The organism is Pseudomonas sp. UBA5706 (assembly GCF_002419965.1).
GTDB lineage: Bacteria > Pseudomonadota > Gammaproteobacteria > Pseudomonadales > Pseudomonadaceae > Aquipseudomonas.
In genome coordinates this window covers 114411-229753 of the sequence record NZ_DIHC01000038.1, presented here as the reverse complement: position 1 = coordinate 229753, position 115343 = coordinate 114411, and the positions used below count along the sequence as shown (strand labels likewise).

Here is a 115343-nt window from a genome sequence, read left to right as displayed (position 1 = left end):
CAAAACCGATGGCACCTTCAAACGCACGCAAACCCTGTCGGACGGCATCGTACAGCAGCAACTGAGGCTGACCCAAGATATTGATTCAAACGGCCGCGTGGTGCGCAGCGAGCGGGTCGTCGGCGACCAAACACGCATATATGCGCTCGAGCGCGACGCCTTGGGTCGAGTCACCCGGATAACGCGACCTGACAGCACCCTCATCGAGCGCACCTATCATGGCTTCAGCAACCAGATCACCGAACTCAAGGTAGGTGGCAAGGTCGTAGTCACCCAGAAAATGGCCAACGATTCTACGTTGCAATCACGCAAAGTCGGCAGCCGGACCTACACCTTCGATGACGACACAGTGACCCTGCCCGACAAAACGCGTTTACACACGCGAGTCGATGCCGAGGGGGTCCAATGGGGCGCAAGCGACAGCGCCGTGGCCAGCCTGACGCGCAAAGAGGGTGTCACCACCGTGGCGTCGGGCAGCACCGCAAACGACATTTGGAAGCACAGCTTTACCCACCCCAGCCTGCCTGGCCGCATCAAGGAGGCGCAAACCACGCCGCGCGGCGAATCGCAAAGTGCCGAGTGGCGAAGCCTGCGGGGCGCCGCCGTGGCAGCACTGCGCGCCGATGGCCATTGGCAGCGCGGTTTCGTCGATAACGAGGGACGTGTCCTGCGTACCTGTCAGGCGTATGAGGACGTGGCCTACCGCTACAACACATCGGGTCAACTGCAGTCGCGTCAGGTCCATGCATTGATGGCTGGCGAACAATGGCAGGTGCTCAGCGAACACAATGACTTTGGTCGCGAGGTTATTCGGACTTTCCTGCACAACGGAGCTTCGCGCTTCGAGCAACGCATGACCTGGCGCGCGGATGGGCGCCTGGCGAGCAAGGCGAGTTACCAGGGCGGCACGCTGACGTCCACTGAGCGTTTCAGCTACGACGAACTCGATCGACTAAAGCGCTATGACTGCGATGCCAACGATGCGACGCATTGCCCCAGAGACGTTGATGGCAAGGCGGTCAAGGGGCAAGTATTCACCTGGGATGCACTGGACAACCTCCTCAGCTGTGTGACCACTGGCTTCGATGATTCGGTCGTGACCCGGGCGTTCAGCTATGACGACAGCACCGATCCAACGCGCATGACCGCGGTCAAGGGCGGTTCCAAGTCCCAAGCCCTGACCTGGAACGACAATGGCTACCTCAAGGCCGTTGATGCGCAGGGCCCTACGTTTGCCTACAACGCCTGCGGCCAACTGAGCAAGGTCAGCGATGCCGACGATGTGCCGCTGGCACGCTATGAGTACGACGGCTATCAACGCTTGGCGGCGCAGTACGTCAATGCGGATGAGAGCATCCGTGAACTGCGCTACGACGGTGATGAGCTGATTGGCGAAGTCTGGTTCGACAAGGACCGCGCCGTTACCCGTCGCACCAGCCTCTCGGCCGGGCTTGCCGAGTATGACGGGGAGCAGGTGCGTTGGCTGATCGACGATCCGCAGGTCGGTGTCGCCGGGCAGGTCAAGGATGGCGAGCTCAGCCTGGCGCCGTTGTTGCCGTTCGGCGAGGGCGCCGTGCTGGACGAGGTAGGCGTCGGCTATAACGGCATGCGCCGCGACCCGGTCACAGGCCAATACCATGCCGGCAATGGCTACCGCAGCTACGACCCGACGCTGTGCCGTTACGCTCAGCCCGATTGGTTGGCCCCGGTCGGCGAGGGCGGCCACAACGCCTACCAGCACTGCCCGGACCCGGTCAACCTGCATGACCCCAGTGGTGCGATCATGCTCAGCCGCTGGGAGCAGAATCTGGTGTTGCAGGACCTCGACCACGAGCTTAGGGACACTCAGGCCATGGAAGTCGGTGGCAAATGGCGCGGGCTGGCCTTGTCGTTGGTGTTGACGGTTGTAGGCGTTGCTGCAACGGTTTTTTCCGGGGGAACGGCCTCCATGTTGCTGTTCGGTGCATTGACGGCGTTGAGCGCCGCTTCGTTCGGGCTGGAGGTGGCCTCGGTGCTGACCGCAGAGTCGAATGCGGAACTGTCCAAGGCCCTGGGTATTGCCTCGATGGCGGTGGGTGTGCTGTCCGCAGCCTGTTTCATGGGGACGATCAAGGCGGTTGTCAGTCTGCTCAAGCAGACGATCAGCGCGGTCGGACGCACGGTACGCCTGATAGGGCGCGGGGCAAAAGCACTCGGTCGCAGCTTTGTCCGCCTCTTCAAAGGTCAAGGACGCCTCGCCCAGATCTACAAAGCTCAACTGGGCGCCACGCGCCTCCCTTTGCGGATGCGCCTGCGCACGTCCATGCGCAAGGTGAGCAATTACCTTGATGCCCCTGCCGCACCGCTTGAGCCGATGCCGACCTATGACAGAAGTAGCTGGGTCGGCAAGCTGAGAGGTTATTGGGACGGCCCGGATCCTCTCAACCTGACAGGGCGGCCGGCCAGACTCTACGAATGGGCCAACCGTTCGCGTTTCGTCTCCAGGGTCAATGAAATCGAAGGGTTGGCCATTGAAGTCAATATCCTGCGAGGAACGCTGGAGTCGTCCATAGCGCTGGCCGAAGGGGATGATTCCTCATCCATCAGCTCGCAAGCACGCGCCAGCCTTCGCGGCAATAATCCTTACAAGCCTCGTCATATCAGGCCTCGATACGAACTCTGGACGGCACTTGGACTGAGTGGCTGAGCCAATTGCCGTTCGCGGACGACGGCAAGTCAGCGGCCATTGCTGTCGGGTATTCACAGGGGCTGCATCAACGAAACAATAGGTGATGATCATGAGTCAATTCACAGGGAAAGTGGTAAAGCGTAACCTCGACCAACGTTTCGGTTGGATCAAGTACGCGCCTCCAGAGGAAAAGGATGACGCGGATGTTGATGACGAGATTTACTTCACGGCCGCTTCAAGTGGAGGAACGCTTCCTCCTGACGGTGCAGAGGTGACGTTCACCCGGGAGGTCGACCTTGAGAAGCCGGGTCAAGGTGAATACATAGCCACGAACGTGCAGGTAATAAAGGTAAAGAAATAGCGTGGAAATACCGGATAGCAAATCACTGACCGGTCAGGCCTGAAGTCGACCGGCCGCCATCCACGTTCTTGTACAAACCACTGCGTACTTCAGGTATCCGGGTTTTTCAGGCGTTGGCGCCTGACGTTACACTGCGCTGATCGTGACCGGAGAATAGACATGACAGATGAGCCTTATGCGCCGCAAACCCTGAGTCGCGAGGACGTCGACGCGCTGCCTGGCGTCAGCGTGATCGACTTCGGCACCCAATGGTGCGGTCACTGCAATGCCGCGCAACCGTTGATCGGCAAGGTCATGGCCGATTACCCCCACGTACGCCGCCTGAAAATTGAAGACGGCAGCGGCAGACGCCTGGGGCGTTCATTCAAGATTAAGTTATGGCCGACGCTGGTCTTCATGCGCGACGGCCAGGAAGTCGGGCGGCTGGTGCGGCCGACCCGGATTGGTGACATCGAACAAGCATTCCAAGGCTTGGCAACGAAGGCATGAGCGCCGCGCCCACATTCGCTGCCGCAGATAAAGCTGCGGGGCCTTCCACAGCATCTGGTGGCGTGCGCAAATATGGCGTGGTACTCGAGCCCGGTAGCAGCCGGCCTGCCGGCGGTGGCGTGATCCGGGGCGGCACCCGACGCGCGTGTTCGGAACAGATCGTTAGCATGCTGGCATATGCCGCTTCCGTAATGGGGCACGGCAGCCCATAATCGCGCCATTCCAACGTGGTCGTGAGCCCAGCATGAAAACTGTCGACGACACTCTTGCCCAAGCGTCCGTTCAGGCGCCACGAAAGAGCCGCAAGAACAATCCTGAAAAAACCCGCGACGGTATCCTCCAGGCTGCCATTGCCGAATTCGTTGCCCAGGGCCTCTCCGGCGCGCGGGTCGACGCCATTGCTGAACGCACGCAAACCTCCAAACGCATGATCTACTACTACTTCAACAGCAAGGAGCAGCTGTACGGCGAAGTGCTGGAGAAGTTATACGGCGACATTCGTTACACCGAGAGCAGGTTGAACCTTGATGTGCTGGAGCCCATGGCGGCGATTCAGCGCCTGGTGGAGTTCACCTTCGATCATCACGACCGCAACGTCGATTTCGTGCGCATCGTCTGCATCGAGAACATCCACAACGGCGAGAACGTCAAGCAATCCCCGACTATCCGCGGCCTGAGCCAGGACGTGCTGCAGGCGCTGGACGAGACGCTGCGTCGTGGAGAAAAACAAGGGGTGTTTCGCCAGGGTGTACAGGCCGTCGATCTGCACATGCTGATGAGCGCCTTCTGCTTCTACCGCGTGTCGAACCGGCATACCTTCTCCGAGATCTTTCAGATCGAGCTGGAGGACCCCCTGGTGAAGGTTCGGCACAAAGCAATGATCAGCGACTCGGTGACGCGGTATTTGCTGCCTTAATCAATCGCTGCGGCGCTGCCGCATGTTCACGTGAGGAGCGTCCTGATGTCGCAACGCCAATCAACGCTGATCGCTCTGCTGGTCGCGGTCACGTTTTTCATGGAGAACCTTGACGCGACAGTGATCGCCACCGCGCTTCCGGAAATGGCCAGCACGTTCGGCGTGGCGGCGGTGGACCTGAACATCGGCATGAGCGCCTACATGCTGGCGATTGCGGCCTTCATCCCCATCAGCGGCTGGGTGGCGGACCGCCTGGGTTCGCGCCTGGTCTTCGGCGCAGCCATCGTGCTGTTTACCCTTTCATCCCTGATGTGCGGGGCAAGCGCCAGCCTGGATACCTTCGTTGCCGCCCGCGTGTTGCAGGGTATCAGCGGAGCGATGATGGTCCCGGTCGGCAGGTTGGCGGTCATGCGGGCGACCGAAAAAAAGGACCTGGTAAGGGCGATTTCCCTGATCACCTGGCCTGGCCTCGTGGCACCGATACTCGGGCCACCACTGGGCGGTTTTATCGTCACTCACGCCTCATGGCCGTGGATTTTCTACCTGAACCTGCCCCTGGGAATCGTCGCATTGATCGCCACCTGGGTGCTGATTCCGCGACGCAACGAGGTCAGTCGCCGTGCGTTCGATGTCAGCGGTTTCGTGCTGGTGGCCATGGCGTGTACCGCCTCGTTGTATGGCATGGAAATGCTCGGCCAGGGGCGCGACAGCCAGTGGCCCGGACTGTTGCTGACCGGTGCCGGTCTGGTCAGCGGCGCGCTGGCCTGGGCGCACATGCGCGGGCGTGCACAGCCGTTGATGAACGTCGGCGTCATCGGGATTCGTACGTTTAGCGTCAGCCTGTTCGGCGGTTCGTTGTTTCGCATCGCCATCAGCACATTACCGTTTCTGTTGCCGCTGATGTTCCAACTGGGATTTGGCCTGTCGCCGTTCGATTCCGGCGTGCTGGTGCTTGGTGTGTTCGCAGGTAACCTGGCGATGAAGCCGTTTACCAGCAAGGTCATGCAGCGCTGGGGTTTTCGTTCCGTGCTGATGGGCAACGGGGTGATCGGGGTTGTCGCCATCGCTGCCTGCGCCTTGCTCGACGAGCAGATGGGCTGGCCGCTGATTCTGCTGATTCTGTTCATTGGCGGCCTGTCGCGGTCGATGCAGTTCACCGCGTTCAATACCTTGGGTTTCGCCGATGTGCCGAAAGCGCAAATGAGCGACGCGTCGACGATGTTCAGCATGTTTTTCCAACTCAGCATGGGCCTGGGGGTGGCCATTGCCGCGTTGCTGTTGCGCGGTTCGATGTACCTGCATGGCAATGCCGGTCAGGCCCACACCAATGACTTCCAGCTGACGTTCGTCTGGGTCGCCCTTATTGCGTTGCTGGCCTTGCTTGATAACCGGCGACTGTCGCCTCGGGCGGGCGAGGCGGTGTTGCAGCGCAAGGCGTGAGCACACGCCGGACGGCTATAGGCAGGCTGCGATCGCTTCAAAACGTGCACGACTGCGCTGTGGCACGAGCAGGCTGGACACTGCCTAAAACCTCCACCCCCCGTGCATGCTTTGACTATTGCCGATTGCAGCGACAGAGCGGAGTATTTCGCCACTCGAACAATAAAAGTTTAAGGACGACATACTCATGCACATCCAAGGCAAGGTGTTTCTGGTCAGCGGCGGCGCATCAGGTTTGGGCGCGGCCACCGCACAGATGCTGATCAGCGCAGGTGCCAAGGTCATGCTGGTGGATATCAACGCTCAGGCCCTGCAAAGCCAGGTACGAACCCTGGGCGCCAATGCCCTGGGCAGCGTGACCGACATCACCAACGAAGCTGCCGCCCAGGCTGCGGTGGACCAGGCACTGCAAGCGTTCGGCCAGATCAATGGGCTGATCAACTGCGCAGGCATCGTCGGCGCGCAGAAGATCCTCGGCAAGGATGGTCCCCATGCGCTGGAGAGCTTTAGCCAGGTCATCAATGTCAACCTGATCGGCAGCTTCAATCTGCTGCGCTTGGCCGCGGCCGCGATCGCCGAGAGCGCCGCCGACGAAAGCGGGGAGCGCGGCGTTATCGTCAATACCGCCTCCGTCGCCGCTTATGACGGCCAGATCGGCCAGGCCGCCTATGCCGCGTCCAAGGGCGCGATCGCCAGCCTGACTCTGCCAGCGGCGCGCGAACTGGCGCGGTTCGGTATTCGCGTGATGACCATCGCTCCCGGCATCTTCGAAACCCCGATGATGGCCGGCATGACCCCGCAGGTTCGCGACAGCCTGTCGGCAGGGGTTCCGTTTCCGCCAAGGCTGGGCAAGCCTGATGAATACGCCGCGCTGGTACGCCATATTATCGAAAACAGCATGCTCAACGGTGAGGTGATCCGTCTCGACGGCGCCTTGCGTATGGCTGCACGCTAATTGAGAGGGCCTGTTATGTCATTGCATCAACGTCAGCCGCACGCCGAAGATCCGGTCGTTATCGTCAGCGCCGTGCGTACGCCGATGGGCGGCTTTCAGGGCGATCTTAAGAGCCTGACCGCGCCACAGCTGGGTTCGGCGGCCATTCGCGCCGCCGTAGAACGCGCAGGCCTGGCACCCGCCGATGTAGAGCAGGTGCTGTTTGGCTGCGTATTGCCTGCCGGATTGGGCCAGGCCCCGGCGCGCCAGGCGGCCCTGGGCGCGGGCCTTGATGACAGCACCCTGTGCACGACACTCAATAAAATGTGTGGCTCCGGCATGCAGGCGGCGATCATGGCTCACGACATGCTGCTCGCCGACAGTGCCGAAGTGGTGGTCGCCGGTGGCATGGAGAGCATGTCCAACGCGCCTTACCTGCTGGACAGGGCGCGCAGTGGCTATCGCATGGGCCACGGGCAAGTCATCGACCACATGTTCTTCGACGGGCTGGAAGACGCCTACGAGCGTGGCCGGTTGATGGGCACGTTCGCCGAGGATTGCGCGTCACGCGAAGGCTTCAGCCGCGAGGCTCAAGATGCATTCGCCATCGCGTCCCTGACCCGTGCCCAGGAGGCCATGCAGCAGGGCCGCTTCGAGGCCGAAATCGTGGCGCTGCAGGTCGACGTCGGCAAGGAGCAGGCAGTCATCAGCCAGGACGAGCAGCCGCCCAAAGCCAGGCCGGAGAAGATTTCCCGCCTCAAACCGGCATTTCGCGCAGCAGGCACCGTGACTGCGGCCAACTCCAGCTCAATCTCCGATGGCGCAGCGGCGTTGGTCCTCATGCGCCAGTCCGAGGCAGAGCGGCGAGGGCTCAAGCCACTGGCCGTGATTCGCGGTCATGCTGCGTACGCTGGCCGGCCGGATCTGTTTCCGACCGCACCGATCGGGGCAATCGAGAAGCTTATGCGCAAAACCGGATGGTCACTGGCCGATGTCGATTTGTTCGAGATCAACGAGGCCTTTGCGGTGGTCACCCTGGTGACCATGCGCAAGCTTGAGTTGCCCCACGAGAAGGTTAACGTCAATGGCGGCGCGTGTGCCCTGGGGCACCCCATCGGTGCATCGGGCGCGAGGATCCTTGTCAGCCTGATTGCGGCCCTCCGGCAGCGAGGTCTGCGGCGTGGCGTAGCGGCGATATGCATCGGAGGCGGGGAGGCTACTGCCGTCGCGATAGAAACCCAATAACATCAATCAGTTAAAGTAATGTTCTGAAGCTGTATATCAACTTAATACAGCTCGTGCGATATACGCATAGGGAGTTAAATCAATGAGTTATGAGACCATCCTCAAAGATATCAAAGGTCGGGTGGCGTTGATTACCCTGAATCGACCTCAGGCCCTCAATGCGCTGAACGCCCAATTGATCAACGAGCTCAACCATGCGCTCGATGAATTGGAACGCGACCACAATGTTGGCTGCATTGTCCTCACGGGTTCAGCCAAAGCCTTTGCCGCTGGCGCCGATATCAAGGAAATGGCCGAACTGACCTATCCACGGATCTACCTTGACGATCACTTCAGCGAGAGCGATCGGGTGGCCAATCGTCGCAAGCCGATTATCGCTGCAGTCTCCGGGTTTGCCTTGGGCGGTGGTTGCGAGCTGGCGCTGATGTGCGACTTCATCCTGGCCGCCGATAATGCCCGGTTTGGACAGCCGGAAATCAAGCTCGGGGTCTTGCCTGGAATGGGCGGTACCCAACGCTTGACCCGCGCCGTGGGTAAAGCCAAAGCGATGGAAATGTGTCTGACCGGGCGCATGATCGATGCGGTCGAGGCCGAACGCTCTGGGCTGGTGGCACGCATCGTGCCGCAGGAGCAACTGCTCGAGGAGGCGTTAAAAGTGGCCGGAAACATCGCCACCAAGTCGCTGCCTGTGGCCATGATGGTCAAGGAAAGTGTCAACCGGGCCTTTGAGGTCAGCCTTTCGGAGGGCATTCGTTTCGAGCGTCGGGTGTTTCATGCAGCGTTCGCCGGCGAAGATCAGAAGGAAGGCATGGCGGCTTTCATCGAGAAACGCGAACCGACGTTCAAGCATCGGTAGGCCCAAGCGGGCGCTGGTCGGGCTCATCCACGGCAGCAAACGGCGCGTAATCGATGCCTTGCTCAGTGATGTGCAGCCAGCCGCGGCTGCTGCGCAGTGTTAGCGGGCGATCACTGTCGATGCGCAGTTGCCTGCCTTCGCCAGATGCAACGCACGCACCAGGATTTTCCTCGCGCTGCGGTTTGTCCGCTGCGGTGCCTGGCGGTCCTGTCGTGTCAGGGGCCGCCGCCAATGTGCCGCTTATGAGGGGCTGGTCAGGATCTCCCTCGAAAAAACCGATGCGCACGCGTGATCCGCAAGGCTGCTTTTTCAGCCCGCTGACAACCCGTGCCCAGCTGTCATCTGCGCCGCTGGTGGGCGCGTCTGCCTGCCAGTGATACCGGATGCGCAGGCGCCCCGATGCGTCAGCGTGCTCATCGACCAGAGTGGCCATTTCATACGTGTCAACGATTGGCTTGAGATGTTCCAGTGCGGGTCGAAACGGCATCGTCCAGGGCAATACCCGAAAACTGTTCTCGTAGCCCGCCAGCTTAGGCTTGTCGAGGCCGAACCGGGGCCGCAACAATCTGGCGACCCCCCTTCCGGGGTCATCCGCCGATGCCATCGCCTGCAGCATCTGAATCACGTCTCGCGACTCGCAGCCGCGCAGGGGGGCCAGTTGCCATGCCCAGTGTTGAACGTCGGTCAGCAGCCATTGGTCGTTGAAAAACGTGTCCGGGTGCTCCTCGACACGCATCACCAACCCGGCGCGCATCCAAGGCAGCCGGCTATGGCCCATGATTTCCCGACGTTCACAGCGCTGGCGTTCCAATTGACGCGCACTGAGCTGCTGACGCTGGACAACGGCGGCATCGGTGGCCAACGCAGTGCCGAACGCCTGATTGTCGGCATCGTGGGTGCGGGGTCGCGGCGCGAAGGTAGGCGGGCTGTAGTGTTCGCCCGCATGGCTGCTGTAGCAGGTGCGAACCGAAAGCTGCTCGGCGAGGTGATCGACGCCGGCCGGGGTCAGCCATTCCGGAAAGCCCAGGGGGTCATCGGAAAACACCAGAACGTGGCGCTGAAGGTGGTGTTCGAAGCGAAAGCTGATGCCTTCTTCCTCACACAGTCGACGCAGAAAGTGCAGGTCGCTTTCGTTGTACTGCAGGCAATGCTGCCGAGGCGGGTAGAGGCCCAGCAGGTGGTCGAAGCGCACGGCATCCCCAGCCATGCCGTGACTGTGCAGCAGCCGTGTGAGGATCTGAGGAACGCTTTTTCCATTAAACGCCCGGCGTCGGGGAGGGCCGTCCAACCGCTGCAGCGCCGGCATCAGGCGCAAGCGATAAAGGCTCAGGGCGGAACCACGGTACAGCCGGTCCACCCCTTGGATTTGCCCGTGCAGCCCATGCATTGGGGTCATCTCGACGCCGATTTGCAGCCACGCGTCGCGCAGCAGCAACGCGGGGCCATCCAGCGTCGCGTCACGGCTGACCAGGTCGATGTCGAAACAGTACGGTGCGTTGAGGCGGTCACGGCCACTGACGCCGATCACCAGCAGATCGCACGGATGGTTGGCGATCGCCAAAGTCATTGTCACCTGCGAGTCTTCACGCATCTGCTGAGGCACCCTGAAATTTCGAGGCGCAGAGGGTACGAAAAGCTACAAGACAAAAGGGCCAGTTCTGAATTTTCGGAAGCGGACTACAAGCTCTGTCTCATTATCCTTAGGACTGTGTGGAAGCTTTCCTCGAAACTTATCGCCAATCCTTTGATCGACAGCGCGCTAACGGGGGTTTCTTCTGCCGCCAGCGCGTATAAAATGCGCCGGGCGTCCGGGTTCTCTCCGGGCGTGTCATCGTTCACCCTTTTCAGCGTTTACCGTCTAAGGTCCCGCGCGCCACGCAGGATCGGCACCGACGGTTTATCGCCTACGGAACAAGAGAGCACTCATGGGCGCACAGTGGAAGGTCAAACACAAAGAAGCAGCAGCCAACGCCAAGGGCAAGATTTTCGGCAAGCTGTCCAAGGAAATCATGATTGCCGCGCGTTCCGGCGCTGATCCGGACATGAACTCGCGTCTGCGCCTGGTGGTCGAGCAGGCGAAAAAAGCTTCGATGCCGCGCGAAACCCTGGAGCGGGCTATCAAAAAGGGCGCGGGGCTGCTGGGTGAGCAGGTCAACTACCATTTCGTCACGTACGAAGGCTTCGCGCCGCACAAGGTGCCGGTCATCGTCGAGTGCCTGACTGACAACGTCAACCGCACCGTTGCCGAGATCCGCGTGCTGTTTCGCAAGGGGCAAATGGGCGCAGCGGGCTCGATCACCTGGGACTTTGACCATCTGGGCATGATCGAAGCGGCCGGCGACGGCAAGACCGATCCGGAAGAAGCGGCCATTGAGGCCGGTGCCCAGGACGTCGAGCCGGGCGACGACGGCGTGACCCTGTTCTTCACCGACCCCACTGACCTGGATGCCGTCTGCAAGGCCCTGCCGGAGCAGGGCTTTACCGTTGAGTCGGCAAAGATCGGCTACCGCCCGAAAAACGCGGTATCGGACCTGACCGAGGAGCAAATGGCTGAAGTCGAGGCGTTTCTGGAGGCCATCGACAGTCACGACGACGTGCAGAACGTCTATGTGGGCCTGGCTGGGTAAAGATCGTTGCTGCAACACTGCCTCAACAGCTTTTGCCGCGTGCCGGGATTTTTGTCCCTGCCCACCCTGTAGCAGCACGCCACGCTGCTACAGGCAGCGTAGCGCCTGCTCCAGCTCTGCGAAATTTGGTCGCTTCAGCACCTGCGGCTGCACACATGCCTGCTGCAATTCACGCAGCGTTGCGATTTCGCTGTCGCATGCATCGCAACACGCCAGCATTTCACCGAGCAGAATCCCAAACGCGCGTACTTCGATGCGTTCGAGTGCGCGGCCGGTTTCTTCGTCCGGGTAAAACGCGGCGGCGCCGAAATCCCCCAGCAAGCTCTCGCCGTTTTCCGCCCAAAGAATGTTGTGCGCGTAGAGATCGCCGTGATTGATGCCCCTTGCGTGCAGGTGTCGACAGGCCGATGCGATACCGGCGGCCATGCGCAGGACAATGTCCCGACTCAAGCGAGTAGCGTTGTAGAGATCGCGAGTACAAGAATCCAGACTTGGGGGGCGAGCGAGGACTCTGAAACGTGGCGAGATCAATTGCATGACCAGCCCCCTGGCATTCTCAGGGTGCCCGAACACCTCACCCTCAACCGGAATCAGGTGCGCGTGCTGACCGGCCGCCATGCACGCCGCCATCTCGTTCAATGGCGAGCCATCGCTGGTCACATGCCCCTTGTACAGCTTGACCGCGACCTTTTCGGCTACCCCCTGATCGTCAAGCCATTGCCCCTGCTGGATGACGCCGGACGCACCTTCTCCCAGCACCTGATGCAGCGTCAGCCGGGACCAGGAGATCTGGCGGATCGGTTCTTCGGTATGGATGTCGTTGAGCGGATTACCCGCAAAGGCCAGCCAGGCCAGAGAAGGCATTTGCAGCAGCCATTGCGGCAGTTGGCGTATGTCGTTGGACGCGATGCGTACCAGTTCCAGCCGATGGCAAGCGGCAAGGGAGGCAGGCAGACTCTGCAGTCGATTGCCGGCAAGCATCAGTTTTTGCAGATGCACACACAGGCCCAGTTCGTCCGGCAGCGACTCGATACAGTTGTCCGTCAGCACCAGCGCGCGTAAGCGCGGCGGCAGTGATTCTGGCGGCACATCGCCGATTCGGCAGGCTTTGAAACCGACGAAAAACAGTTCGTCACAATGGCCTAGGGCCGCTGGCAACCGGGTGAACAGGTTGTTGGAGCAGAACAGGATCTTCAGGTGCTTGAGCCGATGCAGGTCGGTGGGCAGGTCGCTGAGCTGGTTGTCGGACAGATTCAGCACTTCCAGCGATTCGCTGAGGCTGAATATCTCATCGGGAAATTGCGTCAGGCCGCAACTGAGGTCCAGCCGTTTGCTGCCCGCCAGCTTGCCGGCGCGCAGGTCTGCGAGAGTGTGCATGGGTAAGAAAGGCCCGTGGTTCGAGGCCGGCCATCATAACCAGTTCGTGAGCGCTGCGCTCAACCCAGGCAGCGGTCGAGTAGCTGGTGCATGCGCGCGAGCGTAGGCGCCGATTCGGCGTAGAGAATCCGGTAGACCATAGGTGCGACCACCGCGTCCACCAGCTCATCGGCCGACGGGCTGCGTTCGCCGCGCTGCTGTGCCCGATCGATGATGATCTGCAGCTGGTCGCGCACGATATTCAGGCATTTGCCCGAACACAGCGTGGCGCTGCTGGAAACCACGTCGCGCATCATTTCCCGGCCAGGCGCTGAGTTGGTTTCCTCCAGATAAACCTCGACCCATGTGCGCAAATCTTCGCGCAGGCTGCCGCGATCCACCGGTTCGTCCGGGCGCAGACGCTCGACGGCCGCATCGGCCAGCAGCGAGGTCAGGTCGCCCCAGCGCCGATAAATGGTCGACGGCGTAACACCTGCGCGGGCGGCGATCATGGGCACGCTGAGCGCGGAACGTTCCTGCTCCTGAAGCAGATCGCGCACCGCCGCGTGGATCGATGTCTGCACCCGGGCACTGCGCCCGCCGGTACGAATGCCTTCTTTAATAGCCATGGATCGGACCTTAACACAAAGTATTTGCTTTAAGCAGAATCTGCTCACACACTGCTTAACGCAACTTCGTAGCCTTTGCAGTGTGCTTTTTCGGGAGAGTGTACGCGTGTCTGATTCGTTGCAGAACCCGCAAGTCGATGGTCGGGGCCGGGGGCATCTGGTTTATCTAGCATTCGTGATGCTGTGCTTTTTTGCCGCTTCCAGCGCGCCTACGCCGCTGTACCATGTGTATCAGCAAGCGTGGGGGGTCTCTTCGGCGCTGCTGACGCTGATTTTCGCCGTGTATGCCTTGAGCCTGCTGGCAACCCTGCTGATGTTCGGCTCGCTGTCGGACTACCTGGGGCGCCGTCCGGTGATCTTCCTCGCGCTGCTGCTGGAGATCGTGTCGTTGCTGCTTTTCATGGGCGCCAGTGACGTCAGCTGGCTGATTGCCGCGCGTTTGCTGCAAGGGGTGGCAACCGGGATTGCCAGTAGCGCCTTGGGCGCGGCGATGCTCGACACCGATCAGCAGCAGGGGCCGTTGATCAATAGCATCACCCCGATGTTTGGCATGGCCCTGGGCGCGCTGGGCACCAGTGCGCTGGTTGCCTATGCACCGCTGCCACTGCTGCTGGCGTATATCCTGCTGCTGAGTGCTTTCGTGGCACAAGTGCTGTACCTGGGACGGGTCCGGGAAACCGTTACTCCGCAGCCCGGCGTACTGAAAACCCTGTCACCGCGGCTCTATGTGCCAGCGCGCGCTCGAAGCACCTTGCTCCTGGTGTTGCCGGCGGACATTGCCGCCTGGGCCTTGGGCGGGTTCTTCCTGTCGCTGGCGCCGTCGTTGCTCGCCGCAGCCACTGGCTCGACATCCGTCCTCAATGGCGGACTGGCAGTGGCTGCATTGACCATCAGTGGCGCGATTTCGATCATGAACCTGCGGCTCAGACCGCCTCGGCTCGCCCTGTTGGTGGGTTGCAGCTTCCTGGCAGTGGGCGTTTCGGTGCTGCTACTGGCGGTCAATCTCGGCTGGCTGTGGCTGTTTTTTTTCGGGACGGTGGTGGCTGGGGTGGGTTTCGGCGCCAGTTTCCTCGGCGCGTTGCGCCTGTTGCTGCCCCTGGCCCATGCCCATGAACGCGCGGGGTTGATGTCTACTTTTCTGGCGCTGAGCTACCTCGCATTTTGCGTGCCGGCACTGCTGGCCGGATTGGCTGTGAAGGGTGAGGGCTTGGTCGTGACCACCAATGTCTATGGCACCGTGGTGGTGGGGCTGGCCCTGCTTGCGCTGGGCGGGTTGCTGTTGCGGCGCGCCGCCTGGATCAAGGCCGTGTGATACGCGATGGCAGGCGCCCGGGCATCTGCTAGTTTCATTCCTGTGCTGTCAGCCCTCATAAAAACAATCACAGGGATCCACGGATGAATGACAAGAAAGACGTGCCAGCCAGCGCGCAGTATTCGGACCATCACCGGCGTTCCATTACCGACCCTGAGCGCTACTGGGCCGAGCAGGCGCGGCAGGTAGCCTGGTACCGCGCGCCGCGGCAGGTGCTGCAGGCCATGCCGGACGGCACTCATCATTGGTTCGCCGACGGTCAGCTCAACACTTGCTATCTGGCGCTGGATCTCCAGATTGAACTGGGCCGTGGCGAGCAACCGGCGCTGATCTACGATTCGCCCGTCACTGACTGCAAGGCCAGCTACACCTTCAATGACCTGCGCGACCAGGTTGCACGGCTGGCGGGCTTGCTGCGCAGACTGGGGGTGCAGAAGGGCGACGGTGTCATTATCTATATGCCGATGATCCCCCAGGCCGCCATGGCCATGCTGGCCTGTGCGCGGATAGGCGCCATGCATTCGGTGGTATTCGGTGGTTTCGCGCCCCATGAACTGGCGTTGCGTATTGATGACCTGAAACCGAAATTGCTGCTCACCGCCTCGTGCGGGATGGAGTTCGACCGCGTCATCCCCTACAAGCCGCTGGTCGACAAAGCGCTGGAACTGGCGAGCTTCACGCCGGATCGCGTACTGGTCTGGCAACGCCGGCAATCGCTGGCGCAGTTGCGCGAAGGGCGCGATATGGACTGGCAAACGGCGCTGGAAGGCGTCGAGCCGGTCGATCCGCTGCCGGTGTCCAGCCTCGATCCGCTGTATATCCTCTACACCTCCGGCACCACCGGCAAACCCAAGGGCATCGTTCGCGAGAACGGCGGCCATGCGGTCGCCATGCTGTACACCATGAAACAGGTCTACGGCCTGAGCGCAGGGGACGTGTGGTGGGGTATTTCCGACGTTGGCTGGGTGGTGGGTCATACGCTGATCGTCTACGCACCTTTAATGGCCGGTTGCACCACGGTGTTCTATGAAGGCAAGCCGATCCGTACGCCGGATGCCGGGGCCTACTGGCGGATCATCGAAGAGTACCGGGTCAATGCGCTGTTCTGTGCGCCGACGGCCATGCGCGCAATTCGCAAGCAAGACCCGAATGCGAGCTTGCTTGAAGGACGCGACTTGAGTTCGATTCGCCAGCTGTTCCTGGCCGGCGAAAAGCTCGACTCCAGTACGCACCATTGGCTTGAGACAGTGACCGGCAAACCGGTGCTCGACCATTGGTGGCAGACCGAAACCGGTTGGCCGGTGACGGCGCCTTGCCTGGGCCTTGAAGGCCACCGGCCAGCGCCAGGCTCCAGTAACCGGGCGGTGCCTGGCTACGCCGTGAGGGTCGTGGATGAAGAGGGGCGTCTGCTGTCACCCGGCGAACACGGTTCGATCGTCATCAGCTTGCCACTGCCACCGGGGTGCAGTCAGACGCTGTGGGGCGATCACTCGCGCTTTGTGCAAGCGTATCTGCAGGCTTTTCCCGGTTACTACAACACTGGCGATGGCGGTTATGTCGACCAGCAGGGCTTTGTCTACATCATGGGTCGCACTGACGACGTGATAAACGTCTCCGGCCATCGCCTGTCCACGGGCGAAATGGAGGACCTGGTGGGACAGCATTCGGCAGTGGCTGAAAGCGCAGTGATCGGTGTGCACGATGAGATCAAGGGCCAGGTGCCGCTGGCCCTGGTGGTACTCAAGGATGGCGTCGAAGAGGACGCCGCTCAGATCCAGCGCGAGCTGATCGCACGGGTTCGCGAGCGGATCGGCGCGCTGGCCTGTTTCAACCGCGTGGTAATGCTCAAGCGTCTGCCCAAAACGCGCTCCGGCAAGACCTTGCGCGCGGTGCTACGCAAAATCGCCGATGGCGAGGCGTACACCGTTCCCGCGACCATCGACGACCCGGCGATTCTTCAGGAAGTCGCCAACGCGCTAGGCTGAAAACCAATGCCCTGAACCGCACAGAGCGCCTTGAACCGGCGCCTCTTGGCGCTGGCCAGGCGTCGTCACGGTTCAAGTTATTGCCCATCTTGCCGACACGTTTGGCAGGACAATAACGACTGAACCAGCATGGAGCCGCTATGACGACCATCTCTGCCCTTTCTGCCGTACAACCTTTGGTTGTGGCTAACATTGCCGCGAACACGTTGATGGTCGATGCCATCGAGCCATCTGGCAGCACAGTGTCGTCGCCCTCATCGATCGTCAGCCTGGGTCAGGACACCAGCGTCAGCAACGCGCAGACCTACACCCCGCGCGGTCTAGTGGCAGACCCCGATGTTCCGCCCGCATGGGAGTCCACTCGGCAGGACAAGGTCACCCTGGCAATGCAGGGCAACATCAGCACGTTCTCTGGTGTCAGCCGTTTCCAAGGATTAGGCGCCACGTTGCTCACCCAACTGGCGGAAAACGGCAAGGGTATTTCCCAGTCGGTGATCACTTCGTCTGCGAACAAGGCCCTTGAACCCTCGGAACTGGCCGCAGCTCAAGCCAAGCTGCACAGCAGCGCCGCCGACAACAGCATCAGCTTGACCCTCAAGACAGCCAGCGGCAAGACCGTGCAACTGACGCTGTCCAGCAACGACGCCGGCCTGGCGGTGCAGGCCGAGGTCAGCGGTGGCGAGCTCAGCGACGACGAACTCACTGCCCTGGGCCAGATGGCAGACGGCTTTCAGTCGGCCATCGACGGCCTGACCGCTAGGCCACCGCAACTCAAGCTCGATGCGCTGACGCAGTACGACACCAAGGTGTTTTCCTCGGTTGACCTGAACACCCGTGTCAAACTCGACGATGGCAGCTTCCAGACCCTCACTCTGCAGGCCGACGCCGATCAGCGCTCGGTGAGCATGGGCGGCGCGTCGGGCAGCCTGAATATGTCGGTGGATCTTAAGAACGCAGCCATCATAGGCAACAGCGCCCAACAGGCCAAAGCATTGAAGGGGTACGTGAGCCAGATCGAAGCGGCGCGTCAACGCGGTGACGGCGACCGCCAACTGTTGTCGATGTTCGAGGAGGCATTTACCACCCTGCACAGTAATTATCCGGGGGGGCAGGCATCGAATGCGCCGCAGACCGTCAACTCGATCGACCTGACCGCCACCGATCACGGCCTGTTGACCGGCCTTGCGGACTTCAGTGCTTCGGTCAGCGAAAAGCCCGACGCCAGTAACCCGGCGCGTCCCAACGAGTTCGATACGTTCGCGTACGACCTGTCGCAGGCCACGCGATCCAAAGGCGGTGATCAACTGAACCGCAGCATCGTTCAGGATCAGCAGTCACACCTGCTAGCCAGTTACCACAAGCCGCTGACAGCGGGCCAGAAGCTGGATCTGACCCGCGATCCGAAATCGCAGAATTATCTGTATTACCAGATCAATGACCAAGCGAGCAGCAAGACCCGTATCGGCTATGAAAAAGGGGCGCTGGTGGAAGCGTCCGTCACCCAGTCGGCGAGCCAGTCAACCCGGATTTCAAAATACGTGATGGGGCATCTGGAAGATGACACGCTGACTCCAGTCACGTCGAGCAAGACCCGCAACTTCCTGAGCGTGCTGCAACAAGCGTTGCAGCAGGACAAGGAAGCCAGACAGGGGCGGGGCATTTCATCGCTCAAAGACGTTTTGGTCAGTCTTCAGGATAAGGTGTTGTTGCAAAGCGACCCAGGCAAGCTCAACACCTGAATCGGCCAGATGTCGTCGCATGGTTGACCGGGATTCGCGTATTCAACGGCGCTGCGGCGGGCAAGCCAGGCGGCTACTGCGGGGCCCGCCGAGCCCAATGCCTGGTTAGCCCTATAGCTGCTAGCAGTCCGGCTTGCCGGCGCGAGCGGCTTTTCAGGTTCAGCGCAGCACCGAAACCATTTGCCCCAGGACGGTCAAGACGTCCCGTGCCAGTCGCATGGAGCGCTTGCCTGACCAGCCGGTAACGACATCCGGCGCATCGTCATTGTCCTTGAACGGCATTTCCAGGGTCAGCGACAGGCACTTGTAGCGTTCGCCGACACTGTTGCAGGCCAGGTTCATATTGGCTTTGCCCGGCGCGCTTTGCGGGTAGCCATAGCGGGTCTGGAAATCCGTGGTCAGCGCACTCAGGCGCGCCCGAAAATCGGCTTCCAGCGCCTTCTGCTGCTCGGTGTAACCCGGATTGCCTTCGCACGCAGCGGTGAAGACGTAGGGAATCTCTTCGTCGCCGTGTACGTCAAGGAACATGTCTACGCCGTGGATTTCCATCTGCTGCTTGATGAAGAACACTTCAGGGCTTGATTGTGGGGTGGCGTCCTGCCATGCGCGATTGAGATCCTTACCTTGGGCATTGGTGCGCAGGTGGCCATGGAAGGCGCCGTCCGGATTCATGTGCGGCACCAGGTACAGGTCCGCACTGACAAGCAAGGCCTGCAGTTGCGCGTCATCTTCTTTCAGGCGTTCGATGATCCCTTCCATGAACCACTCGGCCATATGTTCGCCGGGATGCTGCTGGGCGATGATCCAGATCTTGCGTTTGCCCGGCGCGCCATCGCCTTTGCGTAAGAGCGCGATGTCGCGACCTTCGACGCTGCTGCCGGTGGACAGCAACTGCGCGCCAGCCTGATTCAATGCCTGCTCGATCAGCCAGTCATGACGTTCGCGGCTATAGGGCTCGAAGTAGGCGAACCAGATCTGTGGTTGCTCGGGTGAGAGTGAGAAGCTGAGGGCCTTGCCATCGAACTGGCTGGGCACGCGGAACCAGTGTTTCTGATCGTAGGATGCCGCTGCGTTGTAGCCGGTCCAGGCGCGGTTGTAGCTCGACTCGCTGGCGTTAGTCAGGTTAAAGGCATGAGGCTGGCCGACCTGCATGCCGCCCACCTTGAAATGAAACCACTGGAAGTGCGCACTGCGGGTGTCCGGGCGGATGGCCAACTGGACATTTTGCGCATTGCTCGCATCGAGCACGACGATGTTGCCGCTGTCGAAATCGCAGGTCACGGAAAGGGCGGTCTGAATCACGGAGAATTCCTGAGTACGTTAGTGCCAACTCAACGCCATTGCATGGCTGTTATCGCAGGTACTTTACACGGATCAGGCGCGCCGTCGGCGACAGAAATGGTTGCTGATGGGACCTGGCTGAAGGCTTCGGCGGTCACCAGCAGGCTGCACAGGAAGGCGGTGAGCAACAGCCAACCGATGTGCATGCGAGGTTTGCGTCGGTGCCAGCCGCTGGCGCCCATGATCGCCGCCGGCGCCAGCAATTTGCGCCACAGTCGTTCGGTGTCCTGGAAAGCGTCGAGGTGATGGGTGTCAGCGTCCAGCCAGTGACGGAATTCGATGCGTTGACTGGCGGTGGCGTGGGGGCTTTGCAGGTGCACATACCAGCGCACTGCCTGGGCCCAGGCTTGGGACGGGGCGCGGGAAGGCTCGCGGCACTGTTCGAGTAACCGCACCATGTTGCGCTCGACCGTTTCGACATCCAGTTCGAGCAGACGGGCAATGACGGAGTAGGGCAGTTGATCGAGGCGGCTGAGCAGGAAGACCTGTCGGATCTTGCGTGGCAATTTGTGGATGCGGCGCCGATACGCATCGTTTTGTGGGCTGGACGGCATGTCCGGTGGGCTCACTGGAAGCGAGTTCAGGGCGTTGAGTTCTTCAGTCATGGTGTTCACTTAAGAGTCGTCCGTGGATCGTCCGTAGGCAGGGAGCGGGGCATCACCGGTCACGCAGGCCGATCTTAGTGCTTATGAGGGTCATTCCCACGTACAGGCGCACAGTTGCGGTTTCTTGCAAGGCAGCTTGTTTATTCCCTCATCGACGCGTCAGCGCACATTTTATTTTGCTATCATGCGCGCCATCGAAACACTCGACCCTCTTCATTAGCCTGAAGACGCAACACCCGACCAAACCAGACCCTTCAAGGGCATAAAAAAAGACCCGGCAAAAAGCCGGGTCAAAAACCGTGATTAGCCTGATGAGGAGATAATCCGGAAGCCGACCTAAGGCTTCTGGGTTACCCGCCGGTCTCGCGACCGGTTGCGCTCAATAATAATCATTATCATTTGCACGTCAAATGTTTTTTTGCGTTCCTGTGAAATTATTCGCTCTACCCACAACTTACTCGCACATGCCGCCCACCTGACAGCCGTCTGGCTCGTCAGCGGTGCGGTCATTCAGTGCTGCTGCCCAAGGCATTACCTTAGCGCTGAGAAGCCGTGCTGCTGCAGGGGCGATGAGCCGTCTATTCCAGGGGCAGCTCCGTCGTCCTCTTCACTACGCTCATCGCAATGTTCGAGTGCGCTTCCTGCACGTGGGGGCTTTGCAGCAGGTGATCGCGTAAAAAACGCTCGTAGCTGGCAATGTCCTGCACCACGACTTTGAGCATGAAGTCCATGTCCCCGGCCATGGTGTAGCACTCCAACACCTCGGGATAGCCGATGATCGCTTCCTCGAACTCCGCCAGGTAGCGCCGACCATGTCCCGATAGCTTCACATCGACAAACACCGTCATGGTCAGCCCAAGCTTGGCCGGGTTGAGCAGGGCGACCTTGCGCTCGATGACGCCTTCCTCCTCCAGGCGGTTGATCCTGCGCCAGCAGGGGGACTGCGACAACTCCACCCGTTCGGCGATTTCTGCAGCGGACAGGTCGGCGTCGTGCTGCAACAGGCGGAGTATTTTGCGATCGATGGGACTGAGTTTGACCTGCATGAATTGACCCTTTTTTATTATTGAAATGGAACAGGCATGCAGAATATGAGCAGATTTGCACGTATTTAGAAAGAAAAAGCCTTAGCCGCGCAGGCACTATTGGCGCTGTGAACGTCCGGGTCAACCGTCCCGGCGACCGAGCGGCAGGTATAGAGCTCACAAGGCACTGCGACCACTGCTCGCCACATTCAAAACGCACTAATAAAAATAAAGGAGTGCCTGAATGTCTTTGGCTGATATTCGTCTGGATGATAAGTACCGACTCGCAACCGGCAACCTTTACCTGACCGGGACCCAGGCGTTGACCCGTCTGCCGATGCTGCAGAAACAGCGCGACGAGGCTCGCGGCCTGAACACGGCAGGTTTTATTTCCGGGTATCGCGGCTCGCCACTGGGCAACCTGGACAAGAGTCTGTGGGATGCCAAGGATTACCTTCAGGAAAACGCTATCCATTTCCAGCCCGGGGTCAACGAAGAGTTGGCAGCCACGGCGGTGTGGGGCAGTCAACAGGTCAATCTGTTTCCCCACGGCAAGTACGACGGCGTATTCGCGCTGTGGTACGGCAAGGGACCGGGCGTGGACCGTTGCGGCGACGTGTTCAAGCACGGCAACTCGGCAGGTGTCGCGCAGAACGGCGGCGTACTGATCCTCGCTGGCGACGACCACGGTTGCAAATCATCGACCATTGCCCATCAGAGCGAGCACGCCTTCATCGCCTCGATGATTCCCGTGCTCAACCCGAGCAACGTTCAGGAAATTCTCGACTACGGCATCATCGGCTGGGAATTGTCGCGCTACAGCGGTTGCTGGGTGGCGATGAAGACCATTGCCGAAAACGTCGATTCCTCTGCGGTGGTCGAAGTCGATCCGCTGCGCATCCAGACCCGCATCCCCGAAGACTTCCAACTGCCCGAGGGCGGTCTGCACATTCGTTGGCCAGATCCGCCGCTGGCGCAGGAAGCGCGCCTCAACACCTACAAGATTTACGCCGCTCGAGCCTTTGCCCGGGCGAACAACCTGAACAAGGTGGTCATCGACTCGCCAAAACCCCGCATGGGTATCATCACCACCGGCAAATCCTATCTCGACGTGCGCCAGGCCCTGGAAGAGCTGGGCATCGACGAAGAACTGTGTGCATCAGTGGGCATCAGGGTGCTCAAGGTCGGCATGAGCTGGCCGCTCGAGCCGGTCTCTGTACATGACTTCGCCGAAGGCCTCGACGAAATCCTGGTGGTCGAAGAAAAACGCAGCGTGATCGAAGACCAGTTGACTGGCCAGTTGTACAACTGGCCAGTGGACAAGCGTCCGCGTGTTGTCGGTGAGTTCGACGAAGAAGGGCGTTCTTTGCTGCCCAATCTCGCCGAGCTGACGCCGGCCATGATCGCTCGCGTCATCGCCAGACGCTTGGCGCCCATTTACAGCAGCGCGAAGATCGACGCCCGTCTGCAGTTTCTTCAAGACAAAGAAAAGGCGTTGGCAGCGCCGCTGTTCAATACCCAGCGCACTCCGCATTTCTGTTCCGGCTGCCCGCACAATACCTCGACCAAAGTGCCGGAAGGCAGCCGCGCGCTGGCCGGAATCGGCTGTCATTACATGACCATCTGGATGGACCGGGATACCGACACCTTCACCCAGATGGGCGGCGAAGGCGTGACCTGGATCGGCCAGGCGCCGTTTACCGAAACGCCCCACGTGTTCCAGAACCTTGGCGATGGCACCTACTTTCACTCCGGGCACCTGGCGCTGCGTGCTGCGGTGGCTTCGAAGGTCAACATTACCTACAAAATCCTCTACAACGACGCCGTGGCCATGACGGGTGGCCAACCCATCGACGGCATCCTGCGGGTCGATCAACTCAGCCGTCAGGTGTCCAACGAGGGCGTTCAGCGCATTGCACTGGTCTCGGACGAGCCGGATAAATACCCGAGCCGCGAGCAGTTCGCGCCCATCACCACCTTCCACCATCGTCGCGACCTGGACAGCGTGCAGCGCGAATTGCGCGAGTTCAAAGGCGTGTCGGTGATTATTTACGACCAGACCTGCGCTACCGAAAAACGCCGTCGGCGCAAACGCGGGAAGATGTCCGACCTCGACAAGCGTGCCGTCATTAACCCGGCGGTGTGCGAAGGCTGCGGCGATTGCGGCGCCAAATCCGGCTGCCTTTCGATCCTGCCCAAGGAAACCGCGCAGGGTCGCAAGCGTGAAATCGACCAGAGTGGCTGCAACAAGGATTTCAGCTGCGTCGAAGGCTTCTGCCCGAGTTTCGTCACCGTGCATGGCGGCAAGCTGCGCAAGCCGCAGTTGCCCAAGCAGACGCAGGAGTTTGCCCAATTGCCCGAGCCGACCCTGCCGAGCCTGGACCAACCGTTCAACATCCTGCTGCCCGGCGTCGGTGGAACAGGTGTGACCACGGTCGGTGCGATGCTCGGTTATGCGGCGAACCTGGAAGGCAAGGGATGCAGCGTGCTGGACCAAGCGGGCCTGGCGCAGAAATTTGGCCCGGTGGTCAGCCACATCCGCATCGCCGCACGTCAGGAAGATCTGTTCGCGGTGCGCATTGCCGCCGGTGAAGCGCATCTGCTGCTTGGCTGCGACCTGTTGGTGGCGTCCGGCCCCGATGCCATCGCCAAGCTCAGCAGTGCCAAGTCGCACGCGGTGGTGAACAGCCAGCAAACCCCGACGGCCGAGTTCACGCGCAACCCGGACGCCGAGTTTCCGGCCGACGCCATGGTGCAGACCATTCGCGAAGCAGTAGGCGCCGAAAAGACTCACTTCGTGGCCGCCACCGATCTGGCGACCAAATTGATGGGCGACAGCATCGCCAGCAACCTGTTCATGCTCGGGTATGCGTTCCAGCTGGGCCTGATTCCGCTGACATCGGCGGCCATCGAGAAAGCAATCGAGTTGAACGGTGTGGCGGTCAATCTGAACCAGCAAGCGTTCCTCTGGGGGCGGCGCGCGGCGTTCGACCTGCCAGCGGTAGAAGCTGCGGCCAGTCCACAAGCGGTGGTCGTTGAACCTCTGGGGCTGAGTCTGGAACAGCGTCTTGCCCATAACAGCCAGATACTCGCTGATTACCAGAACCAGGCTTACGCCGAGCGTTATTTGCAGCGGGTCCAGAAGGTGTGCGAAGCCGAAATGCGTTTGTTCCCCGGCGAGCAGTTGGCGTTGACCGAGGCCGTGGCGTTCAACTACTTCAAGCTGTTGGCTTACAAGGATGAGTATGAGGTCGCGCGGCTTTACAGCAATGGCGAGTTCACGCGTCAGTTGCAGGCGCAGTTCGAAGGAGATTACCGCCTGGAGTTTCACCTGGCGCCGTCCTGGTTGGCCAAACGCGATCCCACGAATGGTACGCCGCGCAAACGCAGTTTCGGGCCATGGATGTTGAAAGCCTTTAATGTGCTGGCGAAGTTCCGTTTCCTGCGCGGGACGGCGCTGGATCCTTTCGGTCGCAGCGTGGAGCGGCGTCAGGAACGTGAGCTGATCGAACGCTATGTCGCCGATGTCGAGTTGATTCTCGAACACTTGAATGCAGGCAATCGGCACACTGCCTTGAGCCTGGCGCGCTTGCCGGAACGCATTCGCGGCTATGGGTATGTGAAGGAAAGCGCGATGAAGGCGGCAGCGCTACAGGCGACGCGGATGCGCCAGAGCCTGATCAGCGGGGAAGTGGAGCTGCCGAAGTTGTATGAGGTTGCCGCTTAGCCTGAGAGCGTCGCGCGTGAGTGCACACACTTCACGCGCGTGCTCGATGGATCCTGTGTAGCGGCCCGCGGGCCGACGGTGGCGTTTCCAACTCCCACCGTCGGCCCGGCGTGCTAGGGGATGGGCGTCTCAGTGGCCAGCTCCACCAACACCGTCCCTTCGCTGACCATTTCCCCCTCCGTGCAATACAGCGCTGCTACGGTCCCGGCCTGACCTGCCCGGATGCTGTGTTCCATCTTCATGGCTTCCAACACCACCAACGGCGTCCCTGCTTCGACTTGCTGCCCGACGTCCACCAGCACTCGAACGATGCTGCCGTTCATGGGTGCACTGAGGCCGCCTTGTTGTGTGTGGCTGGCGTCGACCGCCGCGATCGGGTCAACGCGCTCAATAGCGTACAGCTCACCGAGCCAGCGCAGATACAACGTGTCATCGCGAAGAATGGCCAGAGTATGCCGGCGCACGCCATCGCGGTTGATCGTCAGTTGCTCGCCCTGCAGTTGAGCCTGCTCGCCCGCGTCGCCGCGTAACTGGAGTTTGCGAGTCTCCCCTGAACAGCTCAAGTGCACATTCAGCTCTGCGGGTAGCCCCAGACGCAGCCCGCTGACGGCAACCCAGGGGGAATGTGCATCGTCATCGCGGGTTTGAGGCGTCGCACTCTGCCGATAGGCCTGCGCTGCCGTGTGCCAGAAGTCGTCGCCGAGCGTCTGGGCGGGCGGCAACAGATCCTGCTGATAGCGTGGTATGAAACCGGTGTCCAGCTCAGCGTCGGCAAACGCGGGATGAGCGATGATCCGTCGCAAAAATGCCAGGTTGGTCCGCAGGCCGCCAATGGCGAACTCATCGAGCATGGCCAACAAGCGCAGGCGCGCCTGTTCACGATTTTCGCCCCAGGCGATCAGCTTGCCGAGCATCGGGTCATAGAACGGCGAGACTTCATCGCCTTCGCTCACCCCGCTGTCTACGCGACGACCCGGCCCGGGCGCAGACTCGCGGTAGAGCTGCAAAGTGCCGGTGGCCGGCAGAAAATCATTGGCCGGGTCCTCGGCATACAGCCGCACTTCGATCGCGTGGCCGTTCAACGGCACCTGCGCCTGGGTGATCGGCAGCGCCTCACCTTGGGCAACGCGAATCTGCCAGGCGACCAGATCAAGACCGGTGATGGCCTCGGTGACCGGATGCTCGACCTGCAGGCGTGTGTTCATTTCCATGAAGAAAAACTCACCCCGAGCGTCCAGCAGGAACTCGACCGTCCCGGCACCGACGTAGCCGATGGCCTGCGCCGCACGCACGGCCGCTTCACCCATCGCTTGGCGCAGTTCGGCACTCAGGCCGGGAGCAGGGGCTTCTTCGACGACTTTTTGATGACGGCGCTGGATCGAACAGTCGCGCTCGTTGAGGTACAGGCAATGCCCCAACTGGTCAGCGAAGACCTGAATCTCCACGTGACGGGGTTTGAGCACATATTTTTCCACCAGCATCCGCGAATCGCCAAACGACGATTGCGCCTCGCGTTGCGCGGAGGCCAGGGCTTCGGCCAGGTCCTCGTCGCGCTCAACGACTTTCATGCCTTTGCCACCGCCCCCCGCTGTGGCCTTGAGCAGTACAGGGTAGCCAATGCGTGCGGCGGCTTCCCTGAACGTCGCCGCGTCCTGGGCTTCGCCGTGGTAACCGGGCACTAGCGGCACGCCTGCCGTCTCCATCAACGACTTGGCGGCGGATTTGCTGCCCATCGCGTCGATGGCGGAGGCGGGCGGGCCGAGGAAAATCAGCCCAGCCTGTTCGACTGCGCGGGCAAAACCTGCGTTCTCCGAGAGAAAACCATAGCCTGGATGAATCCCCTGGGCGCCGCTGCTTTTGGCCGCGGCAATCAGTTTATCGATCTGCAGGTAGCTGTCGGCGGCTTTGCTGCCACCCAGATTGACGGCGATGTCCGCTTCACGCACATGCCGGGCGTGATCATCGGTGGCACTGTGAACCGCAACGGTGGTCAGGCCCATGGCCTTGGCGGTGCGCATGACCCGGCAGGCGATTTCGCCGCGATTGGCGACCAGCACGCAAGTCAGGGCTGAGTTGTTCGGGCCGCTCATCAACGTGATTCTCCAGGGTTGTTAGGGGTGTGTATGCCACGCCAGCTCGGATCACGTTTTTGCAGAAACGCGCGCAAGCCTTCCTGGCCTTCAGGGCTGACACGGATGCGGGCAATGGCATTTTCGCAGTAGCCGCGCAGGGCAGGGGTCTGCTCGCCGTGACCGACCTCGCACAGCAACTCCTTGCTGACGCGCATGGCCTGCGGGCTGTTGAGCAGCAGACCGGCCACCCAGTGTTGCACCTGTTGCTCAAGTTCAGCAGCGGGACAGGCCTCGGCCAGCAGGCCGATCTCGCGCGCGCGCAACCCGTCGAAACGCTCAGCGGTCAAGGCATAACGGCGCGCGTGGCGCTCGCCGATCGCTTGCACCACGAACGGACTGATGACCGCGGGTGCCAGGCCGATCCTGACTTCAGAAAGGCAGAACTGCGCATCGTCGGCGCCGATGGCCATGTCGCAGCAGCTGATCAGACCCAAGGCGCCGCCATACGCCGCGCCTTGCACCACTGCCAGGGAGGGCACTTTGAGTTTGCTAAGGTTGTACATCAGCTCGCCCAATTCGCGAGCGTCGCCCAGGTTGGTGTCGTAATCCAGATTGGCCGATTCCTGCATCCAGGCCAGATCGGCGCCAGCGCTGAAATGCCGGCCACGCGCACGCAGCAGCAAGAAGCGCAGGCTGGCGTCGTTCTGGATGCGGTCCAGGGCGATGATCAGTTCGCCAATCATCTGCGCGTTGAAGGCGTTGTTCTTGTCCGGGCGGTTGAGCCAGAGCGTAACGAAGCCCCGTGGGTCGTGCTCAAGCTCGACAGTGTTGAAATCGCTCATGTTCAGTCCTCCGGTTACATGCGGAACACGCCGAAGCGCGTCGGCTCGATGGGGGCGTTGAGCGCAGCGCTGATGGCCAGGGCAAGCACTTCCCGAGTCTGCGCAGGATCGATCACGCCGTCGTCCCAAAGGCGGGCGCTCGAGTAGTAGGGGTGACCCTGGTGTTCGTACTGGTCGAGGATCGGCTGCTTAAGCTGGGTCTCCTGCTCGGCGGTGAAACGCTCGCCGCTGCGCTCGGCCTGCTCACGCTTGACCTGTACCAGAACGCCTGCTGCCTGTTCGCCGCCCATCACGCCGATCCGCGCATTGGGCCACATCCACAGGAATCGCGGATCGTAAGCGCGGCCGCACATGCCGTAGTTGCCGGCGCCGAAGCTGCCACCAATGATCACGGTGAATTTGGGCACCTTGGCGCAGGCAACCGCCGTCACCAGCTTGGCGCCGTGCTTGGCTATACCGCCGGCTTCGTACTTTTGGCCGACCATGAAGCCGGTGATGTTTTGCAAGAACAACAACGGAATGCCGCGCTGGCAAGCCAGCTCGATAAAATGCGCGCCCTTTTGCGCCGCTTCGGCGAACAGGATGCCGTTATTGGCCAGGATCGCGATCGGGTAACCATGCAGATGGGCGAAGCCGCAGACCAGGGTGGTGCCGAACAGCGCCTTGAATTCATCGAAGACCGATCCATCGACCAACCGCGCAATCACTTCGCGAACATCGAAAGGCTGCTTGGGATCGGCCGAAATCACCCCATACAGTTCATCATCTGCGTACAGCGGGGCGATGGGCGCGCGCGTCTGAAGGTCGCCCTGCTTGCGCCAGTTCAGATGGGCGATGCTGCGCCGGGCCAGTGCCAGCGCGTGCTCGTCGCTGTCGGCATAGTGATCGGCAACCCCGGAAACCTTGCAGTGCACGTCGGCACCACCCAGATCCTCGGCGCTGACCACTTCGCCGGTGGCCGCTTTGACCAAGGGCGGCCCGGCAAGGAAGATCGTTGCCTGCTGGCGCACCATGATGGCTTCGTCGGCCATGGCGGGCACGTAAGCGCCGCCTGCGGTGCAGGAACCCATAACCACCGCTATCTGCGGGATGCCTTGAGCACTCATGTTCGCCTGATTGAAGAAGATCCGCCCGAAATGCTCGCGGTCTGGAAACACTTCATCCTGGCGGGGCAGGTTGGCGCCACCGGAGTCCACAAGATAGATACATGGCAGGCGATTCTGCTGCGCGATGGTTTGCGCGCGCAGGTGCTTCTTGACGGTCAGGGGGTAGTACGAGCCGCCTTTGACGGTGGCGTCATTGGCAATGATCATGCACTCCACACCCTCCACGCGACCAATGCCGGCAATGACGCCCGCTGCCGGCACGTCTTCGCCATAGACGCCGTGCGCCGCGAGCTGGCTGATTTCCAGGAAAGGCGAGCCGCTGTCGAGCAGGCCGTTGATGCGCTCACGGGGTAACAACTTGCCCCGCGAAGTATGACGCTCCTGCGCCTTGGCGCCGCCGCCCTGTTGCACCTGGGCCAGCAGGGTGCGCAAATCCTCAACCTGCTTGCGCAATGCTTGGCTGTTCGCCAGGAACTCCGCCGAACGCGGATTGAGCTGGGTTTTCAGAATACTCATGTAAGGCTTACTCCAACCGCTGTCGTCACTCCGAAGTTGCGGTACGCACAAGGTGCTTGTGCGTGCCGCTGATCGCTCGAAACTCGCTGCTGTTTCATCGGGTTTCGTTGAACAGCTCGCGACCGATCAGCATCCGGCGAATCTCGCTGGTGCCGGCGCCAATTTCGTACAGCTTGGCGTCGCGCAGCAGGCGACCTGCGGGGAATTCGTTGATGTAACCGTTGCCGCCCAAAATCTGGATGGTGTCCAGTGCCATCTGGGTCGCGCGTTCGGCGCTGTAGAGAATCACCCCGGCGGCGTCCTTGCGCGTGGTTTCACCGCGTTCACAAGCCTGCGCCACGGCATACAGGTATGCGCGACTGGCGTTGAGCTGGGTGTACATGTCGGCCACCTTGCCCTGAATCAACTGGAATTCGCCGATGCTCTGGCCGAACTGCTTGCGGTCATGGATGTAAGGCAAGACCACATCCAGGCAGGCCTGCATGATCCCGGTCGGGCCGCCCGAGAGCACCACGCGCTCGTAATCAAGCCCGCTCATCAGCACCCTGACGCCTCCGTTGAACGTGCCGAGCAGGTTTTCTTCCGGCACCTCCACGTCGTCGAAGAACAGCTCGCAGGTGTTGGAGCCGCGCATGCCCAATTTGTCGAACTTGCTGCCGCGTGAGAAACCTTTCCAGTCACGTTCGACGATGAACGCGCTGATGCCATGAGCGCCTTTCTCCAGGTCGGTCTTGGCGTAGATTACGTAGGTATTGGCGTCGGGTCCGTTGGTGATCCAGGTCTTGCTGCCGTTGAGCACGAAACGGTCGCCACGCTTGTCGGCGCGCAGTTTCATCGACACAACGTCGGAACCGGCGTTGGGCTCGCTCATCGCCAGCGCGCCGACGTGTTCGCCGCTGATCAACTTGGGCAGGTAGCGGGCTTTCTGCTCGGGATTGCCGTTGCGGTTGATCTGATTGACGCACAGGTTCGAGTGAGCGCCATAGGACAGGGCGGCGGACGCTGAGCCGCGGCTGATTTCCTCCATCGCCACCACATGCGCCAGATAGCCAAGGCCCGCACCGCCATACTGCTCGTCGACGGTAATACCGAGCAGGCCCATATCGCCGAACTTGCGCCACATGTCGGCGGGAAACAGGTTGTCCTTGTCGATCTGTGCGGCACGGGGTGCCAGCTCGGCGGCGACGAAGGCCTGTACCTGATCGCGCAGCATGTCGATGGTCTCGCCAAGGCCAAAATTAAGCGTGGGGTAATTCATGAGACTGGGTTCCCTTGTTGTTTTTGGAGGGCGGTCAAACGGTAATAATCTGCATCACCTTTACGTTAACGTAAACCTGCGGGTGTAAGAATGTCAATCGCGGTAAAGCGGGCCGATATAAGGCGGTGGTTCAGATGCAAAGCCGCCCTGTAGCGGTGCGGCTTGCCGGCGGCAGCGAGCTTGAATGCGCCGCTGGCAAACGTGCGGCGACAAGGGGCTGCGGCAGGTGACAAAAAGAACTGAAAACGAATTTTCCGAACGCCGGACAGCACGAAGGGGAGCCAAGGCTCCCCTTCAAGTTCGACTGCATGCTCTTTTTTTATTAGGCGGCCTGTTGTTGTTTTTGGTGGCCCGACCTTTTTTGCTTTTGAGCGACCCCCATCCGGGGTCAAGAGCAAACGTATTTTTTTGAGCGCTGATAGTGCTTCGATCTTGCGATTCAGCCGTGCGGTTGCTACCTGAAGGTAGTTTTATTGTTCTTTGCCCGGTCGAGAGGCCTGCGCCTCACAAAGCGATCCACTCCAAAAAAATCAGTTAGCTGCGTCTCTGTCCGTGTTGTTCTTGTTATGTCAGAGCCGATACGTTTTGTTTTTATTGGGTTACTGCGCGATGTTATTTTTGTTGTGCGTAGGTGATAGCAGAAGCCGTGCCAACTCAGGCAGATTCTGCGCATCGCCCGGAAAACGGGGCCTGCAGCGCAACTCTACGATCAAGCCCTCGGCGTGCATCATGGCCGGGTGTTTCCGTGTTACCCGTTTGCATCGCTTCAATGCCGAACAGGGTAACACTGTGTGACAACTTGTCGCACATCAGGCCGACAAACGCGCCCTGGCCACCCGTGAACCGTTGGCCCGGCCCAGCACATCGCTAATGCGCTGTCCGGCAGCGATCAATTTATCCAGATCGACCCCCGTATCAATCTCCAGCCCGTTGAGCATATACAGCACGTCCTCGGTAGCAACGTTGCCGGTCGCGCCCTTTGCATAAGGACATCCGCCCAGTCCGGCGACCGAGCTGTCGAAGACCTGGATGCCTTCCAGCAGGCTGGCATAGATGTTGGTCAGTGCCTGACCGTAAGTGTCGTGGAAGTGGCCTGCCAGCTTGCCACGCGGTATCTGTCCGGCCACGGCATCGATCAGCGCCCGGGTCGCGCCCGGCGTTCCGGTGCCAATGGTGTCGCCCAGTGACACTTCGTAACAGCCCATGGTGAATAGCTCATTGGCCACAGCGGCCACCTGTTTGGGCGAAACGGCACCTTCGTAAGGGCAGCCCAGCACGCAGGACACATAGCCGCGCACCTGCAACCCATGCAGCCGCGCCGCCTCCATGATCGGCAAGAAACGATCCAGGCTCTCGCTGATCGAGCAGTTGATGTTGCGCTGGGAAAAAGCCTGCGACGCCGCTGCAAACACTGCAACTTCTTTCACGCCCGCTGCCAATGCATCCTCGAACCCGCGCAGATTGGGCGCAAGTGCGGCGTAGGTGACATCGGCCTTGCGCTGAATGCTTGCAAAAACCTGGGCAGAACCGGCCATCTGGGGCACCCACTTGGGTGATACGAAGCTGCCAGCTTCGATATAGGTCAGGCCGGCGTCGGTGAGGTCGTCGACCAAGCGGATCCTGTCAGCCACCTCGATGGGACGGGCCTCGTTTTGCAGGCCGTCACGGGGGCCGACTTCGACAAGGCGTACATGTTGGGGGAGGGACATGCAAATTAATCCTCGAAGCAGTTATAGGTATCGTTTTTATTTATTTGAACTTAAAGGTGATTTTCCAGCCCGGCCCTGCACCGCTCTTCGGCCGTGTCAAGTTCCAGTTGCATCTGTTGGATATCCAGCAATTGTTGATCGAGCTGAGCGCGGCGCTCTGCAATTTTTTGCAACATGGTGGTCAGCTGTTTCTGGTTGTCACCCGTCGGATCGTACAGGCCAATCAAGTCGCGACATTCTGCCAGGGAGAAGCCAATACGCTTGCCCCGCAGGATTAGCTTGAGCGTGACCTTGTCGCGCGCCGAATAAATACGCTCTAGGCCGCGGCGCTCGGGGCTAAGCATGCCTTGCTCTTCATAAAAGCGGATGGTCCGGGTGGTGATGTCCAGTTCACGGGCAAGGTCGGAAATGCTGTAGGTCGGGGTGTTCATGGGAGAGCTCTGGCGGCGGTAGCGTGAGCTAAACGTACGGCGCCCTTGACGTAAACGTCAAGCGGCGCCCTTCGGCGGGCTCGATGACGCTATCGGTCTGCCTTACCGGGGTACCGCTACACAGCACCATCGCTGGGAGCAATAGGAAACGAGCGTCATATCCTCGAAATAGCATTAATAAAAGCTCTATTCAACATTAATATTTATTAATAACTAACTGAAATATAAGCGTATTAGCCTTTCTATTAATGTGCTTTCTCAAGTGTTCGTTCCTGTGCGAGCACCCGTTGGCACAACTCGATGATCTGCTCCCGCATCCAGCGGTTCGCCGGATCCTGATCAGTGCTTTCATGCCAATACAGATGCGTTTCCACCGTTGGAACATCGTTGACCGGGAGCTGAACGAAATGCAGATCGTTGCGCCGGGCAAAGCGTTCCGGCACGGTCATGACCATATCGGTCTGCTGCAGCACTTGGGAGGCCATCAGGTAATGCTGTGATCGCAGGGCAATCTTGCGCTGAATGCCCATCTTGCCCAGAGAAAGGTCCACGTAACCTAATCCGCTGCGACGGCTGGAAATGTGGATGTGCGCAACCGATAGATAATCGTCGAGGGTGATCGAGCCTTTATTGGCCAGCGGATGCCCCTTGCGCATGGCACAGACGTAGCTGTCTTCCATTAGCTTGACGTGGCGCACTTGCGGGTCGGTGTTCAAGGGCGCATCAACAGCGAAATCCAGACGACCTGCAGCCAGTTCCTTGGTGGTCTCCCGCCGTTTGGACAAAAAGCTCTCGATGGTCACCGCCGGCGCCAGACGACGAAGACGCTGAAACAGAGCAGGCAGAATGATTGCCTCGGTCAGGTCGGTCATGCTGATGCGATAGTTCTTGTTGGCCTGCAGCGGATTGAAGATGCGGCTTTCCTGCACCGATACGCGCAACAGCGACAGCGCGTTACGCACCGGCCCGATGATGTTCTGCGCCATGGGCGTCGGCACCATCCCTTGGGCGGTGCGTACGAAAAGGGGGTCGTTGAAGGTCTCGCGCAGGCGGGCCAAAGCGTTGGAAACCGCTGGCTGGGTGATGCCGACGATCTGACCGGCGCGGGTCAGATTGGCTTCCGTGTAGATGGCGTCAAACACGATAAAGAGATTGAGATCGACTTTGCTCAGGTTCATTGCCGGGCGCCTCGGGCTGTTTTTCTTATGTGTGTGGGGCTGGAACGCGCCGATCATATATCGGTTATGAATGTTTATACACGGCGAGAATAGGTTAGATAAATAAAGGCCGCTCATCTAGCATTCCACACACGTCTTGAAACACCTCACCAAAAGGTAGCTGCCCCATGGATTTCGCTTACTCCCCCAAGGTTCAGGCACTGCGCGATCGTGTTACGGCGTTCATGGACGCCTACGTGTACCCGGCGGAACCGCTGTTCGAACGTCAGGTTGCAGAAGGTGATCGCTGGCAGCCAACTGCGATCATGGAGCAGCTCAAGGCCCAGGCTAAAGCAGAGGGTTTGTGGAACCTGTTCCTGCCGGAGTCGGAGCTGGGGGCGGGGCTGACCAATCTTGAATACGCGCCGCTGGCCGAAATCATGGGCCGTTCGCTGCTGGGGCCTGAACCCTTTAACTGCTCGGCGCCGGACACGGGCAACATGGAAGTGCTGGTGCGCTACGCCAGCGACGCGCAAAAGCAGCAGTGGCTGGAGCCGTTACTGCGCGGCGAGATTCGTTCAGCGTTTGCCATGACCGAACCGGATGTGGCGTCCTCTGACGCGACCAACATGGCCGCCCGAGCCTTGCGCGATGGGGATCAATGGGTGATCAATGGACGCAAATGGTGGACTTCCGGCGCCTGCGACCCGCGCTGCAAGATCATGATCTTCATGGGCCTGAGCAACCCCGACGGGCCACGCCATCAGCAGCATTCGATGATTCTGGTGCCTACCGATACGCCGGGGGTCAAGATCGTGCGCCCGTTGCCAGTGTTCGGTTACGACGATGCGCCCCATGGGCATGCCGAGGTGCTGTTCGAAAACGTCCGCGTGCCGTACGAAAACGTGTTGCTGGGCGAAGGGCTAGGCTTCGAGATCGCTCAAGGCCGCCTCGGACCTGGGCGCATTCACCATTGCATGCGTTCGATCGGCATGGCTGAGCGGGCGCTGGAGCTTATGTGCAAGCGCTCCGTACAACGCACCGCGTTTGGTCGTCCCCTGGCGCGCCTGGGCGGCAATATCGACAAGATCGCCGATTCGCGTATGGAAATCGACATGGCGCGTCTGTTGACGCTTAAAGCGGCCTACATGATGGACACGGTCGGCAACAAAGGAGCCAAAAGCGAGATCGCGCAGATCAAGGTGGTGGCGCCGAATGTCGCGCTGCGGGTGATCGATCGCGCCATCCAGATTCACGGCGGAGCAGGGGTGTCGCAAGATTTTCCGTTGGCTTATATGTACGCCATGCAGCGCACGTTGCGGCTGGCGGACGGCCCGGACGAAGTGCATCGGGCAGCGATCGGCAAATACGAGCTCGGCAAGTATGTGTCTAAAGAGATTCTGCGCGGCGAGCATCGCTGATTCGTCCAATGCCTGGGCCGGTAGCAGCGCGGTTTGCCAGCGGTCAGATCCTTGATGAGACCACCGCAAGCAAGCCCGGCTGCTATTAAGGGACGAGGTCTACGGCGATCAGCTCAACTCAAGCCAGATCGGCGCATGATCCGAAGGTTTTTCCATCGCGCGCAAGTCGTAATCCACGCCCGCGGCCTTGATCCTCGGCTGCAAACCGTGGGAAGCCAGGATCAGGTCGATACGCAAGCCACGCTTGGGTTCGTCTTCGAAACCACGACTGCGGTAATCGAACCAACTGAACTGGTCAATAACCTCCGGGTACAGGTGGCGAAAGCTGTCGACCAGGCCCCAGTTCTTCAGCTTTTCCATCCATTCGCGCTCTTCGGGCAGGAAGCTGCATTTGCCTGTCTTCAGCCAGCGCTTGGCGTTGTCCGGGCCAATGCCAATGTCGCTGTCTTGCGGTGAGATGTTCACGTCACCCATGACCACCAGCGGCTGGTCATTGCTGAAGCGGGTTTCCAGCAATTGCTGAAGATCGGCGTAGAACCGCGTCTTGGCTGGAAACTTGGTGGGGTGATCACGGCTTTCGCCCTGGGGGAAATAGCCGTTCATGATCGTCACCGGAACGCCATTGCGATCGGCGAACGTGCCCCAGATAAAACGGCGTTGGGCCTGTTCATCGTCTGTGTCGAAACCCTTGTGCAGGGTCAGCGGTGCCTGACGCGACAGCAGGGCGACGCCGTAATGGCCTTTTTGCCCGTGGAAGTGCACGTGATAACCCAGTGCTTCGATTTCAGCCTGGGGGAACTGGTCGTCGCAGACCTTGGTTTCCTGCAGGCCGATGACGTCAGGCTGGTGCTTTTCGATCAGCGCAGCCAGTTGATGCGGCCGGGCGCGCAGGCCGTTGATGTTGAAAGACACAATTTTCATAGACGGCAGTCCTGGCAAAAATCAAACGGCGATGCTAGCTGACCTGCCAATCGACGGCCAGCGCCTGAGCGCAATCCTGTGAGTGGCCAAGGCTGCTACGCTGTGGAAATGCCTTGTAGATTCGCCGGAACTGTAACCAATGGCTGCCACTCGAACGCCTGACACCATGAACCCGGCGCAACGCAGCGGGTCGTCATCGAAAGGAACACGATTACATGCCCGAATCAGCAAACGCATTGGCCGATATCCGCCAGTTGGACAGCGGTTATTCCCGAGAGTCTCGCGCGCTGCTCTATCAGGCGTATCTGCACGAGCCAAGCTTTGGCTATTTGTTCGAATCCGGGCGCCCGGGTTATGAGCGGCGAGTGCGGGCGACCATTCGTGCGCTGGTCAAACAGCACTTCCTGCAGGACATGCCTGCCCTTGGGCTGTTCGTCAAGGACCGTCTGGTGGGCGTCGCATTGATCGCACCGCCACAACGCCGATTGGGCATCACGGAAAGCTGGGCCTGGCGCCTGCGCATGCTGATGAGCACCGGCCTGCGCTGCACCCAGCGTTATCTGGAGTACTACCAGTCAGTGTTGGCATGCCTGCCGTCGGATGCTGTGCACGTGCTGCCGCTGTTCGGTGTGCACCCTGATGTTCAGGGCCAGCATTACGGTGAGCAGTTGCTGTTGGCGCTACATGACTGGTGCGCGGTGGATGAAAACTCCCAAGGGATCGTCCTGGACACGGGAAATGGCCGCTACATAGAGTTTTATAAGCGACAGGGTTACGAGGAAATCGGTGAAGTTGCTGTAGGCCCAATCCGGGAGCATGTGTTTTTTCATCCCAACCCGCAGATTTCACTGGCTTCCATGGCTTGACCCACGGGCCTTTTCTCAACTTCGCGGGCTCCAGCAGCACCCGCCGCTCGTGTTAGCATCCGCGCCTATGAAGTTTCCCGGTCGATTTACCAGTGGTTTTCTCCTGATGTTTTCCAGCTGTGCAGCCTTCGCCGATGCCCAGTTGGATGTGCGGATCAAGCCTTCTAATTCCGAGCTCAAAGCCAACATCGAAGGGTACGTGGGCAGTCTCGGCGAGCGTGACCAACAGGCTCTCGAGCGCTTCAGCGTAGGCGCTGTCGAGCAGGCGCAAAAAGCTGCACAGGCCCTGGGCTACTATCAGGCGCAGATCGACAGCAAGGTCACGCGCACTGACAAGGATCTGCAATTGGTGCTGACCGTCCAGCCGGGCGAGCCGGTGCACTTGCGCAACGTCACCATTCAAATCCAAGGCGCGGCCAGCCAGCTCAAGGCGTTCAAGGTGCCCCAAGGCAACGCCCTCAAGCCTGGCGCCATACTCAATCACGGTCATTACGACGACGCCAAGAAGCTGATCCAGAATCAGGCGGCGCGCTATGGTTTTTTCAATGGCCGCTTTGTGACCCAGCGACTCTCCGTTGACCCACGTGCGGGCGTGGCTGATATCGAACTGGTGTACGACAGCGGCCCGCGTTTCACTTTGGGCAAGGTCATTTTCAGTGGCGATGCGCCATTTGACGAAGATCTGCTGCAGCGCATGGTGCCGTTCAAGGCCGACACACCCTATGACTCCGAGCTGATCGCCGAGCTCAACCAGGCCATGCAATCCAGTGGCTATTTCGAAGGCGTGCGGGTGGACGCCTCACCGACTGCCGCGCACGCTCAGGTGATCCCGGTAGATGTGCAATTGCAAACGCGCAAACCCCGGACCATGGGTCTTGGCGTGGGTTATTCGACGGACGTCGGACCGCGGGTCAAAGCCAATTGGACCCGCCACTGGGTCAATCCCGAGGGGCATAGTTATGGTGTGGAATCGGAACTCTCCGCACCGCGGCAAAACGTGGGGTTGTTTTATGACATTCCCCTCAACCCGCCGTTAACCGACAAGTTGCGTTTCGCCGGTGGCTATCAATACGAAGAAATTGCCGACACCGACAGTCTCAGCAAATTGCTGACCCTGGGGCCGGAATGGCACAGCAAGCTACCCAGCGGCTGGGAGCGGGTCATCTCGTTGAAATGGCAGCGCGAGGAGTATCGCCTGGGTAATGACTCAGGACTCAGCACCTTACTGATGCCAGGCATCAGCTATTCCTACCTGCGCAGCGACAACCGCATCGATCCGCACAAAGGCTACCGCCTGCAATTCGAAACCGAAGTGGCGAAAGAGGGCCTGGGGTCGGATGCTAATGTGGTACACGGCACCGCTTTGCTCAAAGGCTTGACCACCGTCGCCCAGAATCATCGTTTCCTGGGCCGCATCCAGGTGGGCGGCACCGCGACTAACGGCTATAAATCCATCCCACCGTCGTTGCGCTTCTTCGCCGGTGGCGACCAGAGCGTGCGCGGCTACGATTATCAGTCACTGTCGCCCGAGAACTCCGACGGCGACAGGATCGGTGGGCGGTACATGATTGCCGGCAGCGCCGAATACCAGTATTCGATAGCGCAAAAGTGGCGCGTGGCAGCCTTCGTTGATCAGGGTAACTCGTTCAATTCGCTCGACTTGCCCAGTCTGAAAACCGGTGTCGGCATCGGAATTCGCTGGGTGTCGCCAGTCGGGCCGTTGCGCCTGGACCTGGCTCACGCGCTCGATGATGACGGCGGTATTCGCTTGCACTTCTCGATGGGACCTGAACTGTGACGCGTACGGCGCTGTTGAAACGTATTGCCCTGACTGCCGCTCTGGGCTTGCTGTTGATCGTGCTGCTGGTCGGTGCGGCGCTGGGTTGGATGCTGGGCACGCAGCCCGGCAGCCGTTGGGCGTTGGCGCGGGTGCCCGGTCTGCAGGTGCAGAACTTCAGCGGCCGTCTCGGCGGGCAGTGGCAGGCTGATTCGTTGCTGTGGCGAGAGGGCGAAAGCAAGGTAGAAGTGGATGCGCCGGTATTTGCCTGGTCGATGTCGTGCCTGACGCGCATGACCTTGTGCATCGACAACCTGCAGACCGGTGACGTCCGTCTGCATTTTGCGCCCTCCGGCTCGTCGGAAAGCGGCCCGATCACCTTGCCCGACCTCAAGCTGCCATTGGCGCTGGAGCTGGGACGGGTGCAGGTCGGCAGTCTGCACCTGGACGGCACCGAGCAAGTGCGAGATGTGCAGTTGGCTGCGCATTGGACAGCCGATGGGTTGAAAATCGACTCGGTGCATGCCCAGCGCGACGACATCGTCCTGGACCTGACCGGCTTGCTGAAACCCACCGCGGATTGGCCGCTGACGGCCCAGGGCAAGATCAAACTGCCCGACGTGAGCGGCCAGCCGCTGGCATTGACGCTGCATATAGAAGGAGACCTGCTGAAGACGCTCAGTCTGGAGGCGCGCACCCGTGGCTATATCGACGCCAGAGTGGTGGGGCAGTTGCAACCATTGGCGGATAACCTCCCGGCCGAAGTTTCGATCACCAGCGACGCCTTCAAGCCCAGCGCCGATCTGCCGGATACACTTGAGCTCAACGCGCTGACCCTCAATGCCAAAGGCGACCTGGCGCGCGGTTACGCACTCCTTGGCAACGCGACGCTGCCTGCTGAGCAAGGCCCGGTAGCGCTGACGCTGCAAGGTCGGGTCGATGCCAAGGGCGCGGACATCGATGCCCTTGACCTGAGTGCTGCCGCGCAACAGCGGTTAAAGGTGAGTGGCAAGGTGGATTGGCAGAACGGGCTCCGTGCCGATGCCAAAATCGATTGGCTCGATTTCCCCTGGCATCGACTGTACCCACTGATCGACGAACCTCAGGTCAGTATTCATACCTTCAACGGCGACGTGTCGTACACCGATGGCAAGTACTTGGGCAACTTTGCCGGCAACTTCAAAGGCCCCGCCGGACCGTTCAGCCTGAAAAGCCCGTTCAGCGGCGACCTGCAACACATTTTCCTGCCGCAACTGGAGTTGCTCGCCGGGCCGGGCAAGGCCAGCGGCCACCTGAACGCGGGCTTTGCCGATGGCGTTTCCTGGGATACCGCGCTGGACCTGACCGCCATCGACCCATCGTTCTGGGTCGCCGAGTTACCGGGCTCCCTGGCCGGCCCGCTGCGCAGTCAAGGCGCGTTCAAGGACCAGCAACTGACCCTGAATGCCGATCTGGATCTTAAAGGGCGCTTGCGCGGGCAGCCTGCCGTGGCGCAGGTCAAGGCCGATGGAGCAGGGGACAGATGGAACCTAAGCGCCCTGGACATCCGCTTGGGTGATAACCGCATTCAGGGTAGCGCCAGCCTGCAGCAAAAACTGGCAGGGCAGCTGGATTTGAACCTGCCGCGCCTTGGCCAGCTTTGGCCGCGCTTGCAGGGCCAGGCCAACGGGCGTCTCGATCTGGCCGGCACGCTGCAAGCCCCGCAGGGACAACTGGCGTTGCGGGGCACGCAACTGGCTTATGACACCAACAAGCTGCAGAGCCTGAATTTGACGGCCAGACTGGACGGTGCGCAGCGCGCCGATATCGACTTGAAGACCACCGGCATTCAAGCGGGCGATACTGCGTTGGGCACACTGGCTGTCAACGGCCAGGGCGACATCAAGCGCCAGCAGGTCAAGCTCGATCTGCAGGGCCCGTTGCTAAAGCTCGCGCTGGCGCTGGATGGCAATCTCGAAAAAGGCACTTGGCGCGGGCGACTTGCCAGCGGCGATATCCAGACTGGCGGACAGGACTGGAAACTGCAGCAACCTGCAAGGCTAGAGCGGCTGGCGGACGGAAAGGTCAATTTCGGCGCTCACTGCTGGATGTCCGGGCCTGCCAGTCTGTGTGGTGAGGATCAGCGTTTGATGCCCGATCCGCGCTTGCGTTACCACCTCAAGCAGTTCCCGCTGGAAAGTCTCGACCCATGGCTGCCCAATGACTTTGCCTGGAAGGGCTCGCTCAATGCCGACGTGCAACTGGACGTCCCGGCTACCGGGCCCAATGGTCTGATCGTCATTGATGCCAGTAACGGCACCGTACGGGTCAAGGACAAGAGCCAATGGCTGAATTTTCCTTATCAGACGCTTAAGATCACCAGCAGCCTGACGCCGAAGAAGGTCGATACCAGCCTGGACTTCCGGGGCGGGAAGCTGGGCGACCTGCTGGCGCGGTTAAGCATCGATCCACTGGGCAAGAACAAGCCGGTCAATGGTGACTTCACCCTGACGGGCCTGGACGTCTCGGTGGCACGGCCGTTCGTGCCGATGATTGAGAAGCTCAACGGCAAACTCAACGGCAACGGGCGTATTTCAGGTGGGCTGCTGGCGCCGCAAGTTAATGGCAACGTGACCTTGAGCGATGGCCAAGTGTCCGGTCCGGAGCTGCCCGTCAGCCTGGAAAAACTCAATGTGCAGGCCATGATCGCCGGTGAGAACGTGCAGATGAAAGGCAACTGGAGTAGCGGGCCGACCGGACAGGGCAGTATCGGCGGGCATATCGGCTGGGCCGAGGCGCTGGATGTCGACGTCAGCTTGCAGGGCTCGCGCTTGCCGATCACGGTTGAACCGTACGCCAGGCTTGAAGCGACGCCCGATCTGAAAATCACCCTGCAAGGTGATCGACTGGCGGTTTCTGGCAAGGTGCTGATCCCAAAAGGCGAGATCACCGTTCGCCAACTGCCGCCCTCCACGGTCAAGGTATCTGACGATACCGTCATCGTCGGCGCGCAGACCGAGCAGGGCAAGCCACCCATGGCGATTGCCATGGACGTCAACGTTGAGGTCGGCCAGGACAAGCTCAGCTTCAGCGGATTCGGGCTGACCGCCAACCTGGCTGGACATGTGCACATTGGTGACAACCTCGATACCCGCGGCGAATTGAACCTCAATGACGGCCGGTATCGGGCCTATGGCCAGCGTCTGACCATTCGCAAGGCGCGGCTGCTGTTTGCCGGGCCGGTGGATCAGCCCTATCTGGACATCGAGGCGATCCGTCAGACCGATGATGTAGTCGCCGGAATACGCCTGACCGGCAGCGCCGAGCAGCCGACCACCACGGTGTTCTCGGAACCGGCCATGAGCCAGGAACAGGCCCTGTCCTACCTGGTGCTGGGGCGTCCCCTGAGCACCAACGGTGAGGACAACAACATGGTCGCCCAGGCTGCGCTGGCGCTGGGCCTGGCGGGCGGCTCGTCGACCGCCGGCAAGCTGGCGTCGGGGCTGGGGATCAAGGACTTCGACCTGGATACCTCGGGCAGCGGCGACAAGACCGCCGTGGTCGCCAGCGGCAAGATCACCGACAAACTCAGCGTGCGGTATGGGGTAGGCGTGTTCGAACCGGCGAATACCATTACGCTGCGCTATCTGCTAAGCAAGAAGGTGTATCTGGAGGCGGCGGGCGGCGTCGCCAGTTCGCTGGATATCTTCTATAAGCGAGATTTTTAACGCTGAGATCGTGCCCAGGCATCAGCGTGGTCACGCATCCCTTGATGCCCCGCGTCAGCCCAAGAGAAGGCGTAGTGTGCCAAGCGCGGCGTTCCCACGCAGAGCGGGGGAACGACCCATTCGCGAAAATGGCTACCCGTTGACCAGCTTCATCGCCGTATCGGTATACCGCCCACCGGCGACCGCACTTGCCGGGAACAGGTCCTTCAACGCCTCAAGCTCGCGGGTACTGAGTTGCACGTCCAGCGCCGCCACGTTTTCCTCCAGGTATTTGCGCTGCTTGGTGCCTGGAATCGGAATCACGTCGTTGCCCTGGGCGAGGACCCAGGCCAGGGCTAGCTGACCGGCAGTCAAACCTTTGTCTGTTGCCAGTTGCTGTACTTTTTCGACCAGCAACAGGTTTTTCGCAAAGTTTTCACCCTGAAAGCGCGGACTGCTGCGGCGGTAATCGTCGGCGGCAAAATCGTCGGGGCTTTTCAGGGTGCCGGTGAGAAAACCGCGTCCAAGCGGGCTATAGGGGACGAAGGCAATGCCCAGCTTGCGACACGTCTCCAATACGCCATTTTCTTCCGGCTCACGGCTCCATAGCGAATACTCGGTCTGCAGGGCAGCGATGGGATGGACCTTGTGCGCGCGCGCCAGTGTGCCCGCCGATGCTTCGCTCAGGCCCAGATAGCGGACCTTGCCCGCCTGCACCAGCTCAGCCATGGTGCCGACCGACTCTTCAATGCTGATATTGGGGTCAATACGGTGCTGGTAATACAGGTCCAGGGTATCGATCTTTAGCCGCTGCAACGTGCCGTCAATGGCGGCCTTGATGTATTCCGGGCTGCCATCGACACCCCGGGCGGCTGCATCGCCCGGCGTACGCACGATACCGAACTTGCTGGCGATAAAGGCCTGATCGCGCTTGCCGATCAGCGCTTTGCCCAGCAGTTCTTCGTTGGTATGAGGACCATACATGTCCGCGGTGTCGAACAACGTGACGCCCAGTTCCAGTGCGCGGTGCAGGGTCGCGATCGCTTCCTTTTCATCACCGCCGGTGGTGTAGAAGTCGGTCATGCCCATGCAGCCCAGGCCGATGGCCGAGAGCTGAGGCCCGTTTTTGCCAAGTTGACGCGTTTGCATGCTGGTTTCCTTTCTCAGTGTCGGAGCATTTCACGGCTGAGCATTGTTGCCCTCGACACAGCGACGATAAACCGGCTAAAAGTACTTTCACTGTTGGCTATTTCTAAATAATGCACGATTACCGGAGCCTGAATGGACCGATTCAATGCCATGCGCGCCTTCACCCGCATCGTCGAGCTGGGCGGTTTCGGCAAGGCCGCCGACAGCCTGCACATGCCGCGCGCCTCGGTAACCATCCTCATCAAGCAATTGGAGGCCCACCTGGGGGCGCAACTGCTCCTGCGCACCACGCGCCAGGTCACCCCAACGCTGGACGGTCAGGCGTATTACCTGCGCTGCGTCAGTCTGCTCAATGATCTGGACGATACCGAGTCGGTTTTTTCGACCGTGGCCAAGGCCCCCGAGGGCGTGCTTCGGGTGGACATGCCCTCGGGTTTCGGTCGCCTGATCCTGATGCCCGCACTGCCTGAGTTCACCGATTGCTACCCTGGCCTGGAGATGGAGGTGGGCATGAGCGATCGCCCGGTGGACCTGATTCGCGAAGGCTTCGATTGCGTGATACGCGGCGGTCAGCCGCTGGACCACTCGCTGGTGGCACGGCCGCTGGCGCAAATGCGCCAGGTGGTCTGCGCCAGTCGTGCGTATCTGGAGCGCCACGGCACTCCACTGACCATCGAAGCGCTAACGCGGCACAAGGTCATCGAATACTTTTCGACCACGACCAATAAACGTTATGGCCTGGAATTCATCCTGGAGGGTAGGGCCCAGGAGGTCAGCCTGCCGAAAACCCTGGCGACCAACAGTGCCGACGGCTATCTGGCCGCGTGTTGCGCTGGCTACGGCCTGGTACAGACGCCGTATTATCACGTCGCCGAGCCCTTGCGGCGGGGCGAACTGGTGGAGGTGCTGGGGCATTGCACGCAACCGCGATTGCCGTTGACGGCGCTGTATCCGGCGCATCGGCAGATGTCGCGCAGGGTCAGGGTGTTTGTCGACTGGCTGGTGCAGATGTGCGCCCGGCCAGGCTTGCTGGATAAAGCCACTGCGGGGCGCGCGGGCTGACAACATTTTCACCGCTGCCGGTAGGTGGCAAACCGCTTTCGTGATTAACTTCTCGCCCTATCGCATTCCCCCATCACACCCCTGAAACCCGCAATCTGAGAATAAGGATTCAGCTCATGGCTCAAGTGACTCGTAGAGGCGCCCCGGTACAGATCAGCGGCGAGCTGCCGAAAGTCGGCAGCAAGGCGCCCGCCTTCAAACTGGTGGGTGGCGATTTGGCTGACGTGACCCTGCAAACCTTTGCCGGCAAGCGCAAAGTGCTAAACATCTTCCCAAGCGTCGACACCCCGACCTGCGCCACGTCGGTGCGCAAATTCAACGCTCAGGCCAACGAGCTCGATAACGCGATGGTGCTGTGCATCTCGGCGGACCTGCCGTTCGCCCAAGCGCGTTTCTGCGGCGCCGAAGGTCTGGAAAACGTGAAAAGCCTGTCCACGATGCGTGGCGCAGAGTTCTTGCAGGACTACGGCGTTGCCATCGCCGACGGCCCGATGGTTGGCCTGACCACTCGCGCCGTGGTGGTTCTGGACGAAAACAATACCGTGTTGCACAGCGAACTGGTTCCCGAGATCGGCCAGGAGCCAAACTACGAAGCCGCGCTGGCCGTGCTTAAGTAAGGTATCCGTTGCGGATTGCCTGTCTCTGGATTGCTCATTTAAGCCCGGCAAAACATCGCAACACAAAACGGCCTGACGCGATCAGGCCGTTTTTATTTGCAGGTCAGCACCTTAGCAAAGTAAGCACTCGGTAAATTGCCGGTAAAGGCCCTTTGCTTGGCACGCAACTATGCTTATTGTTCAGCCTCCCGAAGACGCTCACGCGCAAACTGGTTAACTTATTCATGCAATCGTCTGGTTCTCGTAACTCCCGTCGCTGGCTGATTAGCCTGTTGGTTCTATTGATCGTCGCAGTCGTGTGCTGGTATTTCTGGCCAGGCTCGGCGGCAAAAACCGACGCGACCGCGCAAAAGAACGAGCAGCCGCACAAGGGCGCAAGCCGCAGCGGCGGGGCCGGCAAGGTTGTCTCGCAGCGCCCGGGCTTCGGCGGTTCTACAGGGCCGGTCCCGGTGCGTGTAGCGCCTGCCACGACGGGTGATTTCCCGATCTACTACAAAGCGCTGGGCACCGTCACGGCGCTCAACACCATCAACGTGCGCAGCCGGGTGGCGGGCGAGCTGGTCAAGATCAACTTTGAGGAAGGGCAACAGGTCAAAGCCGGCGACCTGCTGGCGGTGATCGACCCGCGCAGTTATCAGATCGCGTTGCAACAGGCCGAAGGCACGCTGATGCAGAATCAGGCGTTGCTCAAAAACGCTCAGACCGACGTACAGCGCTACCGGGACCTGTACAAGCAAGACAGCATCGCCAAGCAGACGCTGGACACTGCCGAGTCGCAGGTCGGGCAGTATCTGGGCACGATCAAGACCAATCAGGCGGCCGTGGGCGACGCAAAACTTAATCTGGACTTCACGCAGATCCGAGCGCCCATCTCCGGCCGCATCGGCCTGCGTCAGCTGGACGTCGGCAACCTGGTGGCGGCCAACGACACCACGGCACTGGCGGTCATCACCCAGACCAAACCGATCACGGTCAATTTCACATTGCCGGAAAAAGACCTGGCCGAGGTGATCGGGCATTACCGCAGTGGCGACAAGCTGCTGGTCGAAGCCTGGGACCGGGGCGATGCGAAACTGCAAGCCAAGGGCGTACTGGCGAGCATCGACAATCAGATCGACATCACCACCGGCACCCTGAAATTCAAGGCGCGCTTCGACAACGACAACGAAGCGCTGTTTCCTAATCAATTCGTCAATGCACGGCTGCTGGCCACGACCATGAAAAACGTGGTGCTGGTGCCGTCGGCGGCGGTGCAGTTCGGGGTCAACGGGACGTTCGTGTATGTGATGGATGGCGACAAAAAGGTACGTATCCGCCCGCTCAAGGTTGGCCCGAGCGATGAAAACTCCACCGTGGTCACCGAAGGTCTGGCGGTGGGCGATCGCGTGGTGCTGGAAGGCACCGACCGCTTGAAGGACGGCAGCGACGTTGAGGTGGTCAACGACAGCAAGGATGTGCCGGTGACCCCGGGCCAGAAGCTGCAAGGCCAGCCTTCCAAGGAACCCGGTGAATCGGCCGGGGTTGGTACCGCGAAAAAAGGCAACGTATGAACCTGTCCCGCCTGTTCATCCTCAGGCCCGTCGCGACCACGCTGAGCATGCTGGCCATCGTTCTGGCTGGCCTGATCGCTTACACCCTGCTGCCGGTTTCGGCGTTGCCGCAGGTGGATTACCCGACGATCCGGGTCATGACGCTGTATCCGGGTGCCAGCCCCCAAGTGATGACCAGTGCCGTGACTGCGCCCCTGGAGCGTCAGTTCGGGCAGATGCCGGGGCTGACGCAGATGGCCTCCACCAGTTCCGGCGGCGCTTCGGTGATCACCCTGCGTTTCAGCCTGGACATTAATATGGATGTTGCGGAGCAGGAAGTGCAGGCCGCGATCAACGGCGCCACCAACCTGCTGCCCAACGACCTGCCTGCGCCGCCGACCTACAACAAGGTCAACCCGGCCGACACGCCGGTACTGACCCTGGCGATCACCTCGAAAACCATGCTGCTGCCCAAACTCAACGATCTGGTCGATACGCGCATGGCGCAGAAGATCGCGCAGATCAGCGGCGTCGGTATGGTCAGCATCGCTGGCGGGCAGCGTCAGGCGGTGCGGATCAAGGTCAACCCCGATGCGCTTGCTGCCAGCGGCCTGAACCTGTCGGACGTGCGCACGCTGGTCAGCGCGTCCAACGTCAATACGCCCAAGGGTAATTTCGACGGCCCGACCCGGGTGTCGATGCTCGACGCTAACGACCAGCTCAAATCCCCCGAGGAATACGCCAACCTGATCCTGGCCTACAAGAACGGAGGGCCGCTGCGTCTGAAGGACGTGGCGCAGATCGTTGACGGTGCGGAAAACGATCGTCTGGCAGCCTGGGCCAATGAAAATCAGGCGGTGTTGCTGAACATCCAGCGTCAGCCCGGTGCCAACGTCATCGAGGTGGTTGACCGGATCAAGGCGTTGCTGCCGAGCATTACCGACAACCTGCCAGCCGGCCTGGATGTGACAGTGCTCACCGACCGCACCCAAACCATTCGTGCCTCGGTTAGCGATGTGCAGCACGAATTGCTGATTTCCATCGTGCTGGTGGTGCTGGTGACGTTTCTGTTCCTGCGCCGTTTCAGCGCCACGATCATTCCGTCGGTGGCGGTGCCACTGTCGCTGGTCGGCACCTTTGGCGTGATGTACCTGGCCGGTTTTTCGGTTAACAACCTGACCCTGATGGCCATGACCATCGCCACCGGCTTCGTGGTGGACGATGCAATCGTGATGCTGGAGAACATTTCCCGGCACCTGGAGGAGGGCGAGACCCCGCTGCAGGCCGCACTCAAGGGCGCCAGGCAGATCGGCTTTACCCTCATATCGCTGACCATCTCGCTGATTGCGGTACTGATTCCGCTGCTGTTCATGGCCGATGTGGTCGGGCGGCTGTTCCGCGAGTTCGCCATCACGCTGGCCGTGGCCATTCTGATCTCGCTGGTAGTGTCGCTGACGCTGACGCCGATGATGTGCGCACGGCTGCTCAAGCGTGAACCCCGGGAAGAAGAACAAGGCCGCTTTTATCGCGCCAGCGGCGCGTGGATCGACTGGTTGATTGCAGCCTATGGGCGCAAATTACAGTGGGTGCTCAGGCATCAGCCGCTAACCCTGCTGATCGCCATTGCCACGCTGGCGATCACCGTGCTGCTGTACCTGGCGGTGCCCAAGGGTTTTTTCCCGGTGCAGGACACCGGCGTGATCCAGGGCATTTCCGAGGCGCCGCAATCGGTGTCCTTCGCCGCCATGAGCGAGCGCCAGCAAGCACTGGCGAAGATCATCCTCCAGGACCCGGCGGTGGCCAGCCTGTCGTCCTATATCGGTGTTGACGGTGATAACGCGACGCTGAACAGCGGGCGCATGCTGATCAACCTCAAGCCGCATAACCAGCGTGACCTGTCGGCAGCCCAGGTGATTCAGCGCCTGCAGCCGCAAGTGGATCAACTCTCCGACATCCGCTTGTTCATGCAGCCGGTGCAGGACCTGACCATCGAAGACCGCGTAAGCCGTACGCAGTACCAGTTCAGCATGTCCTCGCCAGATGCCGAGTTGCTCAGCCTGTGGAGCGGCAAGCTGGTCGAGGCCCTGGCCGAACGGCCGGAACTCACCGACGTGGCCAGCGATCTGCAGGACAAGGGCCTGCAGGTGTACCTGAATATTGATCGCGATGCCGCCAGTCGTCTCGGCGTGACCGTCGCCAATATCACCGATGCCTTGTATGACGCCTTTGGTCAGCGGCAGATTTCCACCATCTATACACAGGCCAGCCAGTACCGTGTGGTGCTGCAAGCGGCAGCGGGCAACGATCTGGGACCACAGGCGCTGGAGCAGATACACGTCAAGACCACCGATGGCGGCCAGGTCAAACTTTCAAGTCTGGCCAGGGTCGAGCAGCGTCAGGCGCAACTGGCCATCGCGCACATGGGGCAGTTCCCGGCAGTCATGATGTCGTTCAACCTGGCGCCCGGCGTGGCGCTGGGCAAGGCGGTGGACGTGATCGAGCAGGTGCAGAAGGACATTGGCATGCCGATTGGCGTGCAGACCGAATTTCAGGGGGCTGCCGAAGCCTTCCAGGCGTCGCTGTCGAGCACACTGTTGCTGGTGCTGGCGGCCGTGGTGACCATGTACATCGTGCTGGGCGTGCTATACGAGAGTTACATTCATCCGATCACCATTCTTTCGACCTTGCCGTCGGCAGCCATCGGCGCATTGCTGGCCCTGATTCTGAGCGGCAACGACCTGGGCATGATCGCGATCATCGGCATCATTTTGCTGATCGGCATCGTCAAAAAGAACGCGATCATGATGATCGACTTCGCCCTCGACGCCGAACGCAACCGGGGCGTTGACCCACAAACGGCGATCTACGAAGCCGCGCTGCTGCGCTTCCGGCCCATCCTGATGACCACCCTGGCCGCGCTGTTTGGCGCTATCCCGCTGATGTTCGCCACCGGCTCTGGCGCTGAATTGCGTCAACCGCTGGGTCTGGTCATGGTCGGTGGCCTGTTGGTCAGTCAGGTGCTGACGCTGTTTACCACGCCGGTCATCTACCTGTATTTCGACCGGATGGGTCGCAGGTTCCGGCGCCCGGGCAAAACCGAGGTGGCGCTATGAGCGGCGAGCCTGGCGCGATAAGTTGCAAGCTGAGCAGCGGCGCGGCTTGTCCTTGTGACGTGGCGCTCGATGCTCGGAGCTTGTTGTTGTGAACCTTTCTGCGCCGTTTATTCGCAGGCCCGTGGCGACGATGCTGCTGAGCCTGGCGATCATGCTGCTGGGCGGCATGAGCTTTAACCTGCTTCCGGTGGCGCCGCTGCCGAACATGGACTTCCCGGTGATCGTGGTCACGGCATCGTTGCCGGGCGCCAGCCCGGAAATCATGGCGTCCAGCGTGGCCACGCCGCTGGAGCGTTCCCTGGGCACGATTGCCGGGGTCAACACCATGAGCAGCCGCTCGAGCCAGGGCACCACACGGATCATTCTGCAGTTCGACATGGACCGCGACATCAATGGCGCGGCCCGGGAAGTCCAAGCCGCGATCAACGCCTCGCGCAGCCTGTTGCCCAGCGGGATGCGCAGCATGCCGACCTATAAGAAAGTCAACCCGTCTCAGGCGCCGATCATGGTCCTGTCGCTGACCTCTAACGTACTGGAAAAAGGCCAGTTGTACGACATGGCCTCGACCATCCTCTCCCAGAGCCTGTCCCAGGTAAACGGCGTGGGCGAGGTGCAGATCGGTGGCAGTTCGCTGCCTGCGGTGCGGGTCGAACTCGAACCCAAGCTGCTCGATCAATACGGCGTGTCGCTCGACGATGTGCGCACCACGATCTCCAACGCCAACGTGCGCCGCCCGAAAGGTTCGGTGGAGACCGCCGAGCACAACTGGCAGGTGCAGGCCAACGACCAGTTAGAGAAAGCCAAGGACTACGAACCGCTGGTGATTCGCTATCAGAACGGCGCTGCACTGCGCCTCAAGGATGTGGCCAAGGTCAAGGATTCGGTCGAGGACCGCTACAACAGTGGCTTCTTCAATGAAAAAGCGGCGGTGCTGTTGGTGATCAACCGCCAGGCCGGGGCGAACATCATCCAAACCGTGGCGGCGATCAAGGCACAGTTGCCTGCGCTGCAAGCGGTGCTGCCCGCCAGCGTCAAGCTGGACCTGGCCATGGATCGCTCGCCGGTGATCAAGGCGACCCTGCACGAGGCCGAAATGACCCTGCTGATTGCCGTGGTGCTGGTGATCATGGTGGTGTTTCTGTTCCTGGGCAACTTCCGCGCCTCGCTGATCCCGACCCTGGCCGTGCCGGTGTCGCTGGTAGGCACGTTCGCCATCATGTACCTGTGCGGCTTTTCCCTGAACAACCTGTCGCTGATGGCGCTGATCCTCGCCACGGGACTGGTGGTGGACGATGCCATCGTGGTGCTGGAGAACATTTCCCGGCACATCGACGAGGGTGTGCCACCGATGCAGGCGGCGTATCGCGGCGCGCAGGAGGTGGGGTTTACCTTGCTGTCGATGAACGTATCGCTGGTTGCTGTGTTCGTTTCGATCCTGTTCATGGGCGGGCTGGTGGAAAGCCTGTTCCGTGAGTTTTCCATCACCTTGTCGGTTTCCATCGTGGTCTCGCTGGTGGTCTCGCTGACCCTGACGCCGATGCTCTGCGCTCGCTGGCTCAAGCCTCACGTGCCGGGGACGGAAAACCGTTTGCAGCGCTGGAGCCAGCGGGTCAACGACCGCATGGTCGCCGGTTACGACCGCAGCCTGGGTTGGGTGCTGCGGCATCGGCGGCTGACGCTCCTCACGCTGCTGATCACCATCGGCGTGAACATCGCGTTGTACGTGGTGGTGCCGAAAACCTTTTTACCGCAGCAAGACACCGGGCAGCTCATGGGCTTTGTCCGTGGCGACGACGGTCTGTCGTTCTCGGTGATGCAGCCAAAAATGGACGTGTATCGCACCGCAATCCTCAAGGATCCAGCGGTGCAGAGCGTGGCCGGGTTCATCGGCGGCAACGGTGGCACCGGCAACGCGTTTATCATCGTGCGCCTGAAGCCGATCGCCGAGCGCAAGATCGGTGCCGAGCAAGTGGTCGAACGCCTGCGCAAGGAGGTGCCGAAAGTGCCGGGCGGGCGCCTGTTCCTGCAGCCCGATCAGGACCTGCAACTGGGCGGCGGGCGTGAGCAAACCACCTCGCAATACCAGTACATCCTGCAGAGCGGCGATCTGGAAAGCTTGCGCTATTGGTACCCGAAAGTGGTCGCGGCGCTTAAATCGGTCAAGGAACTGACCGCCATCGACGCCAACGACGGCGGAGGTACCCAGCAGGTAACCCTGGTGGTCGACCGTGATGCAGCCAAGCGCCTGGGCATCGACATGAACATGGTGACCACGGTGCTGAACAACGCTTACAGCCAGCGTCAGGTTTCGACCATTTATGACCCGCTGAACCAGTATCAGGTGGTGATGGAAGTCAATCCTAAATACGCCCTCGACCCGATCACGCTGGAGCAGGTGCAGGTGATCACCGCCGCTGGCGCACGGGTGCCTCTGTCGACCATCGCGCACTATGAACGCAGCCTGGAAGAGGACCGGGTCAACCACGACGGCCAGTTCGCGTCGGACAATATTTCCTTTGATCTCGCCGAAGGCGTGACCCTGGACCAGGCCACGGTAGCCATCGAGCGCGCAGTGGCGGCGGTGGGCCTGCCCGAAGACGTGATCGCCAAGATGGCTGGCACCGCCGATGCCTTTGCGGCCACCCAGAAGAGCCAGCCGTGGATGATTCTCGGCGCCCTGGTGGCGGTGTATCTGGTGCTGGGGGTTCTGTATGAAAGCTACGTGCACCCGCTGACGATTCTCTCGACCCTGCCGTCCGCCGGAGTTGGCGCGCTGCTGACCATCTACCTCACGGGCGGGCAGTTCAGTCTGATTTCCTTGCTGGGGCTGTTCCTGCTGATCGGTGTGGTGAAAAAGAACGCCATCCTGATGATCGACCTGGCGCTGCAGCTCGAGCGTGGCAGTGGCATGACGCCGCTGGAGTCGATTCGCAACGCCTGCCTGCAGCGCCTGCGCCCGATCCTGATGACCACGCTGGCCGCGATTCTCGGCGCCGTTCCGTTGTTGCTCAGCAGCGCCGAAGGCGCGGAAATGCGACACCCACTGGGCCTGACCATCATCGGCGGCCTGATCCTCAGCCAGATTCTCACGCTGTACACCACGCCTGTGGTTTACCTTTATCTCGACCGTCTGCGCCACCGGGTCAACAGGTGGCGCGGTGTGCGGACGGATGCTGCCCTGGACACTGCGCTATGACTCATCGCCCGAACGTTTCGATCCAACCGCGCAGCGTGCCGTTGCGCCGCATTTTCGCGGTCAGCCTGTGCGCACTGCTGCTGAACGCCTGCGCGGTCGGACCTGACTATAAAAAGCCGGACGTCACCACGCCCGCCCACTTCAGGCAAGCCGAGGGCTGGACGCAGGCCAACCCCAGTGACGCCATGGATCGTGGCGCGTGGTGGGAAATTTATGGCGACGCGCAGTTGAACGCGCTGGTGGAGAAACTCAACACCTCGAACCAGACCGTTGCCCAGTACGAGGCGCAATATCGCCAGGCCGCCGCATTGGTGCGCAGCGCGCGTGGGGCGTTCTTCCCGACCCTGGACCTGACGACCAGCAAGAACCGTTCAAGCCAGGGCACCGGCAGCAGCAACTCCAGCCTGAGCAGCTCCAACAGCGGGATTCGTGACACCTACAACGCGCAACTGGGCGTGAGCTGGGAAGCGGATGTGTGGGGCAAGTTACGCCGTGGCCTGGAGGCCGACAAGGCCAGCGCCCAGGCCAGCCTGGCAGACCTGGCCGCGATGCAATTGAGCCAGCAATCGCAACTGGTTCAGAACTACCTGCAATTGCGGGTCATCGACGAGCAAAAGCGCCTGCTCGAATCCACCGTCGAGACTTATCAGCGCTCGCTCAATCTGACGCAAAACCAGTACCGCGCAGGGATTTCCGGACGTGATGCGGTGGCCCAGGCGCAGACCCAGCTTAAAAGCACCCAGGCCGACCTGATCGATCTGGCCTGGCAGCGAGCGCAATTCGAAAGCGCAATCGCAGTAATGATGGGCCAGGCGCCAGCGGATTTCAGCCTGGCGCCGACCACCAGCGTCCCGGCCTTGCCGCAGATTCCGGCGCAGTTACCTTCGCAGTTGCTGGAGCGGCGCCCGGACATCGCCGCGGCCGAACGCTCGGTGATGGCTGCCAACGCCAATATCGGCGTGGCCAAGGCTGCGTACTACCCGGACCTGACCTTGAGCATGAACGGCGGCTATAGCAGCAGTACGTTCAGTAACTGGATCACCTTGCCGAACCGTTTCTGGTCGGTCGGGCCACAACTGGCGTTGACGCTGTTCGACGGCGGTCAGCGCGCGGCTGAAGTGGAGCGCACCGAGGCGGTGTACGACCAGACTGTGGCGCAGTACCGCCAGACCGTGCTGGACGGCTTCAAAGAGGTCGAGGACTACATGGCGCAGCTGCGGGTGTATGAGCAAGAGGCGAAGGTGCGTGCCCAGGCGCTGGATGCAGCCCGGGACTCGTTACGCTTGACCAGTAACCAGTACAAAGCCGGCCTGATCGGTTATCTCGACGTGGTAAACGTGCAAACCACTGCGCTGAGCAACGAGCGCAGCGTGCTGACATTGCTGCAGAGCAGGCTGGTCGCCAGTGTTCAACTGATCGCTGCTTTGGGCGGGGGTTGGAATGCCCAGAGCGGGCTGTCCCGAGATCCCCGGATGTCTTCACGCTGACAGCGCGCGTGCTGCCGTTATTTGACGATGTGTCGCGACTTTCCCGTCAGCTTAGGTAGAATCGCCAGCGGACTCATCGGAATTCACGGCTCCCTGTCGTCGGGCTTGCATTGGTCCGAGCGCGGCGCACACAAGCCTGTCCGAGAGCTGGATTTGACGTTCACGCGTTGCAAGACACCGGGTCGGTCCGAATGGTGGTCGTGCAGCCGCGGGTCGGCAGGTCTGAAAAAATAATTGCGCTTGGATTCGGACTCTCTCATGGAAAAGAACCTCCTCATCACCGGCGGCTCCAGAGGTATTGGTGCTGCCACTGCAGTTCTGGCGGCTTCGCAAGGATATCGCGTTTGCATCAACTACCTGTCCAACCACGCCGCTGCGGAGCGGGTCTGCGAGCAGATTCGTGAAGCGGGCGGCTACGCCGTCGCGATCCAGGCAGACGTTAGTAACGAAGACGAGATCGTCCGTCTGTTCACCCGGGTCGACGCCGAACTGGGGCGCGTCAGCGCGCTGGTGAACAATGCCGGGACGGTAGCGGAGACCTCGCGGCTGGAGAACATGTCCGAGTTTCGCATGCTCAAGATCATGATGAGTAACGTGGTCGGGCCGATGCTGTGCAGCAAGCACGCCTTGCTGCGCATGTTGCCTCGTCATGGCGGCAACGGCGGCAGCATCGTCAACGTATCGTCTGCGGCGGCGCGTCTGGGCTCTGCGGGTGAATATGTCGACTACGCCGCTTCAAAGGGCGCGCTGGACACCTTCACCATCGGTTTGGCCAAGGAAGTGGCGGGTGAGGGCGTGCGGGTCAACGCAGTGCGGCCTGGGTATATATTTACCGATTTTCACGCATTGAGTGGTGATCCGCAGCGCGTGAGCAAGCTGGAATCGAGCATCCCGATGGGCCGCGGCGGATTGGCCGATGAGGTGGCCGAGGCGATTCTTTGGCTGTTGTCGGACAAGGCGTCGTATTCGACCGGCACGTTCATTGACATGGCGGGCGGCCGCTGATCGCAGGGCCAGCCGGTCTCCTAAGCCCTCCAGACGGAAGCCTGAGTGCATCACGCCATCAACGAGCGAATGATCTTGCCCAGGGTTTGCATGGCCCGCTCGCTGGCATCGCTCCAGGGGCTGCCATAGTTCAGGCGGATGAAGTGGTTAAAGCGTCGGGTGGCCGAAAAGATCGGCCCCGGCGCAATGCTGATGCCCTGGGCCAGCGCGATCTGAAAGACCTTCAGGGAGTCGATCTGCTTCGGCAACTCCACCCACAAAAAATACCCCCCGGTGGGCTGACTGACCCGCGTGGTGGTTGGGAAATACCGCGCCACGGCGCCGAGCATGGCGCGTAGTTGGTCTTCAAGGCTGATACGCAGCTTACGCAGATGCCGGTCATAGCCACCATGTTGCAGGTAATCGGCGATTGCAGCCTGGGCAGGCATCGAGGCGCACAGGGAGGTCATCAGTTTCAGCCGCTCGACCTTTTGCGCGTAACGCCCGGCAGCGACCCAACCCACCCGGTAACCCGGCGCCAGGCTCTTGGCGAACGAGCCGCAATGCAGCACCAGCCCTTCGCTGTCGAACGCCTTGGCCGGTTTCGGCGCATGTTGTCCGTAGTACAGCTCGGCATAGACGTCATCCTCGATCAGCGGCACCTGATGCTTGCGCAGCAATTCCACCAGTGTGCGTTTACGCGATTCGGCGACCGTTGCCCCGGTGGGGTTCTGAAAGCTGGTCATGCTCCAGCAGGCTTTTATCGGATGCCGCTCCAGGGTCTGTTCGAGCACTTCCAGATCGATTCCGGTCTGCGGATGCACCGGGATTTCCACTGCCTTGAGTTTCAGCCGCTCCAGCACTTGCAGACACGCGTAAAAGGCAGGCGCCTCGATGGCCACCAGATCACCCGGTTCGGTCACTGCTTGCAGGCACAGGTTCAAGGCCTCCAGCGCGCCATTGGTGATCAGCAGTTCTTCCATGGCCAGCGTTAGCCCGGCCACCCGGTAGCGCAGGGCGATTTGTCGACGCAGTGCCGGGTTACCGGGCGACAGATCGCTGACCACCATGCTTGGGTCCATTTCGCGGGTCGCGCTGGACAATGAGCGGGCCAGACGTTGCAGGGGGAAGAGGCCTGCGCTGGGAAACGCCGAACCGAATGGCACGGTGTTTGGGTCCTTGATCGATTCAAGCACCGAAAACACCAGTTCGCTGACGTCCACCTCGGTGGATTCGCTCACCTGCGCTGCTGGCGTCGGTTCTGCCAGCGGTCGGGCGTGTAGACGTCCGGCGGCGAAGGTCATTTTGATGACGCTTTCATTGACGAAGTAACCCGAGCGTGGCCGCGCACGAATCAGCCCGCGCCGCTCCAGCAGGTAATAGGCTTGAAATACCGTAGAGGGGCTGATGCCGTGAGTCTGGCTGGCATAGCGCACCGAAGGCACACGCTGACCGGCCGCCAGCACACCGGAGCGGATCAACTCAGCGATGTCGTCGGCAAACTTTTCATAACGCTTCATGGAGGGCTCGCAGATCTATGATCAGCGAACTATGCGCGTCCATGTGATTTCAGTACAGATGCAGGTTTTTCGATTAAAAGCGGATCAGATGCACTGATGCAGCCAAAGCTAACGATCCAGCGCGCAACACGGGTGCACACTGACATCAGCCCTGAGCACACCGAGGTGCCCAAGGCCGCCTTGCGCAGTGGACAAGTCGCTATGCAAGGCCCGCTGCCAGGACCGCAGGCGGCTCTTGACTGGGCGGATCGCCTTTGGGCGGTTCGATCACCGGGGGCATGGTGTCTGGCGGGGGATCTTCGGGTTTTGGCACCGGCAGCTGCGGCTCATCAATATTAGGATCGGGCGTTTCTGCTGGAATGGGAATGGTCATTGCTACACCTTCCTTAATAGCGCAGATTGCAAGGAGGCAAGAGTGCCGAGTTTGAACGCGCTCGCTGGTTTCGACAGCGCCCGCTGATGAATGATTCATCGGGTTTCACGCCTGCTTTTCCACGCGTCGGATCAGCTGCTACGGTTGGATTTTACGTGGCGCAAGCTGTTTGAACTTTTCCCCGAAACTGGCGCTCGGAACCTATGCGGCCAATATCGGGCATCCTGTCTGCTTTGACGTTGTGCCTTGGCTATCAATGGAAGAAACGTCGAACCAATGGACTTTTACGGATTGCTACAAGGAGCGTCCCTGGGGCGTGAGGAGTGATGCTCGATGAATGTGACTGCTGATCAGCCATACGGCCCGGATTCCCTGGCCACCGATGTTCCACACCCAATTCAGCCTTTATCTCTGACCCAAGCCTTGCAGTTGCCACGCATTGTCATAGAAGACACAACGCCTGTAATCGACAATGGGCAGCTTGCGGCCAAGGGCATCATTGGCCAGCCGGTAACGGTCACCAGCAAGGTGTACGCCGACGGACACGACAAGATGGCGGTGCGCATCCGCTACCGTGCCGCCGACGAGCAGCAATGGCATCAAGCGCCCATGCGCGAACTGGGCAACGACAGCTGGGTCGGTGAGTTCACCCCTACCTCGGTTAGCCGCTATCTGTTTCGCCTGGAAGCCTGGATCGATCAGTTCGCCAGCTACCGCTACGAACTTGAAAAGAAGTATGCAGCCGGCGTAACCATCAACCTGGAGTTGGAAGAGGGCCGCCTGCACCTGCAGCATGCGGCCGAACGCAGCCAGCATGAATTGCGTGGGCAGCTCGACAGCCTTCTGCAACGTTTGGGCGACACTGCCAAACCTGAAGACCAGGTTGCTTTGCTGTTGCACAGCGAAACGGCAGCGATCATGTCCAAGGCCGATAACCATGCCTTCCTAAGCCGTAGTCTTGAATATCCGCTGGATGTCGAGCGCGAGCTGGCGCAGTTTGCCAGTTGGTACGAGCTGTTTCCGCGCTCGATCACCGATGATAAGCATCGCCACGGCACCTTCAACGATGTGCATAGCCGCTTGCCGATGATTCGCGACATGGGCTTTGACGTCCTGTATTTCCCGCCGATCCATCCCATCGGCCGTGCCCACCGCAAAGGCCCGAACAATTCGCTGACTGCCGGTCCCGACGACCCGGGCAGCCCGTACGCCATCGGCAGCGCCGACGGCGGCCACGACGCCATTCATCCGCAGCTCGGCACCCGCGAGGATTTCCGCAAGCTGGTGGCCGCCGCTGCCGAGCATGGTCTGGAAATCGCCCTCGATTTCGCGATCCAGTGCTCGCAAGACCACTTATGGCTCAAGGAGCATCCGGGCTGGTTCTCGTGGCGTCCGGACGGCACCATCCGTTACGCGGAAAACCCGCCGAAAAAATACCAGGACATCGTCAACGTCGACTTCTATGCGCCTGACGCTGTCCCGAGCCTCTGGCTTGAGCTTCGCGACGTGGTATTGGGTTGGGTCGAGGAGGGGGTCAAGATCTTCCGCGTCGACAACCCGCACACCAAGCCGCTGCCGTTCTGGCAATGGATGATCGCCGATGTGCGTGCGCTGCACCCGGAGGTGATGTTCCTCGCTGAAGCGTTCACCAAGCCGGCGATGATGGCGCGGCTGGGCAAGGTCGGTTACTCGCAGAGCTACACCTATTTCACTTGGCGCAACACCAAGGCCGAACTGAGCGAGTACTTCACCGAACTTAATGAATCGCCGTGGCGCGAATGCTACCGGCCGAACTTTTTCGTCAACACGCCGGACATCAATCCGCGGTTCCTGCACGACTCCGGTCGTCCGGGGTTTCTGATTCGCGCCGCGCTGGCGACCATGGGCTCGGGCCTGTGGGGCATGTATTCGGGGTTCGAACTGTGCGAATCAGCGCCTGTGCCGGGCAAGGAGGAATACCTGGATTCGGAGAAATACGAGATCCGACCCAGGGACTACACCGCGCCGGGCAATATCATCGCGGAAATTGCCCAGCTCAATCGCATACGTCGTCAGAACCCGGCCCTGCAAAGTCACTTGGGCCTGCGCATCTACAACGCCTGGAACGACAACATTTTGTACTTCGGCAAGCGCAGCGCCGATGGCAGCAACTTCGTGCTGATCGCAGTCAGCCTTGATCCGTACAACGCACAGGAAGCGCATTTCGAACTGCCCCTGTGGGAAATGGGCCTGGCTGACGATGCGGCGACATTGGGCGAAGACCTGATGACCGGGCACAGCTGGACCTGGTACGGCAAAACACAGTTCATGCGCATCGACCCGTCCTACCAGCCGTTTGGCATCTGGCGCATCAAGGCCACACATCAATAATTAAAAAGGAAGTGGTCATGGCGAAGAAACCCCGGAACGCTGCCTTTATCGAAGACCCGCTCTGGTACAAGGATGCGGTGATTTACCAGGTTCATGTGAAGTCGTATTTCGATTCCAACGACGATGGAATCGGGGATTTCCCCGGCCTTATCGCCAAGCTCGACTACATCGCCGAGCTTGGCGTCAACACTATCTGGCTGTTGCCGTTCTACCCTTCGCCGCGCCGCGACGACGGTTATGACATCTCGGACTATCGCGGTATTCACAGCGATTACGGCAACATGTCCGATGCCAAGAAATTCATCGCCGAAGCGCACAAGCGTGGCCTGCGGGTTATTACGGAACTGGTCATCAACCACACCTCCGATCAGCACCCGTGGTTTCAGCGTGCGCGGCATGCGAAGAAAGGCTCCAAAGCCCGCGACTTTTATGTTTGGTCCGACGACGACCAGAAATACAGCGGCACGCGGATCATCTTTCTCGACACCGAGAAGTCCAACTGGACCTGGGACCCGGTGGCCGGCCAATACTTCTGGCACCGCTTCTACTCGCACCAGCCTGACCTGAACTTCGACAACCCGCAGGTGATGAAGGCGGTTCTGGAAGTCATGCGCTATTGGCTGGACATGGGCATCGACGGCCTGCGTCTGGACGCGATTCCATACTTGATCGAGCGCGACGGCACCAATAACGAGAATCTGCAAGAGACGCACAACGTGCTCAAGCAGATTCGTGCCGAAATCGACGCTAATTACCCCGACCGCATGTTGCTGGCCGAAGCCAATCAATGGCCGGAAGACACGCAGTTGTATTTCGGGGAGCGCAAGGGCAAGGACGGTGACGAATGCCACATGGCGTTCCACTTTCCGCTGATGCCGCGCATGTACATGGCCGTGGCCCAGGAAGACCGCTTTCCGATTACCGACATCCTGCGCCAGACCCCGGAAATTCCGGAAAACTGCCAGTGGGCTATTTTCCTGCGCAACCACGATGAATTGACCCTGGAGATGGTCACCGATCGCGAGCGCGACTATCTGTGGAATTATTACGCTTCTGACCGCCGTGCGCGGATCAATCTGGGCATCCGTCGTCGTCTGGCGCCGCTGCTGGAACGCGACCGCCGCCGCGTAGAACTGCTCAACAGCATGCTGTTGTCGATGCCAGGCACACCGACCCTTTACTACGGTGACGAGATCGGCATGGGCGACAACATCTACCTCGGCGACCGCGATGGCGTACGCACGCCCATGCAGTGGTCGATAGACCGTAACGGCGGGTTTTCCAGGGCCAACCCGGCCAGCCTGGTATTGCCGCCGATCATGGACCCGCTGTATGGCTACCAGTCGGTCAACGTCGAGGCGCAGGATCATGATCCGCATTCGCTGCTGAACTGGACTCGCCGTATGCTTGCCGTGCGCAAGCAGCAAAAGGCTTTCGGCCGCGGCACGCTGAAAATGCTCTCGCCGAGCAATCGCCGGATCCTGGCCTACACACGCGAGTACACAGGACCTGATGGCAAGACCGAAATCATCCTGTGCGTCGCTAACGTTTCCGCCGCCTCACAGGCTGCGGAACTCGAACTGTCCCCGTATGCCGGCACCGTGCCGGTGGAAATGCTCGGCGGCAGCGCCTTCCCACCTATCGGCCAGCTCAATTACCTGCTGACGTTGCCGCCCTACGGCTTCTACTGGTTCCTGCTGGCCGCGGAGAATCAAATGCCTAGTTGGCACGTTGAACCGGCCCAGAGCCTGCCCGACTTTCCGACCCTTGTGCTCAAACAGCGTCTGGAAGAATTGCTCGATGAACCGTTGCGCCAGACGATGGAGCAGAACTCTCTGGCTGCGTACCTGCCCAAACGACGGTGGTTCGCCGGCAAAGGCAAACCGCTGGACAAGGTTCATATCGCTTACGCCGTGCGGTTCGGCACCACGGTACGCCCGGTGTTATTGAGCGAAATCGAGGTCACCTCGGGTGGCGAAGTGGCGCGTTATCAGCTGCCATTCGGCCTGTTGCCCGAGGACGACATCAGCAGCGCGCTGCCGCAGCAACTGGCGCTGTCACGCGTTCGCCGGGGACGCCAGGTGGGGCTGATCACCGACGCTTTCACCCTGGAGCCGTTTATCCGTGCCGTGATCAAGGGCATGCACGAGGAGATCGTGCTGCCGACGAGTGATGGCGAGTTGCGCTTCCAGCAAAGTTCGCAACTGGCCCCGTTGGGCCTGACCGATGACGCGGAGGTGCGCTACCTGTCTGCCGAGCAGTCCAACAGCTCGGTGGTGGTCGGCAAGGCGCTGGTGCTGAAGATGATTCGTCGCGTGGCTGCGGGGGTCCACCCTGAACTGGAGATGGGCGCCTATCTGACCGAGGCGGGTTATCAGCATATTTCGCCCTTGCTTGGCGCCGTGGTCCGTGTCGACAGCAACGGCGAAAGCAATCTGTTGATGATTGCTCAAGGTTATTTGAGCAATCAGGGCGATGCGTGGGAATGGACGCAAAACAACCTTGAGCGTGCTGTGCGCGATGAGATGGCTCGCAGTCCATCCTCGGTTGAACAGCACGCCAATGCGCTGCTTGAACTTAAGGATTTCGCCGGCTTGCTCGGTCAGCGCCTGGGCGAAATGCACGTCGTGCTCAGCGCGCCTACCGACAATCCAGACTTCAAGATCGAAGTCACCAGCGTTAAGGACAGTCAGGCATCGGCGAAAAGTGTCGGCGCCCAGATCGAGCGCGCGCTGGATTTGCTGGAGCAACATCGCGACACCCTGGAACCTGCCGATCAGCAACTGGTCAGTGAACTGTTGGGCAAACGCAAAGCGCTGCTGGCCAAGGTGCAGACCTTGGCCAAACAGTCGGTGGGCGGCTTGCGCATGCGTGTGCACGGTGACCTGCACCTGGGGCAAATGCTGGTGGTCAAGGGGGATGCGTATCTGATCGACTTCGAGGGTGAACCGGCGCGTCCGTTGCAGGAACGCCGAGCCAAATACAGCCCCTTCAAGGACGTCAGCGGCGTATTGCGATCGTTCGACTACGCTGCCGCCATGGCCGTACGCAATGCCCAGAGCGCCGACACGTCGGCTCAGGCTGCGGCGGCGCGCATGCATGTTGCTCAGACCTATTTGACCCAGGCGCGGGACGCATTCCTCGATGGCTACAAGAACGCCACCGTCGATGTTGCCCACGCCTGGAAAGATACCCGGGGAGAGTCCGCCGCACTGGCGTTGTTCACCTTGGAAAAAGCTGCTTATGAAGTGGCCTACGAGGCTGAGAATCGGCCGACCTGGTTGTCGGTTCCGCTTCAAGGTTTGCGCGGGCTGCTGGACCTGTCTGATGGAGAATGAAAATGAGTGCGTCTGACCAATTCGGCAAAGGCAACCACCAGTTGTTGCCCAACGCCGGCGATATGGACGCGTTGATTCGCGCCGAACATCGCGACCCGTTCTCCATGCTGGGCCCTCACAGCGATGGCCATGACGGCCAGATCATCCGTGCCTATCTGCCCAACGCGCTGAGCGTGCGTGTGCTGTCTCGCGACGGTGAGCGTGATTTGGGCGAGCTGGGGATGACCGATAAACCCGGTTTTTTTGCCGGTCATTTTCCGGTGCGCGAGCCCTATCTGCTGAAGATTCAGTGGGCCACCGGTGAGCAGATCACTGAAGACCCTTACAGCTTCGGGCAATTGCTGGGCGAGATGGACCTTTACCTGTTCGCCGAAGGCAATCACCGAGATTTGAGCGCTGCGTTCGGTGCTCAGGTGCGCAACGTCGATGGCGTGGACGGCGTTCGTTTCTCGGTGTGGGCACCTAACGCTCGCCGGGTTTCGGTAGTCGGCGACTTCAACAGTTGGGACGGCCGTCGGCACCCGATGCGCGTGCGCTATCCGTCTGGCGTTTGGGAAATATTCATCCCGCGTCTGGCACCGGGCGAGGCCTACAAATACGAGATCCTCGGCCAGCACGGCATCTTGCCGTTGAAGGCCGATCCGATGGCGCTGGCCACCCAGTTGCCCCCGGCCACTGCCTCCAAGGTTGCCAAGCCGTTGAGCTTCGAGTGGCAGGACAGCGAGTGGATGCAGTCGCGCGATGCCAAACACGACATTCACCAACCGCTGTCGATCTATGAGTTGCACGCCGGCTCCTGGCAATGGCACCACGGCGGCGAAGACGAGCCGGATCGTCCTTACAACTGGCACGAATTAGCCGAGAAACTGATCCCGTATATCCAGAAACTGGGGTTCACCCACATCGAGTTGATGCCGATCATGGAGCACCCGTTCGGTGGCTCATGGGGTTATCAACTGCTATCGCAATTTGCCCCAAGTGCCCGTTACGGCACCCCGGAAGACTTCGCCGCCTTTGTCGACGCCTGCCACCGTGCCGACATTGGTGTGATCCTCGACTGGGTCCCTGCGCATTTCCCAACCGATACCCATGGCCTGGCGCAATTCGACGGCACCGCGCTGTACGAGTACGCCAACCCTCATGAAGGTTTTCACCAGGACTGGAACACCTTGATCTACAACCTGGGCCGTACCGAGGTCCACGGGTTCATGATTGCTTCGGGTTTGCACTGGCTGAAAAATTTCCATGTCGATGGCCTGCGCGTGGATGCCGTGGCTTCGATGCTGTATCGCGACTATTCGCGCAAGGCCGGTGAGTGGGTGCCGAACCGCCACGGTGGTCGAGAAAACCTGGAGGCGGTCGAGTTCCTGCGCCATCTCAATGACGTGGTGGCTCTGGAAGCACCCGGTGCGCTGGTGATCGCTGAGGAATCCACCTCCTGGCCCGGTGTCACTCAGCCGACCCAGCAGGGCGGTCTGGGCTTCTCGTACAAATGGAACATGGGCTGGATGCACGACACGTTGGAGTATGTCGAGCAGGATCCGATTCATCGTCAGCATCACCATGACAAGCTTAGTTTCGGGCTGGTGTATGCGTGGTCCGAGCGCTTTATCCTGCCGATCTCCCACGACGAGGTGGTGCACGGCAAGCGGTCGCTGATCGACAAGATGCCGGGGGATCGCTGGCAGAAATTCGCTAACCTGCGGGCCTACCTGACGTTCATGTGGACCCACCCGGGCAAGAAGTTGTTGTTCATGGGCTGTGAATTCGGGCAATGGCGCGAGTGGAATCACGACACTGAACTGGATTGGCATTTCCTGGGCGATGAGAACATCAACGGCTACGGTGACCACAAGGGTGTACACAAATTGGTGGGTGATCTCAACCGGTTGTATCGCGAGGAAAAAGCGCTGCACGAACAGGATTGCCAGCCGCAAGGTTTCCAGTGGGTGATCGGTAACGACGCGGGCAACAGCGTCTATGCCTACTTGCGTTGGAGCAAAGACGGCGAGCCCCTGCTGGTGGTTGCCAATCTGACGCCAGTGCCCCGGGAGGGTTACCGCGTGGGTGCGCCATTCGGCGGCAAATGGGCCGAGGTGCTTAACTCCGACGCCGAGGCGTATGCAGGGTCCAACATTGGCAACGGCGGCGGTGTCACGGCTGAAGACATCAGCAGCCACGGGCAGGCGATGTCGCTGTCGCTGAAACTGCCACCGCTGGCGGTGGTCATTTTCAAGCCGGTAAAGGGCGAGTAACCTTCGTCGCGCGGTCCGCCACGGACTGAACGGCGGGAGCGGGGCAGGCACTGCATCGTGCCTGACCCGCAGCTTCGCGCCACGCTTGCCCATCAGACGTGCATCTGTCATACCCCCGCCAGACGAACGTCACCTCCCTGTAGTGAACCTGAAACGATTTCGACGGTCTGTTGACCACTGCGCGCGTGGTGCGCCGGGTCATGAGGCCCCGGCGTGTTCAGGCCCCGCTCGCTGTTGCCGACTCCTAGCAGTTGCAGCGCATGCCCGTCGCTGCCGACCAGGCTTCTGTCCATCGCATGTGGCCCGTCCATCCGGCCTTTCTTTTTATTTTGTCGAAGATTCCCCATGTCTCTATCTCGCCCTGTTTCAGTTTCTTGCGTTCAATCCACTTTCTTGCCGGGCGCTCGACGCCGTTTGCTCAGCGCTAGCCTTTTGGGGATCTTCCTGGCCGTTGGCGCGACTGGGCAGGCTCACGCCGAAGGCAAGGATCGTTGGGTCAGCGATACGCTGAGCACTTACGTACGCAGTGGCCCGACCGACGGCTACCGCATCGTCGGCACGCTCAAGTCCGGGCAGAAAGTCGAACTGCTCAATACCCAGGGCGACTACAGTCAGGTACGCGGCAACGCCGGCGACACGGTGTGGATTGCCTCCAATGATCTGCAGCAGGTACCCGGCCAGACCGAGCGCCTGCCACAGTTGACGCAACAGGTTGCCGACCTGAGTGCACAGCTGAAAACCATCGATGACGACTGGAAAACCAAGGTGCAGGGCATGCAGGAAACCCTCGACTCGCGCAAGAAGCTGGTAGACGAATTGGAGGCCCGTGCCAAGGACCTCAACGCTCAATTGACCGATGCGCAATCGGAGCTGCGTTCCACCCAGGCCAAGCTGGGCGACGAGAACAACCAAGTGCTGATGCGCTACATGGTCTATGGCGGCAGCATCGCTGGCGCGGGCTTGCTGCTGGGGCTCATCTTGCCGGCGTTGACCCGCGGTCGTAAACGCAACGATCGGTGGTTCTGACGGCTCGGCCGGTCTGAATAACCCTTGCACTGATCCCCGCGCGTCCCCTCCGTCATCCCGCAGAATACTGACGGTGGCGGGCTGCAGATGAGTAGCTGATAACCAGTTGATATCAAGGATTGAAGATTTGTCATTGGGATTTATCGCAGGTCTGTTCTAGCTTCGGCTGGCATTCAGATCCATACCTTCGATAGGCATAACAATGACAATAAAAACTGATCTGGCCGCCGCTGCGGCTATCGAAAGCGCCGTGCGCAAGTGTCGCTGCAAACTCCTCCCGTTCCTGGCATTGATGTTTGCGCTGGCGATGATCGACCGCTCCAACGTCGGTTTCGCCAAGGCTGCGCTGCAGACCGACGTGGGGCTGAGCAACGCGGCATTCGCGTTGGGTGCCGGCATCTTCTTCATCGGTTACGCCCTCTTCGAAGTCCCCAGTAATCTGATGCTGCATCGGGTCGGGGCACGTGTGTGGCTCAGCCGAATCATGATCACCTGGGGCCTGGTCTCGGCCGCGATGATGTTTACCCACAGCCAGACCAGCTTTTACGTGCTGCGCTTGTTGCTGGGTGTGGCCGAGGCAGGCTTCTCGCCAGGCGTCATTCTCTACCTCACTTACTGGTTTCCGGCCCGCCGTCGCGGTCAGGCCATCGGCATCTATTACTTTGGCCTGCCGTTCGCGCTGATGTTGGGCGGCCCGCTGTCGGGCTGGCTGCTGGACATGCATGACGTCTTCAAGCTTGCCAACTGGCAATGGATGTTCCTAGTTGAAGGCCTGGCTGCGGTGGTCGTGGGCATCGTTGCGTTGTTCTACCTCAAGAACAAACCCCAGGACGCCACTTGGCTAAGCGTTGAGGAGAGGGCTGCGCTGAGCGCCGAACTGCTGGCAGAGGAGCGGCAGAAACTCGATCATGGCCCGCGCAACCTGCTGGCCATGGTGCGCAATTTACGGGTCTTGAAATTAATCCTGATCTATTTCAGCGTCCAGGTCAGCGTGTATGGTGTGATCTTTTACCTGCCAACGCGCGTTGCCGAACTGCTCGGCACCACGGTTGGGCTAAAGGTTGGCACGCTGACGTCGATTCCTTGGCTTTGCGCAGCGGCGGCGATGTTTTTCGTGACGCGCTACGCCGACCGCCGCGCGCGGCATTTGCCGATGGCGATGTGCATGCTAGGGATGGCGGCGCTCGGGATTGCCGCAGCGACCTTGCTCTCCAGTCTGCCGTTGGTGTTGCTGTCGTTCTGCTTCGCCGCCGCTGGCTTCGTGACGGTCCAGCCATTGTTCTGGACATTGCCGACCGGATATCTGGGTGGCGTTGCGGCCGCAGGCGGTATCGCCCTGATCGGCTCGCTGGGCAACATCGGTGGTTTCGTTGCGCCGATGCTCAAGGCCAACATGGAGGTCTGGGTAGCGGACCCGCGTGCCGGCATGCTCTCGTTGTCGGCGGCCGGAGTACTCGGGGTGATCCTGCTCTGGACCCTGCGCAGCGGCCAGCCCACTCGACCGATCGACACTCAGGCCGCGACGGCTTCCCTGGCTGCGCGCTGATAACGAAACCATACCCAGGCGGCCAACAGTCCCGAGGCAGCGCCAATCGCCATGGCCCAACGCGGCCCGAACAGGTCGGCGACCCAGCCCACGATCGGCGCGCCGATCGGGGTCCCACCCAGCGTGGTCGCCAGCAGAATGGCCATGACCCGGCCACGCATCAGTGGCTCGGTCGACAGCTGCACCATGCTGTTGGCCGACGTGGTGAAGGTCTGCGCGCTTATTCCCAGTACAAACAGCAACAGGCCGAACAACCAGAAGTTGGTCATCATCGCCGCCAACAGAAAACACCCGCCAAACAATGCACAGGCGCGAAACACCAGCGTGGCCGTGGGCCGCGCTCGACGGGCCGAGAGCAGGGCGCCGGTTACCGAGCCCACGGCCATCAATGAGGTCAACAGGCCATAGCGGGCGGAGTCCGCGTCGAAGACAGTTACCGCCATGGTCGAGATATAAATAGGAAAATTCAGGCCGAAGGTGCCGACCAGGAACAGCATCAACATGATGGCCTTCAGGTCGGGTCGCCCCCAGACGTAACGAAAGCCTTCGGCCAGCTGCCCACGAGCCCGGGGAGGGCGCTCACGTACATGCAGTTCAGCGGTGCGCAGCTTGCACAGTGAGCCGATCATCAGGGCAAAGGTCAGCACATTGAGCAGGAATACCCAGCCGTTGCCCACCCACGGAATCAACAGCCCGGACACGGCCGGGCCGATCATCCGCGCCGCATTGAACGACAGCGAATTAAGGGCCACGGCGTTGCTCAGGTGAGTCTCGTCCACCAGGTCGGAAACGAACGTTTGCCGCGCCGGGCCGTCAATCGCCGCCACGCAACCGGAAACCAGCGCGAAGAAATACACATGCCACAGTTGTACATGCCCGCTGACCGTCAACAACCCCAGGCCAAGGGCCGACGCGGCAAAGCCCAGCTGTGTGCCGATCAGCAGTTTCCGGCGATCGAGGTGGTCTGCCGCAAAACCACTGATGGGCAGGAGCAACAGCATCGGCCCGAACTGCAGCGCCATGACGATGCCCAGCGCCGTGGCATTTTGCTGGGTGAGTTGTGTGAGTACCAGCCAATCCTGGGCCGTGCGTTGCATCCAGGTGCCGACATTGGAGACCAGCCCGCCGATGGACCAGATGCGGAAGTTGTACACGGCCAGCGAGCGAAAGGTTCTGGCCATCAGATCGGGTGTACTGCGAAGAAGCGGGTTTTCACCGGGCTGGCCTTTGGGGTCGGTCGATAACTGCAGCGTCAGTGCGCCTTGGACGGTCGTCGACGGTGGCTATGGGGTGGCGCGCAGACCCAAGGTTACGCGTATACCGGCACCGGATGAAAGAACGCTGATGCGCCGAGGGAACGCGCGCGCCGGTAAAACCTGACGGGTGCTATTAAATAACTTGTCATGGGTACTAGGTAAGTCATGCGCTAAGCGCTATTTTGGTGCAGCAGTTCGGCACAACTTTAGGCCGCGCTGCGGCTATCCAGCGTGCTCCACCATAATGTGCATCTGCAGTTGCAAGGATGCCGGGCGATCCGCGAGAGGGCACAACCCCATCCTGTTTCGGCCCGCCAATGCTCTTCCACAGTCAAAAAAATAAAGAGAGTCGACCCATGATGTACCAACCCTTGGCCAAGTCGCTGATTGCGACAGCACTCACCCTCGTTTTCTCCTCTTCCCATGCCGCCTCTGTCGCCCCTGTTGCCGCTGAAAACGGCATGGTCGTGACTGCGCAGCACCTGGCTACTCACGTGGGCGTGGACGTCCTCAAATCCGGCGGCAACGCGGTCGATGCGGCCGTCGCCGTGGGCTATGCACTGGCGGTGGTTTACCCGGCAGCGGGCAACCTGGGTGGCGGTGGTTTCATGACCATCCAATTGGCGGACGGGCGCAAGACCTTCCTCGATTTCCGCGAAAAAGCCCCGCAAGCGGCCACCGCCAACATGTACCTGGACAAGGACGGCAACGTGATGCCGGATCTGAGTTCCAAAGGGCACCTGGCTGTTGGCGTGCCGGGCACCGTTTCCGGCATGGAACTGGCGCTGAGCAAGTACGGCACCCGCAAACGTGCTGAAGTCATCGCGCCGGCAATCAAGCTGGCCGAGGACGGCTTCGCGCTGGAGCAGGGCGACGTCGACCTGCTACACACCGCCACCGACGAGTTCAAGGCCGATCCAAAAGACCTGGGCACGATCTTTTTAAACAAGGGTCAGCCGCTGCAGGTCGGCGACAAACTGGTACAGAAGGACCTGGCGAAGACCCTCAAGGAAATCTCCGCCAAGGGCGCCGATGGTTTCTACAAGGGCTGGGTTGCCAAGGCCATTGTCGATTCGAGCCAGGCCGGCAAGGGCATCATCGTCCAGGCTGACCTGGACACGTACAAAACCCGCGAACTGGCCCCGATCGAGTGTGACTACCGCGGCTATCATGTGGTCTCGGCGCCGCCGCCAAGCTCGGGCGGGGTGGTGATCTGCGAGATCATGAACATCCTCGAAGGTTATCCGATGAAGGAGTTGGGCTATCACTCGGCCCAAGGCCTGCATTACCAGATCGAGGCCATGCGTCACGCGTACGTGGACCGCAACAGCTACCTGGGCGATCCGGACTTCGTGAAGAATCCGATCGATCATTTGCTCAACCGTGACTACGCCGCCAAGCTGCGCGCAGCCATCGAGCCGCAGAGAGCGGGTATCTCGCAAGACATCAAACCGGGCGTCGCGCCACATGAAGGCAACAACACCACGCACTATTCGATCGTCGACAAATGGGGGAATGCGGTGTCCGTCACCTACACCCTCAACGACTGGTTTGGTGCCGGTGTGATGGCCAGCAACACCGGGGTCATCCTCAATGACGAAATGGACGACTTCACTTCCAAGGTCGGCGTGCCGAACATGTACGGCCTGATCCAGGGCGAGGCCAATGCCATCGCACCGGGCAAGACGCCGCTGTCTTCGATGAGCCCGACCATCGTCACCAAGGATGGCAAGGCCGTCATGGTCGTGGGCACGCCGGGCGGTAGCCGGATCATCACTGCAACCCTGCTGACCATGCTCAACGTCATCGACTACGGCATGAACATTCAGGAGGCCGTCGATGCGCCGCGCTTCCACCAGCAATGGATGCCTGAGACCACCAACCTGGAAACCTTCGCGGTGAGCCCCGACACGCAAAAAATCCTCGAGAGCTGGGGCCACAAATTCGCCGGCCCGCAGGACGCCAACCACCTGGCCGCCATCCTGGTAGGAGCGCCTTCGCTGGAGGGCAAGCCAGTGGGCAACAACCGTTTCTACGGCGCCAATGATCCACGTCGCAGTACCGGGCTCTCGCTGGGTTATTGAGTCATCAGGTCGAGCGAGGCAAGGGCATTTGCCTCGCTCGATTGCGTGAGGCTCGGCGCCAATCGCTGCGCGCGATTGCGATCAGCGGCGCGCAATCAGGCTGCGTTCCATGCGCGCTAACGCTTCTTCAAGCATCGCTCGAGGGCAACCGAAGTTAAGCCGCACGAACTGACCGCAGTCCTCACCAAACTCCAGGCCGTCGCTGAGCGCCACTTTGGCCTGGGTCAGGAAAAACCGTTGTGGGTGTTCGATGTCCAGCGCCGTACAATCAAGCCATGCCAGGTAAGTGCTCTGTGGCAGGTGCATGCGGATGCCGGGGAAGCGGGTCTTGATTGCCTGCGCCAAGTAATCACGATTGTCCTGCAGATAGGCATTGACCATGGTCAGCCAATCGGCGCCCTGACGGTAGGCCGCCTGCGTCGCCTCCAGCCCCAAGGCGTTGACGCTGTCCACCAGCCCCAGGCGCCCGGCATTGAAACGTTCGCGCAGTTCGGCGTTCTGCACCACGGCAAACGCCGTTTTCAGACCCGCGATGTTCCACGCCTTGCTCGCGGACATCAGGGTCACGCAGCGCGCGGCGATTTCGGGGCTCAAGGAAGCGATCGGGACGTGGCGACGACCATCGAACAGGATGTCGGCATGAATCTCATCGGAAACGATCAGCACCTCATGCTGCACGCACGCCTGGCCGATGGCCTGCAGCTCGTCACGCTCGAAGACCTTGCCCAGCGGATTGTGCGGGTTGCTCAACAGCAGCGAGCGAACGCCGGGCAGGGCGTTTCGCAGAGCACCGATGTCAGTGGGGTACTCTCCGGTGGCATCGGCATGAAACGGTAAATCCACCCGCTGCAGCTTCCAGTTCGCCGGAGCGCTCAGCAGTGGCGAGTAATTGGGGGTTTGCACCAGTACGCTGCTGCCGCGGGGCGCCAGGGTGTTCAGCGCCATGTTCACGCCGGGCTCGACCCCGGGCAGAAACACCAGGTCTTCAGCAAGAATGTGCCAATCGTACTGACGGGCCAGATACGTTACCAGCGTCTGGCGCAATGTGTCCTGCGCTACTGAATAACCGAGCAACGGATGCTCCAGACGGTTTTTCAGGGCCTGCACGATAGGCTCGGCCACCGGAAAGTCCATGTCCGCCACCCACATCGGTAACACGTCTTCCGGGTACTGGCTCCACTTCTTGCTGCCGGTGTTCAAGCGCTGATAAACGCTGTTCAGATCCATGCTCATGACTGTCTCGGGAAAAACGTGTGGCGATTGTGCCAGAGACGGAGAGCGAGTTCAGTGCCTCAAGGCGGGAAAGTAACCCTTGATGGTTACTTTCCCCAGGCTCACCAGAACGTTGTCGACTGGCTGTCAAGCCGTCCTGCGATGACCGCGATGGCTTTTTCCACATCGCAAGCCTGGGTGTAGCGCCCCAGGCTCAGGCGCAGACTGCTGCCCGCTTGAGCGTGGGTCAGTCCCAACGCCAGCAGCACGTGGGAGGCACCGCTGCTGGCCGAATTGCAGGCTGATGTCGAAGATACCGCCAGTTCGCTGGACAGGCTCATGGCGTTGAAACCTGCCTTGTCCACACAGATGTTCAGCGTGTGCGGAACCCGCTGTTGCGCGTCGCCATTGAGGCTGACACCCGACAATTGCAGCAAGCCGTCCCGCAGTTGCGCGGACAGCGTCGTGATACGCTGAACCTCTTCTGCCATTTCCGCGGCGGCCAGTGCATAGGCCGCGCCCATGCCGACGATCTGGTGGGTCGCAAGGGTGCCGGAGCGCAAACCCTGCTCATGACCGCCGCCATGCATCTGCGCTTCGAGCAACGGCCGTGCGCGTTCGCCAACGTAGAGCGCACCGATACCTTTGGGGCCGTAGATTTTGTGCGCGGAGAAGGACATCAAGTCCACAGGCAGCGCTTTCAGATCGATGACGACCTTGCCAGCGCCCTGGGCGGCATCGACGTGGAAGAGGGCGCCGTGCTCGCGGACCAACTCGCCGATGGCTGCCATGTCAGTGAGCGTACCCAGTTCGTTATTGACCAGCATCAGCGACACCAGCAGCGTGTCGTCGCGCAGGGCCTGGCGAACGGCATCAGGGGCAATCAAGCCGTTGCTGTCAGGCTCCAGCCAGGTAACCGGGAACCCCGCCTGCTCCAACTGGCGCACGGTGTCGATCACCGCCTTATGCTCGATGCAACTGGTGATCAGGTGACGACGCGAGCCGGTTGCTCGCTGGGCGATGCCCTTGATAGCCAGGTTGTTCGATTCGGTGGCGCCCGACGTCCAGATTAAATCGTCGGCGGAGCAGCCAACCAGTTCGGCGACCTGACGTCGCGCCTGCTCTACCGCCTGACGGGCAAGGATGCCATACGCGTGGGAGTTGGAGGCCGGATTGCCAAAGGTGCCTTCACGGCCCAGGCAGGTGACCATTGCCTGAATGACTCGGTCATCGACAGGGGTGGTGGCGGCATAGTCGAAGTAACAAGGAAGTGTGCTCATGGGGAGAGAAATCCGCGCTGTCCGTAATGCAGAAAATACTACAAGCGTGCAGGTGAAAAAAAATTGATTCCTTAACGCTATTTAGTGCGAAGCGTAGATTATGGTTCTACGCATACCACTCTTTTAGGAATAAATTTTCAGAGACTGCGTGAATTGGCTTATCGTTATCACCAGCGTTCATAACGGCTCATTTCGGGTGACACTTCAGATGGATAAATTCGATCAGGCAATCCTCGACATCCTGCAAACCGATTGCACCCGCGCTATTGCCGAGATTGCCGACAGCATTGGCCTGGGCAGTACAGCCTGTTGGCGTCGTGTGCAAAAGCTGGAAGAGCAGGGAATGATTCGCGGTCGAGTGGCGCTACTCGATCCCTCCCTGTTAAACGTTGCGGTAACAGTGTTCGCTGCCATTCGTACCAACCAGCACAACGCCGGATGGCTCGGGCGTTTCCATGACCTCATTGCGACGCTGCCCGAGGTGGTGGAATGCTATCGAATGGCGGGCGATACGGATTACATGTTACGTATTGTCGTACCGGATATCGCGGGGTACGACACGGTGTACAAGAAGCTGATCCAGCTGTCCGGCATTACCGATATCAGCTCGAGCTTTGCCATGGAGCAAATCAAGTCCACTACGCAACTGCCCTTGGGGTACATCGTCTGAGCTTCACGAGCCGTTAGCGATCCGATCTACCGGCGCAACAAGGCCGGCTTGTACCACCATCGCGTCGACCATCCGCAGCATAACGACCGCGCCTGGTTCTGCCACACCCATCTGAAAAAGGCTGGCGAGACGGCCGCGAACAGCACATCGGTCATGTGCTACTGCGCGAGCAATGCCCATGCTCACAATGCCGGGCGTTTCGTCTGAGCGGTATTACGCTCCTGGTGGCACCGACATTGGAGTTGGTGGAGGTTCATTCGCAAGGGTATGGGCTACAGATGCTGTTCAGCGACGGGCATCAGCGGGGGATCTATCCGTGAGCGTACCTGGCGCAGCTGACACACTAAGTGGCGGCAGGTACTGCTCCTGACCAGCCCGAAAGGCCTGGAGGCGCAGAGCACCTAAACCCTTCAGGCAGAAGTCGAAACGGGTCGCCTCTTAGAACCGTGCCTTGTCGATCCACTCAAGCGACGTGCGCCAGATACAGACGCCCAAAAAGTACGCCGACATCACCAGCCACAGGCTCAGTACCCATGAGCCGTTATACGGGTGGTTGATCACCAGCAGGAAGCTGCACAGAAACCAGACGCTGGTGACCGCAATGTTGATCGGCATGAAACGGCGAACGCGAAACGGATGGAGAAATTTCATCCGGGTTACGGTCAGTAGTGCCAGGCAGATCACGGTGATGAACGTCAGCCAGGGCGCGGGCGAAAGGATGTAAACGCAGAGTGCGACCACGTTCCAGGCCGCGGGAAACCCCTGAAAGTAGTTGTCTTTGCTCTTCATCTCGGTATTGCAGAAGCAGAATAGCGACGAAACCAGAATGATCGAGATGGTCAGCAGTAGCGTGTAGTCCGGCAATGGAATGTAGCGATAGATGAAGAGCGCAGGAATGAAAACGTAGGTCAGGTAGTCGATCACCAGATCCAGTACCGAACCGTCGAAATGCGGCAGCACCGACTGCACGTTGAGCTTGCGTGCCAGCGAGCCGTCCAGCCCATCGACGATCAAGGCGATGCCCAGCCAGAGCAGGCAGGCTTTGGGCTGGTTATCGAACAGCGCGATGGTCGACAGGAATGCGAGGACGACGCCGGTGGCCGTAAAGCCATGGGCGCCCCATGCTTTTAGCCAGGCGATACGTTGGATTGGAATCATGAACGGTCCTTCTGAAAATAAAGCTGACCAGATCGATTTGCCTGGGCGGCATCGTGGGCCTGATCAGAGGTGCAATTATCGACCGGTTGTCGGTCGATAAGGTTCACCTGTCTGCTACACGGTAGCAGGCGTCGCAGGCATTGGTTACTCAATTGTGATTTTGCCAGTTCCGTTTCACCGAGCAACACCTGTCACTGGTCGGGTGAGGTGTAAATGAGGCATTTTGCTGGCCCCCTGGAGCAGAAAATATCGGCAGAATTCGCGCTCTTTCAGTCAGTTAGCCAAGGATTTGCATGCCGATTATCAAGTTTGCGCTGGCGTTTTGCGTTCTGGCAGGTCTTAGTCATTCGGCGTTTGCACGGGAGCTCAGCAAGAATGAACGTGAGCTCTGTACATGGGGGGCAGGCATCGCCAGCACGGCTCAGCAATACAAACTGTCGGGTTTGACGCTGTACGGCGCACGCAAAAAGCTGCAAGCCCGCCATTTTGCTCAGCAGTGGATGCGCATGAGTGCATTGGGCATCACCGAGCAGACGTATGACAGCCCATCCCGGTTGAAGCCTGAGGGTGTCAGGCAGGTCTATTACGAAGGCTGCACCCGCCATGAACTGGCGCGCCGGTGAGCGCGCCACGGCGGCGCGCTCGGTATCGGCTCAATGCGCAGCGCGGGGGATGGTTTTCAACAGGTCGGTAGGACTGATGTGGCCCACCACCGGCGCGCTGCCGGGCTGCGGCAGGTTAAGAATGTGGCCCTTCATCTTGCCGATGATGTGCATCTCGCACGGCTTGCAGTCGAATTTCAGGGTCAGCACTTCATCACCATGAATCAGCTGCATCGGGGCAACCTTGGTGCGCACGCCGGTAACGCCTTTTGCCTGCTTCGGGCATAGGTTGAAGGAGAATCGCAAGCAGTGCTTGGTAATCATCACCGGCACTTCGCCCGCTTCCTCGTGGGCCTCGTAGGCAGCGTCGATCAGTTTGACGCCGTGGCGGTGATAGAAATCCCGGGCTTTCTGGTTGTAGACGTTGGCCAGGAAGGACAAATGCGAATCGGGGTACACCGGAGGCGGGCTGGTTTCAGGCTTGCGACCACCGCGTGGATGAGCGGCGACGCGGGCAGCGGTCAAGGCGTCGATGACTTCACGGCGCAAGGCCTTGAGTTGCGAGTTGGGAATGAAGTACGCCTGCGGCGCATCCAGCCTCACGTCGGTGGCGTGGTACTCGGTTGTACCAAGCTGACACAACAGCTCACGCAGCTGCTCCAGTGCCTGCTCCGGCTTGTTGGCCACGCCGAACGGGCCTTGCAGCGTGGCACTGGCGCTGATGCCTTCTTCGCTGGTGGCCACCAGCTCCAGACGCTCCTCACGCAAACGCGCCTGCCACGATAGGCCGATGCGGCGCTCGGCCGAGGTCTTTTGCAAGGCGTGCTGCCAGTTGTGGTCGAGATTGCGATTGAGCGGGTGGTGGGGTCGAACCTTGTGCAGATCGGCCGGCATTTCGTTGGGTTCGACGCGGTAGCGATAGCGCTTCTCGCCGTCTTCTTCGAACTCGCCCTTGGGTTCGGCGATGTTGGCGCGAAAGCCAACGACCTCGCGTTTGATCAGCACGTTGAGGCCATCGCCATTGGTCAATGGATCATGGGTAACCACTTGCAGGTCGCGCTTGCCGACTTTTTCCACGATACCCACCGGCAAACCGGTGAAGGTTGGGGTGTCGAATGCGCCGATGTCGATCTTGCGATCGGTGACGAAATAATCGGTACTGCCCCGGTGAAAGGTCTTTTCCGGGTCCGGCAGGAAGAAGTGCGCGGTACGGCCGCTCGACGCGCGGGCCAGGTCCGGGCGATCTTCGAGCACATCGTCAAGCCGCTGGCGATAGTAGGCCGTGATGTTCTTCACATAACCCATCTCCTTGTAGCGGCCCTCGATCTTGAACGAGCGCACGCCGGCTTCCACCAGCGCGCGGATGTTGGCGCTCTGGTTGTTGTCCTTCATCGACAGCAGGTGTTTTTCGAACGCCACCACGCGCCCCTGATCGTCCTTGAGGGTGTACGGCAACCGGCAGGCCTGGGAACAGTCACCCCGGTTGGCACTGCGGCCGGTCTGGGCGTGGGAAATGTTGCACTGCCCTGAGAACGCCACGCACAGCGCGCCATGGATGAAGAATTCGATGGCCGCATCGGTTTCGTCGGCGATGGCGCGAATCTCTTGCAGGTTCAGCTCGCGGGCCAGCACCAATTGTGAAAAGCCTGCCTGATCGAGGAATTTGGCCCGTTCCAGCGTACGAATGTCGGTCTGGGTACTGGCGTGCAGCTCGATCGGCGGAATGTCCAGCTCCATCACGCCCAGGTCCTGGACGATCAGCGCATCGACGCCTGCGTCGTACAACTGGTGAATAAGCGTGCGAGCCGGCTCCAGTTCATTGTCGTGGAGGATGGTGTTGATGGTGGTGAACACGCGTGCATGATAACGATGCGCGAATTCCACCAGCTGGGCGATATCGCTGACCTCGTTGCTGGCGTTATGGCGCGCGCCGAAGCTTGGGCCGCCGATGTAGATGGCGTCAGCGCCGTGCAGGATGGCCTCGCGAGCAATGGCGACATCGCGGGCAGGGCTGAGCAGTTCCAGGTGATGCTTGGGTAGGGACATTTTTTTTTAGTCGGATCGTCACGGTCAAGGCGCGCATTGTAGCGGCGAAACGTGCCAGCGACATCCATGGCCTGCCCGATGGCGGCAATGATGCCTGGGGTTGACGTGGGCGATACCTTTACCCGCCAAGTTCACCGGTGGCAGCGTCTGTCACAACACTGCCGTCGGCAAGCCTGACTGCCATGGATTTGGTGGGTCGCCGGGTTAACCCCTCGCCGCCAGCGCGGTGACTTCCACGCGCATGCCTTCGACGGCCAATGCAGCCACGCCGACCGCTGCACGTACGGGCCAGGGTTTGGCGAAGAAACGTTGGTATACCTCGTTAAAAGCCGCGCGATCGGCCATGTCAGTCAGGTAAATGGTCAGGTGCATGACCCGCTCCATCGAACTGCCCGCGCGCTCCAGCGCAATCTTGAGCGCTTGCAGTGTGCATTCGCTTTGCTCGGTGATGCCGCCCAGTTCAAGACTGCCGTCGGCACGGGTGGGCACCTGGGTGGACACCATGATGCCGCCAAAGCTGGCGACGTCGGAGGAAATGGACTCCGCGTCCGGATCGGGAAGGAAGGTAAGGTCTTGGCTGGACATGAGAATCTCTATGATAAGGGATTGAATGCGCGCGATGGCTCAGGCGCTGCGGTGGCGATCGCCATGATAAAGCAGATCGCGCAGGGTTGAAGCCGTTGTCGGTCTTGACCGCGCCGGGAGGGCACGCACCTGGTTTGCAGGTCTAAACGTTTGAGCGAATGCGTTTGTTCGCTGGCCCATCTGTTCTCAGCCTTTGCCGAAGGAGCCGGTTGGCTGCAAGCGCGATCGCCCACCTGCGGCGGCAAAGGCTAATGCCGGACCTGAGAGGCATTGCCGTCACAGAAGCTATAGCGAAAGGCTTACAAGCGGTTCAGTAAAGTGGCCGTTTACAGCAGGTCGGCAAAACCGTAAATTGGATCCATCGACTGAAGCGCAGGACGCGCTTCAGAGGTCATGGACGATCTGCCATTTGCCTGGAGCGCTACCGACAGGATGTTGGAATGGTCTTGATAGAAAAGAACCCGCTTAGGCGGGTTTTTTATTGCCTGCAAAAAGTGCGCTGGGCGTAGGGGTTGTTAGCGCGAGCTAATCACTCTTTTACGTCCATGAACTCTTTAGCCCATGCCACGTAGCTTTCCGGCAGGGTGTAGGTATGGGTCAGTTCGGTGGCACTGAGGTTTTCCGTGCTGTGGGTGGCTTTGCGCTGAGCCCGCAGGCTGTCATAGGTGGCCTTGATCGAGGCAAAATACGCGGCGTGGCCCGCGACGATTACCCGCACGCCCAGTGCTGCCAGACGCTGGCTGTCATTAAGCTTGGGGTTGCCGTAGGTTACCAACATCAACGGCACGCTGAGCTTCTCGGAAATCTGCTCCAGATGCTCGAAGTCCTTGATGCCGACCATGCAGATGCCGTCCGCGCCGGCTTTTTCGTAGGCCTGGGTGCGCTCAATGATGTCTTGAACAGGCAGCACGCCTGCATTGGTCCGGGCGATGATCGCAAGCTCGGGATCGACGCGAGCTTCCAGCGCGGCCTTGACCTTGCCAATGCCTTCTTCGATGGTGATCAGGTCGGTCGATTTACGGCCGAACTGCGCCGGCAGCAGGGTGTCTTCGATGGTCAACGCTGCAACACCTGCGCGTTCCAGCTCTTCGACAGTGCGCATGACGTTGAGGGCGTTGCCATAGCCATGGTCGGCGTCAGCAATGAACGGCAGCTGAGCGACGCGACCGATACGGGTGGCCTGCTCGACGAACTCGCTTAGGGTGATCAACGCAAAGTCCGGGGCCGCCAGCACTTGAAGAGACGCCACCGAGCCGCCGAGGATGCCGACTTCGAAACCAAGGTCGGCGGCAATCCGCGCAGACATCGGATCGAACACCGAGGCGGTTTCAAAGCAAGCCATGGAGGCCAGCAGTTCACGGAAATTGCGGCGCAGAGCGGAGTGCGAAATTCGGGACATGACGTTTCCTGGTTCTGGCCATCATCGATGCTTACGATCTGCGCCAATTCAAAATGAGCGGCGAGACTAACATGCCGAAAAATCGCAGGTTATGTCGTTTGAGCATGGGCCATGCACAAGATACATATCTTCGGACAGGTGGAAAAGCCACCAGATGCTCTGCAACACCGCCATGCAGTCTGCGCCGGCCGACTGCGTGGTGCATCGTCCATGCCTACCGGAGCCTTGCCTGCGGATAACGACCACCGCCGGTTGAGTGCGCGAGCGGCCCTCAAGCCGGAGGTCCGCAGCCGGCAGGCCCAGGGCTTGGAGGAAGGTTGGCAAGGCGTCGATGGTTTCCACCAGACGCTGGTCGACCTGGCCACGAGTGGCGTCTGCCGCAGCGCGTGGATCGCGGACGATCAGCGGCACGCCCACGGCAGGCTCCAGCAGAATTTCCTTTTCGCCCAGGCAATGGTCGCCCAGATAGTCACCGTGGTCGCTGGTAAAGACGATCAGGGTGTCGTCCCAGCGGCCGCTGCTCTGCAGGGTGTCGAACAAGCGGCCGAGCTGATCGTCGATCTGCTTGATCAAACCCATGTAAGTGGGCACCACGTTGAGGCGCACGCTTTCCTTGGCGAAATTAAGACTCTCTTCGTGCTGCCGGAAAGCCTGGTACACCGGGTGATCACTTTCCTGGCCCGGGGCCGGACGTACTGCCGATCCTTGTCATACAGGGCGAGATAGGGCGCCGGAGCGATGTAGGGCCAGTGCGGCTTGATATAGGAGAGGTGCAGGCACCAGGGTTGCTCGGCTTGCTCGGCAATGAACTGCAAGGCCTGGTCGGTGGTGTAGACCGTTTCCGAGTGCTGCTCGGGTACCCGCGCTGGCAGGTGCGCGTTACGCATGTGCAGCCGCTGAGAATCTTGCCGTGCTCGCCTTCAGCGGCATTGGCCCAGTCATGCCAGGGATTGCGCCCGCGGTAGCCATGCGTGTGCAGCTTCTCAAAGCCCGAGGAAGGACGTGGTCCGACCAACATGCTGTACCGCGCCACGCCAGTGCCCTATGACTGGGTACCCGCGGGCACCGCGCACAAGGAAACGTCGGAGAGAACGCCGAAGCTGGTGGACTTCAAAGTGCCGAAGTAACGAGGTTGCGCAGGACGACGCCGGAACGCAGGTTCCGGCGTTTTTCGTGACTCAGCAGGCGATATACAACGCTGGGAGATCGCGAATCAGGTCACGCCCCGGCGGCTCATAGGGCCCCTCGCGGGTCAGCTCATGCAACAGCTGTTCGCGCAGCTGATGGAACTCGAAGCTGCCGCGCTGCCGCGGGTGGGGCAGGTCGATGGTCACGATGCGCTTGATCCTGCCCGGTCGCGGCGCCATGACCACCACGCGGTCGGCCAGGTAAATCGCTTCTTCCACGTCGTGGGTCACCAGCACCGCGGTGAGACTGGCCTTGCCGCGCAGGCTCAGCAGTTCGTCCTGCAGCTGCTGGCGGGTCAGGGCATCCAGGGCGGCAAAGGGCTCGTCCAACAACAACACCCGAGGGCGGGCCACCAGGCCACGGGCGATCGCCACCCGCTGCGCCATACCGCCCGACAATTGGTGAGGGTATGCCTGGCTGAAGGCGCTCAGGCCTACCCGTTCGATGAACTCGACAATGCGCCGGTCGCGCTCGGCGGCCTCCAGCGGCTGGGCGGCCAGGCCCAGAGCGATGTTCTGGGTTACGGTCAACCAGGGAAACAGGCGGTGCTCCTGGAACACGATGGCGCAGTCGCGTGTGCTGCGGTCGGCGGGCCTGCCCTCCAGTTCGATACGGCCATCGAACTCGCGGTCAAGGCCGATCAGCAGCCGTAGCAAGGTCGATTTGCCACAGCCGCTGGAGCCGACGATGGCGACGAACTCGCCGCAGGCCACGTGCAGGCTGAAATCGCGGATGGCCTCCAGCGGCTGACCGTTCACGCGAAAATGCTTGTTGACGTGACTGAAGCGCAGCAGTGGGGAAGGGGTGAGCGTCATGCATGTCTCCAGCGCGTGGCGCGGTGTTCGAGGGTTTGTCCGAGGGCATTCAGGGCGTTGCCAGTCAGGCCGATCAACAGCATGGCCGAGAGAATCTGGTCCATGCGCATCAGTTGCTGGGCGCCAATCATCAGGCTGCCGATGCCGCCGTTTGAGGGCATGAAATATTCAGCGCCGATGGTGCCCAGCCATGCGAAGATCAAGGCCAGGCGCAGCCCGGCGAAAATACCGGGCGCCGCCGCAGGCAAGGTCAGCCAGCGCAATCGTTGCCACAGGTCGAGCTTGAGCACCTGGGCAGCCTCGGTGAGTTGCGCCGGGGCTTGGGCCACGCTGCGCTGGGTGGCGATCAACAGGGGGAAAAATGCTGCCATGGAGACGAACGCCCACTTGGCACCTTCGCCCAAGCCAAACCAGGCGGTGATCAAGGGCACCCAGGCGAAGATCGCGATCTGCCGCAACGCGCTGAAGCTGGGACCCAGCAGGCGCTCGGCGCGCGGGCACAGGCCCAGTAGCAGGCCGGTCAACAGGCCCAGCAGGCCGCCGATCACCAGCCCGGCCAGCGTGCGTTGCAAACTCATGGCCATGGCCATTAACAGGCTGCTATCGGCCAGCCCGGCCAACGTGACTTGCAGCACCTGCCAGGGTGACACCAACAGGTTCGGATCAACCCATTCGTGGCTGCTCGCCAACTGCCAGAGCGCCAGACCCGCCAGCGGCAGCGCCCAAGCCAGCGCTCGCTCCTGCCATGTGCCCACGCGTTGGCGTTGCAACTGGGCGACGCCTGCGTGGGGCCAGAACACCAGGCGCCGGTCAACCCAGCCAGTGCCCCGGTCCAGAACCACGCCCAGCACTCCGATCAGCAGGATGCACACGAACACGATATCGAGCATGAACAGCTGCCGTGCCCAGACCATCAGGTAGCCCAGGCCTTCACTGGACGCCAGCAATTCCACCGCCAGCAGCGAGGCCCAGCCGGTCGACAACGCCAAGCGTACACCGGCCATGAACGAAGGCAGCGCCGCTGGCAGGATCAGCCGACGCAATCGTTGTGCCCGAGACAGGCGCAGCACGCTGGCCGCCTCGTGCAGCCGCGGCTGAGCATCGCGTACGCCGACCAGCGTGTGGAGCATCACCGGCACCATCACGGCCTTAATCAATACGGCCATTTTCAGCGTCTCGCCGATGCCGAAACAGACCATGAAGAAGGGAGTCCAGGCCAGCGTAGGAATCTGCGCCAGCGCGGTGAACGTCGGCAGCACCATGCGCTCGGCGCGGCGGCTGGAGCCCAGCCACGCGCCCAGCAGGGCGCCAATAAATGTGCCAGCGGCCACGCCACGTACCAGCCGGGCCAGACTGATCCAGAGGTTGTCCCACAACTCGCCGCCGGCCAGTTCCAGCAGGCTGTTCCAGACCACGTCAGGGGAGGGCAGGATTTGCGGGCTCATCCAGTGCCGATGGCTGGCCAGCCACCACAGCGCCAACACACCGACAGGCACTACCCAAGGCAGCAGGTGGCGGCTGAAGGTAGGCCAACGCAGACGTGAGGGCAGGGGTGCAAGGTGGAGCGGTTGCAGGGCTGACACGGTGGAGGCTTCGCCAATCAGAGGGTGGATACGCATCGGATTAAAGACCGGGCGCCAGCTATGTGGCCAGTGCATTGCGGACATAATCTGCATGCGCAGGGCGCATGAATTGGGCGCCGAGTGCCGCGTCGCTAGGCTAAAGGGAATTAAAAGTGGCCAATAAATAACTTATGGTTATTTACTTATCCTTTGGCAACCCGAAGGCCAAGGCACCTAGCAAGGGCAGGGTGCTCGCCGCTGTGAAGGTCGCCGCCACGCCCCAGTGATCGGCCATGGCTCCGAGTCCAGCGGCGGCGATGCCACTGATGCCGAAGGTAAAGCCGAAAAACGCTCCGGCCACCAACCCTTCGCGCCCTGGCAGCAGGTCTTGTGCCATCAACAGAATGGCGGCGAACGCCGACGCCAGAAAAAGTCCCACCAGCACCGACAGCGTGACCGCCAGCCACAATGTCGCCCCGGGCAGCAGCAGCGCGAAGGGGCAGGCGCCGAGGATCGATAACACAATCACCCGCTTGCGGCCGATGCGATCTATCAATGGTCCGCCGACCAGCGTGCCGAGGGCGATTGCCAGCAGAAAGACGAACAGATAGAGCTGCGCCCGTTCAATGGAGACGGCAAAGCGCTCGATCAAGAAGAAGGTGTAGAAGTTGGCGACACAAGCCAGGTACACGTACTTGGAGAAGATCAAAAGTGTCAGCAACAGCAGCGCCTTGACCTTGCGCCCGCGCGGCAACCTGCCCAAGTTGTTCACCGTACGCGTGGCGGGCTGCGCCGTGGTCTTGGCGGCGGCTCGCACGGCGCCGCACAGCAGGCCGAAACCTGCCAGGGCCAAGGTGGCCAGGTAAAGACTCATTTCGGTCATGGGCACACGCAACAACGCTGCCAGCAGTAAAGGCGCCGCCGCAGAACCGACATTGCCGCCCAATTGGAACACCGACTGTGCTTGTCCTGCCCGGCCAGGCAGCGCCGCACGGGCAGCCCGCGAGGCCTCGGGGTGAAAGACCGATGAACCCAGGCCCACCAGCGCCGCCACCCCTAGCAGGTCGCCAAACCCCGAGGCCCGGCCCAGGCAGAGCATCCCGGCCAGCAGGCCAAGCATGGCCCATGGCAGCAGCCGCGGGCAGGGGCGGCGGTCAGTGAACCAGCCCACCACCGGCTGGCACAGGCAAGCCACCAGATGAAACACCAGGGTCATGACGCCCAGTTGGCTGTAGCTTAGCTGGTACTGCTGCTGCAACACTGGATAGAGCGAAGGCAAAACCGCTTGCAACAGATCGTTGACGCTATGAGCGAGGGCGATCAGCAGCAGCGTTGGTGCCAGCGGGTAGGTGGCCAGGACCGGGGAATGGGCAGGCATGGAAAAGAATCACGCGGGCAGTTCGGGGCAGCAGTAAACCTTGAACCGGGACTTGTGACCAATGCATAGCACTCACAATTTTTTTGCGTTTTGCACATAACCATCGCAGCCCTTTAACCGCATTACTTAGATCAACGAGGCATATCCATAACGCTTTCGGGTATTTATGCCCAGGCTGGGCATTATGGTTTAAACGGCGCCGTCGATATCTCTCGTGGCGAGAGGTGTCCGGTTCCGGAGTTGTATTATCCTCATGCACTCGCTTTCTCGATCTGTGCTCAAGCTGCTGACCAGCGTTGGCCTCGCAGTGCTCTCGGCTACCCATGCCAGTGCAGCCGAGCTGAACATCGCCGTCTCCGACATAGGCGCTGGCAACCAACCGGCTGGCGGCGGCCTGGTAGACGTGATCCACAGTCAGCAACGCCTGGAAAAAGCCTTGGCCGCCCAAGGCGTGACGGTCAAATGGCACTTCTTCAAAGGCGCTGCACCGCTGATCAACGAAGCCTTCGCGAACGGCCAACTGGACATGGCTTACCTCGGCGATCTGGGCAGCATCGTCGGTACATCTGCCGGGCTCGATACCCGCGTGATCGCCGCCGCTGCTCGCGGCGGCAACCATTACCTGGCCGTGGCGCCCGGGTCGCCGATCCATTCGGTGGCCGACCTGCGCGGCAAGCGCGTCGGACTGTTTCGTGGTACCGCGGCGCAGCTGTCATTCGCCGCGGCGCTGCACAGCGCGGGCATGACAGAGAAAGACCTCAACGTCATCAATCTCGACTTCGCCGCCGCCAGCGCCGCCCTTGGCGCCCGGCAGATCGATGCCACCTGGGGTGGCATGAACATCCTGGCCCTGCGCGAGCGCGGCCAGGCCGATGTGCCGTTTTCTACCCATAGCCTGGGGGGTGCTGGTGAGCTGTCCGGGTTGGTGTTGGTGACCGGGAAGCTGGTCAACGAGCATCCGCAATGGGTGCATGCCCTGGTTGAAGCACAGCGCCAGGCCGCGAGCTGGGCTGTTCAGAACCACGACGCCTATATCCAGCTACTGGCCGAACAGTCCGGGTATTCGCCGGCACTGTTGCGCGCCGACCTGGATGCCTCGGCGCCGTTGGCCGATGTGGTGTCGCCCGAACTGGATGCTGCCTTCGTGGCCCGCCTGCAGGCTGACGTCAATGCCGCACGCGATGCGCGCCTGATCCGCCATGACATCGACGTCGGGCAATGGCTCGCCCCTCAGTTTTTGCAACAGACCGCCCCCTGAAATCCTTCGGCGGGCCGATCGCTGTGGTCGGACCTCGCTGTACGCATTCTGGAAACACGCATGAAACGACCTGGTCGCCCCCCTTATTTGCCCCTGATGACCGGCGTCGCCCTAGGCCACGCCCTGGTGCTGTCCCCCGCACTGGTGCAGGCTGGTGACACCACCACCGCACTGGCCACCGTGCAGGTACAGGGCACCCGCCAGACCGATGCCCAGCAGCCGCTGGCCTCGACCCAGGCCCTGAGTGGCAAGACGCTGGAGCAACAGCGGATCTACCGCCTCGAAGACTTGCAGCAAGTCGCTTCCGGGCTGGACGTGGCCAATAACGACCCGTTCGACACCCGCCTGACGATTCGTGGCGTCGGCGACGGCGGTGGTACCGAGATCAACATCGGCATGCCCAGCAGCGTCGGCCTGTTTCTCGACAACGTCTACCTCAGTCGCCCGGGCATGCTCTCCAACGACCTGTTGGATATCGAAAGCGCCGACGTCTTCAGCGGGCCACAAGGCACGCTGCACGGTTTCAATACCACCGGCGGCGCCATCGACATTCATAGCCGCAAGCCTACCTTCGCCCCTGAAGGCTCGATTCGCCAATCCATCGGCCAGCGCGGTTACACCCAGACTCAGGCGATGTTCTCAGGGCCGCTGACTGACACCCTGGCCGGACGCATCAACCTTTCGCACACCGAGAACCGCGGCTACATCAAGAATCTCTACACCGGCCACGAGCTGGGCGGTAGCAATCAGGATGGCGTACGCGGGCAGCTCCTGTGGACTCCCACCGACGATTTCAGCCTGCGCTTGATTGCCGACTACAACGCGTCCACCAGTTATCCGGTTGCAGTACTGGACCAGGCCTACGCCATCAACGGCGGCAATGCATACCTTAACCGCGCCAACCTGGTGGGCGCCCATGTGGTGGGCGGTGGCTACAAGGTCAATACCGACGACGAAAACAAAGCCTATGTGCGCCAGGGTGGGCTGTCGGCTGAGGCCAATTGGCATCTGGACAATGGCTACAACCTGCGCTCGGTGTCATCGTTCCGCTACTTCGGTTACCAGCCCAACGCCACCGACGCACTGGACGTGCCGATTTTCTCAGGCAGCGGCGCCGATGTGCGCGACCGCATCTGGTCTCAGGACCTGCGCCTGGACTCAGCCAAAGGCGACTTTTTCGACTACGCCCTGGGCATTACCTACTGGGGCGAAAACCTCGACACCTTCGCCCACGACTTCTATGCCGCTGGCAAACAGACCACCCAGTACTACGCCAGCAGCGTCAACACCGGCAAGGAGGTCAAGCGCTGGGGGCAGGTCAACGACAGCGTGTTCTCACTCTATGCCCAGGGCACCTGGCACCTGAGTGACAAGCTCGACCTGACTGCCGGCGTACGCGACAGCTACGAGAAGAAATCCGGCTCGTTCCGCCGGGTCAATAAAAACGACTTTGACTCCGGCGAGCTCAATCAGTACGAGCAACTGCCTGCGGCGATGGCCAACCTCAGCTACTACTTTCAGCCCAACCTGCAGGGTTACCTGACCCTGGCCTACGGCAAGAAGTCCGGCGGCCTGAACGTGTCGTCCGGGGCCGCCACCAAGGCCGGCTACGACAGCCTGCTGGTCGACCCGGAAAGCACCCGAGGCGGCGAACTGGGGCTCAAGAGCCAATGGCTGGATAACCGCGTCAACTGGGACGTGGCGCTGTTCTACTCGCAAGTGCGCAAGTTCCAGACCACGGCGTACGACCTGGAAAGCCAGAGCAGCTACCTGATCAACGCAGGCACCATGCGGTCCCGGGGCGTGGAGACCAACCTTCAGCTCAAACCGCTTGCGGGCCTGACCATCAACCTCAACGGCACCCTGCTGGACAACAAGTACCTGGACTTCAAGGACGGCAAGTGCCCGGCGGAAATCAGCCTGGCAGCCAACGCGCCAACCTCCTGCGATATGAGCGGCCAACGGGTGTTCCGTTCGCCGAAGCTCACCTATAACCTCACCAGCCGCTATGAATGGCAGACCTTTGATGCGTTGCAGGCGTTCGTGTCCGGGCGCTACTCGTACCGCACCTGGTCCTACGGCACGGTCGATGACTCGCAGTTTACCCGCGTGCCCGGCTATGGCCTGCTCAGTGCTTCCACCGGCCTGAGTGGCAAGTATGGCGACGGCAACTGGAACGCCTCGCTATGGGCCAACAACCTGACCGACAAGCGCTACTACCGGACCCTGAACACCGGCGACTACGGCTCGGCGTTCGGCGTCCTGGGCGAGCCACGCACCCTGGGCGTAACCCTTGGCTATGACTTCTAGGAGCAGCAACCATGAGTAAGTTCCTGTTGGGACGCCGCGGTTTCATCCAGGCCACCGCAGCAGTGGCTGGCGCCGCGCCGTTCCTGGCCCAGGCTACGACGACAAAGGATGTGCCTGCCACGGCAACCACCCTCGGCTGGCTCGGCCAACAGGTGCCGTCGTCGGTGACGGGCGTGACCTGGGGCACTCCCTGGCCTCGTGGTCAAGTGACAGCGGGCAGCGGTTTTCGCTTGGTGGCCGCCGATGGCTCAGCGCCCGCGCTGCAGTCCTGGCCGTTAGCCTACTGGCCCGACGGCAGCCTGAAATGGACCGCCCACGCCATCGGCCCACAAGCTCACCCTAGCGCGCACTACCGTTTGCAGCCACAGCCGTCGGCAAGCCCCGAACACACCGGGTTGGTAAACGAAAACGATGGCTTGATTCGCCTCGATACCGGCCTGCTGCGCTGCGACATCGCTCGCAGCGGCGCCAACCTGATCACCCGTGTAGAACGCCAGGGCCGTACGGCCTTGCTCGACGGTCACCTTTTGCTACAGGTGCGCGACGATCCCGACCAGCTCGCCACCACGGTGCGTCAGTACCGCAGCGACATCACCCAGGCGGTGATCGAGCAGCGCGGCCCGGTGCGGGCGGTGGTGGCCTTGCACGGACACCATCGGCTGCTCGATGGCAGTACCACTCTGTTGCCGTTCGTGGTGCGTATCTACGCCTACGCGGGAGGCGAGCAGCTGCGGATCGTCCATACCCTGGTGGTGGATATCGACGAGAACCATGACTTCATCAGCGGCGTCGGCCTGCGTTTTTCCACGCCCCTGGACGCGCCGTTGTACGACCGCCATATCCGTTTCGTCAGCGCCGAGGGCGGCGTGTTCGCTGAAGCGGTGCGCGGCCTTACAGGTCTGCGCCGCAACCCGGGCGATGCGATCATGCGCGCCCAGGTCGAAGGCCGCAGCGCGGGTCCCGTTGAACAGTTCGCCCCGCAGGTCGCGAACCGTCTGCAGTACATCCCGGCGTTCGGCAGCTACCGGCTGCTGCAAGCGCATCCCGATGGCTACCAGATCAGCAAGCGTACGGGCGCCGGTCAGGGCTGGCTGCACAGTGCGACAGGTCAGCGCGCCGCGGGTGTGGGTTATCTTGGCTCACCCTCGGGCGGCGTGGTATTCGGCGTGCGGCATTTCTGGCAAAGCTATCCGGGCCAGCTGGATATCGAACACGCCCATACCGAGCAGGCGCAGGTGACCTTATGGCTGTGGGCGCCACAGGCCGGGCCCATGGACTTGCGTCATTACCATGACGGCCTGGGCGAAGACACCTTCGCCCGGCAACGCGAAGCGCTGGAGATCACCTACGAGGATTATGAGCCCGGCTTTGGCACGCCGCTGGGGGTGGCTCGTACCAGCGAACTGGAACTGCAGTTCGTGGCGGCGACACCCAGTGCCCGGGAGCTTCAACTGATTGCCCGGCGGATCGAGGAACCACCGCTGCTGCTGGCGCCGCCCGAGCGCCTGCATGCCGCCGCAGTGTTTGGCCCGGGCTGGGCGCCTTTCTCCAGAAGCACAGGGCGCCAGCAGGAAGTCGAAGCGCAGTTGCAGTGGTACTTCGAGTTCTACCGCGATGAAATCGAACAGCGAAAATGGTATGGCTTCTGGGACTTCGGCGACGTCATGCACACCTACGACGAGCAACGCCACGTGTGGCGCTACGACGTGGGCGGCTATGCCTGGGACAACTCCGAACTGAGCACTGACCTGTGGCTGTGGTACTACTTTCTGGGCACCGCACGCCACGATGTGTTCCGCATGGCCGAGGCCATGACCCGCCACACCGGCGAAGTGGACGTGCACCACATTGGCCGCTTTGCGCCGCTGGGTTCGCGCCATAACGTGCAGCATTGGGGCGACAGCGCCAAGCAACTGCGCATTTCCACTGCGGCCAACCGGCGCTTCCTCTATTACCTCACCGCGGACGAGCGCATCGGCGACTTGCTGCAGGAGCAGGTCGAGGCCGTGCGCACCCTGCGCGAGGTAGTGCCAGGGCGCAAGATTGGCCAACAACGCGACAGTCGCGAGGGCTATGCCAGCGTCTCGTTCGGCACTGATTGGGGCGCCATCGCTGCGGCCTGGTTGACCGACTGGGAGCGTAGCGGCGACCCGGCCGTGGCCCGGCGCTTGCTCAACAGTATGGAAAGCATTGCTGCCCAGCCCCATGGATTTTTTACAGGGGTGGGCAATATGAATCTCGACAGTGGACGCTTCGATACCGACACCAGCGGCGCGCTCTCGGTATCGCACCTGTCTGCCGTGTTCGGCCTGGCGGAAATCTGCAGCGAGTTGGTGCAACTGCTGCCATCGGCCGCCTTCGAGAAGGCCTGGCTGGATTACTGCCGCCTGTACAACGCATCGATCAAGGAACATCAAACCGCGCTCGGTGCGCCGCTGCCCAACCTCAACCTGGCTCAGGGGCATGCACGCCTGACCGCGTTCGCGGGCTACCGCTTGCAGGACCCTGGCCTCAAGGTCCGCGCCTGGAAGGAGTTCTTCGCTGGCAACGGCGGTATTCCGCGGCCCAACCGCACACTGCACCGTATCGAGCCACCGGACTCTCTGTACAAGCTTAACGAGCCCGACCCGGTGTCGCTGATCGACGAGCACTCCGATACCTCGCTGGCTGCCAATCTGTCCACCAATGCCGTCGCGCAATGGGCCCTGAGCGCCATGGCGCTGCTGGCCATGGACGGCGCGCCGCAGTGAGCGCCTGGCCTAACTATCATCGTTCAGAGATTCCTTGCATGCCGCACCCGAGCACTTCCACGGCGAGCCTCAGGCAACCGGGCACAGTCATCCTCAAGGAGGATTTTCGACAGCTTGACAGCCGCCTGTGGCGCGTCGAAACCGAGCAGCCGCAACACTCCCGCGTGTTCACCGAGCAAGGCCGGCTGATCATGGACACCCGCGCCGGCATGACGGTGTGGCTGCAACAAGCCTTGCAGGGCGCGTACCGCATCGAGTTCCTGCGCCAGGTGCTGGTGGCGGGGGAAGCCAACGATCGCCTCTCCGACATGAACGTGTTCTGGGCCGCCCACGAGCCTGGTAGCGCGACAGTGAATCCCCGTGACGGCGTGCTTGAGTCCTATGATTCGCTGGACACTTATTACGTGGGCATGGGTGGCAATGGCAACACCACCACGCGCTTCCGCCATTACGACGGTAGCGCGGAGCGGCCGCTGCTGGGCGAACGCCTGCACGCCACCGATATGCTGGAAGCGGGACGCATCTATCGGATTCGTATCGACGTGGGCGCCGAAGCGACCCGATATTGGGTGGACGAGCGGCTGCTGTTCAGCCAGACGCTGATGCAACTGCCGGCAGCGGGCTATTTCGGCTTTCGTTCGGTATGGTCACGCCAGGCGATCAGCCGCTTCAGTGTGCGAGCCCTGTAAGCGGCAGTTCGGCCAACTCGCCTTGCGCTGCGTTGGCCTCCAGCGCCTGCATGGCTGCATCGGCCTCGAAAAACGCGTCGATCAGCGTCTGCGCCAGAAACGACAACTTGTAGCCGGCGCGGCTGACCACCCCATAGTGGGTAAAGAATTCTGCCGCCTGTGGGTCCAGGCCGCGCACGTTCAGCAGCTTCAGCCCTTGACGCAGGTAGGGGTTGTTCTGGCTCACATTGGTGGTGCCGATGGCGTCGGAGTGCTCGATCACGCTGACCAGGCTGTAGCCGTTGTCGCACTCGATACTGGTCTGGAAATCCGGCCGCCCGCTGAGTTGCACCAGCGCCTTGCGCAGGTTTGGCGGACGTACCGTACCGGCCAGGGGATAACTGAACAGTTGCTCTACAGTGACTTCCTCCAGCGCCGCCAACGGGTGCCCGCGGCGGCAGCAGAAGCCCCAGCGATGTTGGGTCAGCAGCTGTACGCGGTAGTCTGGGTCGTGTTCGAAGTTGCGCGCGTCGGCGACGAAGAACTCGCACTCCTCTGCGAGCAAACGCTGGGCCAGAGCCTGCCAGTTATCGACGTGAAAGCGCAGGCGCACCTTGGGCAGGCGCCGGGTGAACAGGCCCAGGGCCTGGGGCATCAGCCACGCCGCCGGTGCCGGCCCGCAAGCGAACGACAATTCACCGGCATCACGTTCGTTAAACTGGCGCACCGAGTTGATCAGGTCATGGGCGTTGCCGATCATGCGCCGGGCGTGTTCCAGCACGATCAAACCTTTCTTGGTTGGCTCCAGCTGTCGAGTCCGGTCGATCAGGCGTGCACCGAAGCTTTGTTCCAAAGCCTGGATACTACGGCTGAACGCCGACTGGGAAATGTTCACTGATTGCGCGGCCAGACCAAAATTGCGATGTTCGACCAAGGCGATGAAGTGGCGCAGTTGGCGCAGATCCAGATGCATTCAGGGTACGGCCTTGTAGGGCGTGGAACGAGCGTGCCGGTCGCGAGACCTGCGTTACGGCCCGCCATTCTACTGATCGCGCACGTCCCCGCCCTATATTGAATAAGCATTACCTTATGCCGGGCGGCGGCCCGCGCAGTTTTCCGGCCAGCGGGTTTTGCGTTATTCCTTCGCTGGCGCGCGTACCTGCAAGCGCAAGGCGTCATACATCACTTGGCCTGGCACCGCGCCGCCACCGCGCGCGACGAAAGCCTTGAACGGCTCGCCATTGGCGTGGCGCAATGTCAGCAGGTTGTCCCCGGCCTTAAGCAAAGCGGCGTCGAAGTTCAAGGTGTGTACCGCGTAGGGCGAGTCCTGGGCGCTGCCGCGGTAACCGGCGGTGCCACTTTTGGGCAAAGCGATTTGCGCCAGCTCCTGCCCGTTGAGGCTGACTCGCAGGTCGGTCAGACGCTGGCCTTGAGCCGGTTGCGAAGAGGCGAAGCCCAGAGTCAACTGCGCCTTGCCGTTGAAGGCACGGGACAGGGCGAAGTGCACGCGCCAGTCGGGATGCTGGTTGTAGACCGTCCACTGCGCGTAGTTCCAATCATGGGCCGGCTGACTGCTACCGATGCGGTAGTCCACGTCATGGGGGAACTGCTCGGCGTAGGCTCGGTATAGCTCGAACTGGCGCGGTGCATCGCCGTTGCGAAATTCCGCCGCGCTGCGGTCGAAGTGGCCGATTTGCCACAGGGTTTGCCAGGACGGGTCTGTGGCCCAGGCCAGTGGTTGCAGTTGCACGTTGCTGTCGGCCTTGACCCGTATTGCACGCTTGAGCAGGTCCCGTGGCTGATCGGCCCCGCTGACATACAGGTCATAGGTACCGGGGACGACGCCTTGCAGATGAAATTCGCCTTGCGCGTCGAGGCGCGTCCAGAACGCATAGCCTTTGCTCTGTGCCGTCCAGGCGACGCCGGGGTCGGTGAGAATGACCCAGGCATCGGTGGCCGGCGCGCTGCCCAGCCTTACCGACCCACTGACAGCGCCGCGATGCTGGCTATAAGCGCTGTCGTCGACCCAGGCGTAAGGCCACCGGGCTTTTTCCTGCTGCCATTGCCGTTGCGCGTCTGCTTCCAGCGCCTGCGGCCCGTTGCCGTGGTTGGCGTATATAAGAAACGGGCCATAGACCTTGCGCCATGGCTCGCCCTGCGCCAACACCACCGGCGACGCGCCGAAGTGCACCGACTGCATCACCCTCAGTAGCACGTTGTCATGCAGGGTCTGCCCCTGCTTGCTGGGGCCGCCGTTGTGGTACTCGGGGCTGGCCTCGATCATCCACAAACCGCGCTGGGCGCCGACGTAGCCGTACACCGGGTTCTGCGCCCAGAACACCGAGTTCATGTATTTGGTCTTGATGCTGCCATCGGCCAGGCGGAAGGTCGCATCACTGACCTGCGCGGCCACTGCGGCCTGGGGAATCGGCAGCAACTGGCCGCCACCTACGGCCCAATGGCTGAAGGTGCCATCCATGACGGTCTTGATCACAAATCGGTTCTGGTACAGCGTTGCCGCCGGCTGTTCGGGGCCGTGCTCCAGCACCGCATAGGCATAAAATTCCGGGCGATCCGCGAACAGCACGTAATGCAGCTGGCTGCGAAACGGGAAGAGCGCCGTGGGCGCGAGGGCCACCACCACCTCGGCACGTTCGTCGCTGGCGTGGCTCATGTATACCTGTGGTTCTCCTGCCGCCGGGCGGTAGTAGCCCTTGGTCGCCGGCTTCACACCCGCTGGCGCAGGGCGCACATCGGCGTTGGCATCCCAGTACATCGCCTTGCGAGAGTCGTTGGCGAAGTCGTCGCCATGGGCTTCGTAGGCGGCGTGCTGCTCGTTGACGCCCAGGTCGTGCCACCCATGGCCGTCCCATTGGCGGATGAAATCCAGGAAACCATCGTCGCGGGCAACGCCGATCTGTAACTGACCGTTGTCCAGGATGAGGCGCCCGGACTCCTGATGCACCTGCACCGGTTGCGCCCAGGCGCCGGGCGCCATGGAAAAAACCAGGCAGACGCTCTGGGCCATCGCGTAAACAACGCTGCGCGGAGTCATTAAAGATACCTCTTGAAAAAATTCAGCGTGGCCTGCAGCGCCTTTTCGTTCGCCGCCTGGGTGACGGCCTGGCTCTGCGGGTCAACCAGGCTGTGCCCAACACCCGCCACCAGCAATAGCTGGACCGGCTCGCCTTGACGCTTCAACGCACTGGCAAGCGCCACTGATTGTGCATAGGGGACCACAGGGTCCGCCGTTCCGTGTATCAGCAAAACCGCCGGTTTCACCTGACCGAGCCGGGGGATCGCACTGGCGGCATGGACAGTGGCAGCGCCGCAGGGGTTGTTCGCGCAGCCCATGAATCGACGCGCCGCATTGCGGATGCGCGGATAGTCATCGTCCGCGAGAATGCGCAGCATGTCGTAGATGCCGAACCAACTGATCAGCACCTTGGGGCAGGGACGGCTCCCCGCCTGCACATCGCAGCCGAGCGCCGTCAGTGCTGCCAGATGACCACCAGATGAATTGCCCCACACCGCCAGGCGTTTTGGATCGAGCGCGTACTGGGACGCGTGGTCTTGCAGCCAGTCAATGGCTGCCTGAACGTCGTTCCGCGCCGCGGGAAAAATTGCCGTACCGCTCAAGCGATAGTTCACCGACGCCACGGCGTAACCTTGAGCCGCGAACCGAGCGAGCACTGCGGGGAAGTCTTCGAAGGCGCCGGTGGTTCGTGCGTTGCCGCCGGACCATCCACCGCCGTGGATGTACACGACCAATGGCCGGGGAACAGCAGGCGTGCTGGGCAGATACAGGTCCAGGGTCTGGAGCGAGTGATCCTTGCCGGCGCCTGCATAGTGCAGATCGGCTATTCGAGTCACCCCGTTGGCGAAGCTGCGCTGTGATGCATCCGCCTGTGGAGCGCGATAGCCACTGGCGGTAATCGGGATGCCTTGGGTAAAGGTCGATGAAGTCGGCCGCGCGGAGGGCTGCGCAGCCAGCACGCCGCCGGTCCACAGTGTGAGCAATACGGCGACCATGGACAGCAAGCGGACGGGCCAAGGTCTGGGGAGCGCTTTCATCTGGGTCCTTGATGTAGCAGGTCGGAGCGCGCGTGGGCGCCGTACTGCCCGCAGCCACGATCGATGCTGACGCCGGCGTTCGATGCCCGATAAACAGGCACACCCCCTATTAAGCCCCCCGCATCCTGCAGATCGCCAATGCGTTTCAACCAAATGTTTTTTGCGTTTTTTACATAACCGGTACAGGCCTTACAGCATCACGTTTATCTCTTTTTCGCATAAAAACATAAGGTTTTGATCTTTGGGGGCGCCGCATTGCGCGTGATTTAACGTCGCCGTGCCAACAGTGGCCACCTGATCCTTTATTCACCTACCAAGGCATTTGCCATCGATACCTACGTCGATGACAAGCATCGGCTCGCATGCTGGATATTCGAATGAACCTTCACCGTCAGCAGAAAAAGTCTCTCTGGGTCGCCGGCATTGCCCTAGGTCACACCATGGTCCTGTCGTCTGCGCCAGCCAGTGCAGCGGCAGAGCAACAGCTGGAAACAGTGCAGGTGCAAGGGGTGCGCCAGACCGATGTGCAGCAGCCGCCCGCGTCCACCCAAAGGCTGAGCGGCAATACGCTGGAGCAGCAAGGCGTGTATCGCCTTGAGGATTTGCAACAGATCGCATCGGGGCTGGAAGTGACGGCCTCGGACCCGTTCGATACCCGCCTCACGGTCCGTGGCCTGGGTGACGGCGGGGGCAGCGAAATCAACATCGGCATGCCCAGCAGTGTGGGGTTGTTTCTGGACAATGTTTACCTGAGCCGGCCGGGCATGCTCTCCAACGACCTGCTCGATATCGAGAGCGCCGAGGTCTTCAGCGGCCCTCAGGGTACGCTGCATGGTTTCAATACCACGGCAGGTGCCATCGACATCCATAGCCGTAAACCGACATTCACTCCCGAAGGCTCAGTGAGCCAATCGATTGGGCAACGCGGTTACGCGCAGACGCAATTGATGTTTTCCGGCCCGCTGACCGAAACGCTGGCAGGGCGCATCAACCTGTCGCACACGGAGAAGGGCGGCTTCATCAAGAACGAATACACCGGGCATGCATTGGGCGGCAGCAATCAAAGTGGCGTTCGCGGGCAATTGCTGTGGCAGCCCAGCGACGACTTCAATCTGCGCATCATCGCCGACCTCAATACATCCACCAGCTACCCGGTGCAGACGCTCGACAAGCTGTACACCGTTAACGGCACTCAGCCCTATCTTGACCGGGCCAATCTGGTGGGCGCCCATGTGGTGGAGGGTGGACGCAAGGTCAACACCGATGACGAGAACCAAGCCTATGTGCGTCAAGGGGGGGTGTCGGCTGAAGCCAACTGGCAACTGGGTGATGGCTACAACCTGCGGTCCGTCTCGGCCTACCGCTATTTCGGCTACCAACCCAACAGCACGGACACCTTGGACATACCGCTTTACGCTGGCAGCGGTGCGGACGTCTGGGACCGCGTCTGGTCTCAGGATCTGCGCCTGGACTCGCCAAGGGGCGAGCACTTTGATTACGCGCTGGGCGCGACGTATTGGGGCGAAAACCTCGACACCCTGGCGCACGATTACTACGCGCCGGGCACGCGAACCACCCAGTGGTACGGCACCGCTGCCAATACCGGGCTGTCGGTCAGGCGCTGGGGGGAGGTCAACGACAGCGTATTCTCGCTGTATGGCCAAGGTACATGGCACGTTAACGAGCGCTTCGATATCACCGCGGGGGTGCGTGACAGTTACGAGAAAAAAACCGGCTCGTTCCGTCGCGTGAACAAAAATCCATTCGACTCCGGGGAGCTTAATCAGTACGAACAGCTACCCGCTGCAATGCTCAACTTTGCCTATTACTTCACCCCACACCTGCAGGGGTACGTGACCCTGGCCTACGGCAAGAAATCCGGCGGCATGAACGTGTCCTCGGGTGCGGCAGGCAAGGCGGGTTACGACAGCCTGTTGGTGGAACCGGAAAACACCCGCGGCGGCGAAATCGGCTTCAAGAGCCAATGGTTGCAGAACCGCGTCAACTTCGATCTGGCTGCGTTCTACTCGCAGGTGCGCAACTACCAGACCTCCGCCTACGATCTCGAAACCGATACCAGCTACCTGATGAACGCCGGGACCATGCGTTCGCGGGGGCTGGAAACCAGCCTGGAGCTCAAGCCGCTTGAAGGCTTGAGTGTCAACTTCAACGGCACCTTGCTGGACAATAAATATCAGGACTTCAAGGGCGCACCCTGCGCGGCTGAAGTGACCCTGGGAGCAAGCAAGGCGAGCAGTTGCGACCTGAGCGGCGAACGGGTGTTCCGCTCGCCCAAAATCACCTACAGCCTGACCAGTCGTTACGAGTGGCAAACGTTCGACGCCCTGCAAGCGTTTGTGTCTGGACGCTTCTCTTACCGCACCTGGTCCTATGGAGCAGTGGACAATTCGCAGTACTCGCGCATTCCGGGCTATGGCCTGCTGAACCTTTCAACCGGCCTCAGCGGCAAGTACGCAGACGGCACGTGGAATGCCTCGCTGTGGGTCAATAACGTGGCCAACAAGCGCTGGTTCCGTACGCTCAACACCGGCAGTTATGCCTCCTCGTTTGGTGTGATGGGTGATCCGCGCACCCTCGGAATGACCGTCGGATACAACTTCTAAAAGCCGCCTCCGGCCCCCATATGGCGACGCGTCGTCAAGACGTGTCGATCGCTAATACATCAGGAGTTCAGCAGCGTGAGCGACCCTTTTGGCAGCCTGAGCCGCAGGCACTTCCTTGAACTGGCAGGTACGACCCTGGCGATGGCCGCGCTCCCCAGCCTGGCCCAGGCAGGTGCGCGCAAGCCGAACATCATTTTCATTCTTGCCGACGACTTGGGGATTGGGGATGTCGGCTGCTATGGACAGCGTCGTCTTCGAACACCTTACATCGACAGCCTGGCCCGTGAAGGCAAGCGTTTCACCCAGGCGTATGCGGGAGCGCCCATCTGCTCGCCCTCGCGCTGCACCCTGTTGACGGGTCTCAACACCGGGCACAGCCGCATCCGCGCTAACTTCGCGCTGGCGGGTGGCACCCTCGGACAATCAGGCGACAAGACCATTCGCCGCGCCAGCCTCGGCGCGCAGGACGTGACGGTTGCTCAGCGATTGCAAACGCTGGGTTATCGCACCGGGCTGATGGGCAAGTGGCATTTGGACGGCTATGACCCTCAAGCGACCCCCATGGACCACGGCTTCGATGAGTTTCGTGGCTGGCTGATCCAGACGCCGAGCACTCAAGGGTATTTTCCGACCCAACGCTACCGTGACCGGCAACTGGTCGACATTCCCCAAGCGCTGGGGCATACCGCCGCGCATTACGAAACCGATCTGTGTACCGACGATGCCTGCGATTTCATCCGTCGCAACACCGACCAGCCGTTCTTTCTGTTCCTCGGTTACAGCGCGCCACACAGTCCGTATATCGCGCCGAGTTATGGATCGTTTGCGGGCGAGCCCTGGAGTCAGGATCAGAAGTCCTACGCCGCGATGATCGAGCTGATGGACCAAGGGGTGGGGAGCGTCCTGCGAACCTTGGCAGAGCAGGGACTGGACCGCGACACCGTGGTGTTTTTCGCGTCAGACAACGGCGCCCGCTCGGAGCCGACCGCCGCGCAAACAGCCGTGGTCGAGTTCTTCGACTCCAGCGGCATCTATCGCGGCTACAAACGTGATCTCTATGAAGGCGGCATTCACGAGCCGTTCATCGTACGCTGGCCCGGCACCATCAAGGCCGGCAGCCTGAGCGATGAACCGATCTACTTTCCGGATTTTCTGCCAACGGCACTGGCGTTGGCCGGAGCGGCTGAGGCACAAGGTGACGGCGTCGACCTCAGTCCGCTGTTGCAGGACGAGGGGCGTCGACTCAAACCACGTTATTTTTACTGGGAAACCTTCGAACCGGAGTTCCGCCAGGCGGTGCGCTGGAAAAACTGGAAGGCGATCCGCATGAGTAAAGGCCAGGCGCTGGAGCTTTACGACCTCAAGGCCGATCCAAAGGAGACGCGGAACATCGCCGCCCAAAACCCGAGTGTCATCGCCCAGTTCGAAGCGTATCTGGCCCAGGCACGTGAACCTTCCGTGGAGTATCCATGAGCAGTTGCTGCGGCCCTGTTCGTGATCAGACCACCCGTGCGAACGTGTCGCTGGTCCCATTAGCTGGTTTGCCCGGCGCTGATATGCGTGCGGTTCCCGCGGGTGTGTATCGATTAGGCGGGGAGGGACGTGAGTGCATCACTGCCGACGGCGAGGGGCCACTTCGAGACGTTTACATCGAGGGTTTCCTGATGGACGCCACGGCGGTCACCGCTGAGCAATTCGCGCGATTTGTCGAGCATACGGGCTACGTCACCGATGCCGAAGTTTTTGGCTGGTCATTCGTCTTCGCCGGGTTATTGCCCCCAGGCACAGCATGCCTGGAGCAGGGTCCCGGCGCTACACCCTGGTGGCGCGCCGTGCCTGGTGCGTCATGGCGTCGACCGCTGGGGCCGGCATCGAGCTACGACGATTGCCGTGACCATCCGGTGGTGCACGTTTCCTGGAACGATGCTCACGCCTATGCGCAATGGGCGGGTAAAACACTGCCCACCGAAGCGCAGTGGGAAGCCGCGGCACGAGGAGGGACTGTCGACCAGATATTCCCGTGGGGCGCTGTGTTGGAGGTTGACGGGCAACACCGATGCAATGTCTGGCAAGGCGTGTTCCCAAGCGTGAACAGCGCGGAGAATGGTTTCATGGGGACTGCGCCGGCACGTAGCTTCGAACCGAACGGCTATGGGCTGTTCAACATGCTTGGCAACGTCTGGGAGTGGTGTGCAGATTGGTGGAGCGTGGACTGGCATATCGTCGCTTCAGCCCGGACCCGTTATCGCCCGCGAGGACCTGCGCACGGCGACGCCAAAGTGATTCGAGGTGGCTCATACCTGTGCCACGCCAGTTATTGCAATCGTTATCGGCTGTCCTCGCGCAGTCACAATACGCCCGTCAGCAGTACCGGTCACATGGGCTTTCGCTGTGTGCTGGAGTGAGGTCGTGAGCATGACCGCCGATCATCCGCGCTCCTTCATGGGCAGACGCTTGATCGAATAAGCTCGTTTCTCGTCCTCGGAGTTGTAATACACGTTCTGCGTCGTGTTGAGGCTGTTATGTCGCAAATCGACCTGCAGGTCTTTCATATCCCGGTGAGGAGCATCAAAGGTTGCCGAGGTATGGCGCAACCAATGCAGCGACGCTGCGCGCAACCGGGCGACATCTTCATCCGACCAGCCTTCGGCCTGCATACGCTCCAGCGCGCGGTCGAAAACCTCCTGAAGCAATACTCGGATGTGCCGGTCCGACAACCCGGCGCGACCTCGGCGCGTCGCAATCAAAGGCGTGGTTTCGCGAAAACCAGGCAGTGGCGACAACCCCTGATGCAGGCGCCAGCGCTTGAGGTAGTGTTCGACGTAGTCATCGCGCACGCTGATCTTGCCGGCTTTGTTGCCTTTACCGACCACGTGATACCACCAGTTTCCAGCGCCGTCCTGCCGCATGTCGCCCATGCTCGGCGTCCAGTTTTCTCGGCCCACCAGGTCTGAAACGCGCAGGTACATAGCGAACAGGGTCGCGACGATAAACAGCGTGCGCTCGTATTTATCCTCTTGTGCAGCCATCTGTTCCGCGGTTTCAAGCACGAAGTCCCACTGCAATGAAGTCAGGATTCGAGTGTCCTGATCGCCAACGCTGCGCTGCTTGTATTTACTCTTCTGTTTAACCGCCCGAAATGGATTGTGCTCGCAGAACCCTTCGTCGATCGCATGCTGAAAAAAACTCCCACACACCGCGAAAATCTGCGCAATCGAGCCTTGTGCGGGCTTGTAGTGTTCCTGAAGGAGAGGGCGGTTATCTTCTTTTGCACGCTTGCGCTCTTCTTTGGACGCTGACTGGCTGAACGGTTTCCAGTCCTCATTCAGAACGTAGGTGTCGGACGCGGTTTTCTTGCGCCCGCCGACCCGCGTGAAGCGGGATTTGACCACGGGGCCGACCCAGAAAGGGTCCGGAGCGAGACAAAACTCCAGAAACGCCTCGGCGTGGGTGCGGCGCATGTCCAGCAGGGGAACGCTGGCTTTGGTCAGCGTCCACAGCAGCAGCCGTTCAACGTGAGTTCGATAGGAATTGAAGGTGGATTCATTGCCCGCGTAAGACTTCAAAAAGCTGCGGACCGCGCGATATCCCTCCAGCGCCTGAATCTCAGCGGGAAAGGCCATCAAATATTGAGTAATAGCGGGCAGTTCCTCTTTAAGCGAACTGAAATTGAGCTCGCCAAAGCGTGCATAGGTTTCAAAGAGTGGATGCGGCGTGGAAGGCGCTGACATAGTAATCACTGGGCAGGACGAAGAAAAATGCCGTGTATGATCCTATGCAGAGCGCTGACATGCAATATCCGGGTCTGACAGTTATCGGATATTGCAAATCTGCGTTTCAAGCCTCCAGCGCTTTAAACCGCATGTCTTAGCCATACCCTTAACCAGATATTCAGATCTGTATGCCGACCTGTCTCATCGGAAACCCTGCAAAAAGGCGAGGTCAGATGCCTTTCCTGCACTTCCTGACACCATCATCGATGATATTTCCAGGCTTGATGCAATCCTTCAAAGTTTTCGCATCCTGCATGGCCTCAAATTCAGCTCTTTCTCTGTGTCGACATTGCTGATTCATGGCCTTGCCAAGCGGTGATGCGTCGCCTTTGAATGACTCACACATCGAGGCATTGGCAAGATTCTGCATCTGAATGATTAACGGCAGCGTCACAGAATCTGCGGCCCGTGTGCTCAGGCTGGTGGCAGCCAACAGCATAGCGACAGCGTGTTTTATCATTTGCCCTTATTCGTCCTTGAGATGTAGCCAGCCCGAGTGCCTAAATTATTCGATGAGCCGTAGTCGGAATGCTGGTGGAGTTTACGGATTTGTCCGGCGCGCTGACACTCGGGGATTTCGTTTAACGACAGCGTGAGTGTGGGCGGGATTGGGTATGGAAAATCCAAAATGAGAGATGGGGGTGCCACGAAGCTTTGAAAAGAGCGCTGTGAGATTTTTAAGCAGCCCTCTGCTTGGGGTCAACGAAATCCTTGGCTACGTATAATGTATATTATGTTAAATCATGCATTGGATTGGTAGGACCTGCGCATGTTGTCATGCGTGCTCAGGCCATTCTCGTTCTCGATACCTTCCAGTCAGTGTTGGAGGTTTTCAGCTCCGCTCCTCTCATGTGGAAACGAACGATATTCTCTAATTGCGGGATCAGGAAGTGCACTGCCATGCCGAAATCACCCGCCATTCCCCAATACAGCCCCTTGCCGACCATGAGCGCCCGATCAGGCGGTACCAAGGCCGACGCTTTAGCAAGTTCAACCAGATCCTGCTCTTTGTAGCAGTGTTCCCGATGCATAACGCCCAGTGCCGGAATCACGCCGCCCTGCACGGTGAGGTTGCGTTTAAGAGCGTGGTTTTTGACCATTTCTGCCCAAATGCGCTCCTCGTTATCCTGCGAGGGCCCAGCGCCTAATGACATAGGCTTGGTCTTGGCGATCACACGGCCACCCTTGTCGAGGTATGTCGCTCCAGTTAGCGGTTCGGATCAAGCAATCGGTATCGCCCAAACTACGGCTAGGCCTTGATCAGCGCGCCTATGGCCTCGCGGGTTTCTACTCTACTAAGCAGCGCGATGAATGCCTGATTTTCAGCGCGAATGACGTTGGATAAAACGGGCGTCGTTGCCTTGAGCAACTTCCTGGTTTCTCTCATCGCCTCCTGGTCGCTGTCAGCAAACCGCGCTGCTAGAGCCAGGGCATGGGCGATGCACTCATCCGGGCGCTCAAATCCGTGACTGGCAATCTTCCAGGCGACTGCGTCCTGACCTGAAAAGGCGTCGCCACACAACAACAGACGGGAGGCCAGAACAGGCCCCAACAACGCGGGCAATTTCAGCGTCGAACCGAACTCGGGGCACAGTCCAAGCTTCACGAATGGCAGCGCCAGTTTGCTGCCATGTGTGATGCACACCTGGTCGCAATGCAGAAGCAAAGTCGTACCAATTCCGATTGCTACCCCACAAACCGCCGCGATCAACGGTTTGTGCAGTCCCAGCACAGCGTCCATGAAACGAAACACCGGAGCGTTCAGCGTTTGTGGCGGTGCGTCGAGGAAGTCTTTCAGGTCGTTACCGCTGCAAAAACATGACTCACCGCCCGTGATGACGACCGCACGAATGCTGTCGTCGGTGTTCGCCTCACGCAGCGCATCGGCAAGCGAGGCGTACATGGCCGCGGTGAACGCGTTATATTTTTCGGGTCTATCAAGACGCAGAATCAGCGTACGGTTTTCCTGTTGTATCAGTACGTCAGACATGGTTGACGCCCCCGGTCGTCCGATCGGCGCCTACCATCGAAAACGCCATGACGGTTGCACGCGAAATGGCATGCCTGACGGCAACATCGTTGTCACGGCAGTAACGGCTGCATATCCCTTGAAGCACCGACGTCAGTGTCACCACGGCGAACGGGATATCGTCGATGCGAAATTCGCCGCTTCGCTGCCCCTGAAGCAACACGCCAGCAAGCTCGCCTTCGTACTGTCGCTTGAGCTCATTGACTGCCGCGCGGCCTTGCTCGTCGAGACTGCGGATATCGGACTCCAGTATCAAGCACTGATCGATGTGCGCTGAATGGAATTCGATATAGGCGCTGACAAACGCCGAGAGCCGGACCTTGGGTCCCTTGCGTCGCTGGTCGCTTTCCTGCCAGTGGCTGATGAGTTCCTCCAGATGGTCGATCATCACCTCGAGCAGCAGCGAATCCTTGCTTTTGTAATGTGCGTACAGGGATCCGGCCTGGAGCCCCGAGGCGCGTGCCAGATCTCGCAATGACATGGCACCAAATCCATTTCGGGCTATTAGCGTGACCGCATTTCTTTTTATTTCCATCAACCTGGACATTGGCAATCACCCTCTTCCTTTCAATCCGTCACGACCGATGGTCGCCCTGACCGCGTCTGCCACTCACTCAACAACCACGTACGAGGCAGCAATGCGCTCGAAATGGAAAGTCGGGCTTCCCAGCGTCGAATTGATCATGGTCATCCGCTTGAAGTGATGACCGACAACATACTCCTCGGTTACACCGATCCCGCCATGCAGTTGAATTGCCTGCGCACAGACGAAGTGGCCGCTCTGACCAATGTGCGCCTTGGCCATCGAGAGCGCCTGGCGACGCTCGGGCAGTGGCCCATCGAGACTGCAAAGCGCGCTGTGCAGCATCGCTCTGGAAAGCTCCAGTTCAATGAGCATTTCGCTCATACGATGTTGCAGGCTTTGAAATGTACTCAGGGTCTGACCGAACTGTTTGCGGATCTTCAGATAGTCACGGGTAAGCCAAAGTGCGCGTTCCATCACCCCTACCGCCTCGGCGCAAAGGCCAACCAGCGCATGCGCCGCGCCCTGTTCGATGGCGTAAAACCCTTCCCCGGCCTGCCCCAACAGGTGACGTTCATCGACCTCGACGTCAGCCAGAACCAAGTGACTGGCCCAGCGGTTGTCGACCAGACGCCAGTCAGTGCGCTGCAGCCCCGGCGTGTCTCTTGCCAGAAGGAACAGACTGATGCCTTCTTCATCAGCGTTGGCGCCTGCCGTGCGTGCGGACACGATGAAGTGATCGGCTACGTTACCCGCGACAACAGCGATTTTCTCGCCTGATAGTCGCCACTTCCGGTGTCCGGCTTGCTGTGCACGGGTTGCTACCCACGACAAATCACCCTGCGACAGCGGCTCGTCGTGGGCGAGCACCGGCTTGGACTTACCCGCTATCAACGACTCGAGCAACGCGTGTGATTTGCCGTCAGCGGTGGCCAACAACGTTTGCGCGGCCAGGACGGCAATGGACCAGTAGGGATCGACTGCCAATACACGGCCCATCTGCTCCATGACCAGGGCCGTTTCGATGGCGCTGAAACCCAGGCCGCCGACGACGTCCGGCAGTGCCAAGCCCAGCAACCCTAACTCGGCGAACGTCGCCCAGTTCGCAGGCGCGAACGCGCCGTTATCGACAATGCCTGGTCGTACTTCGAACCGGCATCGATCCTCAATGAAACGGGTGACGCTATCCTTGAGCATGTTTTGCTCTTCGTTGAGTTCAAAATTCACGACTAAAGCTCCAGAAACGAACGCGCGATGATGGTTCTTTGTACTTCGTTCGCTCCGCCGTAGATGGTTGTTGCGCGGCGGTACAGGTAATCGGCCATGATTCCGGGGGCGTACTCCGGCGCAGGTGGCCAGGCATGCTCCGCTGTGTCGTCCCCCAACGTATCAGGGTAAACATAGAGCCCGTGAGCGCCGAGCGCTTCCACCTGTAAATCGCCGATCTTTTGCAGCAGTTCCGAGCCTCGGACTTTTAACAGCGAACCCATGGGCAGATGATTCTGTCCGCCGGTTTTTTCATGCAGGGCGCGTAATGTCAGCCATTTTAATGCGGCGAGGTCGACGTCCAGCGATGCAAGACGACGCGCATAACCCGGACGATCGATCAGGCGCCGACCGTCGCCACGGTCCTGATTCATGTAGCCGCGCAGCCGCTGCAGGTTAGCGTTGTTTCGCGGCCACTCCGCGCTGGTGGCGCGTTCGTTCTCCAACAAGAATTTGGCATAGGTCCAACCTTTGCCTTCTTCGCCGACCAGATTACTAAGGGGTACCCGTACATCATCGAAAAAGACCTCGTTGAGACTGTGACTCTCGCCGATGTCATGGATGGGCCGAATGGTCACCCCCGGCGCCTCGCGTGGCACGAGAATCATCGAAATACCACGCTGACGGGCCTGCAGGTCGGTTTTTACAAGGACGAAGATCATGTCTGCACTTTCAACGAACGATGTCCAGATCTTGCGTCCGTTAATCACGTAATAATCGCCGTCGACATCGGCCCGTGTGGTCAACGAGGCAAGATCGGATCCTGCGTTGGGTTCGGAAAAACCCTGTCCCCAGAACACCTCTCCACGCAGAATCCTGGGGCCGTATTCGGCCTTCATCGCGTCGCTGCCAAAGTTCATGATGACCGGACCGATCATCTTGAACCCGGCGGTATCAACCGCCGGCGCCCCCGCCAGCAGGCATTGCTCATCAAAAATAAATTGGTGAAGCGGCGACCAGCCCGTTCCTCCCCAGTGAGCGGGCCAGTTCGCCCCAGCATAGCCATTGGCGTGAAGAATCCCTGTCCAGCGCCGCGTGTCTTCGCGTAACGGGTGATAACCGCGACGGTTGCGGTGCGCCAGATCCGCAGGCAGGTGCGCGTTCAGAAACGCACGAATCTGCGAACGGAAGGCTTCGTCCGCCGAGTCGAAGGTAAAGTCCATAGGTAGTCCTGTGAGTTCTGCAGTGGTGACTCAGTTGCGAATGCCAGCTTGGCGAGCTCAGCTCGCAGGCGAGTTGAACGGCAAGCCCTTGTCCGGCCTGTGATCCTGAGGCATCCCCAGCACCCTCTCGGCCAAGGTGTTGAGCAAGAGTTCATCGGTGCCCCCGGCGATTCTCAGACTCGGGTCCAGCCAGGCTCGGACGAAATCGTTGACCGCATGACTTTCTGGGTCCAGCCGCAACCCCTGACTGCCCATGAGATCCATCGCCGCCGCCCCCAGCTGTTGGCGCGTGCGCCCCAATAACAGCTTGCGAATAGCGCCCTCCGGTCCCGGCGCCTTGCCCTGAGCGAACGCTTCAAGCGCGCTGCGATGAATGGCGCGAAGCCCCTGCCGTTCAACAAACACTTGCGCAATGCGCGCCCGCACCTCCCCGTCCGCCAGGGCTGGCATACCGTTAAGGCGGGAATTGGCCGCCAGCTCTATGAAGCGCTCCAGCGTGGGCCCGTAACCCGATTCGTCAGTGACCGCGTAACGCTCGATCATCAGCGTCTCGACGGCGACGCGAAAACCGCCATTGATTTCGCCAAGCCGCTGTTCGTCCGGGATGAAAACGTCGTTGAAGAAAACTTCGTTTAGGTCTTTTTCATCGCCCAGCCGCCGGATGGGCTGCACGGTGATCCCGGGAGACTTCATGTCGAGAAAGAAATAGGTGAGGCCAGCATGCTTGGGCAGGCTTGAGTCGCTGCGGGCAACCACAACGCCCCAGTCGGCGATCTGCGCCCAACTGGTCCAGACTTTCTGCCCGTTTAGCTGCCAGCCGCCCTCCACCGGCTCTGCCTTGAGCCGCAGTGAAGCCAGATCCGACCCTGCCGCCGGCTCCGAAAACAACTGGCACCACAGCAGTTCGCCGCGCACGGTGGCCGGGGCCAGCCGCTGCTTCCAGTGCTCGGGGGCATAACGCAGGAAAATCGGCAGCGGGTTGTTCAGGCTGATGCTGAAGTAGTTCAACGGCAAGTCATAGCGCATCTCTTCTTCACTGAAGACCACCTTTTCCAGCTCGGTTCCGCCTGCGCCGCCATATCGTGCGGGAAGCGTGATGCAGGCGAATCCTGCCTGCGCTTTTAGCATTTGCCACGCGCGGGCTAGCCGCAGGTCTTGTTCGAAACTCAGACCATGCCGGGCTTGGCCACTGTATTTGGGGGCAGTATTGGCGAGCCATTGGCGCGCACGTTCACGATACAAGGACAGAGGGTCGTTCATAGGGTGGCTCCCGCAAGCGTCTGGATGGAATCGAAGCCAAGTTCGCTCAACAGCCGCTCCCGCCAATAGGACACCCCGCCCAGTTCTAGCGTGAGCGCTCGGGACCGACGATAAAAATGATGAGGCATGGCCTCCCAGGTCACCCCCATGCCGCCATGCACGTGCAGGTTCTGCTCGGCAGCGGCGCTGTAGGCCTGGATTGCGGCGATACGAGCGACGGAACTCAACCAATAGCGGGTTGGGAGTTTCTGTTCCCATGCCGCCACTGCATCGCTCAGACACCCTTGAGCGATCTGCAGCAGGCAATAGATTTCGGCAAGCTTGTGTTTGACGCCTTGAAATCCCCCGATCGCCTGGCCGAATGCCCGACGTTCAAGGGAGTATTGACAAGCCATGTCCAGACAACGCTGCGCCCCGCCCAGCTGCTCAAAACAGGTCAGTAAGGCCGTCAGGCTGGACACCTCACGCACCTCGTGCTCTGCACCGATCTTGAGAACCGGAACCTTCTCGAATGCCAACCGGGCGATGGCACGGGCGTTATCAAAGCCTGGCTCTAACGATCGATGAACGCCCGGATGGCCAAGCTCCACCAGGAACAGCCCACCCCCCTCCTCGTCAAGGGCCCAGACCATGGCGACGTCGGCAATGGCCGCAAATGCGCACAGTGCGGTCTCGCCATCGATATTGCCGGCAACGACGCGAGCGCTGCGAAGACCGACCACGCCGCTGTCGTCGGGATCGCCCAGGCCAAGACAGGCGACACGCTCTCCAGATATCAGAAATTGAAGCAAACCCTCGGGCGAGCCCTCGCCGGACTGTTGGTGCAAGGACAGCGCATGTGCAACCACCGTGTTGGCGATCAGCGGCAAGGAGGCGCTGACACGACCGACTTCCTGACAGAGGACACCTAGTCCGACCCATCCCAGCCCCAGGCCTCCTGCCGGTTCATCAATGGCGACGCATGGCCAACCTTGCTCGACGGCATGTGCCCAGAGGGAGTGATCAAAATTACCAGGACGCTCCAGAAGCAACTTGAGTTGCTCGGGCGTTGCCAGGTCTTCCAGCAGCCGCCGCGCCTGATCGGCGATGGTCTGCAGTTCTTCAGCGTGACTGTTCGGCATGGCGGCTCTCAAGCAGGGGTGAACAACGGCAGGTAGATATCTTCGATCGCTTCAAAGACCACCCTGACCTGCTGGCCGATGTAAGCAGATTGCGGGTCGCACCCAACGATATTGCTGGTCATCTGCAAACCTGGCTGATCATCGAGACTGACAATAGCGATCGCGTAAGGCACCTGCTGTTCCTCACGCCATGCCTGGTGGTTCTCCGTCAGCGCCTCAATACGACCTTGGCCGGATACAACGCGCGGTGTGAGTTCCCCGCCTTGGCAATGCGGGCAAACCGGAAGAGGAGGATGGATGTACGTGCTGCAGCTCGAACAGTGAAGAAAGCGTAGTTGCCCATCCTGCCCGCCGGTCCAGAAGAAACGGTTCAACTCGGTCAACGCCGGTAACACTCTTGCGGTGCTATTCATAGGTGTACCTCTCAAACAAACCGGGTGATTGTCCCCGCCCTCTCATGTGAAGAACACGGAAACCGTTAAAAGCGCTTATAACTAACACAGTGTCATTTCTATGGCATTTTGCAGATAGACGCAAGTCCTTCTTAAAAAATCCACCGCTTGGAGTTCTTTAACACGTAACGGCGCCGCAATGATCGCCTTGCAGCTCGTCAAGCAGGTGTATAAACTGACATAACGTCAGCTATATAAAAAAGGAGAACACAATGGTGGCTTCACTGGTGGTAATTACAGGCGCGGCGGGCGCACTGGGTCGGGCGGTTGCACAGGCATTCCTCGACAAAGGCGCCTCGACGTTGCTGATTGACTGCAACGAAGACATGCTGCACAGCGCCTACGCCCAGGTCGCCGGCGACAAGCAATTTCTGGTCGTCGACCTGACCGACAACACCGCCACCCAGACTGCCATGGCGCAGATACTCGGCAAGCTGGGCCCGGCAACCGTCCTGTGCAACATCGCAGGAGGCTTCACCATGGGCAACCCCGTGCATGCTGCGAATACCGAAGACTGGCAACGCATGCACGATCTCAACGTTGCCACGACACTCAATACTTGCCGGGCCGTCGTACCGGGAATGCTCGATGCCGGCAGCGGCAAGATCATCAATATCTCAGCTGTGTCGGCGATCAGCGGAAAAGCGCAGATGGGTGCCTACTGCGCAGCGAAAAGCGTGGTCGCCAGGCTGACCGAATCCATGGGAATGGAACTGCGCGATAAAGGGATCAACGTCAATGCGGTCGCACCGAGCATCCTCGACACTCCTGCCAACCGCGCAGCGATGCCAGACGCGAATCCGCAGGCCTGGGTGTCCACCGGGCAACTGGCTGATGTGATCACTTTCCTTGCCTCGCCAGCGGCCAACGCCATTCACGGCGCTGTCATCCCGGTGGTCGGGCTGAGTTGAGGCGCTGCGCCGATCCCGTGATCGGCGCCGTTGTGCTTTCAATCGTAGACTTCAAACAGGCCGGCGGCGCCCATGCCGCCGCCAACGCACATCGTCACGACCACAAACCGCACACCTCTGCGCCGTCCTTCCAGCAATGCGCTGCCGACCAGTCTCGATCCCGTCATACCGAAGGGGTGCCCCAGGGCGATGCCGCCGCCGTTGACATTGAAGATTTGTGGATCGATGCCCAGTTGCTCGCGGCAGTACAGTGCCTGACAGGCAAAGGCTTCATTGAGCTCCCAGAGTCCGACATCGTCGACGGTCAACCCGTGTTTTTTCAGCAAGGCCAAAACGGCGCTTACCGGACCGATGCCCATTTCCTCGGGCGCGCACCCAGTGGCGATGAACCCACGATAGGCCCCTAGCGGTTGCAGCCCCTTGCGCTCGGCCACAGAGGCCTCCATCAACAGGCAGGCACTGGCGCCGTCTGAAAGCTGGCTGGCGTTGCCGGCAGTCACCGATCCACCTTCGAGCACCGGCTTCAATGCCGCCAGACCTTCAGCGGTGGTTTCCGGACGAAGGCATTCATCGCGGCTGAATACCTGCTCGCGATAGCTGACTTCCTGAGTGTGCTTGTCGACCAGTTTCTGGATGATTGCTATGGGCGCGATTTCCTCTTCGAAGCGTCCCGCCAACCTCGCTGCCGCTGCCCTCTGATGAGCCTGCAAGGCAAACGCGTCCTGCGCCTGGCGGCTTATGCCATATTTATTGGCCACGTACTCTGCCGTATCGATCATCGGCATGTAGGCGGCCGGCACGCAGTCGATCAACGCTTGATCCTTGTCACGAACGGCCCATTCGAGATAGGCCGGAGTGAGCGCGCTGACATTTTCCGAACCCGCACCCAGCACAATGTCCATGCCGTCGACGATGATCTGCTTGGCGGCGATAGAGATGGCCATCAGGCCAGAAGCACATTGCCGATCCACCGTTGAGCCGGCCACATGAACGCCCAGCCCTGCACGCAATGCAGCGGCACGCGCAAGATTTCGCCCGGCCGTTCCGGCCCCCATCGCCGCGCCGACAATCACATCCTCGACTTCGCCGGGGTCGATTGCGGCCCGTTGAACCGCATGCCACAGGGCATGCGCGGTGAGGGTCGGTGATTTAATGTTGTTCAACGCCCCCCGATGGGCTTTGCCGATCGGGGTTCGGGCCGTGGACACGATAACGGCTTCTCTCATGGGAAGAATGCTCCTGGGGTGAGTTTCTGAGGATCACGCAATGCTTGCACTGTCAGCCGGAAGGCTGCGACAGGGGTGGCTGTTCGCTGGATGAAAACCGGGCCCGCAGTTCATGCTTGAGGATCTTGTTCATGGTGTCGTTACGCGGCAGCGGATCAACGATTTCCAGCTGTTCGGGAATTTTCTGCACCATGACCCTGGCCGACAGGAACAGCCCGACCATTTCTTCATAAGTCAGTGGCGGCTGGCCGGGCGCGGGCTCAATCACCGCGCACACCCGCTCGCCACGCTGCGCATCCGGCAGGCCGATCACGGCCGCCGCCGCAACTTTGTCGTGACGCTGAAGAATTTCTTCAAGCTCCAGGGCCGAGATATTTTCGCCCTTGCGAATAATCACGTCTTTGAGCCTGCCGGTGAGAACCACACGCCCGTCCGGACGTACCCGACCCAGATCGCCGGTACGAAAGAAGCCGTCCTCGTCGAACGCCTCAGTCATCAGCGACTGGTCGGTGTAACCCAGAAACACTGCCGGGCCCCGCACGCGAATCTCTCCTTCCGCACCTGAGGGCAACACTCCTGTTTTTCCGACGACGCGCATCTCAACGCCCTCGACGGGCAAGCCACAGCTGCCAGCCAGCGCCTCGGCGCTGTCCGATGGTGTACCGGCGCAGATCAAGGGAATTTCTGTCATGCCGTAGTTGTGCGTCAGCGTGCAGCCCAACTCGGCTCGCACCTGCTCATGCAATGGGGCAGGACAAAATGCGCCGCCTCCGCACAGCAAACGCATCGCAGGCAAAAGCGGGCGTTCCGGTTGGCCGCGCTGCTCGGCCAGCAGCGCCTGATAATGCGCGGTGCTGCCGCCCGTGGTCGTCACCCTATGGTGGGCAAACAGACGCACCGCCTTGGCGGCTTGAAAGCGCTCGACCAGCACCGCGCTCATGCCGCTTGCAAGCAACATGGCGGTGTACATCGCCCCCCCAATGTGCGCGTAGGGAAAGGCGATGCTGCCGACATCATGGCTTCCCACCTGCATCGCCCGTGCCAGGTTGAGTCCGCCGAGCATCAAGGTGTTGTCACTGTGCATCGCGCCCTTGGGTTGCGACGTGGTGCCAGAGGTGTAATAGACCCAGCGCGCGCCGTCAGAATCGCCCGCAAAGGGCTCAAGCGAAGATGGCTCGCCTTGCGGAAGCTCGTCAGACATTGGAATCAATGCAGGCGCCAGGCATAGCGTGCTCATCGCATCGACTGCCCGCTGTCGCGCTTCATCGCTGCCATCGATGAGCAGAAACTGGCTTTGGCTACGCGCCAGTACCGTGGCAAGCTCCCGAGCGCCATACAGCCAGATCACCGGATTCTGCACCGCACCCAGCCTTGCCAGGGCCAGCGCCGTCACCACCGCGACACTGCCTGTCGGCAACTGCCACGTGACTGTCGAGCCAGACCTGATCCCGAGCGCGTGCAGCCCTGCGGCCAATCGCTGGGCGATGTCATGGACCTGGGCGAATGTGATGCGCAGGCCGCGCTCGCCGTCGATCAGCATCGTTGCATGTGGGGTGCAGGCCGCCCGAGATTGCAACAGCTGCCAGAATGTTGGTGCGCGCAGCAAGCGGCCCCGGGACTGCACCTGGAGTCGCGCCTGGGGCCGTAGCGTCGGGTCGCGGGCCTTCATGCCCTGATCCTTTCAACCGATTGCCGTTGCCCAACGTCCGCCGCCTCCGAGCGCGATTGCGGCACACTTATCTGGACGGCCGAGGCGCGACCATCCCTGGAGCTTTGCAAGAGAAAGTGAGACAGCGCCGGGACCAGCACCAGTGCCCCAATCATGTTCCAGAGAAACATAAAAGCCAGAAGAATGCCCATGTCGGCCTGGAACTTGATGGGTGACCAGATCCATGGCAACACCCCGGCAGCCATGGTCAAACCCACCAGGGCGACGATCCTGCCGACGAAGTCGAGTGAGCCCCGATAGGCCTCGGCAAGGCTGGCGCCATCGCGTTGCAGTCTTAGCTGCACACTCAGCAGGTACAGTGCGTAATCGACGCCGACACCCACCCCGACGGCTATCACCGGCAGGGTCGCAACCTTGATGCCAATGCCCAACAGCGCCATCAAGGCCTC

Annotated in this window: 85 protein-coding genes and 2 pseudogenes (2 of these 87 cut by a window edge); 41 read left to right on the top strand and 46 right to left on the bottom strand. The window is 60.7% G+C overall.

Annotation, left to right across the window (positions count from 1 at the left end):
- The 8 genes from B3I26_RS18855 to B3I26_RS18820 form a co-directional block, all read left to right on the top strand.
- Window positions 1-2686: the final stretch of an RHS repeat-associated core domain-containing protein gene (locus B3I26_RS18855; RefSeq protein ID WP_296259814.1), read on the top strand. It extends 5045 nt beyond the left edge of the window; the window shows 2686 of its 7731 coding nt (coding positions 5046-7731); the start codon falls outside the window, past its left edge; it ends in the stop codon at window positions 2684-2686.
- Between the two features lie 91 nt (window positions 2687-2777).
- Complete coding sequence (locus tag B3I26_RS18850) at window positions 2778-3029, top strand: hypothetical protein (protein ID WP_296259813.1); 252 nt, start codon at window positions 2778-2780, stop codon at window positions 3027-3029.
- A gap of 159 nt (window positions 3030-3188) precedes the next feature.
- Window positions 3189-3518 carry a thioredoxin family protein gene (locus B3I26_RS18845; RefSeq protein ID WP_296259812.1) on the top strand — a complete coding sequence of 110 codons (330 nt, stop codon included), beginning with the start codon at window positions 3189-3191 and terminating at the stop codon, window positions 3516-3518.
- A 244-nt stretch (window positions 3519-3762) separates the two neighbouring features.
- The gene (locus tag B3I26_RS18840; RefSeq protein WP_296259810.1) at window positions 3763-4434 is read left to right on the top strand and encodes a TetR/AcrR family transcriptional regulator; all 672 of its coding nucleotides are present in this window, start codon (window positions 3763-3765) and stop codon (window positions 4432-4434) included.
- 45 nt (window positions 4435-4479) lie between these two features.
- Entirely contained in the window at window positions 4480-5874 is a 1395-nt protein-coding gene (locus B3I26_RS18835; RefSeq protein ID WP_296259808.1) for an MFS transporter, read from the top strand.
- Between the two features lie 187 nt (window positions 5875-6061).
- Window positions 6062-6829, top strand: coding sequence for an SDR family NAD(P)-dependent oxidoreductase (locus B3I26_RS18830; RefSeq protein ID WP_296259807.1), 768 nt, complete (start codon window positions 6062-6064; stop codon window positions 6827-6829).
- Window positions 6830-6844: 15 nt separating this feature from the next.
- A complete protein-coding gene (locus tag B3I26_RS18825; protein ID WP_296259805.1) occupies window positions 6845-8053 on the top strand; it encodes an acetyl-CoA C-acyltransferase in 1209 nt (402 codons plus the stop codon).
- 82 nt (window positions 8054-8135) lie between these two features.
- The gene (locus B3I26_RS18820; RefSeq protein WP_296259804.1) at window positions 8136-8909 is read left to right on the top strand and encodes an enoyl-CoA hydratase; all 774 of its coding nucleotides are present in this window, start codon (window positions 8136-8138) and stop codon (window positions 8907-8909) included.
- Here B3I26_RS18820 and B3I26_RS18815 read toward each other — a convergent pair.
- On the bottom strand, window positions 8896-10500 hold the full coding sequence (locus tag B3I26_RS18815) for a type VI secretion system Vgr family protein (protein WP_296259803.1): 1605 nt from the start codon (window positions 10498-10500) through the stop codon (window positions 8896-8898). The genes B3I26_RS18820 and B3I26_RS18815 overlap by 14 nt on opposite strands.
- A 334-nt stretch (window positions 10501-10834) precedes the next feature.
- Between B3I26_RS18815 and B3I26_RS18810 the strand changes: the two genes are divergently transcribed.
- Window positions 10835-11536: a YebC/PmpR family DNA-binding transcriptional regulator gene (locus B3I26_RS18810; RefSeq protein WP_296259802.1), complete on the top strand. Its 702-nt coding sequence runs from the start codon at window positions 10835-10837 to the stop codon at window positions 11534-11536.
- A gap of 87 nt (window positions 11537-11623) precedes the next feature.
- On the opposite strand, the gene B3I26_RS18805 is transcribed toward B3I26_RS18810, so the two are convergent.
- Together B3I26_RS18805 and B3I26_RS18800 are read right to left on the bottom strand one after the other, a co-directional pair.
- Window positions 11624-12913 carry a leucine-rich repeat-containing protein kinase family protein gene (locus tag B3I26_RS18805; RefSeq protein WP_296259800.1) on the bottom strand — a complete coding sequence of 430 codons (1290 nt, stop codon included), beginning with the start codon at window positions 12911-12913 and terminating at the stop codon, window positions 11624-11626.
- Window positions 12914-12972: 59 nt separating this feature from the next.
- Window positions 12973-13521 (bottom strand): TetR/AcrR family transcriptional regulator, encoded by a 549-nt coding sequence (locus B3I26_RS18800; RefSeq protein WP_296259799.1) that lies wholly within the window; start codon window positions 13519-13521, stop codon window positions 12973-12975.
- Window positions 13522-13627: 106 nt separating this feature from the next.
- Between B3I26_RS18800 and B3I26_RS18795 the strand changes: the two genes are divergently transcribed.
- The 3 genes from B3I26_RS18795 (at window position 13628) to B3I26_RS18785 (ending at window position 18557) form a co-directional block, all read left to right on the top strand.
- The gene (locus tag B3I26_RS18795; protein ID WP_296259797.1) at window positions 13628-14833 is read left to right on the top strand and encodes an MFS transporter; all 1206 of its coding nucleotides are present in this window, start codon (window positions 13628-13630) and stop codon (window positions 14831-14833) included.
- Window positions 14834-14916: 83 nt separating this feature from the next.
- A complete protein-coding gene (locus B3I26_RS18790) occupies window positions 14917-16818 on the top strand; it encodes a propionyl-CoA synthetase (RefSeq protein ID WP_296259795.1) in 1902 nt (633 codons plus the stop codon).
- Between the two features lie 140 nt (window positions 16819-16958).
- Complete coding sequence (locus tag B3I26_RS18785) at window positions 16959-18557, top strand: lactate dehydrogenase (protein ID WP_296259794.1); 1599 nt, start codon at window positions 16959-16961, stop codon at window positions 18555-18557.
- 159 nt (window positions 18558-18716) lie between these two features.
- Here B3I26_RS18785 and B3I26_RS18780 read toward each other — a convergent pair whose 3' ends face one another.
- The 3 genes and pseudogenes from B3I26_RS18780 to B3I26_RS18770 all read right to left on the bottom strand — a co-directional run bounded on the left by B3I26_RS18780 (window position 18717) and on the right by B3I26_RS18770 (window position 21549).
- A complete protein-coding gene (locus B3I26_RS18780; protein ID WP_296259840.1) occupies window positions 18717-19856 on the bottom strand; it encodes a M14 family metallopeptidase in 1140 nt (379 codons plus the stop codon).
- Window positions 19857-19975: 119 nt separating this feature from the next.
- Window positions 19976-20503 (bottom strand): annotated as a pseudogene (locus B3I26_RS18775) (DUF4880 domain-containing protein); the annotation flags it as partial.
- Between the two features lie 578 nt (window positions 20504-21081).
- Window positions 21082-21549, bottom strand: a complete 468-nt coding sequence (locus B3I26_RS18770) for an Lrp/AsnC family transcriptional regulator (protein ID WP_296259792.1) — start codon at window positions 21547-21549, stop codon at window positions 21082-21084.
- 223 nt (window positions 21550-21772) lie between these two features.
- Here B3I26_RS18770 and B3I26_RS18765 point away from each other — a divergent pair, with 223 nt between their 5' ends.
- Window positions 21773-25255, top strand: coding sequence for an indolepyruvate ferredoxin oxidoreductase family protein (locus B3I26_RS18765; RefSeq protein WP_296259791.1), 3483 nt, complete (start codon window positions 21773-21775; stop codon window positions 25253-25255).
- 113 nt (window positions 25256-25368) lie between these two features.
- On the opposite strand, the gene B3I26_RS18760 is transcribed toward B3I26_RS18765, so the two are convergent.
- The 8 genes from B3I26_RS18760 to B3I26_RS18725 all read right to left on the bottom strand — a co-directional run bounded on the left by B3I26_RS18760 (window position 25369) and on the right by B3I26_RS18725 (window position 34367).
- The gene (locus B3I26_RS18760; RefSeq protein WP_296259790.1) at window positions 25369-27345 is read right to left on the bottom strand and encodes an acetyl/propionyl/methylcrotonyl-CoA carboxylase subunit alpha; all 1977 of its coding nucleotides are present in this window, start codon (window positions 27343-27345) and stop codon (window positions 25369-25371) included.
- Window positions 27345-28169, bottom strand: coding sequence for a gamma-carboxygeranoyl-CoA hydratase (locus tag B3I26_RS18755; RefSeq protein ID WP_296259789.1), 825 nt, complete (start codon window positions 28167-28169; stop codon window positions 27345-27347). The genes B3I26_RS18760 and B3I26_RS18755 overlap by 1 nt, the downstream gene beginning before the upstream one ends.
- 14 nt (window positions 28170-28183) lie before the next feature.
- Window positions 28184-29791, bottom strand: a complete 1608-nt coding sequence (locus B3I26_RS18750; RefSeq protein WP_296259788.1) for a carboxyl transferase domain-containing protein — start codon at window positions 29789-29791, stop codon at window positions 28184-28186.
- 94 nt (window positions 29792-29885) lie between these two features.
- Window positions 29886-31049, bottom strand: coding sequence for an isovaleryl-CoA dehydrogenase (locus B3I26_RS18745; protein WP_296259786.1), 1164 nt, complete (start codon window positions 31047-31049; stop codon window positions 29886-29888).
- 65 nt (window positions 31050-31114) lie between these two features.
- Window positions 31115-31447 (bottom strand): hypothetical protein, encoded by a 333-nt coding sequence (locus B3I26_RS18740; protein WP_296259785.1) that lies wholly within the window; start codon window positions 31445-31447, stop codon window positions 31115-31117.
- Window positions 31448-31858: 411 nt separating this feature from the next.
- Entirely contained in the window at window positions 31859-32758 is a 900-nt protein-coding gene (locus B3I26_RS18735; protein ID WP_296259784.1) for a hydroxymethylglutaryl-CoA lyase, read from the bottom strand.
- A 50-nt stretch (window positions 32759-32808) separates the two neighbouring features.
- Complete coding sequence (locus B3I26_RS18730; RefSeq protein ID WP_296259783.1) at window positions 32809-33189, bottom strand: MerR family transcriptional regulator; 381 nt, start codon at window positions 33187-33189, stop codon at window positions 32809-32811.
- 245 nt (window positions 33190-33434) lie between these two features.
- The gene (locus tag B3I26_RS18725) at window positions 33435-34367 is read right to left on the bottom strand and encodes a LysR family transcriptional regulator (RefSeq protein ID WP_296259782.1); all 933 of its coding nucleotides are present in this window, start codon (window positions 34365-34367) and stop codon (window positions 33435-33437) included.
- A 167-nt stretch (window positions 34368-34534) separates the two neighbouring features.
- Here B3I26_RS18725 and B3I26_RS18720 point away from each other — a divergent pair, with 167 nt between their 5' ends.
- Window positions 34535-35767, top strand: coding sequence for an acyl-CoA dehydrogenase (locus B3I26_RS18720; protein WP_296259780.1), 1233 nt, complete (start codon window positions 34535-34537; stop codon window positions 35765-35767).
- Between the two features lie 108 nt (window positions 35768-35875).
- On the opposite strand, the gene xthA is transcribed toward B3I26_RS18720, so the two are convergent.
- Window positions 35876-36688, bottom strand: a complete 813-nt coding sequence (gene xthA / locus B3I26_RS18715) for an exodeoxyribonuclease III (protein WP_296259779.1) — start codon at window positions 36686-36688, stop codon at window positions 35876-35878.
- Between the two features lie 215 nt (window positions 36689-36903).
- On the opposite strand from xthA, the gene B3I26_RS18710 reads away from it, so the two are divergent.
- From B3I26_RS18710 to B3I26_RS18700, 3 genes are all read left to right on the top strand, one after another.
- On the top strand, window positions 36904-37554 hold the full coding sequence (locus B3I26_RS18710; RefSeq protein WP_296259778.1) for a GNAT family N-acetyltransferase: 651 nt from the start codon (window positions 36904-36906) through the stop codon (window positions 37552-37554).
- A 67-nt stretch (window positions 37555-37621) separates the two neighbouring features.
- Window positions 37622-39352, top strand: a complete 1731-nt coding sequence (locus tag B3I26_RS18705) for an autotransporter assembly complex protein TamA (protein ID WP_296259777.1) — start codon at window positions 37622-37624, stop codon at window positions 39350-39352.
- Window positions 39349-43038: a translocation/assembly module TamB domain-containing protein gene (locus tag B3I26_RS18700; protein WP_296259776.1), complete on the top strand. Its 3690-nt coding sequence runs from the start codon at window positions 39349-39351 to the stop codon at window positions 43036-43038. Before B3I26_RS18705 ends, B3I26_RS18700 begins: the two co-directional genes overlap by 4 nt.
- A 132-nt stretch (window positions 43039-43170) precedes the next feature.
- Here B3I26_RS18700 and B3I26_RS18695 read toward each other — a convergent pair whose 3' ends face one another.
- Window positions 43171-44166 (bottom strand): aldo/keto reductase, encoded by a 996-nt coding sequence (locus tag B3I26_RS18695; RefSeq protein WP_296259775.1) that lies wholly within the window; start codon window positions 44164-44166, stop codon window positions 43171-43173.
- Between the two features lie 132 nt (window positions 44167-44298).
- On the opposite strand from B3I26_RS18695, the gene B3I26_RS18690 reads away from it, so the two are divergent.
- From B3I26_RS18690 to B3I26_RS18660, 7 genes are all read left to right on the top strand, one after another.
- On the top strand, window positions 44299-45228 hold the full coding sequence (locus tag B3I26_RS18690) for a LysR family transcriptional regulator (protein WP_296259773.1): 930 nt from the start codon (window positions 44299-44301) through the stop codon (window positions 45226-45228).
- A 116-nt stretch (window positions 45229-45344) separates the two neighbouring features.
- On the top strand, window positions 45345-45845 hold the full coding sequence (tpx, locus tag B3I26_RS18685) for a thiol peroxidase (protein ID WP_296259771.1): 501 nt from the start codon (window positions 45345-45347) through the stop codon (window positions 45843-45845).
- A gap of 209 nt (window positions 45846-46054) precedes the next feature.
- Window positions 46055-47395, top strand: a complete 1341-nt coding sequence (locus B3I26_RS18680) for an MdtA/MuxA family multidrug efflux RND transporter periplasmic adaptor subunit (RefSeq protein ID WP_296259839.1) — start codon at window positions 46055-46057, stop codon at window positions 47393-47395.
- Entirely contained in the window at window positions 47392-50487 is a 3096-nt protein-coding gene (locus tag B3I26_RS18675) for an MdtB/MuxB family multidrug efflux RND transporter permease subunit (protein WP_296259769.1), read from the top strand. Before B3I26_RS18680 ends, B3I26_RS18675 begins: the two co-directional genes overlap by 4 nt.
- Before the next feature lie 88 nt (window positions 50488-50575).
- Window positions 50576-53683: an efflux RND transporter permease subunit gene (locus tag B3I26_RS18670; RefSeq protein WP_296259768.1), complete on the top strand. Its 3108-nt coding sequence runs from the start codon at window positions 50576-50578 to the stop codon at window positions 53681-53683.
- On the top strand, window positions 53680-55170 hold the full coding sequence (locus B3I26_RS18665; protein WP_296259766.1) for an efflux transporter outer membrane subunit: 1491 nt from the start codon (window positions 53680-53682) through the stop codon (window positions 55168-55170). Before B3I26_RS18670 ends, B3I26_RS18665 begins: the two co-directional genes overlap by 4 nt.
- Before the next feature lie 258 nt (window positions 55171-55428).
- Window positions 55429-56175 (top strand): SDR family oxidoreductase, encoded by a 747-nt coding sequence (locus tag B3I26_RS18660; RefSeq protein ID WP_296259765.1) that lies wholly within the window; start codon window positions 55429-55431, stop codon window positions 56173-56175.
- Between the two features lie 50 nt (window positions 56176-56225).
- Here the strand turns inward: B3I26_RS18660 and mapR are convergent, their stop codons facing one another.
- Together mapR and B3I26_RS18650 are read right to left on the bottom strand one after the other, a co-directional pair.
- The gene (gene mapR, locus B3I26_RS18655; RefSeq protein WP_296259763.1) at window positions 56226-57674 is read right to left on the bottom strand and encodes a GntR family transcriptional regulator MpaR; all 1449 of its coding nucleotides are present in this window, start codon (window positions 57672-57674) and stop codon (window positions 56226-56228) included.
- Window positions 57675-57873: 199 nt separating this feature from the next.
- Entirely contained in the window at window positions 57874-58047 is a 174-nt protein-coding gene (locus tag B3I26_RS18650) for a hypothetical protein (RefSeq protein WP_296259761.1), read from the bottom strand.
- Between the two features lie 333 nt (window positions 58048-58380).
- Here B3I26_RS18650 and B3I26_RS18645 point away from each other — a divergent pair, with 333 nt between their 5' ends.
- The 3 genes from B3I26_RS18645 to glgB are packed head-to-tail and all read left to right on the top strand — an operon-like array spanning window position 58381 to window position 66010.
- Complete coding sequence (locus B3I26_RS18645; protein ID WP_296259760.1) at window positions 58381-60417, top strand: alpha-1,4-glucan--maltose-1-phosphate maltosyltransferase; 2037 nt, start codon at window positions 58381-58383, stop codon at window positions 60415-60417.
- 17 nt (window positions 60418-60434) lie between these two features.
- Window positions 60435-63755, top strand: a complete 3321-nt coding sequence (treS, locus tag B3I26_RS18640) for a maltose alpha-D-glucosyltransferase (RefSeq protein WP_296259759.1) — start codon at window positions 60435-60437, stop codon at window positions 63753-63755.
- A gap of 2 nt (window positions 63756-63757) precedes the next feature.
- Window positions 63758-66010 carry a 1,4-alpha-glucan branching protein GlgB gene (gene glgB, locus B3I26_RS18635; protein WP_296259757.1) on the top strand — a complete coding sequence of 751 codons (2253 nt, stop codon included), beginning with the start codon at window positions 63758-63760 and terminating at the stop codon, window positions 66008-66010.
- Window positions 66011-66117: 107 nt separating this feature from the next.
- On the opposite strand, the gene B3I26_RS18630 is transcribed toward glgB, so the two are convergent.
- The gene (locus B3I26_RS18630) at window positions 66118-66321 is read right to left on the bottom strand and encodes a hypothetical protein (RefSeq protein WP_296259755.1); all 204 of its coding nucleotides are present in this window, start codon (window positions 66319-66321) and stop codon (window positions 66118-66120) included.
- A gap of 34 nt (window positions 66322-66355) precedes the next feature.
- On the opposite strand from B3I26_RS18630, the gene B3I26_RS18625 reads away from it, so the two are divergent.
- A complete protein-coding gene (locus tag B3I26_RS18625) occupies window positions 66356-67036 on the top strand; it encodes a TIGR04211 family SH3 domain-containing protein (protein WP_296259753.1) in 681 nt (226 codons plus the stop codon).
- Between the two features lie 202 nt (window positions 67037-67238).
- A complete protein-coding gene (locus B3I26_RS18620) occupies window positions 67239-68582 on the top strand; it encodes an MFS transporter (protein WP_296259751.1) in 1344 nt (447 codons plus the stop codon).
- On the opposite strand, the gene B3I26_RS18615 is transcribed toward B3I26_RS18620, so the two are convergent.
- Window positions 68549-69763 carry an MFS transporter gene (locus B3I26_RS18615; RefSeq protein WP_296259749.1) on the bottom strand — a complete coding sequence of 405 codons (1215 nt, stop codon included), beginning with the start codon at window positions 69761-69763 and terminating at the stop codon, window positions 68549-68551. The genes B3I26_RS18620 and B3I26_RS18615 overlap by 34 nt on opposite strands.
- A 431-nt stretch (window positions 69764-70194) precedes the next feature.
- Between B3I26_RS18615 and ggt the strand changes: the two genes are divergently transcribed.
- Window positions 70195-71922 (top strand): gamma-glutamyltransferase, encoded by a 1728-nt coding sequence (gene ggt, locus B3I26_RS18610; protein ID WP_296259747.1) that lies wholly within the window; start codon window positions 70195-70197, stop codon window positions 71920-71922.
- Window positions 71923-72003: 81 nt separating this feature from the next.
- Here the strand turns inward: ggt and B3I26_RS18605 are convergent, their stop codons facing one another.
- Together B3I26_RS18605 and B3I26_RS18600 are read right to left on the bottom strand one after the other, a co-directional pair.
- Window positions 72004-73155: a MalY/PatB family protein gene (locus tag B3I26_RS18605; protein ID WP_296259745.1), complete on the bottom strand. Its 1152-nt coding sequence runs from the start codon at window positions 73153-73155 to the stop codon at window positions 72004-72006.
- A 101-nt stretch (window positions 73156-73256) separates the two neighbouring features.
- Window positions 73257-74414: an aminotransferase class V-fold PLP-dependent enzyme gene (locus B3I26_RS18600; protein ID WP_296259743.1), complete on the bottom strand. Its 1158-nt coding sequence runs from the start codon at window positions 74412-74414 to the stop codon at window positions 73257-73259.
- A 208-nt stretch (window positions 74415-74622) separates the two neighbouring features.
- On the opposite strand from B3I26_RS18600, the gene B3I26_RS18595 reads away from it, so the two are divergent.
- Both B3I26_RS18595 and B3I26_RS18590 read left to right on the top strand, forming a co-directional pair.
- A complete protein-coding gene (locus B3I26_RS18595) occupies window positions 74623-75084 on the top strand; it encodes an Lrp/AsnC family transcriptional regulator (protein ID WP_296259741.1) in 462 nt (153 codons plus the stop codon).
- Between the two features lie 92 nt (window positions 75085-75176).
- Window positions 75177-75404: a gamma-butyrobetaine hydroxylase-like domain-containing protein gene (locus tag B3I26_RS18590; RefSeq protein WP_296259838.1), complete on the top strand. Its 228-nt coding sequence runs from the start codon at window positions 75177-75179 to the stop codon at window positions 75402-75404.
- Between the two features lie 118 nt (window positions 75405-75522).
- Here the strand turns inward: B3I26_RS18590 and pcsA are convergent, their stop codons facing one another.
- Window positions 75523-76242 carry a phosphatidylcholine synthase gene (gene pcsA / locus B3I26_RS18585; protein ID WP_296259739.1) on the bottom strand — a complete coding sequence of 240 codons (720 nt, stop codon included), beginning with the start codon at window positions 76240-76242 and terminating at the stop codon, window positions 75523-75525.
- Window positions 76243-76535: 293 nt separating this feature from the next.
- Between pcsA and B3I26_RS18580 the strand changes: the two genes are divergently transcribed.
- Entirely contained in the window at window positions 76536-76865 is a 330-nt protein-coding gene (locus B3I26_RS18580) for a hypothetical protein (RefSeq protein WP_296259737.1), read from the top strand.
- Window positions 76866-76895: 30 nt separating this feature from the next.
- On the opposite strand, the gene B3I26_RS18575 is transcribed toward B3I26_RS18580, so the two are convergent.
- The 7 genes and pseudogenes from B3I26_RS18575 to B3I26_RS18545 all read right to left on the bottom strand — a co-directional run bounded on the left by B3I26_RS18575 (window position 76896) and on the right by B3I26_RS18545 (window position 85817).
- Entirely contained in the window at window positions 76896-78890 is a 1995-nt protein-coding gene (locus B3I26_RS18575; RefSeq protein ID WP_296259735.1) for a peptidase U32 family protein, read from the bottom strand.
- 204 nt (window positions 78891-79094) lie between these two features.
- A complete protein-coding gene (locus B3I26_RS18570) occupies window positions 79095-79475 on the bottom strand; it encodes a RidA family protein (protein WP_296259734.1) in 381 nt (126 codons plus the stop codon).
- A gap of 529 nt (window positions 79476-80004) precedes the next feature.
- Window positions 80005-80874 carry an isocitrate lyase/PEP mutase family protein gene (locus B3I26_RS18565; protein ID WP_296259730.1) on the bottom strand — a complete coding sequence of 290 codons (870 nt, stop codon included), beginning with the start codon at window positions 80872-80874 and terminating at the stop codon, window positions 80005-80007.
- 261 nt (window positions 80875-81135) lie between these two features.
- Window positions 81136-81853, bottom strand: a pseudogene (locus tag B3I26_RS18560) (sulfatase-like hydrolase/transferase); the annotation flags it as partial.
- 199 nt (window positions 81854-82052) lie between these two features.
- Entirely contained in the window at window positions 82053-82877 is an 825-nt protein-coding gene (locus tag B3I26_RS18555) for an ABC transporter ATP-binding protein (RefSeq protein ID WP_296259729.1), read from the bottom strand.
- On the bottom strand, window positions 82874-84496 hold the full coding sequence (locus B3I26_RS18550) for an ABC transporter permease (RefSeq protein WP_296259728.1): 1623 nt from the start codon (window positions 84494-84496) through the stop codon (window positions 82874-82876). Before B3I26_RS18550 ends, B3I26_RS18555 begins: the two co-directional genes overlap by 4 nt.
- A gap of 142 nt (window positions 84497-84638) precedes the next feature.
- Window positions 84639-85817 (bottom strand): MFS transporter, encoded by a 1179-nt coding sequence (locus B3I26_RS18545; RefSeq protein ID WP_296259726.1) that lies wholly within the window; start codon window positions 85815-85817, stop codon window positions 84639-84641.
- Window positions 85818-86070: 253 nt separating this feature from the next.
- Here B3I26_RS18545 and B3I26_RS18540 point away from each other — a divergent pair, with 253 nt between their 5' ends.
- The 4 genes from B3I26_RS18540 to B3I26_RS18525 are packed head-to-tail and all read left to right on the top strand — an operon-like array spanning window position 86071 to window position 92824.
- Window positions 86071-87075 carry an ABC transporter substrate-binding protein gene (locus tag B3I26_RS18540; RefSeq protein WP_296259725.1) on the top strand — a complete coding sequence of 335 codons (1005 nt, stop codon included), beginning with the start codon at window positions 86071-86073 and terminating at the stop codon, window positions 87073-87075.
- A gap of 60 nt (window positions 87076-87135) precedes the next feature.
- Window positions 87136-89385 carry a TonB-dependent receptor gene (locus tag B3I26_RS18535; RefSeq protein ID WP_296259723.1) on the top strand — a complete coding sequence of 750 codons (2250 nt, stop codon included), beginning with the start codon at window positions 87136-87138 and terminating at the stop codon, window positions 89383-89385.
- A gap of 11 nt (window positions 89386-89396) precedes the next feature.
- Complete coding sequence (locus tag B3I26_RS18530) at window positions 89397-92135, top strand: Tat pathway signal sequence domain protein (RefSeq protein WP_296259721.1); 2739 nt, start codon at window positions 89397-89399, stop codon at window positions 92133-92135.
- Window positions 92136-92173: 38 nt separating this feature from the next.
- The gene (locus B3I26_RS18525; protein WP_296259720.1) at window positions 92174-92824 is read left to right on the top strand and encodes a DUF6250 domain-containing protein; all 651 of its coding nucleotides are present in this window, start codon (window positions 92174-92176) and stop codon (window positions 92822-92824) included.
- Here B3I26_RS18525 and B3I26_RS18520 read toward each other — a convergent pair.
- The 3 genes from B3I26_RS18520 to B3I26_RS18510 form a co-directional block, all read right to left on the bottom strand.
- Window positions 92805-93776 carry a LysR family transcriptional regulator gene (locus B3I26_RS18520; RefSeq protein WP_296259718.1) on the bottom strand — a complete coding sequence of 324 codons (972 nt, stop codon included), beginning with the start codon at window positions 93774-93776 and terminating at the stop codon, window positions 92805-92807. The two genes, B3I26_RS18525 and B3I26_RS18520, sit on opposite strands and share 20 nt — an antisense overlap.
- A 162-nt stretch (window positions 93777-93938) precedes the next feature.
- Window positions 93939-95858 carry a polysaccharide lyase family protein gene (locus B3I26_RS18515; protein WP_296259716.1) on the bottom strand — a complete coding sequence of 640 codons (1920 nt, stop codon included), beginning with the start codon at window positions 95856-95858 and terminating at the stop codon, window positions 93939-93941.
- Window positions 95858-96877: an alpha/beta hydrolase gene (locus tag B3I26_RS18510; RefSeq protein WP_296259715.1), complete on the bottom strand. Its 1020-nt coding sequence runs from the start codon at window positions 96875-96877 to the stop codon at window positions 95858-95860. The genes B3I26_RS18515 and B3I26_RS18510 overlap by 1 nt, the downstream gene beginning before the upstream one ends.
- A 377-nt stretch (window positions 96878-97254) precedes the next feature.
- Here B3I26_RS18510 and B3I26_RS18505 point away from each other — a divergent pair, with 377 nt between their 5' ends.
- The 3 genes from B3I26_RS18505 (at window position 97255) to B3I26_RS18495 (ending at window position 101906) form a co-directional block, all read left to right on the top strand.
- Complete coding sequence (locus B3I26_RS18505; protein ID WP_296259714.1) at window positions 97255-99501, top strand: TonB-dependent receptor; 2247 nt, start codon at window positions 97255-97257, stop codon at window positions 99499-99501.
- A 75-nt stretch (window positions 99502-99576) separates the two neighbouring features.
- On the top strand, window positions 99577-100974 hold the full coding sequence (locus tag B3I26_RS18500; protein WP_296259713.1) for an arylsulfatase: 1398 nt from the start codon (window positions 99577-99579) through the stop codon (window positions 100972-100974).
- 83 nt (window positions 100975-101057) lie between these two features.
- Window positions 101058-101906, top strand: coding sequence for a formylglycine-generating enzyme family protein (locus B3I26_RS18495; protein ID WP_296259712.1), 849 nt, complete (start codon window positions 101058-101060; stop codon window positions 101904-101906).
- 21 nt (window positions 101907-101927) lie between these two features.
- On the opposite strand, the gene B3I26_RS18490 is transcribed toward B3I26_RS18495, so the two are convergent.
- From B3I26_RS18490 to B3I26_RS18445, 10 genes are all read right to left on the bottom strand, one after another.
- Window positions 101928-103232 carry a tyrosine-type recombinase/integrase gene (locus B3I26_RS18490; protein WP_296259711.1) on the bottom strand — a complete coding sequence of 435 codons (1305 nt, stop codon included), beginning with the start codon at window positions 103230-103232 and terminating at the stop codon, window positions 101928-101930.
- 211 nt (window positions 103233-103443) lie between these two features.
- On the bottom strand, window positions 103444-103734 hold the full coding sequence (locus tag B3I26_RS18485; protein WP_296259710.1) for a hypothetical protein: 291 nt from the start codon (window positions 103732-103734) through the stop codon (window positions 103444-103446).
- 325 nt (window positions 103735-104059) lie between these two features.
- Window positions 104060-104449, bottom strand: coding sequence for a hypothetical protein (locus B3I26_RS18480; protein WP_296259708.1), 390 nt, complete (start codon window positions 104447-104449; stop codon window positions 104060-104062).
- Between the two features lie 74 nt (window positions 104450-104523).
- Complete coding sequence (locus tag B3I26_RS18475) at window positions 104524-105264, bottom strand: enoyl-CoA hydratase-related protein (RefSeq protein WP_296259707.1); 741 nt, start codon at window positions 105262-105264, stop codon at window positions 104524-104526.
- Window positions 105257-105850, bottom strand: coding sequence for a TetR/AcrR family transcriptional regulator (locus tag B3I26_RS18470; protein ID WP_296259705.1), 594 nt, complete (start codon window positions 105848-105850; stop codon window positions 105257-105259). The genes B3I26_RS18475 and B3I26_RS18470 overlap by 8 nt, the downstream gene beginning before the upstream one ends.
- A 63-nt stretch (window positions 105851-105913) precedes the next feature.
- The gene (locus tag B3I26_RS18465; protein ID WP_296259703.1) at window positions 105914-107053 is read right to left on the bottom strand and encodes an acyl-CoA dehydrogenase family protein; all 1140 of its coding nucleotides are present in this window, start codon (window positions 107051-107053) and stop codon (window positions 105914-105916) included.
- Between the two features lie 2 nt (window positions 107054-107055).
- Window positions 107056-108255, bottom strand: coding sequence for an acyl-CoA dehydrogenase family protein (locus B3I26_RS18460; protein WP_296259701.1), 1200 nt, complete (start codon window positions 108253-108255; stop codon window positions 107056-107058).
- Between the two features lie 57 nt (window positions 108256-108312).
- Window positions 108313-109515 (bottom strand): acyl-CoA dehydrogenase family protein, encoded by a 1203-nt coding sequence (locus B3I26_RS18455; protein WP_296259700.1) that lies wholly within the window; start codon window positions 109513-109515, stop codon window positions 108313-108315.
- The gene (locus B3I26_RS18450) at window positions 109512-110636 is read right to left on the bottom strand and encodes an acyl-CoA dehydrogenase family protein (RefSeq protein ID WP_296259699.1); all 1125 of its coding nucleotides are present in this window, start codon (window positions 110634-110636) and stop codon (window positions 109512-109514) included. Before B3I26_RS18450 ends, B3I26_RS18455 begins: the two co-directional genes overlap by 4 nt.
- Before the next feature lie 8 nt (window positions 110637-110644).
- Window positions 110645-111019, bottom strand: coding sequence for a Zn-ribbon domain-containing OB-fold protein (locus B3I26_RS18445; RefSeq protein WP_296259698.1), 375 nt, complete (start codon window positions 111017-111019; stop codon window positions 110645-110647).
- A gap of 281 nt (window positions 111020-111300) precedes the next feature.
- Between B3I26_RS18445 and B3I26_RS18440 the strand changes: the two genes are divergently transcribed.
- Window positions 111301-111999 carry an SDR family NAD(P)-dependent oxidoreductase gene (locus B3I26_RS18440; RefSeq protein ID WP_296259696.1) on the top strand — a complete coding sequence of 233 codons (699 nt, stop codon included), beginning with the start codon at window positions 111301-111303 and terminating at the stop codon, window positions 111997-111999.
- Between the two features lie 38 nt (window positions 112000-112037).
- On the opposite strand, the gene B3I26_RS18435 is transcribed toward B3I26_RS18440, so the two are convergent.
- The 3 genes in view from B3I26_RS18435 to B3I26_RS18425 are tightly spaced (at most 52 nt apart) and all read right to left on the bottom strand, a layout consistent with a single transcriptional unit that may run on beyond the window.
- Window positions 112038-113225: an acetyl-CoA C-acyltransferase gene (locus B3I26_RS18435; protein WP_296259695.1), complete on the bottom strand. Its 1188-nt coding sequence runs from the start codon at window positions 113223-113225 to the stop codon at window positions 112038-112040.
- Between the two features lie 52 nt (window positions 113226-113277).
- Window positions 113278-114894: a class I adenylate-forming enzyme family protein gene (locus tag B3I26_RS18430; RefSeq protein ID WP_296259694.1), complete on the bottom strand. Its 1617-nt coding sequence runs from the start codon at window positions 114892-114894 to the stop codon at window positions 113278-113280.
- Window positions 114891-115343: the end of an efflux RND transporter permease subunit gene (locus tag B3I26_RS18425; protein ID WP_296259693.1), read on the bottom strand. The gene runs 2034 nt beyond the window's last position; only the last 453 of its 2487 coding nucleotides appear in the window; its start codon lies beyond the right edge, outside the window; the stop codon is at window positions 114891-114893. Before B3I26_RS18425 ends, B3I26_RS18430 begins: the two co-directional genes overlap by 4 nt.

Coding starts and splice junctions, on each gene's coding strand:
- B3I26_RS18850 (WP_296259813.1), top strand. CDS start 2,778: ATGAGTCAATTCACAGGGAAAGTGGTAAAGCGTAACCTCGACCAACGT.
- B3I26_RS18845 (WP_296259812.1), top strand. CDS start 3,189: ATGACAGATGAGCCTTATGCGCCGCAAACCCTGAGTCGCGAGGACGTC.
- B3I26_RS18840 (WP_296259810.1), top strand. CDS start 3,763: ATGAAAACTGTCGACGACACTCTTGCCCAAGCGTCCGTTCAGGCGCCA.
- B3I26_RS18835 (WP_296259808.1), top strand. CDS start 4,480: ATGTCGCAACGCCAATCAACGCTGATCGCTCTGCTGGTCGCGGTCACG.
- B3I26_RS18830 (WP_296259807.1), top strand. CDS start 6,062: ATGCACATCCAAGGCAAGGTGTTTCTGGTCAGCGGCGGCGCATCAGGT.
- B3I26_RS18825 (WP_296259805.1), top strand. CDS start 6,845: ATGTCATTGCATCAACGTCAGCCGCACGCCGAAGATCCGGTCGTTATC.
- B3I26_RS18820 (WP_296259804.1), top strand. CDS start 8,136: ATGAGTTATGAGACCATCCTCAAAGATATCAAAGGTCGGGTGGCGTTG.
- B3I26_RS18815 (WP_296259803.1), bottom strand. CDS start 10,500: ATGCGTGAAGACTCGCAGGTGACAATGACTTTGGCGATCGCCAACCAT.
- B3I26_RS18810 (WP_296259802.1), top strand. CDS start 10,835: ATGGGCGCACAGTGGAAGGTCAAACACAAAGAAGCAGCAGCCAACGCC.
- B3I26_RS18805 (WP_296259800.1), bottom strand. CDS start 12,913: ATGCACACTCTCGCAGACCTGCGCGCCGGCAAGCTGGCGGGCAGCAAA.
- B3I26_RS18800 (WP_296259799.1), bottom strand. CDS start 13,521: ATGGCTATTAAAGAAGGCATTCGTACCGGCGGGCGCAGTGCCCGGGTG.
- B3I26_RS18790 (WP_296259795.1), top strand. CDS start 14,917: ATGAATGACAAGAAAGACGTGCCAGCCAGCGCGCAGTATTCGGACCAT.
- B3I26_RS18785 (WP_296259794.1), top strand. CDS start 16,959: ATGACGACCATCTCTGCCCTTTCTGCCGTACAACCTTTGGTTGTGGCT.
- B3I26_RS18770 (WP_296259792.1), bottom strand. CDS start 21,549: ATGCAGGTCAAACTCAGTCCCATCGATCGCAAAATACTCCGCCTGTTG.
- B3I26_RS18765 (WP_296259791.1), top strand. CDS start 21,773: ATGTCTTTGGCTGATATTCGTCTGGATGATAAGTACCGACTCGCAACC.
- B3I26_RS18760 (WP_296259790.1), bottom strand. CDS start 27,345: ATGAGCGGCCCGAACAACTCAGCCCTGACTTGCGTGCTGGTCGCCAAT.
- B3I26_RS18755 (WP_296259789.1), bottom strand. CDS start 28,169: ATGAGCGATTTCAACACTGTCGAGCTTGAGCACGACCCACGGGGCTTC.
- B3I26_RS18750 (WP_296259788.1), bottom strand. CDS start 29,791: ATGAGTATTCTGAAAACCCAGCTCAATCCGCGTTCGGCGGAGTTCCTG.
- B3I26_RS18745 (WP_296259786.1), bottom strand. CDS start 31,049: ATGAATTACCCCACGCTTAATTTTGGCCTTGGCGAGACCATCGACATG.
- B3I26_RS18735 (WP_296259784.1), bottom strand. CDS start 32,758: ATGTCCCTCCCCCAACATGTACGCCTTGTCGAAGTCGGCCCCCGTGAC.
- B3I26_RS18730 (WP_296259783.1), bottom strand. CDS start 33,189: ATGAACACCCCGACCTACAGCATTTCCGACCTTGCCCGTGAACTGGAC.
- B3I26_RS18725 (WP_296259782.1), bottom strand. CDS start 34,367: ATGAACCTGAGCAAAGTCGATCTCAATCTCTTTATCGTGTTTGACGCC.
- B3I26_RS18720 (WP_296259780.1), top strand. CDS start 34,535: ATGGATTTCGCTTACTCCCCCAAGGTTCAGGCACTGCGCGATCGTGTT.
- xthA (WP_296259779.1), bottom strand. CDS start 36,688: ATGAAAATTGTGTCTTTCAACATCAACGGCCTGCGCGCCCGGCCGCAT.
- B3I26_RS18710 (WP_296259778.1), top strand. CDS start 36,904: ATGCCCGAATCAGCAAACGCATTGGCCGATATCCGCCAGTTGGACAGC.
- B3I26_RS18705 (WP_296259777.1), top strand. CDS start 37,622: ATGAAGTTTCCCGGTCGATTTACCAGTGGTTTTCTCCTGATGTTTTCC.
- B3I26_RS18695 (WP_296259775.1), bottom strand. CDS start 44,166: ATGCAAACGCGTCAACTTGGCAAAAACGGGCCTCAGCTCTCGGCCATC.
- B3I26_RS18690 (WP_296259773.1), top strand. CDS start 44,299: ATGGACCGATTCAATGCCATGCGCGCCTTCACCCGCATCGTCGAGCTG.
- tpx (WP_296259771.1), top strand. CDS start 45,345: ATGGCTCAAGTGACTCGTAGAGGCGCCCCGGTACAGATCAGCGGCGAG.
- B3I26_RS18675 (WP_296259769.1), top strand. CDS start 47,392: ATGAACCTGTCCCGCCTGTTCATCCTCAGGCCCGTCGCGACCACGCTG.
- B3I26_RS18665 (WP_296259766.1), top strand. CDS start 53,680: ATGACTCATCGCCCGAACGTTTCGATCCAACCGCGCAGCGTGCCGTTG.
- B3I26_RS18660 (WP_296259765.1), top strand. CDS start 55,429: ATGGAAAAGAACCTCCTCATCACCGGCGGCTCCAGAGGTATTGGTGCT.
- mapR (WP_296259763.1), bottom strand. CDS start 57,674: ATGAAGCGTTATGAAAAGTTTGCCGACGACATCGCTGAGTTGATCCGC.
- B3I26_RS18650 (WP_296259761.1), bottom strand. CDS start 58,047: ATGACCATTCCCATTCCAGCAGAAACGCCCGATCCTAATATTGATGAG.
- B3I26_RS18645 (WP_296259760.1), top strand. CDS start 58,381: ATGAATGTGACTGCTGATCAGCCATACGGCCCGGATTCCCTGGCCACC.
- treS (WP_296259759.1), top strand. CDS start 60,435: ATGGCGAAGAAACCCCGGAACGCTGCCTTTATCGAAGACCCGCTCTGG.
- glgB (WP_296259757.1), top strand. CDS start 63,758: ATGAGTGCGTCTGACCAATTCGGCAAAGGCAACCACCAGTTGTTGCCC.
- B3I26_RS18630 (WP_296259755.1), bottom strand. CDS start 66,321: ATGGACGGGCCACATGCGATGGACAGAAGCCTGGTCGGCAGCGACGGG.
- B3I26_RS18625 (WP_296259753.1), top strand. CDS start 66,356: ATGTCTCTATCTCGCCCTGTTTCAGTTTCTTGCGTTCAATCCACTTTC.
- B3I26_RS18620 (WP_296259751.1), top strand. CDS start 67,239: ATGACAATAAAAACTGATCTGGCCGCCGCTGCGGCTATCGAAAGCGCC.
- B3I26_RS18615 (WP_296259749.1), bottom strand. CDS start 69,763: ATGGCCAGAACCTTTCGCTCGCTGGCCGTGTACAACTTCCGCATCTGG.
- ggt (WP_296259747.1), top strand. CDS start 70,195: ATGATGTACCAACCCTTGGCCAAGTCGCTGATTGCGACAGCACTCACC.
- B3I26_RS18605 (WP_296259745.1), bottom strand. CDS start 73,155: ATGAGCATGGATCTGAACAGCGTTTATCAGCGCTTGAACACCGGCAGC.
- B3I26_RS18600 (WP_296259743.1), bottom strand. CDS start 74,414: ATGAGCACACTTCCTTGTTACTTCGACTATGCCGCCACCACCCCTGTC.
- B3I26_RS18595 (WP_296259741.1), top strand. CDS start 74,623: ATGGATAAATTCGATCAGGCAATCCTCGACATCCTGCAAACCGATTGC.
- pcsA (WP_296259739.1), bottom strand. CDS start 76,242: ATGATTCCAATCCAACGTATCGCCTGGCTAAAAGCATGGGGCGCCCAT.
- B3I26_RS18580 (WP_296259737.1), top strand. CDS start 76,536: ATGCCGATTATCAAGTTTGCGCTGGCGTTTTGCGTTCTGGCAGGTCTT.
- B3I26_RS18575 (WP_296259735.1), bottom strand. CDS start 78,890: ATGTCCCTACCCAAGCATCACCTGGAACTGCTCAGCCCTGCCCGCGAT.
- B3I26_RS18570 (WP_296259734.1), bottom strand. CDS start 79,475: ATGTCCAGCCAAGACCTTACCTTCCTTCCCGATCCGGACGCGGAGTCC.
- B3I26_RS18565 (WP_296259730.1), bottom strand. CDS start 80,874: ATGTCCCGAATTTCGCACTCCGCTCTGCGCCGCAATTTCCGTGAACTG.
- B3I26_RS18555 (WP_296259729.1), bottom strand. CDS start 82,877: ATGACGCTCACCCCTTCCCCACTGCTGCGCTTCAGTCACGTCAACAAG.
- B3I26_RS18550 (WP_296259728.1), bottom strand. CDS start 84,496: ATGCGTATCCACCCTCTGATTGGCGAAGCCTCCACCGTGTCAGCCCTG.
- B3I26_RS18545 (WP_296259726.1), bottom strand. CDS start 85,817: ATGCCTGCCCATTCCCCGGTCCTGGCCACCTACCCGCTGGCACCAACG.
- B3I26_RS18540 (WP_296259725.1), top strand. CDS start 86,071: ATGCACTCGCTTTCTCGATCTGTGCTCAAGCTGCTGACCAGCGTTGGC.
- B3I26_RS18535 (WP_296259723.1), top strand. CDS start 87,136: ATGAAACGACCTGGTCGCCCCCCTTATTTGCCCCTGATGACCGGCGTC.
- B3I26_RS18530 (WP_296259721.1), top strand. CDS start 89,397: ATGAGTAAGTTCCTGTTGGGACGCCGCGGTTTCATCCAGGCCACCGCA.
- B3I26_RS18525 (WP_296259720.1), top strand. CDS start 92,174: ATGCCGCACCCGAGCACTTCCACGGCGAGCCTCAGGCAACCGGGCACA.
- B3I26_RS18520 (WP_296259718.1), bottom strand. CDS start 93,776: ATGCATCTGGATCTGCGCCAACTGCGCCACTTCATCGCCTTGGTCGAA.
- B3I26_RS18515 (WP_296259716.1), bottom strand. CDS start 95,858: ATGACTCCGCGCAGCGTTGTTTACGCGATGGCCCAGAGCGTCTGCCTG.
- B3I26_RS18510 (WP_296259715.1), bottom strand. CDS start 96,877: ATGAAAGCGCTCCCCAGACCTTGGCCCGTCCGCTTGCTGTCCATGGTC.
- B3I26_RS18505 (WP_296259714.1), top strand. CDS start 97,255: ATGAACCTTCACCGTCAGCAGAAAAAGTCTCTCTGGGTCGCCGGCATT.
- B3I26_RS18495 (WP_296259712.1), top strand. CDS start 101,058: ATGCGTGCGGTTCCCGCGGGTGTGTATCGATTAGGCGGGGAGGGACGT.
- B3I26_RS18490 (WP_296259711.1), bottom strand. CDS start 103,232: ATGTCAGCGCCTTCCACGCCGCATCCACTCTTTGAAACCTATGCACGC.
- B3I26_RS18485 (WP_296259710.1), bottom strand. CDS start 103,734: ATGATAAAACACGCTGTCGCTATGCTGTTGGCTGCCACCAGCCTGAGC.
- B3I26_RS18475 (WP_296259707.1), bottom strand. CDS start 105,264: ATGTCTGACGTACTGATACAACAGGAAAACCGTACGCTGATTCTGCGT.
- B3I26_RS18470 (WP_296259705.1), bottom strand. CDS start 105,850: ATGTCCAGGTTGATGGAAATAAAAAGAAATGCGGTCACGCTAATAGCC.
- B3I26_RS18460 (WP_296259701.1), bottom strand. CDS start 108,255: ATGGACTTTACCTTCGACTCGGCGGACGAAGCCTTCCGTTCGCAGATT.
- B3I26_RS18455 (WP_296259700.1), bottom strand. CDS start 109,515: ATGAACGACCCTCTGTCCTTGTATCGTGAACGTGCGCGCCAATGGCTC.
- B3I26_RS18450 (WP_296259699.1), bottom strand. CDS start 110,636: ATGCCGAACAGTCACGCTGAAGAACTGCAGACCATCGCCGATCAGGCG.
- B3I26_RS18440 (WP_296259696.1), top strand. CDS start 111,301: ATGGTGGCTTCACTGGTGGTAATTACAGGCGCGGCGGGCGCACTGGGT.
- B3I26_RS18435 (WP_296259695.1), bottom strand. CDS start 113,225: ATGAGAGAAGCCGTTATCGTGTCCACGGCCCGAACCCCGATCGGCAAA.
- B3I26_RS18430 (WP_296259694.1), bottom strand. CDS start 114,894: ATGAAGGCCCGCGACCCGACGCTACGGCCCCAGGCGCGACTCCAGGTG.